The organism is Pseudomonas sp. ES1 (assembly GCF_050586605.1).
Classification (GTDB): domain Bacteria; phylum Pseudomonadota; class Gammaproteobacteria; order Pseudomonadales; family Pseudomonadaceae; genus Aquipseudomonas; species Aquipseudomonas sichuanensis.
Genome location: NZ_JBOBDM010000014.1, coordinates 1 through 97,083, shown reverse-complemented (window position 1 = coordinate 97,083; position 97,083 = coordinate 1). Strand labels below are relative to the sequence as shown.

General features: G+C 63.6%; 75 protein-coding genes, 1 tRNA gene and 1 pseudogene. 47 read left to right on the top strand and 30 right to left on the bottom strand.

All coding sequences use genetic code 11. The features are described from left to right. Positions 1-75: 75 nt before the first annotated feature. Together ACQ4N9_RS08490 and ACQ4N9_RS08485 are read right to left on the bottom strand one after the other, a co-directional pair. Entirely contained in the window at positions 76-828 is a 753-nt protein-coding gene (locus ACQ4N9_RS08490; RefSeq protein WP_390969010.1) for a TerC family protein, read from the bottom strand. Between the two features lie 28 nt (positions 829-856). Continuing rightward, positions 857-1,096: a hypothetical protein gene (locus tag ACQ4N9_RS08485; RefSeq protein WP_390969012.1), complete on the bottom strand. Its 240-nt coding sequence runs from the start codon at positions 1,094-1,096 to the stop codon at positions 857-859. A gap of 132 nt (positions 1,097-1,228) precedes the next feature. Between ACQ4N9_RS08485 and nhaR the strand changes: the two genes are divergently transcribed. The 3 genes from nhaR (at position 1,229) to ACQ4N9_RS08470 (ending at position 4,301) form a co-directional block, all read left to right on the top strand. Then, entirely contained in the window at positions 1,229-2,122 is an 894-nt protein-coding gene (gene nhaR, locus ACQ4N9_RS08480; RefSeq protein WP_125464751.1) for a transcriptional activator NhaR, read from the top strand. Positions 2,123-2,314: 192 nt separating this feature from the next. Beyond that, positions 2,315-3,526 (top strand): serine/threonine transporter SstT, encoded by a 1,212-nt coding sequence (sstT, locus tag ACQ4N9_RS08475; RefSeq protein ID WP_125464753.1) that lies wholly within the window; start codon positions 2,315-2,317, stop codon positions 3,524-3,526. Positions 3,527-3,653: 127 nt separating this feature from the next. Next, positions 3,654-4,301: a YceH family protein gene (locus ACQ4N9_RS08470; protein ID WP_125859358.1), complete on the top strand. Its 648-nt coding sequence runs from the start codon at positions 3,654-3,656 to the stop codon at positions 4,299-4,301. Positions 4,302-4,303: 2 nt separating this feature from the next. Here the strand turns inward: ACQ4N9_RS08470 and ACQ4N9_RS08465 are convergent, their stop codons facing one another. From ACQ4N9_RS08465 to galU, 8 genes are all read right to left on the bottom strand, one after another. Further along, entirely contained in the window at positions 4,304-4,495 is a 192-nt protein-coding gene (locus tag ACQ4N9_RS08465) for a hypothetical protein (RefSeq protein WP_110993906.1), read from the bottom strand. Positions 4,496-4,632: 137 nt separating this feature from the next. Next, positions 4,633-6,195, bottom strand: a complete 1,563-nt coding sequence (gene ahpF / locus ACQ4N9_RS08460) for an alkyl hydroperoxide reductase subunit F (RefSeq protein ID WP_390969015.1) — start codon at positions 6,193-6,195, stop codon at positions 4,633-4,635. Between the two features lie 124 nt (positions 6,196-6,319). Then, the gene (gene ahpC, locus ACQ4N9_RS08455; RefSeq protein WP_110993908.1) at positions 6,320-6,883 is read right to left on the bottom strand and encodes an alkyl hydroperoxide reductase subunit C; all 564 of its coding nucleotides are present in this window, start codon (positions 6,881-6,883) and stop codon (positions 6,320-6,322) included. 117 nt (positions 6,884-7,000) lie between these two features. After that, the gene (locus ACQ4N9_RS08450) at positions 7,001-9,460 is read right to left on the bottom strand and encodes a fimbria/pilus outer membrane usher protein (RefSeq protein ID WP_430932631.1); all 2,460 of its coding nucleotides are present in this window, start codon (positions 9,458-9,460) and stop codon (positions 7,001-7,003) included. A 17-nt stretch (positions 9,461-9,477) separates the two neighbouring features. Next, positions 9,478-10,206, bottom strand: a complete 729-nt coding sequence (locus tag ACQ4N9_RS08445) for a fimbrial biogenesis chaperone (RefSeq protein ID WP_390969019.1) — start codon at positions 10,204-10,206, stop codon at positions 9,478-9,480. A 60-nt stretch (positions 10,207-10,266) separates the two neighbouring features. Next, the gene (locus ACQ4N9_RS08440; RefSeq protein ID WP_390969021.1) at positions 10,267-10,797 is read right to left on the bottom strand and encodes a fimbrial protein; all 531 of its coding nucleotides are present in this window, start codon (positions 10,795-10,797) and stop codon (positions 10,267-10,269) included. Between the two features lie 193 nt (positions 10,798-10,990). Then, positions 10,991-12,346, bottom strand: a complete 1,356-nt coding sequence (gene gorA, locus ACQ4N9_RS08435; protein ID WP_390969023.1) for a glutathione-disulfide reductase — start codon at positions 12,344-12,346, stop codon at positions 10,991-10,993. A gap of 130 nt (positions 12,347-12,476) precedes the next feature. Beyond that, positions 12,477-13,316, bottom strand: a complete 840-nt coding sequence (galU, locus tag ACQ4N9_RS08430; RefSeq protein ID WP_110993910.1) for a UTP--glucose-1-phosphate uridylyltransferase GalU — start codon at positions 13,314-13,316, stop codon at positions 12,477-12,479. Between the two features lie 356 nt (positions 13,317-13,672). Here galU and dkgB point away from each other — a divergent pair, with 356 nt between their 5' ends. Together dkgB and ACQ4N9_RS08420 are read left to right on the top strand one after the other, a co-directional pair. Then, positions 13,673-14,476, top strand: coding sequence for a 2,5-didehydrogluconate reductase DkgB (gene dkgB / locus ACQ4N9_RS08425; protein WP_390969025.1), 804 nt, complete (start codon positions 13,673-13,675; stop codon positions 14,474-14,476). Positions 14,477-14,630: 154 nt separating this feature from the next. Next, on the top strand, positions 14,631-15,095 hold the full coding sequence (locus ACQ4N9_RS08420) for a DUF1348 family protein (RefSeq protein WP_390969027.1): 465 nt from the start codon (positions 14,631-14,633) through the stop codon (positions 15,093-15,095). Positions 15,096-15,164: 69 nt separating this feature from the next. Here the strand turns inward: ACQ4N9_RS08420 and ACQ4N9_RS08415 are convergent, their stop codons facing one another. From ACQ4N9_RS08415 to ACQ4N9_RS08405, 3 genes are all read right to left on the bottom strand, one after another. After that, positions 15,165-19,505 carry an NEL-type E3 ubiquitin ligase domain-containing protein gene (locus ACQ4N9_RS08415; RefSeq protein WP_390969029.1) on the bottom strand — a complete coding sequence of 1,447 codons (4,341 nt, stop codon included), beginning with the start codon at positions 19,503-19,505 and terminating at the stop codon, positions 15,165-15,167. Between the two features lie 78 nt (positions 19,506-19,583). Next, a complete protein-coding gene (locus ACQ4N9_RS08410; RefSeq protein WP_390969031.1) occupies positions 19,584-23,930 on the bottom strand; it encodes an NEL-type E3 ubiquitin ligase domain-containing protein in 4,347 nt (1,448 codons plus the stop codon). Between the two features lie 60 nt (positions 23,931-23,990). After that, positions 23,991-28,088, bottom strand: coding sequence for an NEL-type E3 ubiquitin ligase domain-containing protein (locus ACQ4N9_RS08405; protein WP_390969033.1), 4,098 nt, complete (start codon positions 28,086-28,088; stop codon positions 23,991-23,993). 448 nt (positions 28,089-28,536) lie between these two features. Between ACQ4N9_RS08405 and nhaA the strand changes: the two genes are divergently transcribed. Next, the gene (gene nhaA, locus ACQ4N9_RS08400) at positions 28,537-29,736 is read left to right on the top strand and encodes a Na+/H+ antiporter NhaA (protein ID WP_390969034.1); all 1,200 of its coding nucleotides are present in this window, start codon (positions 28,537-28,539) and stop codon (positions 29,734-29,736) included. Positions 29,737-29,770: 34 nt separating this feature from the next. Here the strand turns inward: nhaA and ACQ4N9_RS08395 are convergent, their stop codons facing one another. Beyond that, on the bottom strand, positions 29,771-30,721 hold the full coding sequence (locus ACQ4N9_RS08395; protein WP_390969036.1) for a GlxA family transcriptional regulator: 951 nt from the start codon (positions 30,719-30,721) through the stop codon (positions 29,771-29,773). Between the two features lie 106 nt (positions 30,722-30,827). Between ACQ4N9_RS08395 and ACQ4N9_RS08390 the strand changes: the two genes are divergently transcribed. Further along, a complete protein-coding gene (locus ACQ4N9_RS08390; protein WP_323828637.1) occupies positions 30,828-31,625 on the top strand; it encodes an SDR family NAD(P)-dependent oxidoreductase in 798 nt (265 codons plus the stop codon). Positions 31,626-31,834: 209 nt separating this feature from the next. Next, entirely contained in the window at positions 31,835-32,842 is a 1,008-nt protein-coding gene (locus tag ACQ4N9_RS08385) for a zinc-binding alcohol dehydrogenase family protein (RefSeq protein ID WP_390969039.1), read from the top strand. A 142-nt stretch (positions 32,843-32,984) separates the two neighbouring features. Here ACQ4N9_RS08385 and ACQ4N9_RS08380 read toward each other — a convergent pair. The 5 genes from ACQ4N9_RS08380 to ACQ4N9_RS08360 form a co-directional block, all read right to left on the bottom strand. Next, positions 32,985-33,060 (bottom strand) — tRNA-Gly (locus ACQ4N9_RS08380). 63 nt (positions 33,061-33,123) lie between these two features. Beyond that, the gene (gene pgsA / locus ACQ4N9_RS08375; protein WP_125464769.1) at positions 33,124-33,684 is read right to left on the bottom strand and encodes a CDP-diacylglycerol--glycerol-3-phosphate 3-phosphatidyltransferase; all 561 of its coding nucleotides are present in this window, start codon (positions 33,682-33,684) and stop codon (positions 33,124-33,126) included. 33 nt (positions 33,685-33,717) lie between these two features. Beyond that, the gene (gene uvrC, locus ACQ4N9_RS08370; protein WP_390969041.1) at positions 33,718-35,541 is read right to left on the bottom strand and encodes an excinuclease ABC subunit UvrC; all 1,824 of its coding nucleotides are present in this window, start codon (positions 35,539-35,541) and stop codon (positions 33,718-33,720) included. Between the two features lie 8 nt (positions 35,542-35,549). Then, complete coding sequence (gene gacA, locus ACQ4N9_RS08365; RefSeq protein WP_110993916.1) at positions 35,550-36,188, bottom strand: response regulator transcription factor GacA; 639 nt, start codon at positions 36,186-36,188, stop codon at positions 35,550-35,552. A 63-nt stretch (positions 36,189-36,251) separates the two neighbouring features. Then, a complete protein-coding gene (locus ACQ4N9_RS08360) occupies positions 36,252-36,641 on the bottom strand; it encodes a helix-turn-helix domain-containing protein (RefSeq protein WP_390969043.1) in 390 nt (129 codons plus the stop codon). Between the two features lie 566 nt (positions 36,642-37,207). Between ACQ4N9_RS08360 and ACQ4N9_RS08355 the strand changes: the two genes are divergently transcribed. From ACQ4N9_RS08355 to ACQ4N9_RS08305, 11 genes are all read left to right on the top strand, one after another. Then, entirely contained in the window at positions 37,208-38,515 is a 1,308-nt protein-coding gene (locus ACQ4N9_RS08355) for a nucleotide sugar dehydrogenase (RefSeq protein WP_390969045.1), read from the top strand. A gap of 112 nt (positions 38,516-38,627) precedes the next feature. Continuing rightward, positions 38,628-40,118, top strand: coding sequence for a glycosyltransferase (locus tag ACQ4N9_RS08350; protein WP_390969145.1), 1,491 nt, complete (start codon positions 38,628-38,630; stop codon positions 40,116-40,118). 16 nt (positions 40,119-40,134) lie between these two features. Beyond that, complete coding sequence (locus ACQ4N9_RS08345; protein ID WP_430932623.1) at positions 40,135-41,286, top strand: PilZ domain-containing protein; 1,152 nt, start codon at positions 40,135-40,137, stop codon at positions 41,284-41,286. 9 nt (positions 41,287-41,295) lie between these two features. Further along, positions 41,296-42,744, top strand: coding sequence for a sel1 repeat family protein (locus ACQ4N9_RS08340; RefSeq protein WP_390969049.1), 1,449 nt, complete (start codon positions 41,296-41,298; stop codon positions 42,742-42,744). Next, positions 42,741-44,189 carry an alginate export family protein gene (locus ACQ4N9_RS08335; protein ID WP_390969051.1) on the top strand — a complete coding sequence of 483 codons (1,449 nt, stop codon included), beginning with the start codon at positions 42,741-42,743 and terminating at the stop codon, positions 44,187-44,189. The genes ACQ4N9_RS08340 and ACQ4N9_RS08335 overlap by 4 nt, the downstream gene beginning before the upstream one ends. Positions 44,190-44,204: 15 nt before the next feature. Further along, positions 44,205-45,632 carry an MBOAT family O-acyltransferase gene (locus ACQ4N9_RS08330; protein WP_390969053.1) on the top strand — a complete coding sequence of 476 codons (1,428 nt, stop codon included), beginning with the start codon at positions 44,205-44,207 and terminating at the stop codon, positions 45,630-45,632. Positions 45,633-45,788: 156 nt separating this feature from the next. Continuing rightward, positions 45,789-46,883, top strand: coding sequence for an alginate O-acetyltransferase (locus tag ACQ4N9_RS08325; protein ID WP_390969055.1), 1,095 nt, complete (start codon positions 45,789-45,791; stop codon positions 46,881-46,883). A gap of 18 nt (positions 46,884-46,901) precedes the next feature. Continuing rightward, positions 46,902-47,531, top strand: coding sequence for an alginate O-acetyltransferase AlgF (locus tag ACQ4N9_RS08320; RefSeq protein ID WP_390969057.1), 630 nt, complete (start codon positions 46,902-46,904; stop codon positions 47,529-47,531). A 30-nt stretch (positions 47,532-47,561) separates the two neighbouring features. Further along, positions 47,562-48,965 (top strand): alginate O-acetyltransferase AlgX-related protein, encoded by a 1,404-nt coding sequence (locus ACQ4N9_RS08315; protein ID WP_390969059.1) that lies wholly within the window; start codon positions 47,562-47,564, stop codon positions 48,963-48,965. A gap of 62 nt (positions 48,966-49,027) precedes the next feature. After that, on the top strand, positions 49,028-50,179 hold the full coding sequence (locus ACQ4N9_RS08310) for a polysaccharide lyase (RefSeq protein ID WP_390969061.1): 1,152 nt from the start codon (positions 49,028-49,030) through the stop codon (positions 50,177-50,179). Positions 50,180-50,194: 15 nt separating this feature from the next. Continuing rightward, positions 50,195-51,652: a right-handed parallel beta-helix repeat-containing protein gene (locus ACQ4N9_RS08305; RefSeq protein WP_390969063.1), complete on the top strand. Its 1,458-nt coding sequence runs from the start codon at positions 50,195-50,197 to the stop codon at positions 51,650-51,652. 159 nt (positions 51,653-51,811) lie between these two features. Here the strand turns inward: ACQ4N9_RS08305 and ACQ4N9_RS08300 are convergent, their stop codons facing one another. Together ACQ4N9_RS08300 and ACQ4N9_RS08295 are read right to left on the bottom strand one after the other, a co-directional pair. Beyond that, complete coding sequence (locus tag ACQ4N9_RS08300; RefSeq protein ID WP_390969065.1) at positions 51,812-52,243, bottom strand: GNAT family N-acetyltransferase; 432 nt, start codon at positions 52,241-52,243, stop codon at positions 51,812-51,814. Next, positions 52,233-52,619 carry a DUF488 domain-containing protein gene (locus ACQ4N9_RS08295; RefSeq protein WP_390969067.1) on the bottom strand — a complete coding sequence of 129 codons (387 nt, stop codon included), beginning with the start codon at positions 52,617-52,619 and terminating at the stop codon, positions 52,233-52,235. Before ACQ4N9_RS08295 ends, ACQ4N9_RS08300 begins: the two co-directional genes overlap by 11 nt. Positions 52,620-52,752: 133 nt before the next feature. On the opposite strand from ACQ4N9_RS08295, the gene ACQ4N9_RS08290 reads away from it, so the two are divergent. Then, positions 52,753-54,369 (top strand): inorganic phosphate transporter, encoded by a 1,617-nt coding sequence (locus ACQ4N9_RS08290; RefSeq protein WP_347149746.1) that lies wholly within the window; start codon positions 52,753-52,755, stop codon positions 54,367-54,369. A gap of 200 nt (positions 54,370-54,569) precedes the next feature. Here the strand turns inward: ACQ4N9_RS08290 and ACQ4N9_RS08285 are convergent, their stop codons facing one another. The 5 genes from ACQ4N9_RS08285 to ACQ4N9_RS08265 all read right to left on the bottom strand — a co-directional run bounded on the left by ACQ4N9_RS08285 (position 54,570) and on the right by ACQ4N9_RS08265 (position 58,756). Next, the gene (locus ACQ4N9_RS08285) at positions 54,570-55,265 is read right to left on the bottom strand and encodes a glutathione S-transferase N-terminal domain-containing protein (RefSeq protein WP_390969069.1); all 696 of its coding nucleotides are present in this window, start codon (positions 55,263-55,265) and stop codon (positions 54,570-54,572) included. Positions 55,266-55,370: 105 nt separating this feature from the next. Next, on the bottom strand, positions 55,371-56,135 hold the full coding sequence (locus ACQ4N9_RS08280) for an OmpA family protein (RefSeq protein WP_390969071.1): 765 nt from the start codon (positions 56,133-56,135) through the stop codon (positions 55,371-55,373). An 11-nt stretch (positions 56,136-56,146) separates the two neighbouring features. Then, positions 56,147-56,536, bottom strand: a complete 390-nt coding sequence (locus tag ACQ4N9_RS08275) for a DUF4398 domain-containing protein (protein WP_390969073.1) — start codon at positions 56,534-56,536, stop codon at positions 56,147-56,149. A gap of 282 nt (positions 56,537-56,818) precedes the next feature. Next, positions 56,819-57,316 carry a PaaI family thioesterase gene (locus tag ACQ4N9_RS08270; RefSeq protein WP_125464778.1) on the bottom strand — a complete coding sequence of 166 codons (498 nt, stop codon included), beginning with the start codon at positions 57,314-57,316 and terminating at the stop codon, positions 56,819-56,821. A gap of 57 nt (positions 57,317-57,373) precedes the next feature. Continuing rightward, on the bottom strand, positions 57,374-58,756 hold the full coding sequence (locus tag ACQ4N9_RS08265; protein ID WP_390969075.1) for an amino acid permease: 1,383 nt from the start codon (positions 58,754-58,756) through the stop codon (positions 57,374-57,376). A 254-nt stretch (positions 58,757-59,010) separates the two neighbouring features. Between ACQ4N9_RS08265 and gcvA the strand changes: the two genes are divergently transcribed. Both gcvA and ACQ4N9_RS08255 read left to right on the top strand, forming a co-directional pair. Next, complete coding sequence (gene gcvA, locus ACQ4N9_RS08260; RefSeq protein ID WP_125859379.1) at positions 59,011-59,907, top strand: transcriptional regulator GcvA; 897 nt, start codon at positions 59,011-59,013, stop codon at positions 59,905-59,907. A 228-nt stretch (positions 59,908-60,135) separates the two neighbouring features. Further along, entirely contained in the window at positions 60,136-61,386 is a 1,251-nt protein-coding gene (locus ACQ4N9_RS08255) for a 2-aminoadipate transaminase (protein ID WP_390969077.1), read from the top strand. Between the two features lie 3 nt (positions 61,387-61,389). Here the strand turns inward: ACQ4N9_RS08255 and ACQ4N9_RS08250 are convergent, their stop codons facing one another. After that, positions 61,390-61,692, bottom strand: coding sequence for a hypothetical protein (locus tag ACQ4N9_RS08250; RefSeq protein ID WP_390969079.1), 303 nt, complete (start codon positions 61,690-61,692; stop codon positions 61,390-61,392). 228 nt (positions 61,693-61,920) lie between these two features. Between ACQ4N9_RS08250 and ACQ4N9_RS08245 the strand changes: the two genes are divergently transcribed. After that, entirely contained in the window at positions 61,921-62,349 is a 429-nt protein-coding gene (locus tag ACQ4N9_RS08245) for a hypothetical protein (RefSeq protein WP_390969081.1), read from the top strand. A 68-nt stretch (positions 62,350-62,417) separates the two neighbouring features. Then, the gene (fusA, locus tag ACQ4N9_RS08240; RefSeq protein WP_390969083.1) at positions 62,418-64,532 is read left to right on the top strand and encodes an elongation factor G; all 2,115 of its coding nucleotides are present in this window, start codon (positions 62,418-62,420) and stop codon (positions 64,530-64,532) included. Between the two features lie 109 nt (positions 64,533-64,641). Here fusA and ACQ4N9_RS08235 read toward each other — a convergent pair whose 3' ends face one another. Continuing rightward, positions 64,642-66,084: a SulP family inorganic anion transporter gene (locus ACQ4N9_RS08235; RefSeq protein ID WP_390969085.1), complete on the bottom strand. Its 1,443-nt coding sequence runs from the start codon at positions 66,082-66,084 to the stop codon at positions 64,642-64,644. Between the two features lie 251 nt (positions 66,085-66,335). Here ACQ4N9_RS08235 and ACQ4N9_RS08230 point away from each other — a divergent pair, with 251 nt between their 5' ends. From ACQ4N9_RS08230 to ACQ4N9_RS08150, 17 genes are all read left to right on the top strand, one after another. Then, positions 66,336-67,100, top strand: a complete 765-nt coding sequence (locus ACQ4N9_RS08230; protein ID WP_347151574.1) for a secretin N-terminal domain-containing protein — start codon at positions 66,336-66,338, stop codon at positions 67,098-67,100. Between the two features lie 499 nt (positions 67,101-67,599). Next, positions 67,600-68,925, top strand: coding sequence for an isocitrate lyase (gene aceA, locus ACQ4N9_RS08225; RefSeq protein WP_023630475.1), 1,326 nt, complete (start codon positions 67,600-67,602; stop codon positions 68,923-68,925). Between the two features lie 219 nt (positions 68,926-69,144). Beyond that, entirely contained in the window at positions 69,145-69,807 is a 663-nt protein-coding gene (locus ACQ4N9_RS08220; protein ID WP_390969087.1) for a lysoplasmalogenase, read from the top strand. A 380-nt stretch (positions 69,808-70,187) separates the two neighbouring features. After that, a complete protein-coding gene (locus ACQ4N9_RS08215) occupies positions 70,188-70,601 on the top strand; it encodes an NADH-quinone oxidoreductase subunit A (RefSeq protein ID WP_110993934.1) in 414 nt (137 codons plus the stop codon). A 9-nt stretch (positions 70,602-70,610) separates the two neighbouring features. Next, entirely contained in the window at positions 70,611-71,288 is a 678-nt protein-coding gene (locus ACQ4N9_RS08210) for a NuoB/complex I 20 kDa subunit family protein (RefSeq protein ID WP_008096180.1), read from the top strand. A 79-nt stretch (positions 71,289-71,367) separates the two neighbouring features. Then, positions 71,368-73,149: an NADH-quinone oxidoreductase subunit C/D gene (gene nuoC / locus ACQ4N9_RS08205; RefSeq protein ID WP_347151572.1), complete on the top strand. Its 1,782-nt coding sequence runs from the start codon at positions 71,368-71,370 to the stop codon at positions 73,147-73,149. Between the two features lie 2 nt (positions 73,150-73,151). Beyond that, the gene (gene nuoE, locus ACQ4N9_RS08200) at positions 73,152-73,649 is read left to right on the top strand and encodes an NADH-quinone oxidoreductase subunit NuoE (protein WP_012313767.1); all 498 of its coding nucleotides are present in this window, start codon (positions 73,152-73,154) and stop codon (positions 73,647-73,649) included. Continuing rightward, complete coding sequence (gene nuoF, locus ACQ4N9_RS08195; RefSeq protein WP_125859387.1) at positions 73,646-75,007, top strand: NADH-quinone oxidoreductase subunit NuoF; 1,362 nt, start codon at positions 73,646-73,648, stop codon at positions 75,005-75,007. Before nuoE ends, nuoF begins: the two co-directional genes overlap by 4 nt. Before the next feature lie 133 nt (positions 75,008-75,140). Beyond that, positions 75,141-77,855, top strand: a complete 2,715-nt coding sequence (nuoG, locus tag ACQ4N9_RS08190; protein ID WP_390969091.1) for an NADH-quinone oxidoreductase subunit NuoG — start codon at positions 75,141-75,143, stop codon at positions 77,853-77,855. Continuing rightward, positions 77,852-78,859 carry an NADH-quinone oxidoreductase subunit NuoH gene (gene nuoH, locus ACQ4N9_RS08185; protein WP_110993938.1) on the top strand — a complete coding sequence of 336 codons (1,008 nt, stop codon included), beginning with the start codon at positions 77,852-77,854 and terminating at the stop codon, positions 78,857-78,859. The genes nuoG and nuoH overlap by 4 nt, the downstream gene beginning before the upstream one ends. 11 nt (positions 78,860-78,870) lie before the next feature. Next, the gene (gene nuoI / locus ACQ4N9_RS08180) at positions 78,871-79,419 is read left to right on the top strand and encodes an NADH-quinone oxidoreductase subunit NuoI (protein WP_011534620.1); all 549 of its coding nucleotides are present in this window, start codon (positions 78,871-78,873) and stop codon (positions 79,417-79,419) included. A 10-nt stretch (positions 79,420-79,429) separates the two neighbouring features. Further along, positions 79,430-79,930, top strand: a complete 501-nt coding sequence (gene nuoJ, locus ACQ4N9_RS08175; protein ID WP_110993939.1) for an NADH-quinone oxidoreductase subunit J — start codon at positions 79,430-79,432, stop codon at positions 79,928-79,930. 3 nt (positions 79,931-79,933) lie between these two features. Beyond that, the gene (gene nuoK, locus ACQ4N9_RS08170) at positions 79,934-80,242 is read left to right on the top strand and encodes an NADH-quinone oxidoreductase subunit NuoK (RefSeq protein ID WP_008096201.1); all 309 of its coding nucleotides are present in this window, start codon (positions 79,934-79,936) and stop codon (positions 80,240-80,242) included. After that, positions 80,239-82,092, top strand: coding sequence for an NADH-quinone oxidoreductase subunit L (gene nuoL, locus ACQ4N9_RS08165; RefSeq protein ID WP_390969094.1), 1,854 nt, complete (start codon positions 80,239-80,241; stop codon positions 82,090-82,092). Before nuoK ends, nuoL begins: the two co-directional genes overlap by 4 nt. 43 nt (positions 82,093-82,135) lie before the next feature. Continuing rightward, positions 82,136-83,668: an NADH-quinone oxidoreductase subunit M gene (gene nuoM / locus ACQ4N9_RS08160; RefSeq protein WP_258642459.1), complete on the top strand. Its 1,533-nt coding sequence runs from the start codon at positions 82,136-82,138 to the stop codon at positions 83,666-83,668. Between the two features lie 7 nt (positions 83,669-83,675). Continuing rightward, a complete protein-coding gene (gene nuoN / locus ACQ4N9_RS08155; protein WP_390969096.1) occupies positions 83,676-85,145 on the top strand; it encodes an NADH-quinone oxidoreductase subunit NuoN in 1,470 nt (489 codons plus the stop codon). 219 nt (positions 85,146-85,364) lie between these two features. Further along, positions 85,365-87,431, top strand: coding sequence for a TonB-dependent receptor family protein (locus tag ACQ4N9_RS08150; RefSeq protein ID WP_390969098.1), 2,067 nt, complete (start codon positions 85,365-85,367; stop codon positions 87,429-87,431). 99 nt (positions 87,432-87,530) lie between these two features. On the opposite strand, the pseudogene ACQ4N9_RS08145 reads toward ACQ4N9_RS08150, so the two are convergent. Further along, positions 87,531-88,022, bottom strand: a pseudogene (locus ACQ4N9_RS08145) (AI-2E family transporter); the annotation flags it as partial. 782 nt (positions 88,023-88,804) lie between these two features. On the opposite strand from ACQ4N9_RS08145, the gene ACQ4N9_RS08140 reads away from it, so the two are divergent. The 5 genes from ACQ4N9_RS08140 to ACQ4N9_RS08120 are packed head-to-tail and all read left to right on the top strand — an operon-like array spanning position 88,805 to position 94,418. Continuing rightward, entirely contained in the window at positions 88,805-89,866 is a 1,062-nt protein-coding gene (locus ACQ4N9_RS08140) for a hypothetical protein (RefSeq protein WP_390969100.1), read from the top strand. 2 nt (positions 89,867-89,868) lie between these two features. Beyond that, on the top strand, positions 89,869-91,392 hold the full coding sequence (locus ACQ4N9_RS08135) for a hypothetical protein (RefSeq protein ID WP_390969103.1): 1,524 nt from the start codon (positions 89,869-89,871) through the stop codon (positions 91,390-91,392). Further along, positions 91,389-91,904, top strand: a complete 516-nt coding sequence (locus ACQ4N9_RS08130) for a hypothetical protein (protein WP_390969105.1) — start codon at positions 91,389-91,391, stop codon at positions 91,902-91,904. Before ACQ4N9_RS08135 ends, ACQ4N9_RS08130 begins: the two co-directional genes overlap by 4 nt. Positions 91,905-91,929: 25 nt before the next feature. Further along, complete coding sequence (locus tag ACQ4N9_RS08125) at positions 91,930-93,102, top strand: hypothetical protein (protein ID WP_390969107.1); 1,173 nt, start codon at positions 91,930-91,932, stop codon at positions 93,100-93,102. Between the two features lie 47 nt (positions 93,103-93,149). Further along, positions 93,150-94,418, top strand: coding sequence for an MATE family efflux transporter (locus ACQ4N9_RS08120; protein WP_390969109.1), 1,269 nt, complete (start codon positions 93,150-93,152; stop codon positions 94,416-94,418). Between the two features lie 24 nt (positions 94,419-94,442). On the opposite strand, the gene ACQ4N9_RS08115 is transcribed toward ACQ4N9_RS08120, so the two are convergent. Beyond that, positions 94,443-95,507, bottom strand: a complete 1,065-nt coding sequence (locus ACQ4N9_RS08115; RefSeq protein WP_125464792.1) for an AI-2E family transporter — start codon at positions 95,505-95,507, stop codon at positions 94,443-94,445. Between the two features lie 125 nt (positions 95,508-95,632). On the opposite strand from ACQ4N9_RS08115, the gene yegQ reads away from it, so the two are divergent. Further along, on the top strand, positions 95,633-96,967 hold the full coding sequence (yegQ, locus tag ACQ4N9_RS08110) for a tRNA 5-hydroxyuridine modification protein YegQ (RefSeq protein ID WP_390969111.1): 1,335 nt from the start codon (positions 95,633-95,635) through the stop codon (positions 96,965-96,967). The last annotated feature ends 116 nt before the right edge of the window (positions 96,968-97,083 follow it).

Here is a 97,083-nt window from a genome sequence, read left to right as displayed (position 1 = left end):
AGAAACCACCGTGGGGCAGGTCGCGTTGGTGGTGCGCAGGTGCGACTTGCCCCGCGAAAGGTTGGCGAAACTACCTCAACCCTCAGCAGCCTCGCGCTTCAACCGCGCCCGGCGGGCCATGATGTTGAGCATCTCGATCACCGTCGAGAAGGCCATGGCGGCATACACGTAGCCTTTCGGTACATGGGCGCCGAAGCCTTCGGCGATCAGGGTCATGCCGATCATGATCAGGAAGCCCAGGGCCAGCATCACCACGGTCGGGTTGTCGTTGATGAACTTGGCCAGCGGGTCGGCGGCCACCAGCATCACGATCACGGCGCTGATCACGGCGATGATCATGATCGGCAGGTGCTCGGTCATGCCCACGGCGGTGATGATGCTGTCGATCGAGAAGACGATGTCCAGCAGCAGGATCTGGAAGATCGCCGCGGTGAAACCAATGGTCACGGTGCTGCCGAGCTTGGACTCTTCCTTGGCACCATGGGGGTCGACACTTTCATGGATCTCCTTGGTCGCCTTCCACAGCAGGAACAAGCCACCGGCGATGAGGATCATGTCCTTCCACGAGAAGGTGTGGCCGAACACATCGATCACCGGCTCGGTCAACTGGACGATCCAGGCCACGGTGCTGAGCAGCGCCAGGCGCATGACCAAGGCCATGCTGATGCCGATGCGTCGCGCCTTCGAGCGGAACTGCTCTGGTAGCTTGTTGGTGAGGATCGAGATGAAGATCAGGTTGTCGATGCCCAGTACGACCTCCATGGCCACCAGGGTGGCAAGGGCAACCCAGGCGGTGGGGCTAGCGGCGAGTTCCAGCAAATATTCCATTGGTCAGTCCTGCTTCGGGTCCGGTGGGTCAGATGTCTTGGGTGTCTTTCTTGTCGTCTGCGGCCTTGGCCTTCTCGCCTTCGCTGCCGATGGCGTCGCTCAGCGCTTCCTGGGCGGCGTCGTTGGTCTTGTCGATGGCCTGCTTGGCCGTTTCGGCGGCCTGGTCGAGCATCTGCTGGGCGGACTTCTCGGCCTGGTCGCAGCCGCTCATGGCGAACAACGCCAGGGCCAGTACCAGGGGTGTACCGATGGATTTGAGTTGCAACATGGGGTCCTCGCTTGTCGATATCCGTGCGGCGCGCGGTGCGCCTGATGGGGTCGCATTCTAGAGGGGCTGAAACATCCGGAAAATTCGTATTTTCAGCTGATATACTTCGGTTTTTACGAATCCGGAAACACCATGCTCAACTACCGCCAGCTTCATTACTTCTGGGCTGTAGCAAAGACCGGGAGTATCGCCCGCGCCAGCGAGCAACTGAATCTTACGCCGCAGACGATCAGCGGGCAGATCAGCCTGTTCGAGCAGACCTGGAACCTGGAGCTGTTCCAGCGCGTCGGTCGTCAGCTGGAACTGACCGAAACCGGCCGCCAGGCACTCACCTACGCCGAGCAGATGTTCCAGATCGGCGGCGAGCTGGAAGCCATGCTGCGTGCCGGCCCTCAGGAACAGATCCTGTTCCGCGTGGGGGTGGCCGACGTGGTGCCCAAGTCCATCGTTTACCGCCTGTTGGCGCCAACCATGGAATTGGACGAGGTGCTGCGCATCAGCTGCCGCGAAGACAAGCTCGAGCGCCTGCTTGCAGACCTGGCGATCCAGCGCCTGGACCTGGTGATTTCCGACAGCCCCATGCCCAACCACCTGGACATCAAGGGTTACAGCCAGAAGCTGGGTGAATGCGGCCTGAGCTTCTTTGCCACGCACACCCTGGCCGCACAGCTCGACAAGCCCTTCCCCGCCTGCCTGGACGATGCACCGCTGTTGATTCCCGGCCAGGAAACCGTAGTGCGCAGCCGCCTGCTGCGCTGGCTGGCCGAGCAACAGGTGCAGCCGCGCATTGTCGGTGAGTTCGACGACAGCGCGCTGATGCAGGCCTTCGGCCAGTCCGGCAGCGGCATCTTCGTCGCCCCCAGCGTGATCGCCGAAGAAGTGTGCCGCCAGTACGGGGTGCGGCTGATCGGCCAGACCGAGGCGGTGAACGAGTCGTTCTATGCCATCTCGGTGGAGCGCAAGGTCAAGCACCCGGGCATCGTGGCGATCACCGAGGGGGCCCGGCGGGAGTTGTTTCACTGGTAACGATGATGACCTGTAGGAGCGGCCTTGTGCCGCGATCGGGCTGCGTAGCGGCCCCGACGATCGATGTCACATGCACGATAGCCGGGGCCGTTTCGCAGCCCGATCGCGACACAAGGCCGCGCCTACAGGGGCAGTACTGCCTGCGGGGTATGGTAAAGTCGCGCCCTTTCACGTAACTGGATTGCGCTGCACATGACCCCCGTTCTTCGCCTCATCAACCGCACCGGCCTGGTGACGCAGATCTGTATCGGCCTGGTGGCCGGCATCGCCCTGGCCTTGCTCGCGCCCTCCGTGGCCCGTGACCTTGGCTTTCTTGGCAAGGTGTTCGTCAGCGCCCTGAAAGCGGTTGCCCCCGTGCTGGTGTTCATCCTGGTGATGGCCTCGATCGCCAACCACCGCCACGGCCAGGAAACCCATATCCGCCCGATCCTCTGGCTGTACCTGCTGGGCACCTTTGCTGCGGCAGTGGTGGCCGTGGCCGCCAGCCTGCTGTTCCCCTCGCAGCTGGTGCTGAACACCAGCGAAGCCACGCTCAGCGCCCCCGGCGGCATCACCGAAGTGATGCAGAACCTGCTGCTGAGCGCCGTCGACAACCCGATCAACGCCCTGCTCAATGCCAACTTCATCGGCGTACTGACCTGGGCCATCGGCCTGGGCATAGCCCTGCGCCATGCCAATGACACCACCCGCACCGTGGTCGAGGACTTGTCCAACGGCGTCACCCTGATCGTGCGCGTGGTCATTCGCTTCGCCCCGCTGGGCATTTTCGGCCTGGTCAGCTCGACGCTGGCGCAATCCGGCCTGGAAGCGCTGCTGGGCTACCTGCACCTGCTCGGCGTGCTGATGGGCTGCATGCTGTTCGTGGCACTGGTGATGAACCCGCTGATCGTGTTCTGGAAAATCCGCCGCAACCCGTACCCGCTGACCCTGCTGTGCCTGCGCGAAAGCGGCATCACCGCGTTCTTCACCCGCAGCTCGGCGGCCAACATCCCGGTCAACCTGGCATTGTCGGAAAAGCTTGGCCTGCACGAGGACACCTACTCGGTGTCGATCCCCCTGGGCGCGACCATCAACATGGCCGGCGCGGCGATCACCATCACTGTGCTGACCCTGGCAGCCGTGCACACCCTGGGCATTCCGGTCGACCTGCCCACCGCCGTGCTGCTCAGCGTAGTGGCGGCGGTCTGTGCCTGCGGCGCCTCGGGCGTGGCCGGTGGTTCGCTGCTACTGATCCCGCTGGCCTGCAGCCTGTTCGGTATTCCCAGCGAGATCGCCATGCAGGTGGTGGCGGTCGGTTTCATCATCGGCGTGCTGCAGGATTCGGCCGAGACGGCGCTGAACTCTTCCACCGATGTGCTGTTCACCGCCGCCGCGTGCCAGGCCATGGAGCAGCGCAACGCCTGACGGGACCATCGCGGGGCAAGCCCGCTCCCACGGTGGGAGCAGGCTTGCCCCGCGATGTGTTCGACGATTGCTTAAGCCAGGCACTTTACCTAGGCTAGTGGCCTTTTCCTCGCAATGAGTCAGGGCCATGTCTGAACACGAAAGCACCGGCGAAGGCCGCTTCAACAGCACTGAAATCCGCGTCCTCGGTTCGTTGATCGAAAAGCAGGCCAGCAACCCGGAAACCTACCCCCTGACCCTCAATGCCCTGGTCCTGGCCTGCAACCAGAAAACCAGCCGCGAACCTGTCATGAACCTCTCCCCCGGCCAGGTTGGCCAGGCTTTGCGCGCTCTCGAAGGGCAGAACATGGCCCGCCTGCAGATGGGCAGCCGTGCCGACCGCTGGGAACAGCGGGTGGACAAGGCGCTGGAACTGGTACCGGCGCAACTGGTGCTGATGGGCCTGATGTTCCTGCGCGGCCCGCAAACCCTGAACGAACTGCTGACCCGCAGCAACCGCCTGCATGATTTCGAAGACGTCGACCAGGTCCAGCACCAGCTGGAGCGCCTGATCTCCCGCGGCCTGGCCTTGCACCTGCCGCGCCAGGCCGGCCAGCGTGAGGACCGCTACACCCACGCCCTGGGCGATCCAGCGGAAATCGAAGCTATCCTCGCCGCGCGTCAGCAGGAAGGTGGCGCACGCAGCAGTGCCGGCAGTGTCTCGCAGGAGCGCATCGAAGCGCTGGAAGCGCGGATCGCCGCGCTGGAGGAACGCCTGGCCCAGCTGGAAGGCTGAGGTCAGGGCTTGAGTGCTTCGGGGAAGTTGCGACAGCTCTTGCGCTCGGCCATTTCGCGCTCGCTGGGGCGCTGGTCGACAAACACGGTACGACCATCGGCGTAGATTTCCAGGTAGCCCCAGTGCAGGTCCTGCTCTTTCTGCCCGGGCTGGGGTGGCACGAGCCACCAGGGTTCGCGGCTGATCAGGGTCATGGGAAAGGTTCCGAAATAGGCCTGCCCTTCATGATAGCCACTGCCACACCAACGCAATCGCGGGGCAAGCCCGCTCCCACGAGCTTGTATCCAGGCTCGTGGGAGCGGGCTTGCCCCGCGAAGAGGCCGGAACAGGCTTACGCCGGCGCCGAAGTCCGAATCAGGTGATCGAACGCCGCCAGCGAAGCCTTGGCGCCCTCGCCCACGGCGATGACGATCTGCTTGTATGGCACCGTGGTCACGTCACCGGCAGCGAACACGCCGGGGATGCTGGTCTGGCCCTTGGCATCGACGATGATCTCGCCACGCGGCGACAACTCGACCGTGCCCTTGAGCCAATCGGTGTTCGGCAGCAGGCCGATCTGCACGAAGATACCTTCCAGCGCCAGGTCGTGCACTTCATCGGTGCTGCGGTCCTTGTAACGCAGGCCGGTCACCTTCTCGCCATTGCCGATCACTTCGGTGGTCAACGCGCGGGTGATAACCGTGACATTGGGCAGGCTGTGCAACTTGCGCTGCAGCACCGCATCGGCGCGCAGCTGGCTGTCGAACTCGATCAGGGTCACCTGGGCGACGATACCGGCCAGGTCGATGGCCGCTTCCACGCCGGAGTTGCCACCGCCGATCACCGCCACACGCTTGCCCTTGAACAGCGGGCCGTCGCAGTGCGGGCAGTAGGCCACGCCACGGGCGCGGTATTCCTGCTCGCCCGGCACGTTCATTTCGCGCCAGCGGGCACCGGTGGCCAGGATCACGGTCTTGGCCTTGAGCGAGGCGCCGCCGGCCAGGCGTACTTCGTGCAGGCCGCCATCGGTGGCCGGGATCAGCGCTTCGCCGCGCTGCAGGTTCATGATGTCGACGTCGTACTGCTTGACGTGCTCTTCCAGCGCCGTGGCCAGTTTCGGCCCTTCGGTTTCCTGCACCGAGATGAAGTTCTCGATGGCCAGGGTGTCGAGCACCTGGCCGCCGAAACGCTCGGCGGCGACACCGGTGCGGATGCCTTTGCGTGCCGCGTAGATGGCAGCCGCGGCGCCAGCTGGGCCACCGCCGACCACCAGCACATCAAAGGCGTCCTTGGCGTTGATCTTCTCGGCCTGACGGGCGCCGGCACTGGTGTCGATCTTGCCGAGGATTTCCTCAAGGCCCATGCGCCCCTGGCCGAACACTTCACCATTCAGGTAGATGCTCGGAACGGCCATGACCTTGCGGCTTTCCACTTCATCCTGGAACAGCGCACCGTCGATCGCGACGTGGCGCACGTTAGGGTTGAGCACCGCCATCAAGTTAAGCGCCTGGACCACGTCCGGGCAGTTCTGGCACGACAGCGAGAAATAGGTTTCGAAGGTGAACTCACCCTTCAAGCCCTGGATCTGCTCGATCACTTCGGCACTGGCTTTCGAGGGGTGGCCGCCGACCTGCAGCAGCGCCAGCACCAGGGAGGTGAATTCGTGGCCCATGGGGATGCCGGCAAAGCGCAGGCTAATGTCCGCCCCTGGGCGATTCAGCGAGAACGAAGGACGACGGGCGTCAGTGCCGTCCGCGCTGAAGGTAATGAGGTTCGACAGGCCGGCGATTTCCACCAGCAGGTCGTGCAATTCGCGGGACTTCGCGCCGTCATCGAGGGAAGCGACGATCTCGATCGGCTGGGTGACCCGCTCCAGGTAGGTTTTCAGTTGCGATTTAAGCGTGGCGTCCAACATACGGGCGATTCCTTTTTCAAACTTCGGATACAAAAACGCCCAGGCGAGGTCGCCCGGGCGTTTGACGGGGCAGTGAGTACTTCAGCTTTGGCGGCTGCTCACCGCCCGCGATTGGCACATGGCCTTAGATCTTGCCAACCAGGTCCAGCGACGGCGCCAGGGTGGCCTCGCCTTCTTTCCACTTGGCCGGGCAGACTTCACCCGGGTGGGCGGCAACGTACTGGGCGGCTTTGACTTTGCGCAGCAGCTCGGCAGCGTCACGGCCTACACCACCGTCGTTCAGTTCGACGATCTTGATCTGGCCCTGCGGGTTGATCACGAAGGTACCGCGATCGGCCAGGCCGGCTTCTTCGATCAGCACGTCGAAGTTGCGCGAGATGATGTGGGTCGGGTCACCGATCAGCGGGTACTGGATCTTGCCGATGGTGTCCGAGGTGTCGTGCCAGGCTTTGTGGGTGAAGTGGGTGTCGGTGGACACGCCGTAGATCTCGACGCCCAGCTTCTGGAACTCGGCGTAGTTGTCAGCCAGGTCGCCCAGTTCGGTCGGGCAGACGAAGGTGAAGTCGGCTGGGTAGAAGAACACGACGGACCATTTGCCTTTCAGGTCGGCTTCGCTGACCTGAACGAACTCGCCCTTGTGGTAGGCGGTGGCGGTGAACGGTTTGACCTGGCTGTTGATGATAGGCATGTGCTGCTCCTTCATGGGATGAGTAAGTTGATGGAGGCCATCCTATCCAAGCGACGGCGCAATGGCTCATTGGCAAACCTCATGTTGCTGATTGGTTTTGGCTATAACACCGCTCAATCAATAGATCTTTTGATTACTACGCGGGCCACATACGGCTACAGCAGAGGCCGCACGGCCCACCTCGAAATCCAGCCAGCACGCCTGATGTTCGGCGCCGCCCCAACTGATGCGCAGCCGCCCGCGCCTGGCCTGGCTGCGTATCTGAACCTGCCCTCCCTGGCCAACCACCCCCACCTCGTTACCCGTTTCATCGAATACCTGGGCACCGAAGGGCAAAGCCTCGCCCCCCGTACGCTCGGCAAGCAGCACATGGAAATCTCCCGCGCGCGTGGCAAAGCGCAGCAGTGGTGCAGCCCCGGCCCTGGGCACCACGTTGTGCCCGGCAACCAAGAGTTCGGTGGTGCGCGGCATGCCTTTGGGATCGATCTCGACGGTGTTCACGCTGTAGGGTGCCAACGATGGCAGCACTGCATAACCTCGACGGTCGACCCGCGACTGGGGCTGTTGCCGAACCCGTGAGGCTGTGGCACCGGGCGCGTGGATGATGGCGAAGCTTTCGCCCAGCGTCGGTGCTGCCGTCACCCCGCCGGCATGGGCCACCACTGCACCGCGTGCGCCCAACGCCAGATGACGCTGATCACCGCGACTGCCTAGCGCAATGGCAAGGTCGCCGCCACTACCTCGGTAACGCAGATTGCCATCGATGCCGATCGGATCGGGTGCCGCTGCCTGGTACTGTGCCGCCAGCCCATAGCCCCACTGCGCCTGCTCGCCGGCACGGGAACTCCAGCGCAGGCTGGTACTGGCATGCCGCCGCGAATCACTGCTCACGGCGCTGCTCAACAGATCGCGGCGGCGCTCGCCGAGCGGCATGCTGAGGGTCAGGGCGATGGTCCGCAACGGTTGGCCATGCTCGCTGCGCTGACGCCCGATGTTCAGGCCATAGGCCATGGCAGCAAAATGGTTGTTGTAACCGAGTCGGTAGTCGGTACCGCCCTGCCCCGACCAGCTGCGCGTGCCGTTGACGGCAAAGCTCAACCGGCCGACGCCAGGGCCCAGGGCCTGATCGAGAGAGAAGCTGGCGCGCCAGTGGTTCGGGTCTGAATGCCGACCGCGGCGCGCCTGGGCGAACTCATCGAAACCAAGATAGCCGGTACTCTGACTGCGGCTGATGGACGCCTCCAGGCGTGTCGCCGTGTCGGTCAATTCCTGTCGCCAGTTCAAGCGCACGGCTTGCCCCCGTCGATCGGCCTCGGGGCTGGGCGCCGCATCTGCGTGATAAGCGGTCAGCCCCACTGCGCCAACAGCGGTGTTCAGGGCAACGCCCAAGGCGCCGCCCAGATAGTCTTCGGCCACCCAGAGCCCGCCATGGACGCTCAAACGATCATCCAGGCCTTGCTGCCAGCTGCCTTGGCCGAACGCGGGACCCGTGCGACCGTAGCCATCCAGCCAGTGGCCGCCAGCGAAGTCGAAGCGCCTGGCGCCTGGGCGCAATGCCAAGGGGGCCGCCTGGAACGGCACGCTGAACACTGTCACGCTGCCGTCCGCCTCCTTGAGCGTGACCTCCAGGTCGTCACTCAAGCCGCTGGGATAAAGGTCGTCGATTTCGAACGGCCCGGGGGGCACGCTCGATTCGTGCAACAGCACCCCACGCTGACGAATACTCACCAGCGCCGTGCTATTGGCCACGCCGCGCACCGTGGGGGCATAACCCCGCCGCGATTGCGGCAGCATGCGCTCGTCACTGCCTAGTTGCAGGCCTCGGAACGCACTGGCCGCGAAGACATCCGAGCTGCTCGCGGCATCGCCAAGGGTCAGCTGCGCCGACAGGGCCGGCAGGTCCCGTCGTACCGAGGTCATGCCGCGTTGGTAGCGGGTCGGGGTGTCGTCCGCCCCCTGCAGGATGCCGTCGTGCCGCCAGTACCAGTCACCGGTGTTGAGCCCGCCGCGCAGGCCGAGGAAGCCCCGATAGGCAGTGCCCTGCCGATGCGCCTGTTGCTGCTGGTGAAGGTTCAGGTCGTAGTTGACGAAACCTGCGCCGACTCCGCTGTCCCACTGTCGCGAGTCCACTTGGTCGACGGGGCGGCGGTTCAGGTGCTGCCGGGCGATGCTCAGTGCCAGCCGCAGTTCGCCGTAGGCAAGCGACTCGCTGGCTTCCAGGCCCAAATCGGACAGCGCCAGGCAATCACCTTCTTGCCCCAGCAGTGCCCGCTTCGCCGGCGCCAATCGCAGCAGATCGACGCCCAGCGCCTCGAGCAGCTCGCGCCCATAGCACGGTGCGGGCTGCGTAGCGCCTGGCGGGGTGCGCAGCGCTACCTGATAGCGGCCCACCCACCGCTGGTTGAGCGTTACGTCAAGGATCACCTCGCCCTCGGGGATGACGCTGGCCCCCTCGAAGCGCTGCAGGTCGCTCGAGGTCCCCAAGCGCAGCATGCGTGAGTCGAACTCCACCGGGGCGGCCAGGCTGCCGGCCGCAAACACCAGCAGGCCAGGCAGCAGCACGCGCGCGCATGCCACGCCTGTGACCCGCGCGCTCAATAACGCACCACCGCAGTGGCCGCTCGCTCCGCGCCGTGATCATCGATGTAGGAATAGTCCACCTGGTTCGGCGCAGGACGCTCATCGGCCTGCCCCTCGATGGCGAAGCGCGTCTGCGCAAACGGCAGCACATGCCTCGGTTGTGCCTGCCAGGATCGGCCCTGGTAACTAACGGCGACACGCCCGAGATTGACCACATAGGCCCCAGGATTGTCAGCCTCGAGCTGCCAGCGCCCACCTTCGCGCACCCAGCGCCAGGAGAGCGCACGATGAGCATCGGCCGCCGTCCCGGGCAGGGATTGCGGGCGGAAGAACAACTTGATGCGCGTACGCAGCGCAACATTGATCTGGTTGCCGACGCCCTTGGGCGCTATCTCGAGGACATTGAGCCAATACAAGGTTTCACGGTCGGTGGGCATCGACGTGCCGTTGTGGAACAGGCGCAGGCTCTGGCCGGTGCCAGGATCGAGGCGAAACAGCGGCGGCATCAGGCTGAATGGCACCTGCGGATCCTGGGTATCGGCCATGGCCACCCCGTCGTCGATCCAGGCCTGCACCAGCGCTGGCCGTTCACCCAGATTGCGCAGGCTGACGGTAACTTCGGCCTGCTCGGCGGGATAGACGATTCGGGTGGTAGCGATGACCACACTGGCCTGGGCCTGGCCTACGGCCAGCAGCCAACCTGCCAGCAGGACGCGCCGACAGGCCGTGGAGAAAGTCTTCATGTTCAAGGCTCGCGCACAGCGTTGCGGTGTAGCCCCCGCAGGGGCTACCAGGGGGCAGACTCAGAGGTACTCGAGCGAGTAGCGGACGTTGGTCGAGACCAGCCCCGGGGTGGTCGCACCCAGCGAGAAGTAGCGAGCGGTATAGTTGAGGATGGCGTTGCCGTTGACGATATCGACCCGCTGGGAGCTCTGATTGCCTCTGCCACCGGCCAGGTTCATGGGCGCGCGGGCACTGTTGAGCAGTTGCACGTCGACACTGGTGGCGGCGCCCGAGCCAGCATCGACGGTCAGCCGGCCTTCAGGGTTCACGGTGGGGCCCGGCTCGAAGTAGGTGGACACCTGGCCGACATGCGAGCACTGGCTCAGCACCAGGCTGAAGGTGCGCTCGCCAGCGGTCTGCCCCGCTTGGCGCAGGTCGTAGGTGCTGACTTCCGGCAGGTTGACCTGCACATCGTTGTCGCCGCCGTTGATGACGCAGGTCGGGCCAGCCACGCTGCCACTGAAGCTGATCAGCCCTTGATCGGCTTGTGCAACCCCTGCAATCAACAGCCCACTGCAGGTGCCCAGGATGATATTGCGCAGTACATTCATCTGATAATTCCTAAGTCAGGTTGACCCGGCAACGCCAGGCCGACGCCACGTAAGCGGCACCCGGCGAGTATTTATGACTGCCGAGGTCATGACCGTAGGAAAGATGTGGTGATGCGGGGCGCACTGCACGCCCGCAATGTAGGAAGATTCGCCACAGGGCCGATTCCTCGCCCCTGTGGCGACTGACAGGCGATTAGCGCGTGACGGTACGCATGGTGACGAATTCTTCGGCCGCCGTCGGGTGCACGCCGATGGTCTCGTCGAACTGCAGCTTGGTGGCACCGGCCTTCAGCGCCACGCCCAGGCCCTGGATGATCTCGCCGGCATCCGGCCCGACCATGTGGCAGCCCAGTACCTTGTCGGTCTCGGCATCCACCACCAGTTTCATCAGGGTCTTTTCCTGGATGTCGGTGAGGGTCAGTTTCATCGCCCGGAAGCGGCTCTCGAAGATCTGCACCTTGTGCCCGGCCTGCAGCGCCTGCTCTTCGGTCAAGCCCACGGTACCGATCGGCGGCTGGCTGAATACCGCGGTAGGGATGTTCTGGTAATCCACCGGGCGGTACTGCTCGGGCTTGAACAGACGACGGGCCACGGCCATGCCTTCGGCCAGTGCCACCGGGGTGAGCTGTACGCGGCCGATCACATCGCCAATGGCCAGGATGGACGGCGCGGTGGTCTGGTACTGCTCATCGACACGGATGAAGCCGCGCTCGTCCAGTTCCACGCCAGTGTTCTCCAGGCCCAGGTTGTCCAGCATCGGCCGGCGCCCGGTGGCGTAGAACACGCAGTCGGCGACCAGCTCGCGGCCATCCTTGAGGGTGGCCTTGAGGCTGCCGTCGTCGAGCTTGTCGATGCGTTGGATATCGGCGTTGAACTGCAGGTCCATGCCGCGTTTTTCCAGCTCCTCCTTGAGGTGCGTGCGCACCGAGACATCAAAGCCGCGCAGGAACAGGTCGCCACGGTACAGCAGCGTGGTAGCGGCGCCCAGGCCCTGGAAGATACCGGCGAACTCGACGGCGATGTAGCCACCACCGACCACCAGCACCCGGCGCGGCAGGTCCTTGAGGTAGAACGCCTCGTTGGAGGTGATCGCCAGTTCCTTGCCCGGAATGTCCGGCACCTGCGGCCAGCCGCCGGTGGCGATCAGGATGCTCGCTGCGCTGTAGCGCTGGCCTTCCACTTCCACTTCGTTGGCCCCGGTGATACGCGCGTGGCCGGTCAACAAGGTGACGCCGCTGTTGACCAGCAGGTTGCGGTAGATGCCGTTGAGGCGCTCGATCTCGCGGTTCTTGTTGGCGATCAGGGTACCCCAGTCGAAGTGGCCTTCTTCCAGGGTCCAGCCGAAACCGGCGGCCTGCTCCAGCTCGTCGGCGACATGGGCGCCGTACACCAGCAGTTTTTTCGGCACGCAGCCGACGTTGACGCAGGTACCGCCCAGGTAGCGGCTCTCGGCAACGGCCACCTTGGCGCCGAAGCCCGCGGCGAAACGCGCCGCACGTACACCGCCGGAACCGGCGCCAATCACGAACAGATCAAAATCGTAGGCCACTTTCCAGACTCCACAAAAAAAGCCACCCGAGGGTGGCTCTTTTTGCGGCGAGCTGCAAGTTTCAAGCGGCAAGAAAACTGCTCACAGCTCACAGCTTGTAGCTTGTAGCTTGTAGCTTGTAGCTTGTAGCTCAATAAGCCTTGCCGGTCTTGTAGAAGTTTTCGAAGCAGAAGTTGGTCGCCTCGATGTAGCCTTCGGCGCCACCGCAGTCGAAACGCTTGCCCTTGAACTTGTAGGCGATCACGTTGCCTTCAGCGGCCTGCTTCATCAGTGCGTCGGTGATCTGGATCTCGCCGCCTTTGCCTGGCTCGGTCTGTTCGATCTTCTCGAAGATGTCCGGGGTCAGGATGTAACGGCCGATGATGGCCAGGTTCGACGGTGCGTCTTCCGGCTTCGGCTTCTCGACCATGGAATCCACGCGGAAGATGCCGTCCTTGATCTCTTCACCGGCGATGACGCCGTACTTGTTGGTTTCCTGCGGATCGACTTCCTGGATGGCAACGATCGAGCAACGGTACTTTTTGTACAGCGCGACCATTTGCGCGAGCACGCCATCGCCATCAAGGTTGACGCACAGGTCGTCGGCCAGTACCACGGCGAACGGCTCGTCACCGATCAGCGGGCGGCCGGTGAGGATGGCGTGGCCCAGGCCTTTCATTTCGGTCTGGCGGGTATAGGCGAACGAGCACTCATCCAGCAGACGGCGGATGCCGACCAGGTATTTTTCCTTGTCGGTGCCCTTGATCTGGTTTTCCAGCTCGTAGCTGATGTCGAAGTGGTCTTCCAGGGCGCGCTTGCCGCGGCCGGTGACGATGGAAATTTCATTCAGGCCGGCGTCCAGTGCTTCTTCAACGCCATACTGGATCAGTGGCTTGTTGACCACCGGCAGCATTTCCTTGGGCATGGCTTTGGTAGCGGGCAGGAAACGAGTGCCGTAACCGGCTGCCGGGAACAAGCATTTCTTGATCATATACGTCCTTAACGTAGGGCTTTGCGTACGAATTCGGCGCAGTCTAATCAGGCGGAGGTCACCTTACAATGCCCCCCCTGCTGTCTGCCGACGCCATCATAGAGACATCTCAGTGTAGTTAGTTCCGAGGCAACGTGAGAATTGCGACCAACTACCTCTGCAAAGACGGGAAACCACACCGGTTTTCAGGGTATTTCCTGTTTGCCGGGCATGAAAAAACCACTCACTCATGACTCCAGGTCAAAGGACCTTGACGCGCCGACACCTTAATCAAAACCTGTGAGTACCGCACACTGCCGCCTATCCGAACGATGCCGCAGCACACAGCCCCGGCATCCCACCACAGGAGCAGCTCCATGAGCATTCCATCCTTCGGCGTTGGCACTTTCCGCCTGACTGGCCAAGCCGTCATCGACTCGGTCAAATCGGCACTGCAGCTGGGCTATCGCGCCATCGACACCGCGCAGATCTACAACAACGAAGCCGAGGTCGGCCAGGCCATCGCCGAAAGCGGCGTACCCCGCAGCGAACTGTTCATCACCACCAAGATCTGGGTCGACAACTACGCGGCCGACAAGCTGCTGCCGAGCCTGCGCGACAGCCTGGCCAAGCTGCATACCGACTACGTCGACCTGCTGCTGATCCATTGGCCGGCCCCCGGCAACGGCGTCGAACTGCCCGAGTACATGCAGGCCCTGGCTGAAGCCAAGAAACTGGGCCTGACCCGCCAGATCGGCGTCTCCAACTTCAACATCGAACTGACCCGTCAGGCCATCGAAGCCGTCGGCAAAGGCGAGATCGCCACCAACCAGATCGAGCTCAGCCCCTACCTGCAGAACGACAAACTGACTGCCTTCCTCAAGGAGCAGGGCATCACCACCACCTCCTACATGACCCTGGCCTACGGCAAGGTGCTGAAGGACCCGGTACTCGCCCAGATCGCTGCCAAGCACAAGGCCACCGTCGCCCAGGTAGCCCTGGCCTGGGCCCTGCAGCTGGGTTACGCGGTGATCCCGTCGTCGACCAAGCGCGAAAACCTGGCCAGCAACCTGCTTGCCCGCAGCCTGCACCTGGATGCCGACGACATGGCACTAATCGCCACACTGGAGCGCAATGGTCGCGAAGTCAGCCCCGACGGTTTGGCGCCGGCTTGGGACTGATCATCGGAGAAAGCCGCGCGGCTGACGCTGCAATTGTTCCGCCGCCTGCAATTATGAAGTGAGCCGGGCATGGATTTCCCTGCACAAGCTGCAGGGCTAGCCTTCAAGCCGTGCACAGCATCCCGCTGACCACTTCAAGCTGAGGAATTGCCCAATGTCCCGCCCTCCACTGCCGCCCTTTACCCGCGAAAGCGCCATCGAGAAAGTCCGCCTGGCCGAGGACGGCTGGAACAGCCGAGACCCGGCCAAGGTCGCACTCGCCTACACCCTCGATACCCACTGGCGCAATCGCGCCGAGTTCTGCCACAACCGTGAAGAGGCCCAGGCCTTCCTCACCCGCAAGTGGAACCGCGAGCTGGAATACCGCCTGATCAAGGAGCTGTGGGCCTTCACCGGCAACCGCATCGCCGTGCGCTACGCCTACGAGTACCACGACGACAGCGGCCAGTGGTACCGCGCCTACGGTAACGAAAACTGGGAGTTCGCCGAGGACGGCCTGATGCGCAATCGTCACGCCAGCATCAACGAGCAACCCATCACTGAAGCCGAGCGCAAGTTCCGCTGGCCTTTGGGGCGGCGCCCGGATGATCACCCTGGCTTGAGTGACTTCGGCTTCTGACGCCTCGCGCCACAAGGCCCCGGCCAACCAATCCAGGGGCCCATGTCGCCGGCATCGCATGCCTGAGGGTTACAACGGGTTGCGGGTGAAGATTTCCTGAGTCAGGGTCGCGATCAGCACCTGTATCGCCGCATCGCGCTCACTGGCTATGGTGGCGACGCCTGTCAGGTACTCACCCTCGGTACTCAATGTCGCCGCCTCCAGTTGCTCCAGCCGCACATGAAATGGCCCGTCGACCTGTTCGAAGCGCAGCGGGTAGGTGTCACGCAGGTGCGTCTGCCAGAATTCGCGCTGGGCCACCGATGCCACCAGCCGCGGCGTTCGTTCAGCCGTCAGTACCTGGCTGCGCACCGTCAGCAGGTTGCGGGGCGACACCTCGGCACTGCTCGGGAAACGCATGTGCAGCGGCTGCCCCGGCAAGTCCAGCGCCTGGGCCAGGCCCACGCGGTATCTCAAGCGCACCTCGACCTCGTCGAAGTCCGCGCCCTGGGCCGTGCGCCAGGCGATTTCCGCAGCGGCCGCGCGATCGACCTCGTCGAGCCGGAACAACGAACGTCCCAGGCGCTGCAGACCCCGTTCGGCGGCCTGCCCCGTCAACCCTGCACTGTTCAGGTGCACCCACGACTGCACCTCGAGCAGGCTGAAATTCATCGCCACACTGTCGGAACAGGTACGCGGATGGCCGGCCAGCTCGAATAACCGCGTGCGCAACTGGGCATTGCCGGCGCATGCCTCGATCACCATCCAGACTCGCGCACTCAGGTCACCGCGCTGAAACAGGAAATCCTCCGTGCCGCGCAGGTCGGCGAGCAACTGGAAAAAGTCCGCAGAGCCGGGCTCGTACGCCAGGCTGTCCCATTGCAGTCCCCGCAACAGGCGCTGGTCCGGCTCCAGCAAGCGCACCCAGGCCTCGCGGTTCTGGGTTTCGCCGCTGCTGTGGCGCACCAGGCGGCGCAAGCGATGCGACTCGGCCTGCAGGAAAGCGCTCAGCCGCGCCTCACTGCGCAGATCCAATGGATTGTCATGCATGAAGATCCGTTCGATGCTGCGTGCCGGCATGCCGAAGAAGGCATCATCGAGGCTGACGATGCGGTTGTCGCGCAGGTCGGCGTACTCCAGGCTCGGCAGGCGCGCCAAGCCCTGCGGTACACCGGTCAAACCCGTGCCGCGCAGGCTCAGGTGGCGCAGCCGGGTCAGCCCGTCCAGGCGCGGCGCGGCAACCAGCGGATTACGGTTCAGGTTCAGTTGCCGTAACTGCCCCAACCGCTCCAGGCGCTGGGTATTCTCAGGCCCGAGCACAATGCGATTGTCGGCCAGGTCCAGTTCTTCCAGGTTGGCGAGCCGCTCCAGCACGACCGGCAGGCCTGTAAGCCGGTTACCGCGCAGATCCAGGCGTTGCAGCATGCCAAAGCGCCCGAAGAACGCCGGATTCAGATCATCCAGTCCCAGGTTGCGCAGCACCAGACGGGTCACGCTGTCGAAACGGACACTGGCCGGCAGCTCGGGCAGCGCGCCCAGTGCCTCACCCTCGATCCTCAGGTGAACCTGCTCGCCATTCAACGCCAGTGACTGACGACGCCAACTGCGCAACAGGTATTTGGCCATACGCTTGCGCGCCCGCTGCTGCGAGCGCCCCAGCGCCCCCTGGCGCCATGCCGTCAGGTGTTGCTCGAGCTGCGGAAGCTGGCGTTGCAGCGCGGTGACATGGTCCCAAAGGTTGGCCTGCCGCCGCAGCTGTTCGGCGATGTAGTCGCTGAGGTCGGTATCGGTGAATTCGGGGTAGATCTGCCGCAAGGCATGGCGCAGGGCATGCCGCCCGCCCTCGGCGCGACCGCTCAGCGGATAGCCCAGGCGCCCGTCGCCCAGACGCACCGGCGGTCGAATTCCACCGCCCACGGGGGACAGGCCTATCAAGCCAGCAGCTGCTTCACGCTGGCTGCTGGCCCGGGCAAGCATCAAATCGGTCAATTGTCTTTCACTGAGCGGGGCACCCGCCAGGCTCAGTTGCTGCACCGGGTCCATGTGCAGCAGCAGCGCCTTGACCAGTGAGTCCTGCGCCGTGGCAGTGACGTGCGCCAGACCGTCTGCGCCAACCGCCAGGTAGCCCTCTGCCCCCTTGACGATACGCCGCGCATCGGCGGCATCCGCCCTGCCCAGCGCCTGCAATAACGGGCCATCGACCTGCCCATCGTGCAACGTCACGCGAACACTGTCGGCCCAAGGCGTCAGGCTGTCGAGCAACCCGAACGCCAGACGCTCGCCATCGGCATTGATCGCCGAGACCTGGCGCAGGCCCGCACAGGCACGGTCCAGACGGCTGTCGCGCAATGCCCAGCGCGCTTGTTCGGCGAGCGCCAGCGGAACCCGCGATTTGTTGAGCATCTGTTCGCGTTGGTGGCTGCTGGCCTGCTCGACGATCTCTTCGGCGCATCGCGGGGTCAGCCCGGGGAAGTCCCGGCGCAGCAGTTGCGCGGCATCTCCAACTGGCGCCTGGCGCGCTGTCAGGGCGGCCTCGAAGGCCTCCCCGCGCAAGCCGGGCTGCTGTTCATGCAGGCGCTGGCGCTCGAGGGCGTCGAGCAGACGTGCCGGCGCGGGCGCCCCTTCAAGATGGAGCCGGCGCAGCCGTGCTTCGTCGAACCCCGTGGTCTCCAGCACTTGGGCGATGGTCGGTTCCGGGATCTCGGCCAGATCACTGCCCAATCGGCGCAGCAACCGTGCGCCCTGCCAGTGCTGGGGGCTCTCCAGCGCGTGGCACCAGGCGCCGGCACCATTGTCGCGCACGGTCACCGGCAACGCTGCGGGCCGCTGCGGATGGCGCAACTGCCAAGTGTCGCTGGCGGCATGCCGTTGCACGGCAAAACTGCCGTCGTGGGTACGCACATGTTTCCAGGTAAAGTTATCGATCACTTCACCCAGCGCATCGTCCTCGCTGTGCTCGACCTTGTAGCCCTCCAGCTCGGGGTGACACAGCCGGGCCTGGCCGTCGGCCCCCACCACCGGCACCAGCTCATCGACGAAACGCATGCGCTGCAGCGATTTACCCAGCGCGGCGCCACCGGCCATCAGCAGCGCATTGGCCGCGACATTTTCGGCCACGCCGAACAGGTGGTTCAACGCACCTTCCCGGTCGCCGATCTGCCAGTCCTCGTACCCCTCGTAGACCTCCTTGGCGATCTCCAGCGCCGTCACGCCCAGCATGGCCAGCCCGAGCCCAGGCACGAACAGTGCGGCAAGGTTGAGCAGGCCCAGGCCTGCGCTCAGGTAGCTTTCAAGGCGCGCACTGCGGCTGCGCCGATCCTCATCGTCGGTCGGTACCGCCAGCCCCCGTGCATCGGCCAGGATCTTCTCTACCTGGTCCTGCCGCAGGCGGACGAACAGCTCACCCTCAAAATCAAGGTCTCGCCCGTCCAGTTCGAGGGGCGCCTTCTTGGCCAGCAACCCCGCGAGCACCCGTTCGAAGGCGATTCGATCGGACTGGGCGATGAAACGCTGGAAGAACGCCGGGTAGCCGGGCTGGCGAAAACGTTGGCCAAGCGCCTTATACAAGGCATCCCACGAGGCATGCCGGCTGACTGCACCCTGGGGGTCGCCCGGTATCCAGGCGATCACGCCGTCCAGCGCCGCGCCTGGCGCGGGGCTTCGGCGCACTTCCAGGGTGACCGCGCCGATCACCCGTTTGCCCAGAAGATAGAGCTGGCGGGCAATCAAGACTGCGGGCTCGGTGGGCACCAACGGCGTCGGCGCAAGCAGCGGTCGCAGCTGGCGGCCGCTCAGGGCATCCAGTTGCCCTGTGGCCAGCGCCAGTTGCACGGCGGCATCGAAGTTGGCGCGGTGTACCGCTTCGAGCTGTTGCTCGACGCGTTGCCGGGCAGCGGCGTCCTCCGGCTCGAAGTGCGTCTTGAGGTGCTGCTGGTACTGGCCGCCGATATCGAGCTGGCGGCATAGCCAGGCGTATTGCTCAGGCTTGAACGCCTCGAGCACTTCACCCAGATCATCGGTGAGCCGGGTATCGGCATGGAACGCCTCGGCACGCAGCTCATCCTCGCTGAAGTTGTGCAGCGCCGCGGCCAGCAACGTCTGCTCGGAACGGTGTATCCGCCAGGTCAGCGGCAGGCTGGCGACGGAAGGGACGACGGCCTCGCGCCAGACGTTGAGAAGCCTGGCGCCACGTACCTCGATGTACTCATCGGTGATCAGCGTCATGGCCTCGTCGAGCAGCTTCTCGGCAAATGCCTCCAGCGGCGTGACCGCGCCGAGCAACTGTTGCAGGCGATGCTCGGCCTGTTGCTGAAGCGCAAGGGCCTGCTGCAGTGCACTGCGTTGCGCCTGGGGCAAGCCGGCCAGCCAGGACGGCAACCGCTGGGCGATGAGCGCATCGACAGTGACGTGGGGAATGTAGGGATTGTTCATGGTGTCCTCCGAAATCGGTAGGTTCACAGGACACCATGCTTCTGCCTGCGATCAGCCGTACATAACGCTCGCCGGCACTCAACCGGGATGACGCTGCCAGGCCGTGCGGGTCAACTCGAAGATCAACCCTCGCTGCGCCTGCTCGCGCGCCTGGGCGACCTGATCGATGGCCGACAGGTACTCGCTGTCCGCCAGCTCGTCACTGGCCTCGAGCAGCGCCTCCAGGCGTTGATGGAAGGGTTGATCGACCGCCACGAACCGCGCGCCATAGGTGCCCCGCAGGTGCGCCTGCCAGAACTCGCGCTGGGTGAGGGACTCGATCAGGCGCGGCCCTCGTTCGGCCACCAGCACCTGGGCGCGAACCTGGCTGAGCTGCTGTGTCGTCACCCCGGCGCTGTTGGCATAGCGCATGCCCTCCGGTTGCGCAGGCAGGCTCAACGGCTCGGCCAGCCCGACCCGATAGGCCAGGCGCACCTCGACGTCGTCGACGAATGCACCACTGTCCCAGCGGTTTTCGATGTCCAGCGTGGCCAGACGCTCCACCTCGTCCAGGCGAAACAGGTCGCGCCCCAGGCGCAGCAAGTCTCGCTCGGCCCCTGCGCCGGTCACGCCATGGGTGCGCTGGTGCACCAGCGCCAGCACTTCCAGGTGGCTGAAGTTGAGCGCCACGCTGTCACTGCAGCTGCGTGGCCGAGCCGCCAGCTCGAACATTGCCTGACGCAACTGGCTGTCCTGCTCACAGGCCTCGACCACGCGCCAGACTCGCTGGCGCAACTCGCCCCGGTGGCTGCGAAAATCGGCCGTGCCACGCAAGTCGCCGAGCAACCTCAGCAAACCGGAACTGCCGCTCTGCTGCGCCACGTTGTCCCATTGCCCCTGGCGCATTGCGCGCTGCGAATGATCAAGCCCCTCCAGCCAGGCATCGCGAGCGCCCTCCTCGGGCTGGAAGTGGCGCAGCAGTCGACGCAGCGGCCCTTGCCCGCCTTGCAGGAAGCTTTCCAGCCGGGCAAGGCTGGAGGCCGAAAGTGGATTGTCGTGCAACGCGATGTGCTCCAGCCGCCGGCGTGGCAGCTCGAACAATGCGCTGTCCAGATCGACGATCAGGTTGTCGCGCAGGTCCGCATACTCAAGCCCCCCCAGCCGCGCCAAGCTCTGTGGCACCTGGGTGAGCCCGGTCGCGCGCAGATGGACCTGGCGCAGGCGGGTCAATGGCGCAAGCACAGGCATCTGCTCAATAGGGTTGCGATTGACGTTGAACACTTCGAGCAGGTTCAGCCGAGCGATCGCAAGGTCGGCCTGGTCACTCCAACGGATCTGGTTACCGGACACGTCGAGTTCGGCCAGATGGCTCAACTCGCCAAGGGCATCTGGCAGCGTGGCCAGACGGTTGTCGCTGAGGTCGAGCCGACGCAGAGCAGGAAAACGCCGCAGCCAGTCGCCCGCCACTTCACCGAGTTCAAGGCGGTGCAACACCAGGTGATGGACATGCGCGAAATCGAGCCCCTCGGGCAAGGCCGGCAGCGTCTCGAGCGACTCGCCTTCGAGCACCAGGCGGTAGCCGCCTTGCACCACCGGCATTTGCCGGCGCCAACAGCGCAACAGCCGGGCGGCGATCCGATGGCGGGCCTGCGCCTGTTGCGCGTCAGCCGCCGAGCGCTGCCAGTCTGCCAACTCCGACTGCAGGCGCTGCAACTGTTGATGCAACGTGCTCATGTGGTTCCAGAGGTTGTCACCGGCGAGCAGCCGTTCGTCGATGTAGGCCTGCAGCTGCGCGTCATCGAGCGTCGGAAACACTTGGCGAATGCCCTGTTCCAGCGCTTGGCGGCTAGAGACGCCGCGACCGCTCAAGGGGTACCCCAGACGCCCATCACCCCAGCGCACGGGCGGTCGGACACCGGTGCCCACCGCGCTCATGCCGATCCAGCCGGCGGCCTGGTCGCGCTGGACCGCCGCCTGTTGGAGCAGATAATGGCCCAATGCTTGCGGCGTGGCGGCCTGTTCGCCAAGCAAGGTCTTCTGTGCGGCTGACAGATGCATCGACATAGCCTGCAGCAGGCTATCGTCAGGCGAGGCCCCGGCAAGCTCCTGGCCAGCCGGCCCGGTAGCCAGATACCCCTCCGGCCGCTTGAGGATCAACCGTTTGTGCCCCGACGCCGGCCCGCAGTGGGCCAGCAGCGCACCGCCCGGCAAGGCATCGCGAATCTCGACTCGCACATCGGCCGGCCAGGGCGCCAGATGATCGAGCAGCGCCAAGGTCAGGCGTTCGCCGTCCTGATTCAGCGAGCGGCCGTGCAGCACGCCCTCGCAGGCCTGGTCCAGACGGCTGTCGCGCAACTGCCAGCGCGCCGCCTCGGCCAACGCAAGAGGCACTTTGCGTGCCGCGCGTAGGGTATGCAGTTCGGCGCCTGTAGCACCCCGGAGCAGGGCCTGCGCAGCACGCCGAGTCAGGTTAGGGAAGTCACGTCGCAATACCGATTCGCCAGCCAGCGCCGACAGCTCGGACGCCAGCCCGTGATGCAGCGCCTGTGCGCCCAATCCTGGCCAGCGGGCACGCAGGCCCAGGCGCTCCAGGCTGTCGAGCAGGCGCGCGGGCGGCTCGGCCTGCTCCAAAAGCAGACGTCGCAAGCGATCGACATCGAAACCGGTGACCTGCAACAACGTCTGCGCCTGCGTTTCGGCAATGTCCGTCAAGTCGCCACCCAGACGCCTGAGCAATTGAACCGGCAACGCCCAGCTCTGCGGCACTTCAAGGGAATGCCACCAGCCATCCATGCCGTTGCTTTCGAGCCGTGGCACATGGGCCCCGGCATGGCGTGGATGGCTGATGTGCCAAGGCTCGCCGGGGCCCTCGCGAACCACCGCATAGCGTCCCTCGTGCAAGGTCAGAGAACGCCGGTCGCCCTCGCCCACCAGCCGCCCGGCCACATGCCCGTCGTCGGACAGTCGATAGTCGTTCAAAGTGCCGTCACAGAGTTTCACCCTCCCTTGTGCCGTGACCGCCGGGCGCAGGCCGTCGACAAAGGCGCTGCGCTCCAGCAGAGCGCCCAGCAGCTGTTCGGAGCCTGCGCTCAAGGCGCCTTGTGCCAAACCCTCGGCGATGCCGAACAGGTGGCCCAGTGCAGCCTCGCGATCGCCCAATTGCCAGGCCTCGTACCCTTCGTAGGCTTCATGCACCACCTGCAACGCGGCGATGCCCAGCAACACCTCGCCCAGCCCCGGCACGAACAATGCCGCCAGCCCCAGCAGGTCGAGGCCGGCCCCCAGATAGCCCTGCAAGCGCCGATCGCGGGCCTGGCGATCCTCGTCATCGGTGGGCACGGCCAGCACGCGGGCATCGTCCAGCAGCTTCTGCACCTGTACTTGGCGCAGGTAGCTGAACAGCGTGCCTTGCACCTCACGTGCCCGCCCATCCAGGCGCAGCACAGGTGCGTCGCGATCAGCCTGCCGGCGTGCATTCAGGCTCAGCCCGAACGCCAGGCGCTCGGGCTCATCGATGAAGCGCCGGATGAAACGTGCATAGTCGGCGTCGCGCAAGCGCTGGCCGAGGATCTGGTAGAGCGACGCCCAGGTATCGGCACTCACTACCGCGCCTTTGGGGTCATCCGGCAGCCAGGCGATGACACCCAGGGTATCGACACCGCGGCGCACCTCGTATGCCGCCACGCCGTGAAGCGGGTGCCCCAGCAGGTGCAACTGGCGCAGCCCCAGCACCTCGGCGGTGGTCGCCACGACCGGCTGCGCCGAAAACAACGGCAGCCAGCGCAGGTAAGCGGTGTCGTCGATATCCCCCTTCAGGTGGGCCAGGCGCACCGCCACCTCAAGGCCGGCACGCAGTTGCTCCTCCATCAGCCGATTGACCACGATCCGCGCGTAACCACCCGACTCGCCCGGCGCATCGACGGGCCGCAGGCGCTGCTTGAGATAGGTCTGGTAGCGGCCTCCCAGATCCAGCCGGCGACAGAGCGCGGCGAAAGAGCTGGCCGCCAACGCCACCGGATTGCCGGCGCCATCGAATATGCGCGACTCGGTGCCAAGCCCTCCGTCCTGCGCTTCACTCTCCGAAAAGTTGTGCAAAGCCGCAGCCAGCAGGCTGTGGGTCTGCCGGTGAGTAGTGATCGGCAAGGGCAGACTGGCAGGCACCACCGGCTGTACTTCGGTCCAGACCCGTAGCAAGCGACAGGCCCGCACGTCCAGGGAAAGGCCGCTGGCCTCGCGCAAGGCTTCAACCAGCAGCGGTTCGGCGAACGCATCAATTGCAACCAACGCCCCAAGATGCTGGTCAAGCGCATGTTGCGCGCGCTGTTGAGCCAGCAGGCTCTGGTGCAGTGCCCGCCGATGGGTCGTGGAGGCGCGGATCAACCACACGGGCAGTGTCTGTGCCAGCAGTGCGTCGTTCGAAACGGGTGACAGGATTGAATGCGGCATGATGTCCTCTGCATGACTGCAAAAGGCAACAGGACATCACCCCGCCCTCGGTCCCGTGCGCTACATACTGCTGGTAACCGCCGCGTCGGTCAGTTGGCGACGCAACGTCGCTTGGGCGGCCTCATGCTCGCGCACGACCGGCTCGATCGCCTCCAGGTAAGCTTGCTCCGGCCCGTTTGCGGCCTCGTGCCAAAGCTGTTCCAGGCGCGCGTGGAACGGCGCGCTGACCTCGTCGAAACGTTCGGCGTACTGTGTGCGCAAGTGTTCTGTCCAGAATTCCCTGCCCAGCAACGATTCGCTCAGTGCCTGCGGCGTTTGCGCAGCCAGCACCGCGTGCAACGCCTGGTCGATCTGTGCCGCGCTGACCCCGCTGCTCTGCTCGTAACGCATGGCCTGCGGCTGATCGGGCAAGCCGAGTCGTTGTGCAAGACGGGTCCGATAGGCCAGGAACACCTCGACGTCATCCGGTGCCGCTTGCCTGGCATCGACCGGCAGGCTGCGCCAGGCACGCTCGGCATCCTGGTAATGCGTGCTGGCGATACGTTGTACCTGATCGAGACGGAACAGGGCCCTGCCCTCCTGCAACAGCTCCCGCTCGACCGTTGCCCGGTCACGACCGGCCGTGCGCACCGTGATGCGTGCGCGCACCTCCAGGGCCGCGAGGATCAGCAACACCTGATCGGCACAGCTGCGTGGGCCGGCGGCCTGATGAAAGACCGCCTGGCGGATCTGCCCGTTCTGCTCGCAACGCCTGACGATCTGCCAGATCCGCGCCCTCAAGAGCGCGGGCCTGCGGCGAAACTCCAGCGAATGAGCAAGGTCCGCCAGCAGACGAAAGAAGTCATCCGAGCCAGGTGCTGCACGCAGACGCTCCCAGCGGCCCAGGTTCGCCGCCCGCTCGGCCCCGGAAAGCTCACCCAGCCAGCGATCGCGCACGGCAGGGTCGGCATCGGCATGCAGCCGTTGCTCTGACTCGGCTGCCTGCAAGGCCTCGGACAGGCGCCGGGCGCTACCCGGCTGCAGCGGGTTGTCATGCAGGGCAAGCCGCTGCAGACGTTGACGCGGCACGCTGAGCAACTCGTCATTCAGGCTCTGGATGCGGTTGTCACGGTAATCGGCGCTTTCCAGCAACGCTGGACGACCTGCCGGGCCGGGCATCGCCGGCAACGCACAACCGCGCAGCGAATACTCCCGCAGCCTGTGCAAGCCACCCAGGGCTGGCTGGCGCCCCAGGGGATTGAGGCTCAAGTCCAGACGACGCAGGCTGGCCAGCCCCTGCAGGCGCCGATTGCCCGCCAAGTCCAGGACGATGCGGTTGTCACCCAGGCGCAGATCCTCGAGCTGTGGCAGCGCGTCCAGGCCATCAGGGAACGCCGTCAACTGGTTATGCCGCAGGTTCAGCAGCCGCAGGTTGGGAAAACGCCGCAGGAAGTCCGACGGGACGGCGTCAAGCGCCATGTGGCGCAGGGTCAGCTCGGTGATGTGCTCGAAGGTCACGCCCTCTGGCAACACCGGCAGGCCTCCAATCACCTCGCCGTCGAGCGACAAGCGATGCCCGCCTTGCCCGGCTGTCGACGACTTGCGCCGCCAGCAACGGCGGATGATGTCGCCGACGCGGCGCCGGCGCAGCATGCGCGCAGCGCCCACAGGCTCGCGGCTCCAGCCGTCGAGCACCGCCCTGAGGGCATCGAGCTGCCGCCGCAGTTCGGCCACCTGCAGCCACAGGTCGACACCCTGCTGGCGCAGACTGGCCCGATACGCTTGCAGCTCAGCATCGTCCAGTGTCGGGAATACCTGCCGCACACCGCGCATCCAGGCTTGCCGGGCGCCTTCGCCGCGACCGCTCAGCGGGTAGCCCAGGCGTCCGTCGCCAAGCCGCATGGGCGGGCGCAGGCCAGCCCCGACCGGCGCCAGGCCGATACCCCGGGCCGCCAACCCGCGACGCCTGGCAGCGTGCCGCGCCAGCGCATCGAGCACCTCCCCGGGGCTGCCCAATTGCTCCCGCTGGTCGCTGTCGAACCAGTGCCAGAGAGCCTTGCCAAGATCGTCCGTTTCTTGCGACGCCGGCAGCGGCGCAGCGTGCTGATCAAAGCAGCGATAGCCGCGTTCACCGCGCACGATCAACCGGGGTTGCCCTGCCTCGGGGACTCCCGTATGGGCCAGTAGGCTTCCACTGACACTCGTATCACGTATTTCGATGCGCACTGACGGGTCCACAGGTGCCAGGTCCTCGAGCATCGTCAAAGCCAGCCGCTCAGCATCCGCGCCTGGCACCCCAGCCCGCAACGCCGCGCAGGCTCGGTTCAGTCGCCCGTCGCGCAACAGCCAGCGCGCCTGCTCGGCAAGCGCCAGGGGTACCCGCTGTGTTTCGAGCAGGCTCGCCAGCTGCGCGCAAGAAGCACTGCGCACAACCTCCGTCGCCGCCCGCTGTGTCAGCCCGGGGAAGTCGCGCAGCAGTAGCTGTTCGATGGCGTCCGGCTCGGCTTCCTGAGCCCGCAGTTGCAGCTCGAACGCCTCGCCTTGCAGCGCCGGGAAACGCTGCTGCAAACGCTGACGGGCCAAGGCATCGAGCAGCAGCGACGGCGCTGCAGAGCCTTCCAGGGCCAGCCGACGCAGTTGATCGGTGCGCAGCCCCATGTCCTGCAACACGGCATCCGCTTCGGCATCAGTCAGCGAACCCAGCTCGGCGCCCAGGCTACGCAGCAGTGGCCCCGGCGCCGGCCCATGGCGTGCGGCTTCGAGCTCATGCTGCAAACCCGACAACCTCACCCCCTGCAAGGGCGTCAGTACCGGCGACAGGCCGTCGACAAACGGGCGACGCGGCAGGAGCTTACCGAGCACATGACCGGCGGCCCCCACGGCGAGGCCGCCCGCGATCAGCCCTGCGACATCGAAAAGATGCTCCAGTGCGCCAGCACGGTCGCCCACCTGCCAGTCCTCATAGCCTTGGTAGATATCCTGGGTGAGCTGCACGGCGGTCACCCCCAGCATCACCACACCCAGCGCTGGCACGAACAGGCTGGCCACCCCCAGCAGGTCCAGGCCCGCTTCGGCGTACTCGCGTATTCGCCGATCACGCGCGGCGCGGTCTAGATCGCCTGTAGGAACCGCCAGTAGCCGAGCATCATCGAGCAACTTGGCAAGCTGGCCTGCCGCCAGATGCTCGAACAGCTCCCCTTCGCTCGCGGTGTGGCGCCCGTCCAGCTCGGCAGGCGTGAGCGGGCTGGAGGAGGCCAGGGCCGCGAGCAACGCACGGTCGAAGGCAACCCGGTCACGTTCGCCGATGAAGCGCTTGAAAAACGAGCGGTAAGCGGGATTGGCCAGGCGTCCCGCCAAGGCGGTATACAGACCGGTCCAGGAGGGATGCCAGGTGCACGGGTTCAGCGGATCATCGGCGATCCAACTGAGGACACCCTCGAACACGCCTGCCTGGCGCACCTCCACGATGGCCAGGCCAATGACGCGCTTGCCGAGCAAGTACAGCTCGTGCGGCTTCGGCTGATGTTCGCCTGGCTCATCCAATGACGCCCAGTGCGCCAGGGCGGTGTCGCCCAGCCGTCCACGCAGGTGCTCAAGGCACACCGCAGCCTGCAGATTGGCCTTGAGCACCTCGGCGAACAGCGCTTGGGCCGAGGTACTGGCCTGATCATCTGCCAGGCCAGCGTGCAGGTGGGCCTGATACTGCGCGCCAAGATCGAGCTCGCGGCAAACCCGAGCGAATTCGGCGGGGCTCAAGGCCAATGGCGAGCCTGTGGCATCGAGCACATCACTGTGTGAAGAGAACTGCTCGTCCGCTGCAAAGTTGTGCAGCGCCGCACTCAAGAGGGGCTGGCGCGATTCCAGGCGGTGATAGCGCAAGGGCTTACGGCCCGGTATCGGATGCGGCTCAGGCAACAGCGTCACACGCCGCAACTGGCTGCGGCGCACATCCAGGCGCTTGCCGACCAGCTGATACAGGCGCTCAGTCAGCAACCGCTCGGCAAAAGCCTCAAGCGGCTCGATAGCCTGCAAGCGACGACGCAAGCGGGCCTGAGCTTGTTCCTGGGCCAGCAAGGCGGCCCGCAGGCGTGCCTGCTGCTCAGCCGTGGCGCCGGTCAACCAGGCGGGTAGTTGCCGGGCGATCAGCGTATCGATGGAATCGTCTGGGAAATCGGTCATGGGGCACCTGTGGTGGGAAGAACAGGTGCCAGCCAATCAGCCAGGCGGCGTACGGTGGCGGTAATGCTGCATGGCGCCACGCCGTGCATGAGCCTGGCCAGCCATCCGCTGTTTGCAACATTCCGATGCAATTGCCTGACGCAGAGCGTCACCGGCATCGCTAAAATGCGCGCCTGGCGTGTGCTGCGTGCGCCCGGGAGCCTTCCCGAATACGGAGAACATTCATTTGTTTTCCGTGAGATTCGTCCATGTTGCACGCATGCCAGCATTCCCCATGGCCTGTCCCGTTCCGTGCCTGCACGGTATGGGGTTTCCCGCCGTTTTACCCATCCTTCTTCTCGTCCATCGCCGCAGTGGCCCGTAACCTTCGGAGCCAGCACCTCGCCGTGCCCGTCGTTCGCCGCGCCCCTGCCCTGGCGAGGGCGACGCCATGAACGAGGAACCGCGCATGAATGCACCTCTCACCTCCCTCCAGCAGCGCTCCGTGCTGCGCCGCCTGCTGACCAGCGAAGCGGCCGGCGGCGTCCTGCTGATGATCACCGCCGCCCTCGCGATCATTCTGGCCAACAGCCCCGGCGTCGATGCCTACCAGCACCTGCTGCACTGGCAGGTAGGCCCCACCCTGACCGACAAGCTCGGCCCGATGACCGTCCACCACTGGGTCAATGACGGCCTGATGGCCGTGTTCTTCCTGCTGGTGGGCCTGGAAATCAAGCGCGAACTGGTCGACGGTCGCCTGGCCAGCTGGGAGCAACGCCGCCTGCCGGCCCTGCCGGCGCTGATGGGCATGGCGGCGCCGGCGCTGATCTACCTGGCAGTGTCGAACGGCCAGCCAGGGCTGGCCAGCGGCTGGGCGATCCCCGCCGCCACCGACATCGCCTTCGCCGTCGGCGCCCTGGCGCTGCTCGGCCGCCATGCGCCGCTTTCGCTGAAAGTGATGCTGGTGTCGGTGGCGATCATCGACGACATGGGCGCGGTGGCGATCATCGCGGTGTTCTACACCTCGTCCATCGACCTGCTGGCGCTGGCCGGTGCCGGCGCTGTGGTGGCCTTGCTGCTGACCTTGAACCGCCTGCGCGTGGTCGCGTTGTGGCCGTACCTGCTGGCCATCGTCGCGCTGTGGTACTTCACCCTGCTGTCAGGGGTGCATGCCACCATCGCCGGTGTGGTCGGTGCGTTGCTGATCCCCTACCGCGCTGGCGCAGGCCAACCGCTCGGGGCCAGCCCGTTGCTGCGGCTCGAGCATGCACTGGCGCCGTGGGTGGCGTTCCTGATCGTGCCGGCGTTCGGCTTTGCCAATGCCGGTGTGTCCTTCGGCAACCTGGGGCTGGCCGAGCTCTTCGCCCCGCTGCCCCTGGCTATTGCCCTGGGCCTGCTGCTGGGCAAACAGCTCGGCGTGTTCGGCGGCGTGCTGCTGGCGGTCAGGACCGGCCTTGCCAGCAAACCCCAGGGCGCCAGCTGGTTGCAGATCTACGGCGTGGCCATGCTCTGCGGCATCGGTTTCACCATGAGCCTGTTCATCGGTGAACTGGCGTTCCCGGGCCAGCCGGAGACAGTCGACGCGGCGAAGATCGGCATCCTGTTGGGGTCGTTGCTGTCGGCGGTGATCGGCTGCCTGATCCTACGCTTTGCGCCGAAGCCTGCGTGAGGGTACAGCGCCGCGCCCACCTGCCGGGTACGCGTCAGCCGGTCACTACGCGCCGTGCGTCCCGGCGTACCGCCTGCGGCGGCACGCCGAATCCGCGCATGAACACCTCGCGCAGGTGCCGGCGGTCCCGGAAGCCGGTTTCCCTGGCCACCACATCCAGGCTGTGCCGGCTCTGCTCGATCATCACCCGCGCGGCTTCCAGGCGCAGGCTTTCCACGGCCTTGGCCGGTGATTGGCCAGTTTCGGCAGTAAACACACGGGTAAATTGCCGGGCGCTCAAATGCGCGACCTCGGCAAGCTCTTCCACGCTCAGCGGCCGGCTGAGGTGCTTGCGGGCGTAGTCCAGCGCGCTCTGGATGCGGTCCGATTTAGGCGACAGCGACAGCAGCTCGGAATGCTGGGATTGCCCGCCGGAACGGCGTTGGTGCATGACCAGCTTGTGCGCCACCGAGCGGGCCAGCTCGGCCCCCAGGTCCTTCTCGACCATGCCCAACGCCATGTCCAGGGCAGCGGTCATGCCGGCGGAGGTCCAGATCGGGCCATCAACGATGAAAATCCGGTCTTCCTCCACGTCCACCTGTGGGTACAGCTCGCGCAGCTTGGGCGCATAAGCCCAGTGGGTGGTTGCGCGCCGGCCGTCCAGCACGCCGGCCTGAGCCAGCACGAAGCAGCCGGTGCACAGGCCGGCGGTGCGGCGCGCACCGTCGACGAAGCCACGCACGCTGGCCAGCACCGCGTCTTCGGGGGGTGTCAGTGGCGTCAGCGTACCGGTGACCATCCAGGTGTCGGCCAGGCCCGGCGCGCCGAGGGGCAGCGTGTCGATGTACATCCCCAGGGAGGAGCGCACCGTACCGCCATCGATGGAGAAGTTCTGGATCCGGTACACCGTTTCGCCCGCCACGATGTTGGCGAACTCGAACACGGCTTGCGTCGCCAGGGACATGACCTGGAAGCCTTCGGTAATCAGGTAGCCGACCCGGTGCATCGTGAAGTTCCTCTGGTCTATGTCCTTAAACCATACCCTATGCGTCATTTAAGACACAGGCCGCATTCTGCATCATGGCACCACACCCCAGCAACGGAGCATCACCATGACGCAGCAATTCAAAGGCACCGCGCTCATCACAGGCGCTTCCTCCGGCATCGGTTCGATCTACGCAGAGCGCCTGGCCCGCCGCGGCTATGACCTGGTGCTGGTGGCGCGCAACCGCGAGCGGCTGAACGCCCTCGCCGACCGGCTCACCAGCGAAACCCGGCAGAACGTCGAAGTGTTCCCGGCGGACCTTGCCAACCCCGACGACCTGGCCAGGGTCGAGCGCAAGCTGCGCGAGGATGCCAGCATCAACGTGCTGGTGAACAACGCGGGCATCGGCACCCACACCAGCCTGCTGGAGAGCGACGTCGAGCGCATGGCCGAGATGATCAGCCTCAACGTCACCGCCCTCACCCGCCTCACCTACGCGGCCGTGCCTGGTTTCGCCGCCCGCCAGCAAGGCGCAGTCATCAACATCTCGTCCATCGTCAGCCTGGCGCCAGAGCTGCTCAACGGCGTGTACGGCGGCAGCAAGGCCTATGTCACGGCGTTTACCCAGGCGCTGAACCAGGAGCTGGCGGGCAAGGGCGTGCAGGTCCAGGCGGTATTGCCTGGCGCCACCGCGACCGACTTCTGGCAGATCGGCGGCTTGCCGCTGGAGAACCTCGACCCCGCCATCGTGATGTCGGCCGAGGACCTGGTGGACGGCGCGCTGCAGGACTTCGACAACGGCGTGCTGATCTCCCTGCCGTCGCTGCACGACCTGCAAGCCTTCAACCAGTACCAGGCCAGCCGCCAGGCCCTGTTCGACAAGCTGTCCAGCAACCGGCTCGCCCCGCGCTACAGTGCCAAGTGATCCCTTCGAAGGAGAGCGCTACATGACTCGCCTCATGGCCAGGCCCCTGCCGCTGCTCGTACTGCCCGGCAAGGCGTGGCCATGTGAAGCGCCCGACCACGACGCTTCAAACCATTTTCACTGCGGGCAACTACGTCTTGCGCGTTTCAGGCTGTTTATCGTCTGAATCGACTCCCAGCACCTGCCCCCACACCCTAGAGGAAGCGCCAATGAAGGCCGTCGTTTACACCCAACCCGCTTTGCCGATCCAGGATCCGCAATCGCTGTACGACGCGGAACTGCCCAAGCCAAAACCCGGTGCACGGGACCTGCTGGTCGAAGTCCAGGCCATCGCCGTCAACCCGGTCGATACCAAGATCCGCGCCAGCCGCGGGGGTGAACACCCGCAAGTGCTGGGCTGGGATGCCGTTGGTGTCGTCCGCGAGATCGGCGACCAAGTGACGTTGTTCCAGCCGGGTGATGAAGTGTTCTACGCCGGGGCCATTGATCGCCCTGGCAGCTACAGCGAATTCCACGTTGTGGATGAGCGCATCGTCGGGCACAAGCCCCGCAGCCTGGACAACGCCAGCGCCGCCGCCCTGCCCCTCACCTCGATTACCGCCTGGGAGCTGCTGTTCGACCGCCTGGGCGTCGAGGAAAACGGTGGCAAGGGCCAGTGCCTGCTGGTGGTCGGGGCTGCCGGCGGGGTGGGCTCGATCCTGGTCCAGCTCGCCAGCAAGCTCACGCAGTTGACGGTGATCGGCACAGCGTCCAGGCCTGAGACCCAGGCGTGGGTCAAGGACCTGGGCGCCCACCATGTCATCGATCACAGCGCATCGCTCGCGCTTCAGTTGGACGCGCTCAAGCTGAACCAGATCGACTACGTCATCAGCCTGACCCACACCGACACCTACCTGCCGCAACTGGTGGAAGTGCTTCGCCCACAAGGCAAGCTGGCGTTGATCGACGACCCGCTGCAGCTCGATGTGATGGCGCTCAAGCGCAAGTCACTTTCGCTGCACTGGGAGCTCATGTTCACCCGCTCGCTGTACAAGACCGAGGACATGATCAAGCAGCACCAGTTGCTCGATCGCGTTGCGCAGCTGGTCGACGATGGCGTGCTCAAGACGACCCTGGGCGAGCACTACGGCACGATCAGCGCCGAGCACCTCAAGCGCGCCCACGCCATGATCGAAAGTGGCAAGGCACGTGGGAAGATCGTGCTGGAAGGGTTCTGATTTGCGGACAGGACTCGATCGCGGACGTGAAAGGTCCGGATTCTGCAGGTTTGCATTACTTTTTCGCAGGAACGAAAAAAGGGCCTTTCGGCCCTTTCTTCGACGACTTACAGGCTTCCGTGGAACCCTGTAGATCTATATTTGGAGCGGGAAACGAGACTCGAACTCGCGACCCCGACCTTGGCAAGGTCGTGCTCTACCAACTGAGCTATTCCCGCGTCGTGATGGGGGCCATTCTAGCGATTTGTAGAACGGCGTCAACCCCTTGATTCAAAAAAGTTTTATTTCTGCTCAGAACCTTCGCGCAGGTGCGGCCAGGCGGCGACCAGGTAGTGCACCATCGACCACAGGGTCAGGCCGGCGGCCACCAGCAGCAGGCCGTAGCCCAGTGCCACCCAGAAGGTCATGGCCGGCGGGTTGGCCAGCAGGATCACCAGCGCCAGCATCTGCGCGGCGGTTTTCCATTTGCCCAGGCTGGACACCGCCACATGCGCCCTCGCCCCCAGCTCGGCCATCCACTCGCGCAACGCCGAAACCACGATCTCGCGGCCGATGATCACCGCCGCCGGCAACGTGAGCCAGAAGTTGGCGTGCACCTGCACCAGCAGCACCAGCGCCACGGCGACCATCAGCTTGTCCGCCACCGGGTCGAGGAAGGCGCCGAACGGTGTGCTCTGCTGCAGCCGACGGGCCAGGTAGCCGTCCAGCCAGTCGGTGGCGGCGGCGATGGCGAACACCGTGCTGGCGGCCATGTAGCTCCAGTGATAGGGCACATAGAACAGCAGGATGAAGATCGGAATGAGCAGGACGCGTAGAACGGTGAGCAGGTTTGGAATATTCATCGGTACGACTGGCTGCGAGTTGAGCCCGGCATTCTACTCGCTATGCAGGCTCGCATAAATCGACTCGGCAAGCTTTTTACTGATGCCGGGGGCCTTGGCGATCTCGTCGATACTGGCGCGGTTGAGCTCCTGCAGGCCGCCGAAATGTTTCAGCAGCTCGCGCCGGCGCTTGGGCCCTACCCCGGCCACGTCTTCCAGGCTGGAGGTGCGGCGGGCCTTGCCGCGCCTGGCGCGGTGGCCGGTGATGGCGAAACGGTGGGCTTCGTCGCGGATCTGCTGGATCAGGTGCAGCGCCGGGTTGTCGCCCTTGAGGGTGAACTCGTGGGCCACGTCGTTCAGGTACAGGGTTTCGAAACCGGCCTTGCGGGTCACGCCCTTGGCCACGCCGAGCAGGGTAAGGTCGGCGAAGCCCAGTTCCTGCATCACGTCGCGGGCCATGTTCAACTGGCCCTTGCCGCCGTCCACCAGCAGTACGTCGGGCAGCTTGCCCTCGCCGTCCTTGATGCGCCCGTAGCGGCGCAACAGGGCCTGGTGCATGGCGGCGTAGTCGTCGCCGGCGGTCACGCCTTCGATGTTGAAGCGGCGGTAGTCGGACTTGAGCGGGCCTTCGGGGCCGAACACCACGCACGAGGCCACCGTGGCCTCGCCGCTGGAATGGCTGATGTCGTAGCACTCCAGGCGCTGCGGGACTTCATCCAGGTCCAGCACCTGGGCCAATGCCTCGAAGCGCGCGGCCATGTGCTGGCGGTTGGCCAGGCGGGCATTGAGCGCTTGTTCGGCGTTGGTCACCGCCAGCTGCTGCCAGCGCGCGCGGGTGCCGCGCACCCGGTGGCTGATGCTCAGCTCGCGGCCGCGCAGGGTCTGTACGGCTTCACTGATTGCCGCGAAATCCTCGTGCACCACATTGACGATCAGCTCGCCCGGCAGTTCGCGTTCGGCATTGCCCAGGTAGTACTGGGAAAGGAACGCGGCCATGACCTCGGCCACCTCCTCCTCGATGCCCACCTGGGGGAAGAAGTTCTTGCTGCCCAGCACCCGCCCGCCGCGCACGCTGATCAGGTGCACGCAGGCGCCGCCGGGGTTGACGAAGGCCGCCACCACATCCACGTCGCCGGAGCCGCCTTCCATGTACTGCTGGTCCTGGACCCGGCGCAGCAGCGCGATCTGGTCACGCAGCTCGGCGGCCTTTTCGAAGTTCAGGACCATGGCGGCCTTTTCCATCTCGGCATTGAGCTCGTTGCCCAGTTGCTGGCTGCGCCCTTCGAGGAACATCACCGAGTGCCGCACGTCCTCGGCATACTCGGCCGGCTCGACCAGGCCCACGCAAGGCGCCTTGCAGCGTTTGATCTGGTACTGCAGGCAGGGCCGGGTGCGGTTGGCGTAATAGCTGTCCTCGCACTGGCGCACCGAGAAGGCCTTCTGCAACAGGCTCAGGCTTTCGCGAATGGCGCCGGCGCTGGGGTAAGGGCCGAAGTAGCGGCCCTTGGCTTTCTTGGCGCCACGGTGGATGCCCAGGCGCGGGAATTCACCGTCGGAGAGGAATACATAGGGGTAGGACTTATCGTCGCGCAGCAGGATGTTGTAAGGCGGCCGCCACGCCTTGATCAGCGTCTGCTCAAGCAGCAGCGCTTCGGTCTCATTGGCGGTGATGGTGGTCTCGACCTGGGCGATGCGCCCCACCAGTGCGGCAGTCTTGGGCGCCAGGCCGGTCTTGCGGAAATAGCTGGCCAAACGCTTCTTGAGGTTCTTGGCCTTGCCCACGTAGAGCAGCCGCGCCTCGCTGTCGAACATCTGGTACACGCCCGGGCGACCACTGCAGGTCGCCAGGAACGCGCTGGCATCAAAAGGTTGTGACATGGGTGCGTTTAAAGACTTGCGTCGACCATACCGTGGCGAACGGCCAGCAAGGTCAGTTCGACGTCGCTGGTAACCGAGAGTTTTTCGAAGATTCGATAACGGTAAGTATTGACGGTCTTGGGGGACAGACACAACTTGTCAGAGATGATCTGCACTTTCTGGCAACCGACGATCATCAGGGCGATCTGGATTTCCCGCTCCGAAAGGGTATCGAACGGCGAGCCCTGGGGCTGGAACGACTTGAGCGCCAGTTGCTGGGCAATCTGCGGGCTGATGTAGCGCTGGCCGGCAAACGCCAGGCGGATGGCCTGGACCATTTCGTCGAGCCCAGCGCCCTTGGTCAGGTAGCCGGCGGCCCCTGCCTGCATCAGGCGAGTGGGGAACGGGTCTTCCTCGCACACGGTTACCGCCACCACTTTGGTGTCCGGCTGGCTGCGCAACAGTTTGCGGGTTGCTTCAAGGCCGCCGATCCCTGGCATTTTCACGTCCATCAGAACCACGTCCGGCTTGAGCTCGCGGGCAAGCTTGAGGGCGGACTCACCCGAGTCCGCCTCCCCCACCACTTGCAGGCCATCGATGTCGGCCAGCATGCGCGTAATGCCGGTACGCACCAGATCGTGATCGTCGACCACCAGGACCCTAATCAAGCAGACACCTCATTAGTGGGGCGATTGGATCCCGCCACCTTAACAAAATTTTTCACAAGCAACCTAGCGCAAACCGTCCTGAAAAAACGCCTGGTATTCCGGACGACGCATCGGCACCCGTTCAACGCCGCCCACCTCGCCCGCCAGGCGGTGCAACAGGTGCCAGACGGCGGCCTGGTCGGCCACGGGCATACGCCGGAAAGCGCCCAGCAGACGGTCTTCGTCAGCGGTCAGGCAGTCCAGCGGTGCGGGGGTGTGCACGCCGGTCAGCACATACAAGGCATCGACACCTTTGGCCGCCACGGCAGCAAGGTAGTCCATGCGCGGGGTGCGCTCGCCACTTTCATATTTGCCCTGGGCATTGGGCTCGACGCCGCCAATGTCACCAAAAACACGCTGGGTAAGCCCCAGGCGCTCGCGCTCTTCTCTGAGCCGCGGGCCGAATCCGTTCATCTACTTGCCTCCTCTGCATCATTCCAGAACAGGTGCATCCAGCACCCGAGTGAATGCGTATGCATTCGCCCGGCACTATGCCAATTGGATCCAATCATGGCAAGCCGTCAGTGCCGGGTATTTTGCGCGGCCCCATTGAAAGTGCCTGCCGACAGCGCTCCGCGCACAATAAAAAGTTCGAAAAAAACATGAAAAAACACGGCAAAAACAGCAAAGGCCAGCCATGAAAACAGCAGAAAACATCGGAAAAACGGCAACCTTGACGCCATTTTACCGGCACGAACAAGGCAATCATTTTTTTGACGCCTAACTTACATCAAACTTTAAATTGTTGATTTATAAAGGTTTTTATACTTTAACAATGGAGTTTTAAATTATTTAAAAACAACAGAACATCAACGCTTGCCGTGCCAATAAAAATATCCTTAGGATGTAAATAGACCACCAAGAAACAACCTGCTTCGCCTCCTTTGAGCGCAGCATATTTCTGCGCGTCTGCCACGTACGACAACTTAATGAACGGTGTATCTCGGCCGGCCTTGCGCCGTGCCTGGGGAGAGGGATCTATGAACATCAGCATCTTCGGACTGGGTTATGTGGGGGCGGTATGCGCCGGGTGCCTGTCGGCCCGCGGGCATCATGTGCTGGGCGTCGACATCGCCCAGGCAAAGATCGACATGATCAACCAGGGCCGCTCGCCGATCGTCGAGCCGGGCCTGGAACAACTGCTGCTCGACGGCGTGCGCCAGGGCCGCCTGCGGGGCACCACCGACGTGCAGGCGGCGATCCTCGCCACTGACCTGTCGCTGCTGTGCGTGGGCACCCCGAGCAAAGCCAACGGCGACCTCGACCTCAAGTACATGGCAGCGGTCTGCCAGGAAATCGGCACCGCCCTGCGCGACAAGGGCAGCCGCCATACCGTGGTAGTACGCAGCACGGTACTGCCCGGCACGCTCAAGAACCTGGTGATCCCGACCCTGGAAAAAGCCTCGGGCAAGCAGGCCGGGGTCGATTTCGGCGTAGCAGTGAACCCTGAGTTCCTGCGCGAGAGCACCGCCATCCAGGACTACGATTTCCCGGCCATGACCGTGATCGGCGAGCTCGACCGCCAGTCGGGCGACCTGCTCGAGTCCCTGTACCAGGGCCTCGACGCCCCGGTGATCCGCAAGTCGATCGAAGTCGCCGAGCTGATCAAGTACACCTGCAACGTCTGGCATGCGACCAAGGTCAGCTTCGCCAACGAGATCGGCAACATCGCCAAGGCCTCGGGCGTCGATGGCCGCGAGGTGATGGACGTGGTCTGCCAGGACTACAAGCTCAACCTGTCGCGTTACTACCTGCGCCCAGGCTTCGCCTTCGGCGGCTCGTGCCTGCCCAAGGATGTGCGCGCCCTCACCTACCGCGCCGGCCAGCTGGACGTCGCACACCCGCTGCTGGCCTCGCTCATGGCCAGCAACCGCCAGCAGGTGGAACACGCCTTCAACCTGGTGACACGCCACGGCAAACGCAGGATCGCCCTGCTCGGGCTGGCCTTCAAGGCCGGCAGCGACGACCTGCGCGAAAGCCCGCTGCTGACCCTGGCCGAACAACTGATCGGCAAGGGCTACCAGCTGAGCATCTTCGACGCCAACGTCGACTATGCCCGCAGCTTCGGCGCCAACCGCCAGTACATCGAGCAACAGATCCCGCACGTCAGCAGCCTGCTGCGCAGCGACCTCGACCAGGTGATCGACGAGGCCGAGGTGATCGTGCTGGGCAACAACGACGAGCGCTTCGCCCGGGCCCTGGAAGCGGGCCACGGCAAGCAGGTGGTCGACCTGGTCGGGTTCATGGCCGGCACCAGCAACGCCCGGCACCACGGCATCTGCTGGTAACCCATGCCACCCCGCCGCCGCGCCTGCCGGGCGCTGGCGGCGGGCACCCGCACACAGGAGCAACAGCGACATGGAACGACAGCAACAGCGGCCCTTCGCGGCCCCGGGGTACATGCGCGCGGCCGCCAGCTTCTGCGCCTGGGCGCTGCTTGCCGGGCTGATCGCGCTGGCCTCGCAGATGGTCGCGCCGCAGTACCTGGACCCCAACCACCATCTGTTCATTTTCATCATCGGCACCCTGGGCATGTGGCGCTATGGCAACGCCATCCTCCACTACCTGCGCGGCATGTGGTTCCTGCACTGGGTGTTCCCGCGCCTGCGCCGCCAGGTCGAGCGCATGGGCGATGCAGCGCTGCCCGCGCACATGTTCATGGTGGTCACCAGCTTTCGCATCCCCACCCACACCACCTTCAAGGTGTACCAGTCGGTGTTCCAGGAGGTGCAGCGGCTGAACGTGCCGTGCACGGTGATCGCCTCGATCGTCGAGAAAGGCGACGAGCAGTTCATCAAGGACATCATGCGCAACGAAGTGCAGGGCCGCGACGACATCGGCCTGGTGATCGTGCGCGCCCGCGGCACCGGCAAACGCGATGGCCTGGCCCATGCCTTCCGTGCCCTGTCACGGCAGATGCCGCTGGAGGACGCGGTGGTCGGCGTGGTCGACGGCGACACCATGATGCTGCCCGGCTGCGTCGAGCGGGCGGTCAAGCTGTTCGCCCTGCTACCCAACGTCGGCGGCCTGACCACCAACGAATTCTGCGAGGTCGAAGGCAGCCGCTGGATGCGCCAGTGGCACTCGATGCGCTTCGTCCAGCGCCACATCAACATGTGCTCGATGGCCCTGTCGCACCGGGTGCTGACCCTCACCGGGCGGCTGTCGTTCTTCCGCGCCAGCGTGATGACCGACCCCGCGTTCATCCGCGATGTCGAAGCGGACTTTCTCGAACACTGGCGCCTGGGCCGCTTCCAGTTCCTCACCGGCGATGACAAGTCGAGCTGGCTGAGCCTGATGCGCGCCGGCTGGGACACCTTCTACGTGCCCGACAGCCATACCCTGACCGTCGAGCACCCGCCCAGCGACAGCTTCTGGGTCGCCACCCGCCAGTTGATGTTCCGCTGGTACGGCAACTCGCTGCGGCAGAACTTCCGCGCCACCGCCCTGCTCGGCCGCGCACGCCTGGGGTTGTTCACCCTGTACGTGCTGCTCGACCAGCGCGTGTCGATGTGGACCTGCCTGATGGGCCTGACCGCCTCGCTGGTGGCCGGCCTGGTGTTCGGCATCCAGTACCTGCTGGTGTACCTGTTCTGGGTGCTGATCTCGCGCAGCCTGGTGACGGTGCTGTTCGTCTTCGCCGGGCACCCGGTCAGCCCGATGTACCCCTTCGTTCTCTATTACAACCAGATCGTCGGTTCGCTGATGAAGGTCTACGCGATGTTCCACATGGACCAGCAAAGCTGGACGCGGCAGAAGACCACCCTGGCCACCGGCAGCGTCGGTTTCGACGCCCGCCTCAACCGCTGGTCCTCGAAGGCGATGCTGTGCTCCTCCATCGCCATCTTCTTCGGGGTCATCACCGTACTGCTTGAACTCACGCAACGTTAAGGAAAGGCGCCTGCACATGAGTAGCTCGAATACCCCCACGGCCCCGGCCAACATCGTCCACGAAGCGATCGACGAACGTCAGTACGTGCGCACCCGCATGAACGCCCGGGTGCGCCTGGCCGGCAACGGCCGTGAGCCGTTCGAGGCAGAGCTTGCGGACATCTCGCTGGGCGGCATCGGCTTGTTGCACGAGGCGCCGCTGAGCATCGGCGCGCTGTACGACGCGTCGATCCAGTTGCGCCTGAACCAGGTCGACCTGTCGATCGACGCCAAGCTGCGCATCGTCTCCCAGCGCGGCAAGGAGGTGGGCGCCCAGTTCGTCGACCTCGACGCACAGAAGCGCGACATCCTGCGCTACCTGATCAGCGCCTACCTGTCGGGTGAGATCGCCGACATCAACGGCCTGTTCAACGTGATGCAGCGCGAGAACTACATCAAGGAGCGCAAGCACAAGCAGGCCAGCGCGCGCACGGCGGGCGACCGCTTCAAGGCACTGGCCGGCACCGCGCTGTTCAGCGCCGCCGGCATCGCCGCGCTGGGCTTCGTCGCGTACAAGGGCTACCTGCTGTTCTTCCGCGTACCGGCGGTGCAGGCCACGGTGGCCAGCAACGCCCAGCTGATCAGCATGCCGGACAACGGCTACGTGAAATACCTGCTGCCCACCGGCACCAGCGAGGTGCAGGCCGGCCAGCCGCTGGCGAGCATCTCCACCCAGCTGGCCACCAGCTTCACCAGCCCGGCCGACATGAAAGCCCTGGCGGATCTCGCCCCGGGCGACCTGCAGGCACTGCTCGGCCGCGCCACCATCGAGACGGTGATCAACAGCCCGTGCGACTGCCTGGTCTGGTACCCGACGCAACCGCTCGACGGCTATGGCTACAAGGCCGCGCCGATGATGCACCTGCTGCCCAAGGACCAAGGCCTGTTCGTGCGCGCCAACGTGCCGTTCGACAAGCTCGCCGATGTCAGCCGCGTGCGCTCGGTGGACATGCAGGTGTTCGGCCTCGACCAGCACTTCAGCGGCAAGGTGGTGGACGCCCGCTCCGATGAAGTGAACCGCAACCTGGCGCTGACCATCCTGCCGGACAGCCCGCTGCCGGCCGTGGCCTACCAGAAGGCGGTGGCGGTGGACCTGTACCTCGGCCTGCCGTTCGGCAGCGCCAACTGAGGGCCGGCCATGAACGCCAAGAACGCCCCGCGCCTTTTGCTGGCAGGCCTCGGCCTGGCCTGGCTGGGTGCCGCCAGCGCCGGGCAGAGCCTGGAACAGGTGCGCTACGCGCTGTACAAGGACCCGAGCGCCGACGTTACCGCCGACCTACGCGAGCTCGCCGCACGCGGCGACCTGGCCTCCAAGCAACTGCTCGGTGACGTGCTGGCCGGCAACGACGGGGCCAGTCGCCAGGAGATCATCCGCCTCTACCAGGAAGCCTTCGCCGATGGCCAGGGCCAGGTGCCGGCACTGGCCTCGCTGGCGCGCCTGCTCGAGCGCACGCCGAACCTGCAGCACAGCCAGCAGGATTGGATGCGCCAGGCCCTGACGCGCTACCCCAACGACCTCGACCCGCGCAGCACCAGCACCAGCCTGGAAGTGTTCCTGGTGTACCCGCAGCTGTTCCCCGGCGAGCGCGCCGCACAGCTGCTGGGGCTGTACGAACAGAGCTGCCTGCTCAACTGCCGGCCCGAGCTGTACCGCGCCGTGGTGGCCGAGCGCCAGGGCGACCTCGCGGCAGCCGAGCGCTGGTACCAGCAGGCCGCACGCATCGACCCGCGCGCCATCGACCGTTACTACCGTTTCCTCGGCGAACGCCAGGACCCGGCCTTCCTCGCCTTCGCTCGCAGCCTGGAGCCACAGATGGCCAGCCTGCCGGTGGAGGTGGTGCAGCGCATCGGCGCACTGCTGGACAACATCCACGGCGTGCAGCGCGCCGAACTGGATGCCGAGCGCGAGCAACGCCAGGGCACGGCCATGGGGCCCAAGCTCGCCCCCACGCCCGAACAGCAGGCCCGCGATAAAGCCAATGACGAGGCGCGCGCCGCCGGCATCGCCGAAGTACAGCGCTGGATGGACAACGCTGTCGCCCGTGGCTACCTGCCGGCGCTGATCTCCAAGGCCAACTTCATGATCTCCAACCCCACCGAGCACAACGCCGAAGAAGTCCAGGCGCTGATCGGCCAGGTGCGCGCCAAGGACCCGATTCGGGCCAAGGCGCTGGATGCCGCGCTGTACATGGTCAACAACTGGCTGACCCTCGACCCGCAAAAGGCCCAGGTGCTGATCGACGAACTGATCGCCGCCAACTACCGGGACGCCCGCCTGCTGCAAGGCGACCTTTACAGCAAGGGCGGCCTCGACCAGCCCGACCAGGAGCGTGCCCTCGCCATCTGGAAAACCCAGGCCGAGCAAGGTTCGACCGCCGCCTGGTACCGCATGGCCACCGTCTATTCGCGTGGCCGGGCCATCTGCCACGACCCGGTCAAGGCCTACACCTATGCGCGCATCGCCCTGGACCTTGGCGAAACCCGTGCCCGTGGCCTGCTGCGCCGGCTGGACAAGACCCTGCCCAAGGATGAAATCGAGCGCGCCCTGGCGGCGCGCAACGACCTGTTGAAGGAGGCAACCCTGTGAAAGCCCATCACCCCCTGCTCGGCGCCCTGCTGGCCCTGGCACCGTTGCCGGCGGCCCTGGCGCTGGAAGAGATCACCGGCCCCGAGGCCGACAGCAACGCATCGGTGCGCGTGGCCAGCGCCGACGGCAGCGAGCCGGTGATCACCTCGGAAGTGTTCAACAAACTCACCGTGCAGACCGGCTACGGCCCGGAGGATTCGCAGGTCGGCCGTGACCGCGAGACCTTCTACAGCCTGCGCTACGAGCCGTCGTTCGCCTGGTACTCACCGGAAAAACGCTGGGCCAAGTGGATGGTCTATGGCCGCGTGTGGCTGAACTACGACTCCAGCCAATCGAGCAACATTGCCAACGAATCGAGCAACGACAACGAACGCGAGCAACCCGAAGGCTGGTACGCCGAAATGCGCGAGCTGTACGTCAAGCGCAACCTGATCGGCGATGACCCGCGCCTGTCGCTGTCGTTCGGCCGCCAGCGCTTCTACGACGACTACGGCCTCTGGTGGGACGACAGCCTGGAGTCGCTGCGCTTCAACTACCAGGACACCTTCAGCGACGCCTTCATCGCGGTGGGGCAGAAGTTCCACAACTACAACACCGACGTCAATTCGCTGGCCGCCAGCGAAGAACGCACGCTGTACCTGATGGGCCAGTACGCCTATCGCTGGAGCACCCACAACCAGGCCGGCATACGGCTGATGCAGGAGAACGACCGCAGCGGCCACGACCGCGACGACCGCTACGACTTCAAGGGCTGGCGCTACGGCCTGTTCTTCAAGGGCGACAAGTTGCCCTGGTCGAGCGACTACCACCTGGAACTGGCGGCGCTCGATGGCCGCATGGACAACACCGACGGCAACGGTCAGACCACTACCGGCCACTCCAGCCGCGGCTGGGCCGCGCTGGGTGAAGTGGGCAAGCGTTTCGACAGCCTGCCGTGGACCCCGCGGGTGGCCTTGCGCGGCGGCCTGACCGACAAGCCGAGCGATGACAACGACGGTTTCCGCCTGAACCCGATCCAGTCCGACCGCATCACTCGCCAGGGTTCCTACAGCACCCGCCTGACCAGTTCGTTCGTCGCCCTCGACCTGCGCAACCTCAGCTACTACGGCATCGCCCTGGAAACCCGCCCCACCCCGCGCAGCGCCCTCGACCTGCGCGTCACCCAGCTCAACCTGCGCAACGAGAACGGCGAGCTGCCGATCCGCATGGCCGCCGACGCCCGCGCCCAGCGCCGGCAACTGCAAGGCGCCGACCTGTACGGCAAGGGGGACAACGTGGGGCAGATGATCGACCTCAACTACTACTGGAAGATGTTCCCCGTGGCCCTCGACGGCAAGCACCTGGACGTCAACACCCTGGTCAGCGCCAGCTACCTCAACGCCGGCAGCGCACTGAACACCGGTGATGACTACCAGCTGAGCGTCGGCGTGGTGATCAGCTACTAACCCGAGGGCCAGGCCATGATCTTCGCTTCCAACGTATTCCTGTTCCTCTACCTGCCGCTGTTCCTGGCCATCTACTACCTGGCCCGGCCGCAGTGGCGCTCGCTGGTGATCGTCGCCGCCAGCTACATCTTCTACGCCTGGTGGCGCCCGGACTTCTTGCTGCTGTTCATCGCCATCACCTACTGGAACTACTGGTTCGGGCTGCGCATCAAGGCGCGCCTGGATGCCGGCGACAAACGCGTGGCCCTGCGTCTGCTGTGGCTGGGCGTGGCTGGCAACCTGGCCACCCTGGGCTACTTCAAGTACGCCAATTTCGGCGCCGAAGTGCTGGCCTTGCTGCTGGCGCCGCTGGGCATCAACACCTGGACCCTGGAGAACATCTTCCTGCCGCTGGGCATCTCGTTCTACGTGTTCCATGCCCTGAGCTACATCGTCGACATCTACCGCAAGGACGCCACGCCCACGCGCAGCTTCATCGACTTTGCCGCCTTCGTCGCGCTGTTCCCGCACCTGGTGGCCGGGCCGATCCTGCGCTACAGCCAGCTGGCGCCGCAGCTGCGCCAGCGTACCCATTCGCTGGAACTGTTCTCGCTGGGCGTGTGCCGCTTCATGCTCGGTTTCATCATGAAAGTACTGATCGCCGATCGCCTGGCGCCGATCAACGTGCTGTTCGTCGGCGAAGGCACCCTGCAGTTCGCCGATGCCTGGTTCGGCCTGGTGGTGTCGACCCTGCAGCTGTACTTCGACTTCGCCGGCTACAGCCACATGGCCCTGGGCCTGGCGTTGATGATGGGCTTTCGCTTCCCGGAAAACTTCAACCAGCCCTATGTGTCGCAGAGCATCACCGAGTTCTGGTCGCGCTGGCACATGACCCTGGCGCATTTCCTGCGCGACTACGTGTACCTGCCGCTGGTGCGCAAGCGCGTGGCCGGCGCCCTGCCGGCGCTGGTCTGGACCATGCTGCTGTCGGGGCTGTGGCACGGCGCGAGCTTCGCGTTCATCTGCTGGGGGCTGTTCTTCGGCATCGGCATGGTGCTGGAGCGCAAGTACAACCTGGCGACCAAGGTCACCACGCCCTACCACCTGTGGCGCAACCTGCGCACCGGGCTGCTGATCGTGCTGAGCATGCCGCTGTTCTTCACCATGGACCTGCGCCACAGCCTGGACATCTACCAGGCACTGCTGGGCGTCAACGGTTTCGGCTCGCTGGAGCTGTACGTGCTCGGCGCCTCGCAGATGGCCATGGCCTTCGCCCTGGTGGCATTCGCCTGGCTGATCCTGGCCGGCATCAACAACGTGCGCTACTACGCCGGCAACAAGGACGGCTACTTCATGCGCCATGTCGGGGTGTTGCACAGCCTGCTGCTGTGGGCCGGTTTTCTGCTGGCTTTGAGCAGCCTGGCCGCCAACTCGTTCTCGCCGTTCCTGTATTTCCAGTTCTAGGGCAAGGCTTGAGATGCCCCCTGTAGGAGCGGGCTTGCCCCGCGAACACCGGCGCAGCCGGTGTCATGCACCGCGTCGCCTCGATCGCGGGGCAAGCCCGCTCCTACAGGGGGCCGTGTCGATCAATGAATCAACTTACTGTTCAGTGGAAATGCCATGTACCCAGTAATGAATTCGGCCAGCAAGGCCAACGGTGTGGTCTTCGCCCTGGCCCTGGCAGCGATGTTCGTCTACTCGCTGCCCCCAGTGCTGAGCTTTGCCCGCACCCAGACCGACAGCTGGAACCTGTTCGTCGACGGCAAGCTGCTGCGCAAGTTCGAGCAGAGCTACGACAAGCGCTTCTTCCTGCGCGAGCCGTCGGTGCAGCTGTGGGCCGATGCCCAGTTCCAGCTGTTCGGTGAAGGCACCAAGGGCGTGGTGCTGGGCAACGACGGCTGGCTGTACAGCAACCAGGAATACCGCGTGCCCAACGACCTCGACGCCAACCTGCAAAGCCAGCTGGCGCAGATCAGCAAGGTCGCGCAACAGCTGGCCGAGCACGGCAAGCACCTGGTGCTGCTGCCGCTGCCGATGAAGCTGGACATCTATGCCGAGCACGCCGAGCGCGCCTTCGACCCGCGGGTGGCTGGCCTCTACGACCGCTTCGTCGGCGACCTGCAGGCGCGCCAGCTGGACGTGGTGCCCCTGCGTGCGGCCTACCTGCGCAACCTCGCCGGGCCCGGCCTGTTCCTCAAGTCCGACACCCACTGGAGCCCGGACGGCGCACGGCTGTCGGCCTACGAACTGGCACGCCAGCGCCCGCAGTTGCTGGGCGACCAGGTGTATGTCTCGCACAAGACTGCCGAGAAAAGCATCAAGGGCGACCTGATGAACTACCTGCAGTTCGACCATGCGCGCCTGGCCCCGCAGTTCGGCGCCAGCACCATCGAGCTGTACGAAACCCTCAAGGCCACCCAGGACAGCGACGACCTGTTCGCCGAACAGGACCAGGGCCTGCTGCTGGTGGGCACCAGCTACAGCAAGATCGACGACTGGAACTTCGTCGGCTTCCTCAAGGAGGCGCTCAACCGTGACCTGCTGTCCATCGCCGTGGAGGCCCGCGGGCCGTTCGAGGCGATGAACCAGTTCCTGGCCAGTGACCAGCTGAACAACCCGCAGATCGACACCGTGGTCTGGGAATTCCCCCTGCGTACCCTGCTTGCCCACCGCCCCGGCGCGCTCAGCCGCAGCGCCCAGCCCACGCATTTCTGACGTTTCAAGGAGAACCCGATGAAGCTTTCGCCGTTGTTTACCGCCCTCGCCCTGGCCGTTGCCAGCCACACCACCTTCGCCGCCGAAGGCAATGCCGACCTGTACGACGCCGTGGCCCCGGCCGACTCTGCGTTCGTGCGTGTACTCAACCTGTCCGCCAGCAGTGTCGACGTGACCCTGAGCGGCAAGGTCAACCCACAGAAGGTCGCCCCGGGCCAGCTCAGCGGTTACCGCTTCGTGCCCGCCGGCGCCCACCGGATCGGCATCGGCGCCAAGGCCATCGAACCCACCCTGGTGGCCAATGCCGCCAGCACCGTGGTGTATGACGGCCAGCAGCTCAAGCTGATCGCCGACCAGTACGTCAACGAGCCGAAAAAAGCCCAAGTGGCGTTCTACAACCTCACCCCGGCCGAGGCCATGCTGCGCACCGCCGACGGCAAGCACGAGGTGGTCAAGCCGCTGGGTAACGGCCAGACCGGCACGCGCATGGTCAACGAGATCAAGATCGACTTCGCCGCCTACGTGGCCGACAAGCAGGTGGCCAGCTTCGACGAGCTGTTCCTCAAGAAAGGCCGTTCGTACAGCTACGTGCTGCTGCCGGGCAACCGCAGCCTGAGCCTGGCCAACAGCATCGACCCCACCGAGTGACGCAGCGCCACACGCAAGGATGACTGGCCCATGAACACCCTCCTCCCCCTTGGCCTGGCGGCCGCCCTCGCCCTGCTGAGCCTGCCCGGCCAGGCCGCCGAACCGGCCGGCAAAGCCAACTGCGAGAACCTGCAGTGCATGGCCTGCCCGGCCCTGGCCGACCCGCAGCACTATGCCGAAGGGCGCATGAAGCTGATGCGCCAGATCGTCCCCGGCAAGGAGCGCTGGCTGTTCCGCTCGATGGTCGACCTGACCAACGACTTCGGCATACCTGCGCCCATGCGCCCGGAGTTCGCCCGGCTGATGCAGGCCTTTCACAAGCAGGGCATCCAGGTGGCCATGGCCATCCAGCCGACCCGCGGCCTGATGCACCGCGACAAGCTGCAAGGCGACCAGCTGCACGGCTTCGACTACAATCGCGCCAGCGCCAACCTCGCGGCCTACCTGGGGCAACTGCGCCAGGCCGGCGCGGTGGTGGCACCGATGATGCAACTGGTGCAGCAACCACCCCAGGGGGAGTATTTCTTCCGCCGCGACCACCACTGGACCCCGGCCGGTGCCGAGGCCACGGCCAAGCTGATGGCCGAGGAAATCCGCCGCCAGCCGTTCTATGCCGGGCTGAGCAAGAAGCAGTACCGCACCGAACCGGGGGTGATGGTGCCCAAGGACGGCACCCTGAACCTGGCGATGAGCTATATCTGCGGCAACAACTACGGTTTCCAGTATGTACGCGGCTACCAGACCATTCCCCAGGCCACCAGCAGCGACGCGCTGTTCGACGAAGCCCCCGACCCCGAGGTGATTCTGGTCGGCGACAGCAATGCCGCCGCCCGTGAAGACGAGAGCAAGCAGTTCAACTTCGACGGTTACCTCAAGCAGTACCTGGGCGTGGACATCCTCAACTACGCCCTGCCCGGCGTGGGTGAGGACGGCTCGTTGCTGGAGTACCTGCTGTCCAGCGACTACAAGGCCGAGGCGCCGCCCAAGCTGATCGTCTGGGAATTGCCGGCCAACTACCGGCTCGACTCGCCGCTGATGTATCGCCAGTTGGTGCCGGCGGTGCAAGGGGGCTGCAAGGCGTCGAAAGAAGCCCTGGGATCGAAACTGCAGCGCCCGGCGCTGAAGGTGGGCGAGCGCATCGAGCTGCTGAGCAACGCCGGCAACGCGCGCCAGGCACTGAGCGGTGCGCAGGGCTTCCTGGATATCCGCCTGAGCGACAAGAACGTGCGCGATTTCTACATCATCGTGTATTACGACAATGGCGCCCGCGACAAGGTGTGGTTCCGCCGCGAGGCGGCGGTGAGTGGCGGCCAGTATTACCTGGAGCTGAGCAAGGCGCCCGAGTTTGCCGGTGCCAACCTGTTGTCGGTGTTCCTTGAGCCGACCAAGGCGGGTACGGCGGCCACCGATGTGGAGACGCGACTGTGCCTGTGATGAACGCAAACGGGGCCGCTTTGCGGCCCATCGCTGGCAAGCCAGCTCCCACAGGTAACAAGTTGAACACGGACACTGTGGGAGCCGGCTTGCCGGCGATGGGCCGCAAAGCGGCCCCGGGGATCTTGCTGCTGCTCATATTTGCCCTTCTACCACCCCACACCCACGCCGCCCAGTCGATCTGGCCCCTGCGCGCCACCGCGCAAGCGGCCATGATTGCCGACTACCGCACCCTGCAATGCAGCAAGGAGGCCCCATCGCCCTACACCGGCACCCTGCGCCTGCAAAGCAAGTACGACCAGCGCGACGCCAGCAAGTCCACCCTGCGCAGCAGCCCCGATGCCGACAGCGAACGCATCGGCAAGCAGGTCAAGCAGTTCATCGGCGGGCTGATCTATGCCGGCAAGCGCTTCCAGAACGCCAAAAAGCCCCAGGACGCCAACATGGCCCTGGCCTGCCAGGACCAATGGCTGCAGCGCTGGGCCGAAGCCGGTGCCCTGCTCAACCCTGACGCCAGCAGCACCGGCATGGCCGCGCGCAAATGGGCGCTGGCAGCCATGGCCGGCGCCGTGCTGCTGACCCAGTCAGCCAGCGACGGCAAGGTGCAATTGAACGAGGTACAAAAAACCTGGTTCACCCGGCTCGGCGAGCGCGTGATCGCCGAGTACGACCCACGGCGCGATGCCCCTGGCGTGTACTTCAACAACCACGACTACTGGGCCGCCTGGGCCGTGGCGGCCACCGGCATGCTGGTGGGGCGCGACGACTTCATCCAGTGGGCCGATGGCAACCTGCGCCGTGGCCTGGCCCAGGCGGTGCGCGCCAGCGACGCCAGCTACGCCTACCTGCCGCTGGAAGTGGCCCGCAGCAAGCTGGCCTCGAACTACAGCCAGTACGCCCTGGTGCCGCTGGTGCTGCTGGCCGAGTCGGCACGGGCCAATGGCCTGCCCTGGAGCGCCGAAGACCAGCAGACCCTCGACCTGTTGGCCAACTTCGCCGCCCGCAGCGTGCTCGATCCGCACGACCTGCCCGAGCTCAAGGGCCAGGCCCAGGAAGACGTGGCGCCCTACAAGATGGCCTGGCTGATCCCGTTCCTCGCCCGCGAGCCTGGCCACCGCCTGGCCCGCCAGCTGTATGACAGCGAGGACGGCGAAGTGGACAACTACAGCCAGCTCGGTGGCCCGCTGAAACCGGTCTACCCCAACCTGCCCTGAACAAGGATGCGTCCCATGGCACCGTTCACCCGCATATCCCTCAGCTGCCTGACCGCCCTGCTGCTGGCCGGCGCCGCCCAGGCCGCCAGCCAGGCGCTGCCCGCCAACCCGGTGCTGGACACCCTGAGCCCGCAACAACATCAGGCACAGCTGACCCAGCTGCGCCAGCAGGCCCGCCAGGCGGTGAGCTTCGAACAGGCCCGCCGCGCGCCACCCGTCGGCCGCGCCAGCGTCAGCCTGCAACCGATGTTTTCCGCCCAGGCCGGCAGCTGGCCATTCGAACCCTTCGTCAACAATGGCCTGTTCCGCGCCATTGCCGGCTACCAGGCACACCACCCGCAGGCCGTGGTACTGCGCGGTGGCAGCATCACCCTGGCGCAGCTGGAGGCGACCCTGGGCGATGCGCGCATCCTCAAGCGCTACAAGGACGGCTACCTGCTCAGCTACCCGCTGATGATCGGCAGCGATGCCGGGCTGCAGCTCGAAGGCACCAGCCTCTACCTGTACAGCTACTCCGGCACCGCGCTGATCAACCAGGGCTGGCTGGGGCTGAATCAGTCGACCCTGGAAAGCGTGGCCGGCGACAAGGCCGGCAACACCGACCGCGCCTGGCGGCCGTTCGTGGTGGCTTGGGCCGGCAGCCATACCCAGGTGATCGGCTCCACCCTCAACCGCCTGGGCTACAACGCCAACCTGTCCCGTGGCCTGACCACCGCGCTCAGTACCCAGCAAGCCGCCGGCACCCGCCCGGCCACGCTGCTGATCGAGGGCAGCCGGTTCAGTGAGTTGTCCACGGCGGTGGAGCTGCAACACAGCCAGGCGACCATCGCCAACAGCCAGTTCGAACGCGCCCAGCAATACGCCGTCGACGCCCGCGACAGCCAGCTCGACCTGCACGGCAACCAGCTGCGCGGCATCGACAACAACAGCGGCGTGCGTCTGCGCGGGCAGACCCGCGCGCTGATCGAAGACAACCTGATCCTCGGCGCCGCCAAGGCCGCCATCGAGATCAGCGACCAGCGTGGCGCCGTGCTGGTGGCCGGCAACAGCATCGGCGCCAGCCGCGGCAATGGCATCCAGTTGCGCAACCTCGCGCCGACGCCGGCTGCCCCGTTGCTGATCGACGACAACCTGCTGGCCAGCAGCCAGGGCAGCGCGGTGGATGCCAGCGAAGTCGGCGCCCTGGCGCTGGTCGGCAACCGCATCGGCAACACCCCCGAGTACGCCGTCAGCCTGCGCAATGCCGCGCCGCTACCAGGGCCGCTGCTGATCAGCGGCAACCGCCTGGGGCAAGTGGGCAAGGCGGTGGTGCGGGTCGAAGGTATCCGCGACGTCGAGATCGGCGGCAACCGCTTCGACGGCAAGGCGTTGCTGCAGAACTTGCTGATCGGTGATCTGTTGCCGCTGCAAGGGCAGGTGCTGGAGGCGACGGTGGCGCAGGGTCGGATGGTGCGGGTACGGCTTAACCGCTAGAACGCCCCATATCCTGCGGGCTTGCACATTCCCTGTAGGAGCGGCCTTGTGCCGCGAAAGGGCCGCAAAGCGGCCCCCAGATTTCTGCATTAGCACATAAATCGCGGGGCTGCTGCGCAGCCCTTTCGCGGCACAAGGCCGCTCCTACAGGGGCCAGCGTCAGGCTGCGGGCCGCTGCATGCGCACGAAGCACTCGTCCTCCCCCATCTCGATGAAACCCCGGCGCAGGTAGAGCTGTCGCGCCGGGTTGCTCTTGAACACCATCAGGCGCAGCAACGGCAGATGCCGCTGCGCGGCCCAGACGGCCAGCGTCTCCAGTACCCAGCCACCCACGCCGCGCCCGCGATGCTCGGGCAGCAGGTGCAGCTCGCGGATGAACAGCGCCTGGCGGTCCTGGCTGAGGCTGCAAAAACCCAGCACCGTGCCGTCCTCCACCACCAGCCATTGTTCGCGCCAGTCCCAGGCCTGGTCGAAGGCTTCTTCGATCCACAGCAGGTTGAACTCGCGGTAGTACGGCAGCATCGCCCGGCGCGTGAGGTCGCGGGCGAAGGTCAGGTCAGTGTCGCTGGCGGCAATCAGTTCAAGGGGCATAGCACACCGGCGAACTCCCAGGCCCGCGTCGCTCAAGCTCATCCTCCAGCCAGTCGGCCAGCACCCGGGCATTGTTGTGCTCGGTGTCCTTGCCGGCGTACAGCAGGGTCAGCTGGCCATTACCAGCCAGGTCCAGCAGCGGGTACCAGTGCTCAGGGTGCGCGGCCAGCTCCTGCCGGTAGCGCCGGGTGAATCCGGGGTAATCCAGTAAACCGGCATGGAACGCCTTGCGCAGTTCGTCGGAAGGTGCCGCCTCGCGCAACCACTGACCGTGCAGGTCCTCCTTGCGCTTGTTGCGCGGCCACAGCCGATCGACCAGCACACGCTGGCCATCACTGGCTTCAACCGGGTCGTACACACGCTTGCAGCAGATCATTCGGGGCTCGCTTGGCAATTCGCCGATGCCTCCTAGACTAGAAGTTCCTTTGATCGAGGTCACTCCCCGGTAACAGATTGTTTCTAGGATGGGATACCTCGCCTCGTGCCTCTAAGCACACCGGAGCCCACCCATGACAACCCCCTCGATGGTCAGCCAGGATGCGCTGGTCAAGCCCGATTCCCGCCCGCAGCTGTCCCACCGCCCTGGCCGCGCCACCCTGGTGCTGTTCTTCGGCCTGCTGCTGGCCGGCCTGGCCTACACCTTCTGGAGCCTCAAGGAAGATGTCAGCGCCAGCGGCACCGTAATCACCACGGTCACGCCATTCCTGCTGCTGGGCCTGGCCCTGCTGATCGCCCTGGGCTTCGAATTCGTCAACGGTTTCCACGACACCGCCAACGCCGTGGCCACGGTGATCTACACCCATTCGCTGCCGGCACCGGTGGCGGTGGTGTGGTCGGGGCTGTGCAATTTTCTCGGTGTGCTGCTTTCCAGCGGCGCGGTGGCCTTCGGCATCATCGCCCTGCTGCCGGTCGAGCTGATCCTGCAGGTCGGGTCGGGCGCCGGCTTCGCCATGGTCTTCGCTTTGCTGCTGGCGGCGATCATCTGGAACCTCGGCACCTGGTGGCTGGGCCTGCCGGCCTCGTCCTCGCACACGCTGATCGGCTCGATCATCGGCGTGGGCGTGGCCAACGCGCTGATGCATGGGCGCGACGGCACCAGCGGGGTGGATTGGGGCCAGGCGAGCAAGGTCGGCTATGCCCTGTTGTTTTCGCCGTTGATCGGTTTCGCCTGCGCCGCCCTGCTACTGCTGGCCCTGCGCGCGCTGGTCAAACGCCAGGAGCTGTACCAGGCGCCTGAAGGCCAGACTCCGCCACCCTGGTGGATCCGGGGGGTGCTCATCCTTACCTGCACCGGCGTATCGTTCGCCCACGGCTCCAACGACGGGCAGAAAGGCATGGGCCTGATCATGCTGATCCTGGTCGGCACCCTGCCGATGGCCTACGCCCTGAACAAGACCATGCCCAGCGAACAGGCCCTGCAATTCTCGGCGGTGGCCGAAGTGACCCGCCAGGCATTGGTGCGCAGCGCCCCGCAGGCGGCCCCGGCCGACCCTCGACAGACCCTGACCGCTTTCATCGGCCAGCCCAAGGCCAGCCCCGAACTGGTACCGGCCCTGGCCGCGCTGACCGGCATGATCGGCGAAGAGGTCAAGGGCTATGGCTCGCTCAGCCGTGTGCCGGCCGAGGCCATGGCCAACGTGCGCAACGACATGTACCTGACCAGCGAAGCCATCCGCCTGATCGACAAGAACGCACTGGTGGCGTTCGATGCCGACACCGCCCGCCATGTGCAACTGTTCAAGCGCCAGCTGGACGATGCCACCCGCTACATCCCGCTGTGGGTCAAGGTGGCGGTGGCCATCGCCCTGGGCCTGGGCACCATGGTCGGCTGGCGGCGCATCGTGGTGACGGTGGGTGAAAAGATCGGCAAGACCCACCTGAGCTATGCCCAGGGGGCGTCTGCGGAGGTGGTGGCGATGTGCACCATTGGCGCGGCGGACATGTTCGGGCTGCCGGTGTCGACCACCCATGTGTTGAGCTCGGGGGTGGCCGGGACCATGGTGGCCAATGGCTCGGGGATCCAGAAGCGCACCCTGGTCAACCTGCTGATGGCCTGGGTGCTGACGCTGCCGGCGGCGATGGTACTGGCAGGCAGCCTGTACTGGCTTCTGAATCAAATTCTCTAGGCTGAAATAGAGAACCTGTGGGAGCAACTGTCTTATGTTGTCAGTGCTGGCCTCATCGCTGGCAAGCCAGCTCCCACAGGTACGATGCTGCCTCGAAGTTAGCGCGATCCATGTGGGAGCGGGTTTACCCGCGAATGCGATGGCGAATCCGCCACAGCCTTCGCGGGCAAGCCCGCTCCCACAGGTTCAGTGATGCCCGATCAACCGGGGATTGTCAGGCCACGCTGAACGGCAGGCCGTTCGAGGAAGCTGGCCAGCACCCGCTGCACCTCCTTGAACTCATCGAAGCCAACCAGGTCACGGGCGTTGTAGCGCTCCACCAGGTTGCGCACCCAAGGGAAGATGGCAATGTCGGCGATGCTGTACTCGTCGACCATCCATTCACGGCCTTGCAGGTGCCGGTCCAGCACGCCCAGCAAACGCTTCGACTCGTTGACGTAGCGATCGCGCGGGCGCTTGTCCTCATAATTCTTGCCAGCAAAGAAATGGAAGAAGCCCACCTGGCCGAACATCGGCCCGATGCCGCCCATCTGGAACATCAACCACTGGATCGTCTGGTAGCGCTGGGCCGGGTCCTGGCTGAGCAACTGGCCGCTCTTTTCCGCCAGGTACTGGAGGATCGCACCGGATTCGAACAGCGGCAGCGGTTTGCCGCCCGGGCCATCGGGGTCGAGGATCGCCGGGATCTTGTTGTTGGCGCTCAGCGAAATGAATTCGGGGCTCAGTTGGTCATCGCTGTCGAAGCTGACCTTGTGCGGCTCGTAGGCCAGGCCGATTTCTTCCAGCATGATCGACACCTTGACGCCATTTGGCGTGGGCAGCGAATACAACTGCAGGCGCTCGGGGTGTTGCGCCGGCCACTTGCGGGTGATGGGGAATGTGCTCAGATCGGTCATGCTCGGTCCCTGCAATCGTGGAAACGATCACTTTAGGGACAGCGCTGCGGTTTGGCCATTGCAGCGTGCCGGATGGCGCAGCCAAAGGGCTGCGCCGGCGCTTCATCAGAAACGTGGCGCGACAGCCTCGGCGCCCCGGGAGATCACCACCTCGACGCGTCGGTTGAGCTGGCGTGACTGCGCCGTGGCGTTACTGGCCACCGGGTACTCCTTGCCGTAACCGGCGCTTTTGATGCGCTGCGCAGCTACACCCTGACGGCGCAGCGCGTTGGCCACCGCGTCAGCCCGGTGCTCGGACAGGCGCTGGTTGAGGGCATCACTGCCGGTAGAGTCGGTGAAACCCTCTACCAGCACCTTGCGCTCAGGGTTCGCCTGAAGGTACGCCGCCAGCTCCTCGATGTTGTGCTGGCTGCGGCCGTTCAGCTCGGCCTTGCCGGTCTGGAACAGCACATCACCGAAGGTCACCACGTCGCCGCGTACACTCGGCTTGGCCTTGAGCGCGTTGAGCTGTGCGGTGCGTGCATCCAGGCGGGCCTGGGTGCGCTCGAGCTCGACACGTTTGAGCGCGGCATCGGTGTTACGCAGGTCGATGGTCTGTTCAGCAAACTCGATCTGCCGGCTGGCCAACGTGGCCAGGCGCTCGACCTCGGCGGATTTGCGGTCCTTGAGCGAGGCCAGCTCGGCTTTGCCCAGGGCGGTATAGGCGTCCTGGGTTTCCAGCGCGGCGAGACGGCTTGCCTCGGGTTTGCCTTGCAACACCGAATAGGCTTCGCGAGCTTCAAGCAATGTGGAGTTTTCCGGCGTGGTGCCGCAGCCGGCCAGCATCAGGCCAAGGAGCGACACAGCGGGCAGCAGGTAGACTTTGGACATGGTCACTTCCTTCAATGAACGGATTTGGCAGTCGGGCTGTCAGGAGCATCAAGGATCTCCTGCTTGAGCACTTCGATCCCCTTGCGGGCGACCTCCAGTTGCTCTTTGGCCTTGAGCGCCTGGGCCTTGCGCTCGGCTACTCGTGCGTCTGCGCTCGCCCCTTCGGCCAGGGTGCGGGCCTGTTCGAACTTCTTCTCTCCCAGGGCCCGGTCAAGGGCGCTCATCTTGTCCTGGGCGGCGCGCATCTCCAGCGGGGCATATTGGGTGGCCTCGGCGGCGACGGCGCGGTTGACCGCACTGCGGGCCAGTTCGATCTGCTCATTGGGAGCGGTCACGCTGGCGCAGCCGCTCATGATCATGAGCAGGCCGACAAGCGGCAAAGTCTTGCAGTTGAAACGCATGGAATAGGCTCCTTTGATGCGCTCGCGAATCTGTGGCTACCGGCGTCGGTGACCACAGGCAGTTGATGAACAGACAGCCTGATCTGGAAGCGACGCAAGACTATTGCCACGAAGCCGACGGCCAAATAGGACTTTTCCCAACCACCCTGTCGGCTTTTTCAACAACTGCTTCGGCGTAGGCCCTATGCCTGACGGCAAAACGCCTGAACGGCGCACGCCCACGTTTGGGGCGAGCGCCGTTCAGGCGTCGACTGGCAAAAATGCTGGGTGAACGGCCTGTTGTCAGGCCTGGCCGTGTGCCTTGAGCTTGAGTTTTTCGGTGTCCACCCGCACGAACACCGAGTCGGCAGTGACAGTCAGGACATCACCCGCCCAGACCTCGCAGATGACCCGCGTCTTGCGTCCGACTTCGCCCTCCACGCGGGCCTTGAGCAACAGCTCCACGCCCATTGGGGTCGGTTTCAGGTAATTGAGCCCGAGGCTGCCGGTGACGCAATCGATACGCGGCAGGCTGCCCGCCTCGCGGCCCTCGGCGCGGTAGTGGTAGGCCATGGCGGTCCAGTTGGAGTGGCAGTCGACCAGCATGGCCAGCAAGCCGCCGTAGACCAGGCCGGGCCAGCCGATGAAGGTTTGATCCGGTGCATGTCGGCACAACAGGTGGATGCCGTCGGCATCCCAGTGGCTTTGCAGGTGCAGGCCGGAGGGGTGGGCGCTACCGCAGCCGTAGCAAGTGCCGTCGGGGGCGGCGAGGGCCTGGAGGGAAAGCATCTGATCGTTCATACGCAGCCTGTGCTTGTTGGAATGGGGGCGCGAAACGCCCCCATTAAAGCAGAAACATCAGGCCGTCTGCGCCACTGCCCTGCCACGCTTCTGGGTCAGCGAAACCAACAGGATGAACAAGGTCACCCCGGCGGTCATCAGCGTTTCATAGCGGTAGGCATCGCTGAACAGCATGTAACCCAGGACCATCACGATGGTGCCGATCACCAGCCAGGTCAGCCATGGGAACAGCCACATCTTCAGCTCCAGCGGCCGCCCTTCACGCTCGGCACGGGCACGCATGCGCAGCTGCGAAACGGCGATCACCAGGTACACCAGCAAAGCGATGGCGCCAGTGGTCGAGAGCAGGAAGCCGAACACCTTGCCGGGGAACACATAGTTGACCAGGCAGCCAGCGAAGCCTGCCAGGGTCGAGAGGATCACCGCCACGGTCGGCACGCCCGCACCCGAGATACGCTTGGTCATGCTCAGCGCCTGGCCACGGGCACCCAGGGAGTACAGCATCCGCGAAGCGGTATAGAGGCCGGAGTTCATGCAACTGGTCACCGCCACCAACACCACCAGGTCGACCAGCAGCTTGGCCCCGGGCACATTGAGCACCTCGAGCACGCGCTGGAACGAACCCACGGCTTTCAAGGCCGGGTCGTTCCAGGCCACCAGCGACACCACCAGGAAGATCGACGCCAGGTAGAAGATGGCGATGCGGTACACCACCAGGTTGGTGGCGCGGCGGATCTTGTCTTTCGGGTTGGCGGTCTCGTCGGCGGCGATGGTGACGATCTCGGCGCCGAAGAACGAGAAGATGGTGATCAGCACGCCACCCAGCACGGTGCCGAAGCCGTTGGGCATGAAGCCACCGTGGTCCCACAGGCGGCTCACCCCGGAGACCTCGGCCAGCGGCCAGAAGCCGAACACCGCCAGGCTGCAGACCACGATGAAGGCAATGATCGCAACCACTTTCACCAGCGCGAACCAGTACTCGAAGGCACCGAAGTTCTTCACGCTGACCAGGTTGGTGCCCGACAGCACGACCATGATCAGGAAGGCGAACAGCCAGGACGGCACACCCGGGAAGTAGGCGTGCAGGATGTCGGCGCCGGCAATGGCTTCGACCGGAATGATCAGCACCCAGAACCACCAGTACAGCCAGCCGATGGTAAAGCCGGCCCAAGGGCCGATGGCTTCGCTGGCATAGGTGGAGAACGAACCGCTGTTGGGGTTGGCGATGGCCATTTCGCCGAGCATGCGCATCACCAGCAGCACCAGCAGGCCGGTCATGGCGTAGGAGATGAGGATGGCCGGGCCGGCGGTGGCGATGGCGTTGGAGGAGCCGATGAACAGCCCGGCGCCGATGATGCCGGCGATGGAAATCATCGAGACCTGACGGGAGGTCAGGCCGTGTTGCAGGGAACGCTGTTTTTTATTGTTTGACGATGCCATGGGGAACCCTCGAATGGGTCGGCCGTTGCAAGGACGGCTGAAAGTTGGAGCAGAATTCAGTAAGTCGCGGGTGCTCGTTGTTGTTCTTGTAAAACGCCGGTCGTGGTTTTGCCCTCCTCTTTGCACTACCGGTTGTCATCGTTGATCCAGGTCAGTATTAATCTATAGGGACGGGTCAACAAACGACCTTTTCGAAGCACATCATTCTATTTTGGAATGAATTCCTTCCTTTTTTACCGGGTAGCGCCTTCGCCATGTCCAAACGCCTGATGCCGTCCACCACCGCCCTGCAATGCTTCGAGGCCGCCGCCCGCCACCTGAGCTTCACCCGCGCGGCGCAGGAGCTGCACCTGACCCAGAGCGCGGTCAGCAAGCAGGTGGCGCAGCTCGAGGACATGCTCGCCCACCCGCTGTTCCAGCGCATTCGCCGGCGCCTGCACCTCACCCCGGCGGGGGCGCTGTACCTCACCGAGGTGAACAAGATCCTCACCCAGATCGACATCTCCAGCCGCTACATCCTCAGCTACGGCGACGAGACCGAGGTGCTGCGCATCGCCACCCAGCCGACCTTCGGTGCACGCTGGCTGGTGCCCCGGCTCAAGGGTTTTGGTGAGCGCCACCCGCGCATCCACCTGGACATCCGCAACGAGCTGGAACCGTTCGACCTGGTGCAGGCCAAGGCCGACGTGGCGTTTTTCTTTGGCCAGGGCACCTGGCCGGGGGCGACCTGCATCGAGCTGTTCAGCGAAGCCGTGGTGCCGGTGTGCGCGCCCGCGCTGCTGGCCCGGCAGCGCATCACCTGCGCCACGGCGCTGACCGAGCACCGTCTACTGCAATGCGCCTCGCGCCCCGAGGCCTGGCACGAGTGGTTCCTGGGGCTGGGGCTGCACAGCCAGAACAGCTACCACGGGCCACGTTTCGACACGTTCTACCTGTGCATTCGCGCCGCCATCGCCGGCTGCGGCATAGCCCTGATCCCGCGCTACCTGGTGGCCGAGGAGCTGAGCGAAGGCAAGCTGGTGGTGGCTTGGGACCACCCGGTGCCCAGCAATGGCCGGCACTTCATGGCTCATGCCGAGCATGCGGCCGAGGTGCCTAAGGTACGGGCCTTTGTGCAATGGATTCGCGAGCGGGTGGCCGAGGGGGATTGAGGCCGCCTGTAATGGCCTCTTCGCGGGTAAACCCGCTCCCACAGGTACAGCACTGTTTTCAAGTTCAGTGTGGGAGCGGCGGTTCGCCCGCGAAGAGGCCGGCAACGGCAACACAAATTTCAGCAAGATCACGAATCCATGGAATGATCGCAATCCGATAATTCGTTTGCGGAATATATCCCCGGCACGCTTCGATAGTCAGTAATTCGAACAACAGGCCGCGTGCACATGAATCAGGAAAGTATCAGCCAGTCCATCGCCATCGTTCACCCGATTACACTTTCCCATGGCCGTAATGCCGAAGTGTGGGATACCGACGGCAAACGTTATATCGACTTTGTCGGCGGCATTGGCGTGCTCAACCTGGGCCACTGCAACCCGGCAGTGGTCGAGGCGATCCAGTTGCAGGCCACGCGCCTGACCCACTATGCATTCAACGCCGCCCCCCATGGCCCGTACCTGGAACTGATGGAGCGCTTGCGCCAGTTCGTGCCGGTCAGCTACCCCTTGGCAGGCATGCTCACCAACAGTGGCGCGGAGGCGGCGGAAAATGCCCTGAAGGTGGCCCGTGGCGCCACCGGCAAGCGCGCCATCATCGCCTTCGACGGCGGCTTTCATGGCCGCACCCTGGCCACCCTCAACCTCAACGGCAAGGTCGCGCCCTACAAGCAACGCGTGGGCGAGCTGCCCGGCCCGGTGTACCACCTGCCCTACCCCAGCGCCGACACCGGGGTCACCTGCGAGCAGGCGCTCAAGGCCATGGAGCGACTGTTCAGCGTTGAACTGGCGGTGGAGGACGTGGCGGCGTTCATCCTGGAGCCGGTGCAGGGCGAAGGCGGCTTCCTCGCCCTGGACCCGGCATTTGCCCAGGCGCTGCGGCGCTTCTGCGACGAGCACGGGATCCTGATCATCATTGACGAGATCCAGTCGGGCTTCGGCCGCACCGGGCAACGCTTTGCGTTCCCCCGCCTGGGCATCGAGCCCGACCTGCTGCTGCTGGCCAAGAGCATCGCCGGCGGCATGCCGCTGGGCGCGGTGGTCGGTCGCAGGGAAATCATCGATGCGCTACCCAAGGGCGGACTGGGTGGTACCTACTCGGGCAACCCGATCGCCTGTGCAGCGGCACTGGCGAGCCTGGCGCAGATGACCGATGCCAACCTCGCCACCTGGGGCGAACGCCAGGAACAGGCCATCGTCGCGCGCCATGCGCGCTGGAAAACCTCAGGGGTGTGCGCTTCGCTCGGGCGCCTGACCGGCACCGGCGCCATGCGCGGCATCGAACTGCTCAATGCCGACGGCAGCCCGGCGCCAGCGGTGCTGGCCAAGGTGCTGGAAGCGGCGCGTAGCAAGGGGCTGCTGCTGATGCCGAGTGGCAAGGCGCGGCACATCATCCGCCTGCTGGCACCGCTGACCATCGAGCCACAGGTGCTCGAGGAAGGGCTGGATATCCTCGAGCAGTGCCTGGCGGAACTCGGCTGAGGCTTACAGCCCCAGTTCTTCGGGGGTAAGCATGTCGTTTTCGAAGGCGATCCAGCCGCCTTCGAGTTCGGCGTGGCCGTTGACGATCGGGCCGTAGTAGGTCAAGCCGTTCTCCAGGGTCACGCAGATATGCGTGGCGCTTTTCTCGGGTGCCGCGAGCGTACCGACGAAATGTACCTTCTTCAGGGTTTCGGTCACCGCTTCGAGGCCAACACGCATTTTGGGGTTCTCGGAGGCCTCGATATCGCCGCCACGGTCTTCGGCGCTGATGGTCACGATGGCGGTGTACGGGTACTTGGTGCTCAAGCGGGGTTACCTCAACAGGTGTATTAGGCGTATGGGCGCGTAGAGTACGGCAGGCGGCCCTTGTTGTCTCTAATGGCCTCTTCGCGGGTAAACCCGCTCCCACAGCGATACGACATCCCTGTGGGAGCGGGTTTACCCGCGAAGAGGCCTGGCCTGCAACAGGTGATCTGGATGCCCCGATCTGTTAGGGTGCCCGCCGATGCACGCCACACCACGCGAGGATACCGAGTGAGCGCAGAACTTCCCCTGATCGCCGACCTGTTCGAGGTCGACAAACGCCTGACCCTCAAGCCCGTCGTGGACTTCAACAGCTACCTGCGCAATGCCTTCGCCGACGGCGCCTGCCGCTGCCATCGCTGCGTAGAGGGCAACGGCGACGAAAGCAGCTACAACCACCGCCACACCTTCGAGCTGGAAGGCCGCACGGTGAATCGCCGCTTCGCCAACACCGCCGGCAGTGACGTGCTGCTGGTGCTGAAGAAGGCCTGGCTGTCCTACACCAAGAACGACCTGGTCACCGTCGGCGCGCTGGACATGACCACCCTCAAGTCCTTCACCGAGGCCAACCTGCACGCCCGCCTGCTGGCCCTGCTGCCGGCCAGCGGCCTGGCCCGGGAAGTCGACGGCCAGTGGCAGTTGCAAGTGCTCGCCGACTGACGGCCTGCCACGGCAGGATTCTCCCGCTCTGCTAAGTTGGGAGAACCCTCACCCGCAGGTGACCCGCCATGGCCCGCACGACCCCCATCGAGCTGTACCGCAATATCGGCATCGTCGCCCACGTCGATGCCGGCAAGACCACCACCACCGAGCGGATCCTGTTCTACACCGGGGTCAACCACAAGATGGGTGAGGTGCACGACGGCGCCGCGACCATGGACTGGATGGCCCAGGAGCAGGAGCGCGGCATCACCATCACCTCGGCGGCCACCACCGCGTTCTGGCAAGGCTCGACCAAGCAGTTCGAGCACAAGTACCGCTTCAACATCATCGACACCCCCGGCCACGTCGATTTCACCATCGAGGTGGAGCGTTCGCTGCGCGTGCTCGATGGTGCGGTGGTGGTGTTCAGCGGCGCTGATGGCGTCGAGCCGCAGTCCGAGACCGTCTGGCGCCAGGCCAACAAGTACCATGTGCCGCGCCTGGCCTATATCAACAAGATGGACCGCCAGGGTGCCGACTTTCTGCGGGTGGTGAAGCAGATCGACAAGCGCCTGGGCCACCACCCTGTGCCGATCCAGTTGGCCATCGGCAGCGAGGAGAACTTCATCGGCCAGATCGACCTGGTGAAGATGAAGGCCATCTACTGGAACGACGCCGACAACGGCACCAGTTACCGCGAAGAAGAGATCCCCGCCGAACTGCAGGCACTGGCCGACGAATGGCGCGCGCACATGATCGAAGCGGCCGCCGAAGCCAATGACGAACTGACCATGAAGTTCCTCGACGGCGAGGAGCTGACGGTCGATGAGATCAAGGCAGCCCTGCGCCAACGCACCATCGCCAACGAAATCGTGCCGACCATCCTCGGCTCGTCGTTCAAGAACAAGGGCGTACCCTTGATGCTCGACGCGGTGATCGACTACCTGCCCGCCCCGTCCGAAATCCCGGCGATCAAGGGTACCGACCCGGACAATGAAGAGAAGCACCTGGAACGCCACGCAGACGACAAGGAACCGTTCTCGGCCCTGGCCTTCAAGATCGCCACCGACCCGTTCGTCGGCACCCTGACCTTCGCTCGCGTGTATTCGGGGGTGCTCAGCTCCGGCAATGCGGTGCTCAACTCGGTCAAGGGCAAGAAGGAACGCATCGGCCGCATGGTGCAGATGCACGCCAACCAGCGCGCCGAGATCAAGGACGTGTGCGCCGGCGATATCGCCGCGCTGATCGGCATGAAGGATGTCACCACCGGCGACACCCTGTGCGACATCGACAAGCCGATCATTCTCGAACGCATGGACTTCCCTGACCCGGTGATCTCAGTGGCAGTCGAACCCAAGACCAAGGCCGATCAGGAGAAGATGGGCATCGCCCTGAGCAAGCTGGCACAGGAAGATCCGTCGTTCCGGGTCAAGACTGACGAGGAAACTGCGCAAACCATCATTTCCGGCATGGGCGAGCTGCACCTGGACATCATCGTCGACCGCATGCGCCGCGAGTTCAACGTCGAGGCCAATATCGGCAAGCCGCAGGTGGCCTACCGCGAGAAGATCCGCAACACCTGCGAGATCGAAGGCCGCTTCGTGCGCCAGTCCGGTGGGCGTGGCCAGTATGGCCACTGCTGGATTCGTTTTGCCCCGGGCGACGAGGGCAAGGAAGGGCTGGAGTTCATCAACGAGATCGTCGGCGGCGTGGTACCACGTGAATACATCCCGGCGATCCAGAAAGGCATCGAGGAGCAGATGAAGAACGGCGTGCTGGCCGGCTACCCGCTGATCAGCCTCAAAGCGGCGGTATTCGACGGCTCGTACCACGACGTCGACTCCAACGAGATGGCCTACAAGATCGCCGCCTCGATGGCCACCAAGCAGTTGTCGCAGAAAGGCGGCGCGGTGTTGCTGGAGCCGGTGATGAAGGTCGAGGTGGTGACGCCCGAGGAGTATCAGGGCGACATCATGGGCGACCTGAGCCGGCGCCGCGGGATGATCCAGGACGGTGACGAGACCCCGGCCGGCAAGGTCATACGGGCCGAGGTGCCGCTGGGCGAGATGTTCGGCTACGCCACTTCGATGCGCTCAATGACCCAGGGCCGGGCCAGCTATACCATGGAGTTCACCCGCTATGCCGAGGCACCGGCGAGCATTGCCGATAGCATCGTGAAGAAGAGCCGCGGAGAGTCCTGAGGCGAGTGCTGCGCACTCGATTCGCGGGTGAACCCGCTCCCACAGAGATCGCGAAACCCTGTGGGAGCGGGTTGACCCGCGAATGCGTCAGGTCAGGCAGCGCTGCTTGTCAGTGCTGCTCACCCGCCCGCTTCAGCAGCTTCTTGCAACGCTCCGACAGATGCACCACCCGCAACTGCTTGCCTGCCTTGGCATACCGCTCGCGCAAGGTCTTGAGCGCCGCGATCGCCGAATAATCGACAAAGCTCAAATGCTGACAATCCAAGGTCACCTGGGCCGGATCACCGGCCGGGTCGAACTGGTTGAGAAACGGCGTGGTCGAGGCGAAGAACAGCGTCCCATGCACCTGGTAATGCTTCTCGCCCGCCGCATCCACATGGCTGTCGGCGTACAGCTCACGCGCATGCTGCCAGGCAAAGTTGATCGCGGCGATAACAATACCGAACATCACCGCCATGGCCAGGTCGGTAAATACCGTCACCACCGTCACCGCAATGATCGCCAGCACATCGCTCGCCGGCACTTTGCGCAGCACCCGCAACGAGGCCCAGGCGAAGGTCTGCTGGGCCACCACGAACATCACCCCGACCAGCGCCGCCAGCGGAATACGCTCGATCAAAGGCGACAGGAACAGCACGAACAGCAGGATCATCACCCCGGCCACCACCCCCGACAGCCGCCCACAGCCGTTGGAACTGAGGTTGATCACGGTCTGGCCGATCATCGCGCAGCCGCCCATGCCGCCGCACAGGCCCGAGACCATGTTGGCCGCCCCCAACGCCACGCACTCGCGGTCCGGGTAGCCACGGCTCTCGGTGACTTCGTCGGTGAGGTTGAGGGTGAGCAGGGTTTCCAGCAGGCCGACCATGGCCATCAGCAGCGCATAGGGCGCGATGATCTTCAGCGTCTCGAGGTTCCACGGCACGTCCGGCAGGGCCAGTTGCGGCAAGCCGCCGGCAATGTGCGCCATGTCGCCGAGGGTGCGGGTGGGCAAGCCGAACAGGTACACCAGCAGGCCGACGCCGAGGATCGCCACCAACGCCGGTGGCACCGCGCGGGTCAGTTTGGGCAGTACGTAGACCACCAGCATGGTCAGGGCCACCAGGCCGATCATCAGGTACAGCGGCGTGCCACTGAGCCACTGCTCACCCTCTTTGAAGTGCTCCAACTGGGCCAGGGCGATGACGATGGCCAGGCCATTGACGAAACCGAGCATGACCGGGTACGGCACCAGGCGCACCAGCTTGCCCAGGCGCAGCACGCCGAACAGGATCATCACCACCCCGCCCAGCAGCACCGTGGCCAGCAGGTATTGGGCACCGTGCTGCACCACCAGGGCGACGATCACCACCGCCATCGAGCCGGCGGCGCCGGAGATCATCCCCGGGCGGCCGCCGAACAGTGCGGTCAGGGTACAGATGATGAACGCGCCGTACAGGCCCATCAGCGGATTGAGGTGGGCCACCAGGGCAAAAGCGATGCACTCGGGCACCAGGGCGAACGAAGTGGTGAGGCCGGCGAGCAGGTCGGCGCGTAGGCGAGCGGGTTTCATGGGGGTCCTGTACAGGAAGTTAAGGCAGCACGCCCTGCCCTGTGGGAGCGGGTTTACCCGCGAATGCGATGGGGTATTCCCTGAGGCTTTCGCGGGTAAACCCGCTCCCACAGGGCATGCGTTGCCTTGAGGGGCGAGACTGAAATTCGAGGGGCGATGTTACGTAAATTGAATGACAGCGGCCAGCAACAGCCCCAACCTTTCACACCCCTGTGATCCAGGCCCGGCAAGATGCCGACAAATTTGCCATCATGTTCACTCCACCCGCGGAGATCATGGACATGCCGCTACGCCCCCTCCTTGCCTCGCTGCTGCTGGCCGCCAGCCTCACCGCCCAGGCCGCCACCGAGGTCATCCCACTGCAACACCGCAGCAGCGCCGAGCTGCTGCCCGCCGCCCAGTCGTTCCTGGGCAAGGACGGTAGCGTCAGTTCCTTCGAGGACAAGCTGATCGTCAATGCCAGCCAGGAACGCATCGACGACCTGCGCACCCTGCTGCAGCAACTGGATACCGCGCCCAAGCGCCTGCTGATCAGTGTCGACAACAACGACAGCAACTTCCAGGACAACCGCGGCAATGCGCGGGTAATCCACTACGGCACCGCCAACCGCGAAGGCGGCCTGCAGCAGATCCAGGCCAGTGAAGGGCAACCGGCGCTGATCCAGGTGGGCCAGAGCATCCCCATCACCAGCACCTCCACCGACGGCTACGGGCGTATCCAGAGCGACACGCAATACCGCAATGTCACCCAGGGTTTCTACGTCACCCCACGCCTGACCGGTGACACCGTACGGCTGCAAATCAGCACCAATAATGACCGAATGAGCCAGGAACGTGCCGATGTAGTGAAAGTGCAAAGCACCGACACAACGGTCACCGGCCGGCTGGGTGAATGGATCACGCTGGCGGGCTACAACCAGGACAGCCAGGCCGAGCGCAGTGCGTCAAGCCTCAGCTACAGCACCCAGCGCGGGGAAAATATGACTTTGCGTGTCAAAGTCGACCTTCTTGACTGATCCCAGGCAATTCAAGGCCTCGACCAAAGGCCTTGAAACTGACCAGCAAGTCGCATTAGACCAAAGATGTAGTAACCAGGAAAAAGCACTACAAAATCGTTGACAGGCACTTTTTGGCAAAGGCATGATGGCCTCGCTCCCGCTAATCAGAGGCCCTGGCAAGGGTCTTCGGAGCGCCCTGCACACCACCAGCGCAGGCGCTTCGTGTCCATACGGCCCACAAGGCGGTTCGACGGGATTGCGACTGCAACGAAGAAGTTGTCCCGAGGGACGGAAGCGCATCACCGCAGTCATCAGCAATCGCGTAGCACCGCAGCACGGCATCCACGAGCCAACCTGCAGCGCACGCCTTCGCCCGGCCTGCACACCCTTCCCCCTTCGAGCCTTCTGCGTTCGCCGCCGCACTCCCCCGAACAGGACAGCCGCCCGGCCCTCTGAGCCGCGTTTGTCGAGCATCAGCACAATTACACTCAAGATCGATGCGACGAGGTTTATTTCCATGGCACTGACACGCGAACAGCAAATTGCAGCCCTCGAGAAAGACTGGGCCGAAAACCCGCGCTGGAAAGGCGTGACCCGTACCTACACCGCCGCTGATGTCGTTCGCCTGCGTGGCTCGCTGCAACCGGAGCACACCCTGGCTCGCCAGGGCGCAGAGAAACTGTGGAAGCTGGTCACCCAAGGTGCCCACCCGTCCTTCCGCCCAGAAAAAGATTTCGTCAACTGCATGGGCGCCCTGACCGGCGGCCAGGCAGTGCAGCAGGTCAAGGCCGGCATCCAGGCCATCTACCTGTCCGGCTGGCAGGTTGCCGCCGACAACAACTCGGCCGAATCGATGTACCCCGACCAGTCGCTGTACCCGGTCGACTCGGTGCCGACCGTGGTCAAGCGCATCAACAACTCGTTCCGTCGCGCCGACCAGATCCAGTGGAAAGCCGGCAAGAACCCAGGCGACGAAGGCTACATCGACTACTTCGCACCGATCGTGGCTGACGCCGAAGCCGGTTTCGGCGGCGTACTGAACGCCTACGAGCTGATGAAGAACATGATCGAAGCGGGCGCCGCCGGCGTGCACTTCGAAGACCAGCTCGCCTCGGTGAAAAAATGCGGCCACATGGGCGGCAAGGTACTGGTACCGACCCAGGAAGCCGTACAGAAGCTGGTGGCTGCCCGCCTGGCCGCCGACGTTGCCGGTGTACCGACCATCATCCTGGCCCGTACCGACGCCAACGCCGCCGACCTGCTGACCAGCGACTGCGACCCGTACGACCAGCCGTTCGTGATCGGCGACCGTACCCGTGAAGGCTTCTACAAGGTCCGCGCCGGCCTCGACCAGGCCATCTCCCGCGGCCTGGCCTACGCGCCGTATGCCGACCTGATCTGGTGCGAAACCGCCAAGCCGGACCTGGACGAGGCCCGTCGCTTCGCCGAAGCGATCAAGAAGGAATACCCGGACCAGCTGCTGTCGTACAACTGCTCGCCTTCCTTCAACTGGAAGAAGAACCTGGACGACGCCACCATCGCCAAGTTCCAGCGCGAACTGTCGGCCATGGGCTACAAGCACCAGTTCATCACCCTGGCCGGCATCCACAACATGTGGCACGGCATGTTCAACCTGGCGCACGACTACGCCCGCAACGACATGACCGCCTACGTGAAGCTGCAGGAGCAGGAATTCGCCGACGCCAGCAAAGGCTACACCTTCGTGGCGCACCAGCAGGAAGTGGGCACCGGCTACTTCGACGACATGACCACCGTGATCCAGGGTGGCGCTTCGTCGGTGACCGCACTGACTGGTTCGACCGAGGAAGAACAGTTCCACTGATTGGTGTGAGCTGAACAAGAAGCCCAGACTCCGTCAGGAGCCTGGGCTTTCTTTTGTCTGCACCGGCCTCTTCGCGGGTAAACCCGCTCCCACAGGATCGGCACTGCCCCTGAGCCCGGCACAGCACCTGTGGGAGAGGGTTTACCCGCGAAAGGGCCGGCACAAGCATTCTCCGCGTTCAGGTCTATGCTTGTGGCTACCCAGCAGCAAGGACCGCCCATGCCCCGTCCAAGCCACCTGATCCTGATCGCCATCGCAGCCGCCGCCTGCTATCTATATGCACTGGCCAGCGGTAACGCCCTGCTCGGCCTGCTGGTCAAACCCATTCCGGTACTGGCCCTGATCGCCTGGCTGAGCACCACGCCCACCACCCCCTACCGTCGCTGGATCATGATCGGCCTGGCCTTCTCGGTACTCGGCGACATCCTCCTGGCCATCCCCCGCGACCTGTTCGTGTTCGGCCTGGCAGCGTTCCTGTGCGCCCACCTCGCCTACCTGCGCGGTTACTGCAACCTGACCCAGCGCCCAGCCTATCCCTCACTGGCACTCGCACTGCTGGTAGGCGGCTCGCTGTTCGGCCTGCTCGCCAGCCACGGCCTGGGCCCACTGCTGATCCCGGTGGCGCTGTATGCCCTGGCGATCGGCTGCATGCTCTGGCGCGCCCTGGCCTGTGGTGGCGTCGCAGCACTGGGCGCCTGCGCCTTCGTATTCTCCGACAGCCTGATCGGCATCGACCGCTTCGTCAGCCCGTTTGCCGCCGCACAGTACCTGATCATCCTGCTCTACTGGCTCGGCCAGTGGCTGATCGCCGCCTCGGTCATTCGCGCCCCAAGCTCCGAACCATTGACCCAGAGCGGTACGCGCGAGCTTGGAAGCTGTTAGAACGAGCATTTTTCGCATTTGCAAGTGGCGAGGCTGCCCTATGAACTTTGCAAGGCTCAGAACTGCTAAATCAATACAGCCCAATCCAAATGATATTAATTATCATTACACAACTAAGCCGTCATTACGCCGGGTAAGAAACATAATTAACAAAACCGCACGCAATGCCCGAAACTCAAGGGTTTCAGCCAGTTACGAACGGTTTTTGTTCTTAAACCTACGAATAAATTTGCAACGGAAATTTTACTTGCACCGGGTTTACCCATAAAATCAGCGCGATTGATTCAGCTGCGACATTTGGTCACTGCGCCTGCGACACCGCGTCGCCGCTTTACTTATTTCAGACTTCAGAGCTGGGTCTCTGTATAAGGATTTCTAGCATGTCCGATTCGGCAGGACTCATGGCCCACAACTGGGGCTTTGCCATCTTCCTCCTGGGTGTCGTCGGCCTGTGCGCCTTCATGCTCGGCCTGTCCAGCCTGCTCGGTAGCAAGGCCTGGGGTCGCGCCAAGAACGAACCCTTCGAATCCGGCATGCTGCCCGTCGGCAGCGCCCGCCTGCGCCTGTCCGCCAAATTCTATCTGGTCGCGATGCTGTTCGTGATCTTCGATATCGAAGCCCTCTTCCTGTATGCATGGTCTGTGTCCGTCCGCGAAAGCGGCTGGACCGGATTCGTCGAAGCACTCGTTTTCATAGCAATTCTGTTGGCAGGTCTTGTCTACCTATGGCGCGTCGGGGCGCTCGATTGGGCTCCCGAAGGTCGCCGCAAGCGGCAAGCGAAGCTGAAACAATGAGGCTTTGGCATGCAATACAATCTCACCAGAATCGATCCGGATGCGCCCAACGAGCAGTACCCGGTCGGTGAACGGGAAACCGTCACCGATCAACTGCTAGAGGACCAGGTCCACAAGAACATCTACATGGGGAAACTCGAAGATGTGCTGCGTGGCGCGGTCAACTGGGGTCGCAAGAACTCCCTCTGGCCGTACAACTTCGGCCTGTCCTGCTGCTACGTGGAAATGACCACGGCCTTCACGGCGCCCCACGACATCGCCCGCTTCGGCGCCGAAGTCATCCGGGCCTCGCCGCGTCAGGCCGACTTCATGGTCATCGCCGGTACCTGCTTCGTGAAGATGGCGCCGATCATCCAGCGCCTGTACGAGCAGATGCTCGAACCCAAGTGGGTCATCTCCATGGGTTCGTGCGCCAACTCCGGCGGCATGTACGACATCTACTCGGTCGTTCAAGGGGTCGACAAGTTCCTCCCCGTGGACGTGTACGTGCCTGGCTGCCCGCCGCGCCCCGAAGCGTTCCTGCAAGGCTTGATGCTGCTGCAGGAGTCGATCGGCCAGGAGCGACGCCCGCTTTCCTGGGTTGTTGGCGATCAAGGCATTTACCGTGCCGAGATGCCTGCCCAGAAAGACCTGCGTCGCGAACAGCGTATCGCGGTAACCAACCTGCGCAGCCCCGACGAAGTCTGATCCAGCGACCTGCCGCCCGCTCCCCCAGGAGCCGGCGGCCTGGCTTCATTCTTAACGTTGACCCAAAGCGACCGAGACCATGACAGCGGACAACGCTATTTATATTCCGCCTTACAAGGCTGACGACCAGGATGTGGTCGTCGAACTGCACAACCGATTCGGCGCCGACGCTTTCGTCGCCCAGGAAACCCGCACCGGCATGCCGGTACTGTGGGTCAAGCGTGCCCAGCTCAAAGAAATCCTGACCTTCCTGCGCAACGTCGCCAAGCCGTACAGCATGCTGTACGACCTGCACGGCGTGGACGAGCGCCTGCGCACCCAGCGCCGCGGCCTGCCGGCTGCCGACTTCAGCGTGTTCTACCACCTGCTGTCGATCGAACGTAACAGCGACGTGATGATCAAGGTGTCGCTGAGCGAAGGCGACCTCAACCTGCCCACCGTCACCGGTATCTGGCCCAACGCCAACTGGTACGAGCGTGAAGTGTGGGACATGTTCGGCATCGACTTTGCCGGCCACCCGCACCTGACCCGCATCATGATGCCCCCGACCTGGGAAGGTCACCCGCTGCGCAAGGACTTCCCGGCCCGTGCCACCGAGTTCGACCCCTACAGCCTCACGCTCGCCAAGCAGCAGCTTGAAGAAGAGTCGGCGCGCTTCAACCCCGAAGCCTGGGGCATGAAGCGTTCGGGCGCCAACGAGGACTACATGTTCCTCAACCTTGGCCCGAACCACCCGTCCGCCCACGGTGCCTTCCGTATCGTCCTGCAGCTGGACGGCGAAGAGATCGTCGACTGCGTCCCGGACATCGGCTACCACCACCGTGGCGCCGAGAAGATGGCCGAGCGCCAGTCCTGGCACAGCTTCATCCCCTACACCGACCGTATCGACTACCTCGGCGGGGTGATGAACAACCTGCCGTACGTGATGGCGGTAGAGAAGCTGGCCGGCATCAAGGTGCCGCAGAAAGTCGACGTGATTCGCGTCATGCTCGCCGAGTTCTTCCGCATCACCAGCCACCTGCTGTTCCTGGGCACCTACATCCAGGACGTCGGCGCCATGACCCCGGTGTTCTTCACCTTCACCGACCGCCAGCGCGCCTACACCGTGATCGAGGCGATCACCGGTTTCCGCCTGCACCCGGCCTGGTACCGCATTGGTGGCGTGGCCCACGACCTGCCGCGCGGCTGGGACAAGCTGGTCAAGGACTTCGTCGAATGGCTGCCCAAGCGCCTGGACGAATACACCAAGGCTGCCCTGCAGAACAGCATCCTCAAAGGCCGTACCATCGGCGTCGCCGCCTACAACACCAAAGAGGCCCTGGAATGGGGCACCACCGGTGCCGGCCTGCGTTCGACCGGTTGCGACTTCGACCTGCGTAAAGCCCGCCCCTACTCCGGCTACGAGAACTTCGAGTTCGAAGTACCGCTGGCCCACAACGGCGATGCCTACGATCGCTGCATGGTCCGCGTCGAGGAGATGCGCCAGAGTATCCGCATCATCGACCAGTGCATGCGCAACATGCCGGAAGGCCCGTACAAGGCGGATCACCCGCTGACCACGCCGCCGCCGAAAGAGCGCACCCTGCAGCACATCGAGACCCTGATCACCCACTTCCTGCAAGTCTCGTGGGGCCCGGTCATGCCGGCCAACGAGTCGTTCCAGATGATCGAGGCGACCAAGGGCATCAACAGTTACTACCTGACGAGCGATGGCGGCACCATGAGCTACCGCACCCGGATCCGTACCCCGAGCTACCCGCACCTGCAGCAGATCCCTTCGGTGATCAAAGGCAGCATGGTCGCGGACCTGATCGCGTACCTGGGCAGTATCGACTTCGTTATGGCTGACGTGGACCGCTAAGCATGAACAGCACGCTTATCCAAACCGACCGTTTCGCCCTGAGCGAAACCGAGCGCTCGGCCATCGAGCACGAGATGCACCACTACGAGGACCCGCGCGCGGCGTCCATCGAAGCCCTCAAGATCGTGCAGAAAGAGCGCGGCTGGGTGCCGGACGGCGCCATCTACGCCATCGGCGAAGTGCTGGGCATCCCTGCCAGCGACGTCGAGGGTGTGGCCACCTTCTACAGCCAGATCTTCCGCCAGCCGGTTGGCCGCCACATCATCCGTGTGTGCGACAGCATGGTCTGCTACATCGGCGGCCATGAGTCCGTGGTCAGCCAGATCCAGAGCGAGCTGGGCATCGGCCTCGGCCAGACCACCGCCGACGGGCGCTTCACCCTGCTGCCGGTGTGCTGCCTGGGTAACTGCGACAAGGCCCCGGCGCTGATGATCGACGACGACACCTTTGGCGACGTGCAACCTGCCGGCGTCAGCAAGCTGCTGGAGGGTTACGTATGACCATCACTTCCTTCGGCCCGGCCAACCGCATTGCGCGCAGCGCCGAAACCCACCCGCTGACCTGGCGCCTGCGTGACGACGGCGAGCCGGTCTGGCTGGCCGAGTACGAGTCCAAGAACGGCTATGCCGCCGCGCGCAAGGCGCTGGCCGACATGTCCGCCGACGACATCGTGCAGAGCGTCAAGGACTCCGGCCTCAAGGGCCGTGGCGGCGCAGGCTTCCCCACTGGCGTGAAGTGGGGCCTGATGCCCAAAGACGAATCCATGAACATCCGCTACCTGCTGTGCAACGCGGATGAAATGGAGCCCAACACCTGGAAAGACCGCATGCTGATGGAGCAACAGCCCCATCTGCTGGTCGAAGGCATGCTGATCAGCGCCCGCGCGCTGAAGGCCTACCGCGGCTACATCTTCCTGCGTGGCGAATACACCACCGCGGCGAAGAACCTCAATCGCGCCATCGATGAAGCCAAGGCCGCAGGCCTTCTGGGCAAGAACATCCTCGGTTCGGGCTTCGACTTCGAGCTGTTCGTGCACACCGGTGCCGGGCGCTACATCTGCGGTGAAGAAACCGCACTGATCAACTCCCTCGAAGGCCGCCGCGCCAACCCGCGCTCCAAGCCGCCCTTCCCTGCCGCCGTTGGCGTGTGGGGCAAGCCGACTTGCGTGAACAACGTCGAGACCCTGTGCAACGTGCCGGCCATCGTCGCCAACGGCAACGACTGGTACAAGTCGCTGGCCCGTGAAGGCAGCGAAGACCACGGCACCAAGTTGATGGGCTTCTCCGGCAAGGTGAAGAACCCTGGCCTGTGGGAACTGCCGTTCGGCGTCACCGCCCGCGAGCTGTTCGAAGACTACGCCGGTGGCATGCGCGACGGCTTCAAGCTCAAGTGCTGGCAGCCAGGCGGCGCCGGTACCGGCTTCCTGCTGCCCGAGCACCTCGATGCGCAGATGTACGCCGGTGGCATCGCCAAGGTCGGCACCCGTATGGGTACGGGCCTGGCCATGGCGGTGGACGACAGCGTCAACATGGTTTCGCTGCTGCGCAACATGGAAGAGTTCTTCGCCCGCGAATCGTGCGGCTGGTGCACCCCATGCCGTGACGGCCTGCCGTGGAGCGTGAAGATGCTGCGCGCCCTGGAGAAAGGCCAGGGCCGCGCCGAAGACATCGAGACCCTGCTGGGTCTGGTCAACTTCCTCGGCCCAGGCCGTACCTTCTGTGCTCACGCACCAGGTGCCGTCGAGCCATTGGGCAGTGCCATCAAATACTTCCGCTCGGAGTTCGAGGCCGGTGTGGCGCCAGAAAGCGCTGGCACCCTGCGCCCAAACCTGGCGAAGCCGATCGTGGTCGGCGCATAACAAGATGAAACAGCGGATGGTCCGTGCCATCCGCCAGCCCGCTGGCCGGCCCGAACGACTCGTGGCTGGCCGCAGGCTCACCGATTTCCATTAGCCACGCCCGCTCACGCGGGCCAACGAAGAACTTTGAACAATGGCCACTATCCACGTAGACGGCAAAGCGCTCGAAGTCAACGGTGCGGACAACCTGTTACAGGCGTGTCTGTCACTCGGCCTCGACATCCCCTATTTCTGCTGGCACCCGGCGCTCGGTAGCGTCGGCGCCTGCCGGCAGTGCGCGGTCAAGCAGTACACCGACGAGAACGACACCCGTGGTCGTATCGTCATGTCCTGCATGACCCCTGCCTCCGACGGCACCTGGATCTCCATCGAAGACGAAGAGTCCAAGGCGTTCCGCGCCAGCGTCGTCGAATGGCTGATGACCAACCACCCGCACGACTGCCCGGTGTGCGAGGAAGGCGGTCACTGCCACCTGCAGGACATGACGGTAATGACCGGCCACAACGAGCGCCGCTACCGTTTCACCAAGCGTACCCACCAGAACCAGGACCTCGGCCCGTTCATCGCCCACGAGATGAACCGCTGCATCGCCTGCTACCGCTGCGTGCGCTACTACAAGGACTACGCCGGCGGCACCGACCTGGGTGTGTACGGCGCCCACGACAACGTGTACTTCGGTCGCGTTGAAGACGGCGTGCTGGAAAGCGAGTTCTCCGGCAACCTCACCGAGGTCTGCCCGACTGGTGTGTTCACCGACAAGACCCACTCCGAGCGCTACAACCGCAAGTGGGACATGCAGTTCGCCCCAAGCATCTGCCATGGCTGCTCCAGCGGCTGCAACATCAGCCCGGGTGAGCGCTACGGCGAACTGCGCCGCATCGAGAACCGCTTCAACGGCTCGGTGAACCAGTACTTCCTGTGCGACCGTGGCCGCTTCGGCTATGGCTACGTCAACCGCAGCGACCGCCCACGCCAGCCGCTGCTGGCCGACGGCACCAAGCTGTCGCTGGACGCCGCCCTGGACAAGGCCGCCGACCTGCTGCGCGGCCGCACCATCGTCGGTATCGGCTCGCCACGCGCCAGCCTCGAAAGCAACTACGGCCTGCGTGAACTGGTCGGCGCCGAGTACTTCTACTCGGGTATGGAAGCCGGTGAGCTGGCCCGCGTGCGCCTGGCGCTGAACGTGCTGAACAACAGCCCGCTGCCGGTGCCGACCCTGCGCGACATCGAAGACCACGACGCAGTGTTCGTGCTCGGCGAAGACCTCACCCAAACTGCCGCCCGTGTTGCCCTGGCCGTACGCCAGGCCACCAAGGGCAAGGCCGAAGCCATGGCCGACGCCATGCGCGTACAGCCTTGGCTGGACGCCGCGGTGAAGAACATCGGCCAGCACGCGCTGTACCCGCTGTTCATTGCATCCTTGGCTGAAACCAAGCTGGACGACGTTGCCGAAGAGTGTGTGCACGCCGCTCCCGCCGACCTGGCCCGCATCGGTTTCGCCGTAGCCCACGCCATCGACCCGAGCGCCCCGGCCGTCGAAGGCCTGGACAGCGACGCCAAGGCCCTGGCCCAGCGTATCGCCGACGCCCTGGTTGCTGCCCAGCGCCCGCTGATCGTCGCCGGTACTTCGCTGGCCGACCCGGCGCTGATCGAAGCCGCCGCCAACATCGCCAAGGCCCTCAAGCTGCGCGAGAAGAATGGCTCGCTGAGCCTGGTCGTGCCTGAGGCCAACAGCCTCGGCATGGCGATGATGGGCGGTGAGTCCATCGACGCCGCCCTGGACGCGGTGATCAGCGGCAAGGCCGACGCCATCGTCGTGCTGGAAAACGACCTGTACGCCCGCGTACCGGCCGCCAAGGTCGACGCCGCCCTGGCCGCCGCCAAGGTGGTGATCGTCGCCGACCACTCCAAGACCGCTACCAGCGACCGCGCCCACCTGGTACTGCCAGCTGCCTCGTTCGCCGAAGGCGACGGTACCCTGGTCAGCCAGGAAGGCCGTGCCCAGCGCTTCTTCCAGGTGTTCGACCCGCAGTACCTGGACAGCAGCATCCAGATCCACGAAGGCTGGCGCTGGATGCACGCCCTGCGTGCCACCCTGCTCAACAAGCCGGTGGACTGGACCCAGCTGGATCACGTCACCAGCGCCTGCGCCGAAGCCGCCCCGCAACTGGCCGGCATCGTCAACGCCGCACCAAGCGCCGCGTTCCGCATCAAGGGCATGAAGCTGGCCCGTGAGCCGCTGCGCTACTCGGGCCGTACCGCCATGCGCGCCAACATCAGCGTGCACGAGCCGCGTACCCCGCAGGACAAGGACACCGCGTTCGCCTTCTCCATGGAAGGCTACTCGGGTTCGGCCGAACCGCGTCAGCAGGTGCCGTTCGCCTGGTCGCCGGGCTGGAACTCGCCGCAAGCCTGGAACAAGTTCCAGGACGAGGTCGGCGGCCACCTGCGTGCCGGTGACCCGGGCGTGCGCCTGATCGAATCCCAAGGCGACCGCCTGAGCTGGTTCACCGCCATCCCTGGCGCGTTCAACCCGGCCCGTGGCACCTGGACCGCCGTGCCGTTCTTCCACCTGTTCGGCAGCGAAGAGAGCTCCTCGCGCGCCGCCCCGGTGCAGGAGCGCATCCCGGCCGCCTACGTCGGCCTGGCCAAGTCCGAAGCCGACCGCCTGGGCGTCAACGACGGCGCGATGCTGAGCCTGAACGTGGCCGGTGTGTCGCTGCGCCTGCCGCTGCGTATCAATGAAGAGCTGGGCGCTGGCCTGGTTGCGTTGCCCAAAGGCCTGGCCGGCATTCCGCCCGCCATCTTCGGTGCATCCGTCGAAGGCCTGCAGGAGGCAGCACAATGAGCTGGTTCACCCCCGAAGTGATCGATGTGATCATTCAGGTCGTCAAGGCCATCGTGGTGCTGCTGGCCGTGGTGGTCTGCGGCGCGCTGCTCAGCTTCGTCGAGCGTCGCCTGCTGGGCTGGTGGCAGGACCGCTACGGTCCGAACCGCGTCGGCCCGTTCGGCATGTTCCAGATCGCTGCCGACATGCTGAAGATGTTCTTCAAGGAAGACTGGAACCCGCCCTTCGTCGACAAGATGATCTTCACCCTGGCGCCGGTCGTGGCCATGAGTGCCCTGCTGATCGGCTTCTCGATCATCCCGATCACCCCGGGCTGGGGCGTGGCCGACCTGAACATCGGTCTGCTGTTCTTCTTCGCCATGGCCGGCCTGTCGGTCTACGCCGTGCTGTTCGCCGGCTGGTCGTCGAACAACAAGTACGCCCTGCTGGGCAGCTTGCGTGCTTCGGCGCAGACCGTGTCGTACGAGGTGTTCCTGGGCCTGGCGCTGATGGGCGTGGTGGTGCAGGTGGGTTCGTTCAACATGCGCGACATCGTTGAATACCAGGCCCAGAACCTGTGGTTCATCATTCCGCAGTTCTTCGGCTTCTGTACCTTCTTCATCGCTGGCGTCGCCGTGACTCACCGTCACCCGTTCGACCAGCCGGAAGCGGAACAGGAACTGGCCGACGGCTACCACATCGAATACGCCGGCATGAAATGGGGCATGTTCTTCGTTGGTGAATACATCGGCATCATCCTGATCTCGGCGCTGCTGGTCACCCTGTTCTTCGGTGGCTGGCACGGTCCGTTCGACCTGCTGCCGCAGCTGCCGTTCTTCTGGTTCGCCCTGAAGACCGCGTTCTTCATCATGCTGTTCATCCTGCTGCGCGCCTCGATCCCGCGCCCACGCTATGACCAGGTGATGGACTTCAGCTGGAAGTTCTGCCTGCCGCTGACCCTGATCAATTTGCTGGTGACCGCTGCGATCGTGCTCTACAACACGCCAGCCGTCGCGGCCCAGTGAGGATTTGACCCATGTTCAAGTATATCGGCGACATCGTTAAGGGCACCGGCACTCAGCTGCGCAGCCTGGTGATGGTGTTCTCCCACGGGTTCCGCAAGCGCGACACCCTGCAGTACCCCGAAGAACCCGTGTACCTGCCGCCGCGCTACCGCGGCCGCATCGTCCTCACCCGCGACCCCGACGGCGAGGAGCGCTGCGTAGCGTGCAACCTCTGCGCGGTGGCCTGCCCGGTCGGCTGCATTTCGCTGCAGAAGGCCGAGACCGAGGACGGTCGTTGGTACCCCGAGTTCTTCCGCATCAACTTCTCGCGTTGCATCTTCTGCGGCCTGTGTGAAGAAGCGTGCCCGACCACCGCGATCCAGCTCACCCCGGATTTCGAAATGGCCGAGTTCAAGCGTCAGGACCTGGTGTACGAGAAAGAAGATCTGCTGATCTCCGGCCCCGGCAAGAACCCTGACTACAACTTCTACCGTGTTGCCGGTATGGCCATCGCTGGCAAGCCGAAAGGCTCTGCGCAGAACGAAGCCGAGCCGATCAACGTGAAGAGCTTGCTCCCATAAGGACAGAAAGATGGAATTCGCTTTCTACTTCGCATCCGGTGTCGCCGTTGTCTCCACGCTTCGCGTGGTGACCGGCACCAACCCGGTGCACGCCCTGCTCTACCTGATCATCTCGCTGATTTCCGTGGCGATGATCTTCTTCTCCCTCGGTGCGCCTTTCGCCGGCGCCCTGGAAGTGATCGCCTACGCCGGCGCCATCATGGTGCTGTTCGTGTTCGTGGTGATGATGCTCAACCTCGGGCCGGCCTCGGTCGCCCAGGAACGCGGCTGGCTCAAGCCCGGCATCTGGGCGGGGCCGGTGATCCTCGCCGCCCTGCTGCTGCTGGAGCTGCTGTACGTGCTGTTCGTCAGCCCGTCGGGCGCCGCCATCAGCGGTACCACCGTCAGCGCCAAAGAAGTCGGCATCAGCCTGTTCGGGCCGTACCTGCTGGTGGTTGAACTGGCTTCGATGCTGCTGCTCGCGGCAGCCGTCACCGCCTTCCACCTGGGCCGCAACGAGGCGAAGGAGTAAATCATGGGTGCTATCCCTCTCGAGCATGGTCTGGCGGTCGCCGGCATCCTGTTCTGCTTAGGTCTGGTTGGCCTGATGGTCCGCCGCAACATCCTCTTCGTGCTCATGAGCCTGGAAGTCATGATGAACGCCTCTGCCCTGGCGTTCATCGTCGCCGGTGCCCGTTGGGTCCAACCCGACGGCCAGGTGATGTTCATTCTGGTGATCAGCCTGGCAGCCGCCGAGGCCAGCATTGGCCTGGCGATCCTGCTGCAGCTGTATCGCCGCTTCCACACTCTCGACATCGATGCTGCCAGTGAGATGCGCGGATGAACCTTATCTTCCTGACGTTCGTATTCCCCCTGATCGGCTTCCTGCTGCTGTCGTTCTCCCGTGGGCGGTTCTCGGAGAACCTGTCCGCGCTGATCGGCGTCGGCTCGGTCGGTCTGTCGGCGGCCACCGCCGCCTACGTGATCTGGCAGTTCAACGTCGCCCCGCCTGAGGGCGGTGCGTACAGCCAGCTGCTGTGGCAGTGGATGTCGGTGGACGGCTTCGCGCCGAACTTCACCCTGTACGTGGATGGCCTGTCGGTCACCATGCTGGGCGTGGTCACCGGCGTGGGCTTCCTGATCCACCTGTTCGCCTCCTGGTACATGCGTGGCGAAGCCGGTTACTCGCGCTTCTTCTCGTACACCAACCTGTTCATCGCCAGCATGCTGTTCCTGGTGCTGGGCGATAACCTGCTGTTCATCTACTTCGGCTGGGAAGGCGTGGGCCTGTGCTCGTACCTGTTGATCGGTTTCTACTACAGCAACCGCAACAACGGTAACGCGGCACTCAAGGCGTTCATCGTCACCCGCATCGGCGACGTGTTCATGGCCATCGGCCTGTTCATCCTGTTCGCCCAGGTGGGCACGCTGAACGTGCAGGAACTGCTGGTGCTGGCACCGCAGAAGTTCCAGGCCGGTGACACCTGGATGGTCCTGGCCACCCTGATGCTGCTGGGTGGCGCGGTCGGTAAATCGGCCCAGCTGCCGCTGCAGACCTGGCTGGCCGACGCGATGGCGGGCCCGACCCCGGTTTCGGCACTGATCCACGCCGCAACCATGGTGACCGCGGGCGTTTACCTGATCGCCCGTACCAACGGCCTGTTCCTGCTGGCCCCGGACGTCCTGCATCTTGTGGGCGTGGTCGGTGGCGTGACCCTGGTGCTGGCCGGCTTCGCCGCGCTGGTGCAGACCGACATCAAGCGTATCCTCGCCTACTCGACCATGAGCCAGATCGGCTACATGTTCCTGGCCCTGGGCGTAGGTGCCTGGGACGCGGCGATCTTCCACCTGATGACCCACGCCTTCTTCAAGGCCCTGCTGTTCCTTGCCTCGGGTGCGGTGATCGTTGCCTGCCACCACGAGCAGGACATCTTCAAGATGGGCGGCCTGTGGAAGAAGCTGCCGTTGGCCTATGCCAGCTTCGTGGTCGGTGGCGCTGCACTGGCCGCCTTGCCGATCCTGACCGTGGGCTTCTACTCCAAGGACGAGATCCTCTGGGAAGCCTTCGCCAGCGGCAACACCGGCCTGCTGTACGCCGGCCTGGTCGGCGCGTTCATGACCTCGCTGTACACCTTCCGCCTGATCTTCATCGCCTTCCACGGCGAAGCCAAGACCGAAGCCCACGCCGGCCACGGCATCAGCCACTGGCTGCCGCTGGGTGTGCTGATCGTGCTGTCGACCTTCATCGGCGCCTGGATCCACCCGCCACTGGCAGGCGTGCTGCCTGAGAGCGCCGGCCACGCCGGTGGCGAAGCCAAGCACTCGCTGGAGATCGCCTCGGGCGCCATCGCCATCGCCGGTATCCTGCTGTCGGCCCTGCTGTTCCTGGGCAAGCGTCGCTTTGTCAGCAGCATCGCCAACAGTGGTATCGGTCGCGTCCTGTCGGCCTGGTGGTTCGCCGCCTGGGGCTTCGACTGGATCTACGACAAGCTGTTCGTCAAACCTTACCTGCTGATCTGCCACATCCTGCGCAAGGACCCGGTGGACCGCAGCATCGGCCTGATCCCACGGATGGCTCGCGGCGGCAACGTCGCCATGAGCAAGACCGAGACCGGCCAGCTGCGTTGGTACACCGCCTCGATCGCCGTCGGCGCCGTGCTGGTGCTGGGCGCTGTGGTAGTGGCTGCGGTATGACTATGAAGAACCTTGCGACTTTGCCAAAGGAAACCAACCCGTCATGATTTTGCCTTGGCTGATCCTGATCCCCTTCATCGGCGGCCTCCTGTGCTGGCTGGGTGAGCGCTTCGGCGCCACCCTGCCCCGCTGGATCGCGCTGCTGACCATGTCCCTGCTGCTCGGCATCGGCCTGTGGCTGTGGGCTAACGGCGACTACACCCTGGCCCCGGCGCCGGGCGCCGAACCGCACTGGGCCCTCGAATACAAGTTCGAGTGGATCAAGCGTTTCGGCATCAGCGTGCACCTGGCCCTGGACGGCCTGTCGCTGCTGATGATCCTGCTGACCGGCCTGCTCGGCGTGCTGTCGGTACTGTGCTCGTGGAAAGAGATCCAGCGCCACGTCGGCTTCTTCCACCTCAACCTGATGTGGATCCTCGGCGGCGTGGTCGGTGTGTTCCTGGCCCTGGACCTGTTCCTGTTCTTCTTCTTCTGGGAAATGATGCTGGTGCCGATGTACTTCCTCATCGCGCTCTGGGGTCACAGTTCGTCGGACGGCAAGAAGACCCGGATCTACGCAGCGACCAAGTTCTTCATCTTCACCCAGGCCAGCGGCCTGATCATGCTGGTGGCGATCCTTGGCCTGGTGCTGGTCAACTACAACACCACCGGTGTGCTGACCTTCAACTACAGCGACCTGCTCAAGGCCGAACTGCCGGCTGGCGTGGAATACGTGCTGATGCTGGGCTTCTTCATCGCCTTCGCGGTGAAACTGCCGGTGGTGCCGTTCCACTCCTGGCTGCCTGACGCTCACGCCCAGGCACCGACCGCAGGTTCCGTGGACCTGGCGGGCATCCTGCTGAAGACCGCGGCCTACGGCCTGCTGCGCTTCGCCCTGCCGCTGTTCCCGAACGCCTCGGCCGAGTTCGCGCCGATCGCCATGACCCTGGGCCTGATCGGTATCTTCTACGGTGCCTTCCTGGCCTTCGCGCAAACCGACATCAAGCGCCTGATCGCCTTCTCCAGCGTCTCGCACATGGGCTTCGTGCTGATCGGCATCTACTCCGGCAGCCAGCAGGCCCTGCAAGGCGCGGTGATCCAGATGCTGGCCCACGGCCTGTCGGCCGCCGCGCTGTTCATCCTGTCCGGCCAGCTGTACGAGCGCCTGCACACCCGTGACATGCGCCAGATGGGTGGCCTGTGGCACCGCATCGCCTACCTGCCGGCCATCAGCCTGTTCTTCGCCGCCGCGTCGCTGGGCCTGCCAGGCACCGGTAACTTCGTCGGTGAGTTCCTGATCCTGATCGGCAGCTTCGCCCACGTACCGTGGATCACCGTGATCGCCACCACCGGTCTGGTGTTCGGTTCGGTCTACTCGCTGATCATGATCCACCGCGCCTACTTCGGCCCGGCCAAGGCCGACACCGTACTGGCAGGCATGGACACCCGCGAGATGATCATGGTGCTGGGCCTGGCTGGCCTGCTGATCCTGCTGGGCGTGTATCCGCAGCCGTTCCTCGACACCTCTGCCGCCACCATGAGCGGTGTGCAGCAGTGGCTCGGTTCCGCTTTCACTCAACTCGCTTCGGCCCGGTAAGAGCGCTATGGAATTCACCACTCAACACTTCATCGCATTGGCGCCGATGCTGATCACCACCATCACCACGGTGGTGGTGATGCTGGCGATCGCCTGGAAGCGCAACCACTCGCAGACTTTCCTGCTGTCCACCGTGGGCCTGAACCTGGCCCTGCTGTCGATCCTGCCGGCACTGAAGGTTGCACCGCTGGCGGTCACCTCGCTGGTCACCATCGACAAGTTCGCCTGCCTGTACATGGCCATCGTGCTGGTGGCGACGCTGGCCTGCGTGACCCTCGCCCACGCTTATCTGGGCGAAGGCTCCAAGGGCTTCCCGGGCAACCGTGAAGAGCTTTACCTGCTGCTGCTGATGTCGGCACTGGGCGGCCTGGTGCTGGTCAGCGCCAACCACCTGGCCGGCCTGTTCATCGGCCTGGAGCTGCTGTCGGTGCCGGTCTACGGCCTGGTGGCGTATGCGTTCTTCAACAAGCGCTCGCTGGAAGCCGGCATCAAGTACATGGTGCTGTCGGCCGCCGGTTCCGCCTTCCTGCTGTTCGGCATGGCCCTGCTGTACGCCGACGCCGGCAGCCTGACCTTCGACCAGCTGGGCAAAGCCCTGGCCGCCACCAGCATGCCAAGCCTGCTGGCCCAGCTGGGCCTGGGCATGATGCTGGTCGGCCTGGCGTTCAAGCTGTCGCTGGTGCCGTTCCACCTGTGGACCCCGGATGTGTACGAAGGCGCCCCGGCGCCGGTGGCCGCGTTCCTGGCCACCGCCAGCAAGGTCGCGGTGCTCGCCGTGGTCGTGCGCCTGTTCATGCTCTCCCCTGCCGCCAGCAGCGGCGTGCTGAGCACCGTACTGGCGGTCATCGCCGTGGCCTCGATCCTGATCGGCAACCTGCTGGCGCTGACCCAGAGCAACCTCAAGCGCCTGCTCGGTTACTCGTCCATCGCCCACTTCGGCTACCTGGTCATCGCCCTGGTCGCCAGCAAGGGCCTGGCCATGGAAGCCATGGGTGTGTACCTGGTCACCTACGTGATCACCAGCCTCGGCGCCTTCGGCGTGATCACCCTGATGTCCTCGCCTTACGCCGGCCGTGACGCCGACGCCCTGTACGAGTACCGCGGCCTGTTCTGGCGCCGTCCGTACCTGACCGCGGTACTGACCGTGATGATGCTGTCGCTGGCCGGTATCCCGCTGACTGCGGGCTTCATCGGCAAGTTCTACATCATTGCCACCGGTGTCGAGTCGCAGCTGTGGTGGCTGGTCGGCGCCCTGGTGCTGGGCAGTGCCATCGGCGTGTACTACTACCTGCGCGTCATGGTTACCCTGTACCTGGTCGAGCCGAACCTGCGTCGCCACGACGCCCCGCTGAAGTGGGAACAGCGCACCGGCGGCGTGATGCTGCTGGCCATCGCCATTCTCGCCTTTGTGCTGGGTGTGTACCCGCAGCCACTGCTGGAAATGGTGCAACAGGCTGGCCTGCAACTGATCGGTTGATCGGCTGCTAGCGTCACCAGACACCCCGCCTCGGCGGGGTGTTTTTTTTGGCCCTTTCGCCGGCAAGCCGGCTCCCACAGAACAGCATCGCCCCTGTGGGAGCCGGCTTGCCGGCGAAAGGGCTGCAACGCAGCCCCATGCCCCCTACAGATCGACCACTGTGCTTCGTCTGCCTTTTGCAGCGTCAGACTCCCGCACTCGATCTGGAACCCCGTCCCCATGCGCCCCACCCTGCCCTACTCCCTGCTGGCGCTGTTCGTCGCCGGCACCACCCAGGCCGCCAACCGCGTCGAACTCGACCAGGTGCTGATCCAGGGCCAGCAGCAATCCGAACTGGAAGCCGCCGCCGAGCGTCTGCACGAAATCCCCGGCGCCAGCAACCTGGTGGACATGGACAAGGTGGGCCAGGGTCGGGTGGCCAGCAACCAGGACGTGCTCGCCTACCAGCCCGGGGTGTTCGCCCAGTCGGCCGGCAACGACGGCATCAAGCTGTCGATCCGCGGCTCGGGCATCAACCGTGCGCCCGGCGCCCACGGCTCCGGCGTATACACCATGTTCGACGGCCTGCCGCTGACCGGCCCAGGTGGCACCCCCTATGAACTGTTCGAGCCGCTGTGGCTGAGCCGCGCCGAAGTGCTGCGCGGCGCCAACGGCTTCGACCAGGGCTCGCTGGCCCTGGGCGGCGCGATCAACTACGTCACCCATACCGGCTACGATGCCGCGCCCTTGCAGGTGCGCTACGAGGTCGGCAGCCGTGGCTACCAGCACCGGCATGTCAGCAGCGGCCAGGTGCTGGGCAACCTCGACTACTACGTGGCCCTGACCGACTCGGAATACGACGGTTACCAGGCGCACAGCAGTGGCAGCGCCAAGGGCATCGCCGCCAACCTTGGCTACCGCTTCAACCCGAACCTGGAAACGCGCTTCTACCTGCGCTACCGCGAAACCGAGAACGAGCTTGCCGGGCGCCTGACCAAGGACCAGATCAAGCACCACCCGCGTGCGGCCAACGCCGCCTACCTGGCCCGCGACGACAGCCGCCCGCAGCCGGGCAGCACCTGGGTGGGCAACAAGACCACGTTCTTCCTCGACGACGATTCGCGCCTGGAGGCCGGGCTGGTCTATCACGACTTCCCCATGGACCTGCGCGAAGGCCCGATGCGCCTGAAGGTTGCCTACACCGATGTCAGCGGCACCCTGAACTACATGCGTCGCGACACCCTGTTCGGCCACGAGAGCAAGACCACGGTCGGCTGGCGCACCACCAAGCACCTGCCCAACAGCGGTGCCTCGCAGTTCGCCCGCAGCGGCGGCGACAACTTCGGCGCCCGCAGCCGCGACTTCAGCTACCAGGGCTCGGACACCGTGCTGCATGTGGGCAACGACCTCGAGCTGATCCCCGACCTGTGGCTGACCACCGGGCTTGCGGCGATCTATACCCGCCGTGAGAGTGACGTCACCTATAGCTCACTGACCTACCCCGCCACGGGCGGCAAGGTCAGCCAGCACGACTGGGACTACGCGCCGCGCGTGGGCCTGCGCTACGACATCCGCCCGGACCTGCAGGTGTACGGCAACCTCAGCCGTTCGGTGGAGCCGCCGCACCCGTGGTCGCTGGTCTGGAGCTCGACCTCGGCGACCCAGCCGATCGAGATGCAGAACCAGACCGCCACCACCCTGGAACTGGGCGCACGCGGCGATTCGGCGCTGGGCCGATGGGACCTGGCCTGGTACTACGCGCAGGTTCGCCATGAACTGCTGGCCGTGGAGATCGTGCAAGGGGCGCTGCCCAAGGAGTTCAACGCCAGCCCCACCGTGCACCAGGGCGTCGAAGCCGGCCTGGACAGCACGCTCTGGGAGCAGCCCGGCACTGGCAAGCTGAGCCTGCGCCAGGCCTACACCTTCAGCGACTTCCACTACCGCGACGACGACAAGTTCGGCGACAACCGCCTGCCCGGCATCCCCATGCACTATTACCAGGCCGAACTGCGCTACGACTGGCCGAGCGGTTTCTATGCCGGGGTAAATACGCAGATGGCCTCCAAGGTGCAGGTGGACTATGCCAACAGCTACCCCGCCGACGCCTACGCCCTGCTCGGCGCACGGCTGGGCTGGGATTCGCCGAAACGGGACTGGCAGACCTGGCTGGACCTGCGCAACCTGACCGACAAGCGCTATGCGGCGACGGTGACGCCGGGGTATGACGATGGCGGCAAGGATGTCGCCCGCTCGACGCCGGGGGAAGGCTTCGGTGTATATGCGGGGGTGTCGTACAGCTTCCGATAAACAGTTTGGGGCTGCGATGCAGCCCATTCGCGGGTAAACCCGCTCCCACAGGTTTCGTGCAGTTCCCTGTGGGAGCGGGTTTACCCGCGAATGGCCCTTTCAGGACGGCAACTGCACCTGCGGCTTGGTCGAGGCAAAGATCGCCCAGCTAGACACGAACAACGCCGCGATCAACGGCCCGATCACAAAGCCGTTGAGCCCGAATACCGCCAGCCCGCCCAAGGTGGACACCAGCACCAGATAGTCCGGCATGCGCGTGTCCTTGCCCACCAGGATCGGCCGCAACAGGTTGTCCACCAGCCCGATCACCAATACCCCGAAGGCGGTCAGCACGATGCCCTGCCAGGTCGCCCCGGTCAGGATGAAATAGGCCGCCACCGGCGCCCAGACGATCCCCGCGCCCACCGCCGGCAGCAGCGACAGGAACGCCATCAGCACCGCCCAGATCAGCGCACTGGGGATATCCAGCACCCAGAAGATCAACCCGCCCAACGCGCCCTGGGTAATCGCCACCAGCAGGTTGCCCTTGACCGTGGCCCGTACCACGCGCTTGAACTTCAGTTGCAGGCGGCGCTTCTGCTGCTCGGGTATGTCCCGCCAGGTCGTACCGCAACGCAGCCTCCAAAAATGTCGTTGAGCACGAAGCCGTCATCAACTTTTAAAGCAGCCGAATACCGAAGGGCTATGAACAGATCCTCGGTCAATTTCCATTCTGCCTACGCTGAAAAGTTCGTATCGCGTGGATATCGCAGAATCCTTACCTGACAAGACGAAAGCGCTATGGACAATCAGGGTGTCGAGACGGCACTTCAAAAGCAACATTAACAGCCAAAAAAATAACTAACTGCATTCTTTACACCAGTGGAAATCAAATTGAGCAATCATTGACACCTAAATACATGAGAAAGCACAAGCCACCCCAAATCCAATCTAATTCACAAGCCCGCCACACATACCGCGTTTAATACAGAGGTTTATCTGAACGAAAAGTCTTACGGGTATTCGATATGCATCCTACACATACCCAGCATGCAACGACTCCATCTACATTCATAACTGAAACCCTCGCCACCAACCAACAAATCCATCACCCACGCTCAAGGAGCATAACCACCTGAAAACAATAAAAATTTATAAAAGATAGAAATTTTCTCGACAAATCCCTTGCTTCCAAAAAATAGATCTGATTGGCTAAAAATCTGCACCCCAAACCACAATACGGGATAAGTTTCTCATACACGCTCAACCTCGCACCGCCTTGTGCGAACACTCTCATAGTCTCATGCACTTCTCGAAAAAACAGCTGACAACACTTAATGACGAAACTTGCGAAAAACCAAAGACAGACAAAAAAACACCAGAAAGGCAAAAACATGAAAGAGATACTAATTAAAACCCACAACTCGAACATAGACAAAGAAAGCATCTCAATCTTGAATGGAACTATTACCATTCCAAAGCAGTATCTCCGTGACCGCGCCCACATTGAGGACGGGAGCACCCTTCTCGTCTCAGGCACGCTTATCGAAGGTATCGGCACTACACATTCCGACATCGACTGCATCGTACTATGCGACAAGCGACCAACAGCATATGATTTCCGCGAAACACAACACGCTCTTGTAACCGATATAAACTATCACTATCTGACACGCAACGATGAAGTCCATAACACAACAGACTTCTACGATCATAGCGGGCTGCACATAGACACCGATTACATCACGTTCGCCGAAGTCGAATTGATCATAGAAAAAATCGAAACTGCTTTCGATGCTATCTCCTTGGATCAGCGATTCCTCTACACCCCCGTATTAGTGGAGCGTGAGAATAATGTCATCCACCGCTCCTTAACCGGCACTGCGTTGGTAAACACTTCAAGATTTGACGTCTTGAAAAAATCTATTCCTCGAGAGAAATATATCTACGTCGCCCATCGAGAGAAGCTCCCTGTGTTCTATGCGTTCCAAGACGTACAAGGTTGCTGGCAATCAGGAAATCTCTGGATGGGCTGCGAAATCACACGCGACATGATGCTTAAAACCACAATGAGCTTCAGCTATCTGACGGGCATTACCAACAAACATCCAAAATGGGTATATTCGAACATGTTTCGAGTCGAGGGCCACGACGACTTGAAACAGGAGTTTTTTGAGCTCTCCCGACAAGGCGCCTCAACCGAGCCCGCATGCCGAAAATACATAGAGGACGCATTGAACTACATGGACAAGGTCTTTACCGCCATGGAGGCAATACTCAACAAAAGCCAGATTTATCCTTCAACCGAAGCATCACTAACCGCTCTAAACCTTGAATTCAATAGCCGCCATCAGACCGAGCATAAAATCTCTACTTGCGAATACTACTTCAGGAAGAAATTTTTCACTACCGAGGATACACCTTCACTGACCTGCCTACTAAAGGAGTGGGACTAAGCATGAACACAGTGCCCGCCAAGCATGGATGCATCATGGCTGTGAATGCTGGAAGCTCCTCAATAAAGACTTCAATATTTCATGGCGAGCAACGCATCGACATCAACATTAACTTCATAGGCCTTGCGACCCAAACCATAAAAATCAGATATCACGAATTACCCAACTGTCGAAACGAGACCTATTCAGTAACAGTATGCGACAACCTTCAACAGGCAGCAGCTGTCATTATGGAAAAATGCAGCTCCGTCTTGGCCGAACTCAATTGGCCAGCACCCAAGATCGTTGGACACCGGGTCAAATTTTCGGGTTTCGGAACATCTGTTGAACCCTTCACCCGCAAAAATCAAATGATACTCGCCTTCAACGACTACCTCAGCTCGCGACATAACACGTTGTGCCTGGCCGTACTGAGAGAATCTTGTGCCTTGTACCCTGATGCACAACAGCTCATGGTCAGGGATCAGGCGGTGAGTACGTTGTCACTGCACAAGGAAGCTACCGTTCCATTTGCCCATGACATCATCAGGCGGTATGGCCTCTACGCGCATGGTTATCATGGGCTTGCCATAAAGGCTTGCCTTCAGAATTTGGCAGAAACACACGACATCCACTTGTTCAACGGTGTCATCTGCCAAATCGGGTCCGGAGTGAGCTTTTCAAAAGTCGATGCTGGGAAAATTGTTTACAACAGCATGCAATTTTCAGCCTGCGATGGGCCTATCATGCATAATCGCTCCGGCACCCAACCTCCCGGGCTGATCCTGCGCTTATTGAAATATGGTTTGAAGCCGCACTTGCTCTCGAGCCTATACAATCGTCGCAGCGGCATATATGGTCTCGCGGACCTCTCACCAAACAGCACGACCACGGTCGAGGAGATTCTGTGCCAAGATCAGTTTAAGGATGCCAAGGAATCGTACCTTACAACCAACGCAATTGAGCTTTTTAAAACAGTTACCATAGCACGCACCACCAGTAATTACGTGTTTTCCGGTGGCCTGACTAACAAACATAGATGGCTAGGACCTGAACTGCTATATCGAGCTCATTTAATCAACGCCAACGCAAAGCAAGTACTCATCACGAAGCTCGAAAACCCTCATGCATCGCACGCAAGTCACAAAGGCACGTCTATTTATATAGTGGACATTGATGAGCAACTCTGCATCCTCAAGGAGTGCCTAGACTTTGAAAGTAACCCGACCACTGATTTCTCCTACCAAGCCATATGTGAAGTTCCCGGAACATCCATAGGCATCCTCCAAGAAGGACAGGCAGGATGGGGGAATAGCCACATCTGTCTCATTCATCCGAATTCCGACTTTCCTTTCGACCCCAAAGACTTCCCAGAAGCCTTCATTTTCCATGGCCCCGATCGCGATCAGTTTTTCATGCGAGCAGCGTATGCCAGACGCTATGGAATCCCCGCCATATTCATCGCGCAGGGTGAGTTCACCCCTAACACGCTGATTAACAAAAAAATCTATCTCGACACTCCGACCACCACGGTAGTTCCTCTATGAATATGACCAACACTCAATATTTCAACGAGCTCCTGCTGCTGCCTGCTATCCGCAAAATAGCCGTGGATCCGGAGGGAGAGCTTACATTCAAGCAGAAGAGCATTGGCTCCGATGCTGAGTTGATCCTTACAATGGCGGACATGAGCCATACAATAGTAAATGGAAACTGGCAGACTCCGACTACCTTAGCGCTATCTGGCATCGTCTACCTGACAGGGCGATTAACTTTCTTATGTCACGAAACTCGCCAAGCAGCCACAGAGATCCTCGAGAGCGACCTGAAAATCGCGCTTCAACTTCCAGGCGAGTCCAACTGGATTTGCCATGCTAACGACGAAGCGAGCAGACATCCCATCAACGCGCTTGACTATTCCGAAGCCCTCCAGCGCTTTGTTTCCCTGTACTCCCCCTGCCCGCTGAAAATACATCGTGAGACGCTGGATTTATCACTTCCGGCTCTCGCAGCTGCCTACGACTTACTGTTCACGCTGTTAATCAACCCCCTCCGGTAGCCAGCCTAAATGGAAGTCATCGGTAATGAACAACATTGACTCGCTCGCCAGACATTTACCTCTCGCATCACGCCTCAATTATCTGTCGGCGCACAGAATTGCAGAGTCACTCTACCAACAGATAATCAATGCGTATGACGCCCATCAACACCCCGCCGTAGCAAATTGTACTATTCTTTCACTTGCACACATTTCAACCACGGTCAACATCAGCATCTATAATAGTTGGATGTCAGCCTTTGATGACCTCTACCTCATCCCCAAGAAGTCATCACTCAACACCAACCTCCTGCGGCACATAAAAAACCCTACCCGCCTCCTCAAAGCGCGCGCCAGGTGCGACTTCCGTGATTCGATAAGTGAAATCATGACTCTCTTGCTCTCCAGTAAAAGCCCAGTGATCATCTTCGACATAGGTGGCTACTTCGCACCTTTCATTGATGAATTGTCCGTCTTTTTAGGAGATCGCCTGATACTAGTGCTTGAAGACACGGCAAATGGTCACTTCAAGTACAAGAAAACTCGCTTCCACATGGAGTCCAATCGCTTCAAATCCGTTGCTTTCGACTCCTACAAGATGGCTGAAAATGTAATGGTCGCCAACATCATCCTTGGCCATCTAGGAAAATTTATAACTGACTGGTCGCCCCACAAGCCTACCCTTATTGTCGGTTATGGCCGTATCGGGCGCTCGTTTTGTTTAGCGTTGAAAGCAATGGGGGCGCAAAGAATTTCAGTCATGGATACAGACAACGCACGCTTATTCATGGCTTCGACCGAAGGATTTGAAACACTGACGCCCAGGCAATTAGAGCTTATCGCGGACCGCTATGATTACTGCTTTTCAATGTCAGGACAACAAGGTGTAAATGAAAATGTTTTAACATCAATGAAACATAGATCCTATCTCTTGGTCGTAACGTCATACGACGATGAATTCTCAACAGCCCTCAAGCTAGCCTTTGAATCAGGCAACAGCGACTCACTGGACTGGGAAGGCAAGAGAATCAATATTGTCAATCGAGGGCATCCGATCAACCTTTCCGCCTCAGCGGCATTCGATGCCCGCAATCTCTCGCTTCACTTTCTGTTTGGTCGAATCTTCTCGACCTTCCTTGACTCCCTGGGACTTACTGCGCGTCATGACTGGGAAGATGATGTATACAATCAGATCCTCTCGGAGATGCTATTCATATGATAATCGCCAGACTCGCAGCAACTCTGATCATTTCAAGAGTCGGAGAGATGGTTTCATCATTCCTGTTCCTGTCGTTCGTAGGTCACGCCCTTCCAAACTCACAAGGACATGCGTCATTCGCATGGGCGTTCGTTTCCTTGGCAACTGTAACCGGCATCGGTTTTTTTTCCACGCTGATGATCGATGTCGCCGCTTCCCGCAATCACAACGTGGAAAGCCTGCGGATACTTCTTCAGTCGGGTCTCAGATTGGCACTGGGCTTAGGGTCTTTAATCGTGCTCGCCATATATATCTACCTGCACGTGATGGCCGACTCCAGCGAAGAATTGAATCAACCGGATGGCAAGATTCTGTTTCTGTTCTCTTTATCACTCCCCGCCATCTATCTTCAAATCGTCATATTCAATTACCTGAACGCCTTGGAACAGCCGAAGTATGAGTTCATGTTTGTATGGTGTTTCAACATTGCATTACTGACCGCGGCAAGCGCCTACACCGTTGGCGCGTTCGATATCACGATAGAGCAATTTGTTACCGCGTTTAGCTTGTTGCGCTGGGCATTCATCGTCGTTACACTCCTCCTATTGAGAAAAAATTTTGCGCCGTCTGAGAACAAATCCATCGCCCGCATACCGGGCAGTAAGGACTACTGCCTATTCATCTACCGAGGCGTTCCATTGGCAATCTGTTTCGGTGGTGAGAGTTTCCTGTACTTCGCATTCTCGCTGATTGCCAAAGCGCAAGGCGACACCTCATTGGCGGCCTATCAAGCCACTATCCATTTTCTTAGTCTCATTTACATGATTTCTATAGGTATTGGTAATGCCACTGCCATTTCCCTGGCTCCAGCAGCCATTACAGGAGAAATGAACGTTGTCAAGAGACGATTGTTTGAAGGGCTTGCCTTGGGAGGCTTGCTACTTGCCCCCTGTCTGTTGATATGCCTGTATTTTTCTTCTTCTGTCGCCAATTTGTATTCAGCGGATTTGGCTACCGCCAGCTTGATCAGCGACCATCTTAGACTCGCAGCGCCCTTCTTGGTCTTTGAGTTTATCTACATCGTCGCACGTATGGTTCTCAGAAGCCTCGGTGATTTCTGGATCCCGACTCTCATGACGATTCTGTGCATGAATGGGCTCGGCCTTTCAGTGGTAGCTGGGCTCTTCTGGATTTATGCGCCTGATACCCAATTCATATTCTGGTCATTGACGATTAGTACACTTGTGCTCATGACTTTGCTGACCTGGCGTCTAGCCCTTCACCTGCTGGTGGACCAGCCAATGCAGCTCCTTCCCGGTCGCGCTAAACGACCATGAACCATCTCCTCCTACGCCTAGCCGTCACGACGGCAACTGCACCTGCGGCTTGGTCGAGGCAAAGATCGCCCAGCTGGACACGAACAACGCCGCGATCAACGGCCCGATCACAAAGCCGTTGAGCCCGAATACCGCCAGCCCGCCCAAGGTGGACACCAGCACCAGGTAGTCCGGCATGCGCGTGTCCTTGCCCACCAGGATCGGCCGCAACAGGTTGTCCACCAGCCCGATCACCAGTACCCCGAAGGCAGTCAGCACGATGCCCTGCCAGGTCGCCCCGGTCAGGATGAAATAGGCCGCCACCGGCGCCCAGACGATCCCCGCGCCCACCGCTGGCAGCAGCGACAGGAACGCCATCAGCACCGCCCAGATCAGCGCACTGGGGATATCCAGCACCCAGAAGATCAACCCACCCAACGCGCCCTGGGTAATCGCCACCAGCAGGTTGCCCTTGACCGTGGCCCGAACCACGCGCTTGAACTTCAGCTGCAAGCGGCGTTTCTGCTGCTCGGGCAGCGGCACGGCCTGGCGAACCTTGCGCGCCACCTCTGCGCCCTCGCGCAGGAAGAAGTACAACAGGTAGAGCATGATGCCGAAGCTCACCAGGAACTCGAAGGTGCCCTGCCCGAAGCTGAACGCCTGGCCTGCAAGGAACTGGCTACCCTGGGTGGCCCACTTGGTGATCTTGTCGCGCAGGCCGTCGAGGTTGCCCATGCCCATGCGGTCCAGGGCATGCTGGGCATAGTTCGGGAGCATATCCTTGCCGCGTTCGATATAGCCGGCAATGTCCAGTTGGCCGCTCTCCACGCGCTGGTACAGCGCCGCGCCCTCCTGCACCAGCAGCATGCTGATGATGATCACCGGCAGCACCGCGATCAGCAGGCAGACCACCAGGGCCAGTGACGTCGCCAGGTTGCGCCGCCCGCCCAGGCGCAGCAGCAGACGACGCTGCAAGGGCGCGAAGAGGATGCCCAGCACCACGGCCCAGAAGATCGCGCCGAAGTACGGCAAGAGAATCCAGATGAAAGCAATGGTCACCAGCGCCAGCAGCGCAGTCAGGGCCTTGTTCTGCAACACGGTCTCGTTCATGGGCATTCCTCAGGGGTTCAACACTTTAGTGCGCGTCGTAACGGCAAAAGTGCCGTTGACCCAGATCAATACCGCGGCAACGCCGCCGCCGTAGCATCCGCGCCTTTTGCCCCCGGTGCGCACCCATGACCTCACCCGCCAAGCCCGAACTGCTCGCCCCCGCCGGCACCCTGAAGACCATGCGCTATGCCTTCGCCTATGGCGCCGACGCGGTGTACGCCGGCCAGCCGCGCTACAGCCTGCGGGTGCGCAACAACGAATTCGACCACGCCAACCTGGCACGCGGCATCCAGGAGGCCCAGGCCCAGGGCAAGCGTTTCTACGTGGTGGTCAACATCGCCCCGCACAATGCCAAGCTCAAGACCTTCCTCAGGGACCTGGCGCCGGTGATCGCAATGGGCCCGGACGCGCTGATCATGTCCGACCCGGGGCTGATCATGCTGGTGCGCCAGCACTTCCCGCAGATGGCCATCCACCTCTCGGTGCAGGCCAACACGGTGAACTGGGCCAGCGTGCAGTTCTGGCAGCAGATGGGGCTGACGCGGGTGATCCTGTCGCGCGAGCTGTCGCTGGAAGAGATCGAAGAGATCCGCCAGCAGGTGCCGCAGATGGAACTGGAAGTGTTCGTCCACGGCGCGTTGTGCATGGCCTACTCCGGGCGCTGTCTGCTGTCGGGCTACCTGAACAAGCGCGACGCCAACCAGGGCTCGTGCACCAACGCCTGCCGCTGGAAGTACCAGGCCACCCCGGCCACCGAGAACGCCACCGGCGATATCGTGCGTGAATTCGAACCGACCCTGGGGCTGGGTGCGCCCACCGACCAGGTGTTCCTGCTGCAGGAGAGCAACCGCCCGGGCGAAGAGATGCCGGCCTTCGAGGACGAGCACGGCACCTACATCATGAACGCCAAGGACCTGCGCGCCATCCAGCATGTCGAGCGGCTGACGCAGATGGGTGTGCACTCGCTGAAGATCGAGGGCCGCACCAAGTCGCACTTCTACTGTGCCCGGGCGGTGCAGTCGTACCGCCAGGCCATCGACGACGCGGTGGCCGGAAGGCCATTCGACCGGGGCCTGATGGGCAACCTCGAATCCCTCGCCCAGCGCGGCTACACCGAGGGGTTCCTGCGCCGCCACGTGCACGACGAGTACCAGAACTACCAGCGCGGCAATTCGGTGTCCGAGCGCCAGCAATTCGTTGGCGAGCTGACTGGCGTGCGGGTTGACGGCCTGGCCGAAGTGAAAGTGAAGAACCGCTTCGCCGTGGGCGACCACCTGGAGCTGATGACCCCGCGCGGCAACTACCACTTCGACCTGCACCGCCTGCACGACCGCCAGCAGCAGGCGATCGAAGTGGCACCCGGCGATGGCCACGTGGTGTACCTGCCGATCCCCGAGCAGGTGTCGCTGGAGTTCGGCCTGCTGATGCGTGACCTGGACAACGCCGAGGCGCCTGCCTGACAAATCTGTAATGCACGCCTCAGGTGACTGACAGGCTCTGGCGGCGAGGATCGTGGCTCATCTTCGGGCTGTTCGCAGGCCATCGCGGGGGAAGAACAATCCCCCACGGGGGGAGG

Coding starts and splice junctions, on each gene's coding strand:
- ACQ4N9_RS08300 (WP_390969065.1), bottom strand. CDS start 52,243: ATGCCCCTTGAACTGATTGCCGCCAGCGACACTGACCTGACCTTCGCC.
- ACQ4N9_RS08255 (WP_390969077.1), top strand. CDS start 60,136: ATGAATCAGGAAAGTATCAGCCAGTCCATCGCCATCGTTCACCCGATT.
- ACQ4N9_RS08440 (WP_390969021.1), bottom strand. CDS start 10,797: ATGAATGTACTGCGCAATATCATCCTGGGCACCTGCAGTGGGCTGTTG.
- ACQ4N9_RS08210 (WP_008096180.1), top strand. CDS start 70,611: ATGCAATACAATCTCACCAGAATCGATCCGGATGCGCCCAACGAGCAG.
- nuoH (WP_110993938.1), top strand. CDS start 77,852: ATGAGCTGGTTCACCCCCGAAGTGATCGATGTGATCATTCAGGTCGTC.
- ACQ4N9_RS08315 (WP_390969059.1), top strand. CDS start 47,562: ATGAACACCCTCCTCCCCCTTGGCCTGGCGGCCGCCCTCGCCCTGCTG.
- ACQ4N9_RS08265 (WP_390969075.1), bottom strand. CDS start 58,756: ATGGCATCGTCAAACAATAAAAAACAGCGTTCCCTGCAACACGGCCTG.
- ACQ4N9_RS08485 (WP_390969012.1), bottom strand. CDS start 1,096: ATGTTGCAACTCAAATCCATCGGTACACCCCTGGTACTGGCCCTGGCG.
- nuoG (WP_390969091.1), top strand. CDS start 75,141: ATGGCCACTATCCACGTAGACGGCAAAGCGCTCGAAGTCAACGGTGCG.
- ACQ4N9_RS08470 (WP_125859358.1), top strand. CDS start 3,654: ATGTCTGAACACGAAAGCACCGGCGAAGGCCGCTTCAACAGCACTGAA.
- ACQ4N9_RS08385 (WP_390969039.1), top strand. CDS start 31,835: ATGAAGGCCGTCGTTTACACCCAACCCGCTTTGCCGATCCAGGATCCG.
- ACQ4N9_RS08135 (WP_390969103.1), top strand. CDS start 89,869: ATGAACACAGTGCCCGCCAAGCATGGATGCATCATGGCTGTGAATGCT.
- ACQ4N9_RS08415 (WP_390969029.1), bottom strand. CDS start 19,505: ATGAACAATCCCTACATTCCCCACGTCACTGTCGATGCGCTCATCGCC.
- ACQ4N9_RS08395 (WP_390969036.1), bottom strand. CDS start 30,721: ATGCACCGGGTCGGCTACCTGATTACCGAAGGCTTCCAGGTCATGTCC.
- ACQ4N9_RS08305 (WP_390969063.1), top strand. CDS start 50,195: ATGGCACCGTTCACCCGCATATCCCTCAGCTGCCTGACCGCCCTGCTG.
- pgsA (WP_125464769.1), bottom strand. CDS start 33,684: ATGAATATTCCAAACCTGCTCACCGTTCTACGCGTCCTGCTCATTCCG.
- nuoE (WP_012313767.1), top strand. CDS start 73,152: ATGAACAGCACGCTTATCCAAACCGACCGTTTCGCCCTGAGCGAAACC.
- ahpF (WP_390969015.1), bottom strand. CDS start 6,195: ATGTTGGACGCCACGCTTAAATCGCAACTGAAAACCTACCTGGAGCGG.
- ACQ4N9_RS08270 (WP_125464778.1), bottom strand. CDS start 57,316: ATGAACGATCAGATGCTTTCCCTCCAGGCCCTCGCCGCCCCCGACGGC.
- ACQ4N9_RS08340 (WP_390969049.1), top strand. CDS start 41,296: ATGAACGCCAAGAACGCCCCGCGCCTTTTGCTGGCAGGCCTCGGCCTG.
- nuoN (WP_390969096.1), top strand. CDS start 83,676: ATGGAATTCACCACTCAACACTTCATCGCATTGGCGCCGATGCTGATC.
- nuoC (WP_347151572.1), top strand. CDS start 71,368: ATGACAGCGGACAACGCTATTTATATTCCGCCTTACAAGGCTGACGAC.
- ACQ4N9_RS08355 (WP_390969045.1), top strand. CDS start 37,208: ATGAACATCAGCATCTTCGGACTGGGTTATGTGGGGGCGGTATGCGCC.
- ACQ4N9_RS08360 (WP_390969043.1), bottom strand. CDS start 36,641: ATGAACGGATTCGGCCCGCGGCTCAGAGAAGAGCGCGAGCGCCTGGGG.
- nhaA (WP_390969034.1), top strand. CDS start 28,537: ATGAATGCACCTCTCACCTCCCTCCAGCAGCGCTCCGTGCTGCGCCGC.
- aceA (WP_023630475.1), top strand. CDS start 67,600: ATGGCACTGACACGCGAACAGCAAATTGCAGCCCTCGAGAAAGACTGG.
- galU (WP_110993910.1), bottom strand. CDS start 13,316: ATGATCAAGAAATGCTTGTTCCCGGCAGCCGGTTACGGCACTCGTTTC.
- ACQ4N9_RS08230 (WP_347151574.1), top strand. CDS start 66,336: ATGTTCACTCCACCCGCGGAGATCATGGACATGCCGCTACGCCCCCTC.
- ACQ4N9_RS08150 (WP_390969098.1), top strand. CDS start 85,365: ATGCGCCCCACCCTGCCCTACTCCCTGCTGGCGCTGTTCGTCGCCGGC.
- ACQ4N9_RS08320 (WP_390969057.1), top strand. CDS start 46,902: ATGAAGCTTTCGCCGTTGTTTACCGCCCTCGCCCTGGCCGTTGCCAGC.
- fusA (WP_390969083.1), top strand. CDS start 62,418: ATGGCCCGCACGACCCCCATCGAGCTGTACCGCAATATCGGCATCGTC.
- ACQ4N9_RS08490 (WP_390969010.1), bottom strand. CDS start 828: ATGGAATATTTGCTGGAACTCGCCGCTAGCCCCACCGCCTGGGTTGCC.
- gcvA (WP_125859379.1), top strand. CDS start 59,011: ATGTCCAAACGCCTGATGCCGTCCACCACCGCCCTGCAATGCTTCGAG.
- ACQ4N9_RS08445 (WP_390969019.1), bottom strand. CDS start 10,206: ATGAAGACTTTCTCCACGGCCTGTCGGCGCGTCCTGCTGGCAGGTTGG.
- nhaR (WP_125464751.1), top strand. CDS start 1,229: ATGCTCAACTACCGCCAGCTTCATTACTTCTGGGCTGTAGCAAAGACC.
- ACQ4N9_RS08350 (WP_390969145.1), top strand. CDS start 38,628: ATGCGCGCGGCCGCCAGCTTCTGCGCCTGGGCGCTGCTTGCCGGGCTG.
- ACQ4N9_RS08275 (WP_390969073.1), bottom strand. CDS start 56,536: ATGCGTTTCAACTGCAAGACTTTGCCGCTTGTCGGCCTGCTCATGATC.
- ACQ4N9_RS08285 (WP_390969069.1), bottom strand. CDS start 55,265: ATGACCGATCTGAGCACATTCCCCATCACCCGCAAGTGGCCGGCGCAA.
- yegQ (WP_390969111.1), top strand. CDS start 95,633: ATGACCTCACCCGCCAAGCCCGAACTGCTCGCCCCCGCCGGCACCCTG.
- nuoI (WP_011534620.1), top strand. CDS start 78,871: ATGTTCAAGTATATCGGCGACATCGTTAAGGGCACCGGCACTCAGCTG.
- ACQ4N9_RS08220 (WP_390969087.1), top strand. CDS start 69,145: ATGCCCCGTCCAAGCCACCTGATCCTGATCGCCATCGCAGCCGCCGCC.
- uvrC (WP_390969041.1), bottom strand. CDS start 35,541: ATGTCACAACCTTTTGATGCCAGCGCGTTCCTGGCGACCTGCAGTGGT.
- ACQ4N9_RS08345 (WP_430932623.1), top strand. CDS start 40,135: ATGAGTAGCTCGAATACCCCCACGGCCCCGGCCAACATCGTCCACGAA.
- ahpC (WP_110993908.1), bottom strand. CDS start 6,883: ATGCCTATCATCAACAGCCAGGTCAAACCGTTCACCGCCACCGCCTAC.
- sstT (WP_125464753.1), top strand. CDS start 2,315: ATGACCCCCGTTCTTCGCCTCATCAACCGCACCGGCCTGGTGACGCAG.
- nuoK (WP_008096201.1), top strand. CDS start 79,934: ATGGGTGCTATCCCTCTCGAGCATGGTCTGGCGGTCGCCGGCATCCTG.
- ACQ4N9_RS08290 (WP_347149746.1), top strand. CDS start 52,753: ATGACAACCCCCTCGATGGTCAGCCAGGATGCGCTGGTCAAGCCCGAT.
- ACQ4N9_RS08295 (WP_390969067.1), bottom strand. CDS start 52,619: ATGATCTGCTGCAAGCGTGTGTACGACCCGGTTGAAGCCAGTGATGGC.
- ACQ4N9_RS08330 (WP_390969053.1), top strand. CDS start 44,205: ATGATCTTCGCTTCCAACGTATTCCTGTTCCTCTACCTGCCGCTGTTC.
- ACQ4N9_RS08410 (WP_390969031.1), bottom strand. CDS start 23,930: ATGCCGCATTCAATCCTGTCACCCGTTTCGAACGACGCACTGCTGGCA.
- dkgB (WP_390969025.1), top strand. CDS start 13,673: ATGAGCATTCCATCCTTCGGCGTTGGCACTTTCCGCCTGACTGGCCAA.
- ACQ4N9_RS08325 (WP_390969055.1), top strand. CDS start 45,789: ATGTACCCAGTAATGAATTCGGCCAGCAAGGCCAACGGTGTGGTCTTC.
- ACQ4N9_RS08130 (WP_390969105.1), top strand. CDS start 91,389: ATGAATATGACCAACACTCAATATTTCAACGAGCTCCTGCTGCTGCCT.
- ACQ4N9_RS08235 (WP_390969085.1), bottom strand. CDS start 66,084: ATGAAACCCGCTCGCCTACGCGCCGACCTGCTCGCCGGCCTCACCACT.
- ACQ4N9_RS08215 (WP_110993934.1), top strand. CDS start 70,188: ATGTCCGATTCGGCAGGACTCATGGCCCACAACTGGGGCTTTGCCATC.
- ACQ4N9_RS08420 (WP_390969027.1), top strand. CDS start 14,631: ATGTCCCGCCCTCCACTGCCGCCCTTTACCCGCGAAAGCGCCATCGAG.
- nuoF (WP_125859387.1), top strand. CDS start 73,646: ATGACCATCACTTCCTTCGGCCCGGCCAACCGCATTGCGCGCAGCGCC.
- ACQ4N9_RS08140 (WP_390969100.1), top strand. CDS start 88,805: ATGAAAGAGATACTAATTAAAACCCACAACTCGAACATAGACAAAGAA.
- nuoM (WP_258642459.1), top strand. CDS start 82,136: ATGATTTTGCCTTGGCTGATCCTGATCCCCTTCATCGGCGGCCTCCTG.
- ACQ4N9_RS08390 (WP_323828637.1), top strand. CDS start 30,828: ATGACGCAGCAATTCAAAGGCACCGCGCTCATCACAGGCGCTTCCTCC.
- ACQ4N9_RS08125 (WP_390969107.1), top strand. CDS start 91,930: ATGAACAACATTGACTCGCTCGCCAGACATTTACCTCTCGCATCACGC.
- ACQ4N9_RS08120 (WP_390969109.1), top strand. CDS start 93,150: ATGGTTTCATCATTCCTGTTCCTGTCGTTCGTAGGTCACGCCCTTCCA.
- nuoJ (WP_110993939.1), top strand. CDS start 79,430: ATGGAATTCGCTTTCTACTTCGCATCCGGTGTCGCCGTTGTCTCCACG.
- ACQ4N9_RS08280 (WP_390969071.1), bottom strand. CDS start 56,135: ATGTCCAAAGTCTACCTGCTGCCCGCTGTGTCGCTCCTTGGCCTGATG.
- ACQ4N9_RS08405 (WP_390969033.1), bottom strand. CDS start 28,088: ATGACCGATTTCCCAGACGATTCCATCGATACGCTGATCGCCCGGCAA.
- ACQ4N9_RS08115 (WP_125464792.1), bottom strand. CDS start 95,507: ATGAACGAGACCGTGTTGCAGAACAAGGCCCTGACTGCGCTGCTGGCG.
- ACQ4N9_RS08465 (WP_110993906.1), bottom strand. CDS start 4,495: ATGACCCTGATCAGCCGCGAACCCTGGTGGCTCGTGCCACCCCAGCCC.
- nuoL (WP_390969094.1), top strand. CDS start 80,239: ATGAACCTTATCTTCCTGACGTTCGTATTCCCCCTGATCGGCTTCCTG.